Genomic DNA, 115048 nt, shown 5'->3' on the forward strand with positions numbered 1-115048 from the left:
GGCGTTGATCGCCGGTCTCGTTGATCGCGTCGCCGTGCTCTATGCCGGCACCGTCGTCGAGGATGCGCCGGTCGACGAACTCTACGCCCATCCGAGCCACCCCTATACGCGCGGACTGCTGGCCTCGATCCCGAAGCTTTCGGATGCGCCGTCGAGCCGGCTGAGTTCGATCGGCGGGACGCCACCGGAACCCGGCCGTCGCCCCAACGGGTGCCCGTTCGCGCCGCGCTGTCCGCTGGCGGAAGCCATCTGTCACGAGCGCGTGCCGAAGCTCGAGCCATTGAATGGCAGCGGAAACCATCGTACCGCCTGTTTCGTGGTCCAGAAAATGCGGGAGGCTGCATGATGAGCATCCAACCGCTGCTCAAGATCGAGAACCTGGTCAAGCATTTCCATGTCCGGCTCGGCGCCTTCGGCGAACGGGCGGCGACCGTCTATGCGCTCGACAATGTCAACCTGGAGATCATGGAGGGCGAAACGCTGAGCCTCGTCGGCGAGTCCGGCTGCGGCAAGTCGACCACCGGCTTCACCATCCTCAACCTCTACAAGGCAACCAGCGGCCGGGTCATCTACAAGGGGCAGGATCTTGCAACCCTCGGCGAGAAGCAGATGCGGCCGTTTCGCCGCGATCTGCAAATCGTTTTCCAGGATCCCTATTCGACGCTCAACCCACGCATGACGGCTGGCGAGGCAATCGGCGAGCCGATGCTTTTCCACAAGCTCTGCACCAAGGCCGAGCTGAAGGATAAGGTTGCGACGCTTCTGACCGATGTCGGCCTGCCGACGCGGTTTGCTCAACGTTATCCGCATGAACTTTCCGGCGGCCAGCGCCAGCGCGTCGTCATCGCCCGCGCACTCGCCTGTCAGCCGAAATTTATCGTTTGCGACGAGGCGATCTCGGCGCTCGACGTCTCGATCCAGGCGCAGATCATCAATCTCCTGCTCGACCTGCAGGAGAAATATGGCCTGACCTATCTCTTCATCGCTCACGATCTGGCTGTCGTTCGTCACATCAGCACCCGCGTCGGTGTCATGTACCTGGGACGACTGGCGGAGCTTGCGAGCCGCGAAGAGCTCTTCGACAACCCGCTGCATCCCTATACCAGGGCGTTGCTCTCGGCAGTTCCGGAAACCGACCCGGCGCTGGAGCGCAGCCGTACCCGCCAGATCCTGCAGGGCGACGTGCCAAGCCCGCTCAACCCGCCGAGCGGCTGCCGCTTCCATACTCGCTGCCCGATTGCGATGGATGTCTGCGGCAAGACCGTCCCCGACTGGAAGGAAGCCAAGCCCGGCCATCTCGTCGCGTGTCATGCGGTCAACACGGGAGTGGATGCATGACGCTGAAGGTTGCGATCATAGCCGACGACTTGACCGGCGCGCTGGACACGGGCACCCCCTTTGTCGAGGCCGGTCTCTCCGTGACCGTCGCGATCGATATCGACGCGATACCGGAAGCGCTCGCAAGCCGCTCCGAAGTCGTCGTGATCAACACGGATTCGAGGGCATTGTCGGCAGAGGACGCTGTAGAGAGGGTCCGCCTTGCAGCCAACGCTCTTCTTGCCGCCGCGCCGGACATCATCCTGAAAAAGATCGACTCGCGCTTGAAGGGCCATGTGGCGGCGGAAAGTGCGGCTCTTGCGGCCGTCTTCGGTCACCGCGAAATCGTGCTTGCGCCGGCCATTCCGGATCAGCAACGCTTTACCCGAGACGGCAAGGTCGTCGGCCGGGGTGTGGATTACCCTCTGCCGATTGCCAAACTCTTCGAGGCACGCCCGGAGACGGTCCTCATCATCGATGCCGAGAGCGACGACGATCTAGACCGGCTTATGACGAAGCATGACTGGACGACGACCCTTGCCGTTGGCGCGCGTGGCATCGGCAGCGCGCTTGCCCGCCATGTCGGCCAAGGAAGCGCGGCCGGTCAGGCTTTCGTGCCGACCGGCAGGACGCTTTTTGCCTTCGGCTCCCGCGATCCGATCACGGCAACCCAGATGGCCACGCTCGAGGCTTCGGGCAGTTTGCGCGCGACAGTCGACGCACCGATGGGCCTGGTGGAGTGCGACAAGGGGCAGATGCTTCCGCTTCTGCTTCGGTGCACCGGCGACATCACCCAGGAGGCTATGGCAGTTGCCGATCGTTTTGCAAAGGGCGTGACATCGGTCATAGAGGATACCCATCCGGATATGCTGATGATGGGCGGCGGCGACACGGCTGTCGCTGTTTTCCGCGCGCTCGGAATTCGCCTTCTGACGCCGAAGGGCGAAATCGAGGCGGGCATTCCGTGGTTTGACGTCACGATGGCCAACGGCAACCGGCTCCGCTGCGCGGTGAAATCCGGAGGCTTCGGGAATTCTGATAGTTTGCTAAGACTGATTCCGCAGAATCAGGCGGCCTGAGACAATGCCGGCAGGAGAATGAACGTGGACGAAGCAAATGGTGCATCGGCAAATGCGCAGGCGGCCCCAGTAGCCAAGCCAGAGCGCGGCAAGGCCGTGAAGCTTGTCGATCGCGTTTTCGATCAGTTGTTGGAGCGCATCCGGTCCGGAAACTATCCGCCGGATTCGCGCCTGCCGGGCGAGCATGAGCTTGCCGCGATGCTTGGCGTTTCCCGCCCCGTCATCCGCGATGCTTTGGCGCGGCTGCGCGACCAGGGCATGGTCTATGCCCGCCAGGGCGCCGGCACCTTCGTCAGCGCCCATGGATCGCCGATCGCCCAGCTTGCCTATGCCCCGGTCAAGACGATCGCCGATATCCAGCGTTGCTACGAATTCCGCCTGACAATCGAACCGGCCGCTGCCTATTTCGCGGCGAAAAGACGCGATGATGCCGCTATCCGGAAAATTGCCGCCGCATTGGCTGATCTTCGCGAAGCGACCAGCCACCAGCTTCACCGCACGGATGCGGATTTCAATTTCCACCGGTCGGTGACGGAAGCCGCCAACAACCATTATTACACCGCCTCCATGGACGCGCTGAAAGCCCATATCGCCGTCGGCATGCATCTGCACGGATTGTCGCTGCTTGGCCCAAGGCAGGGTCTCGAGCAGGTGTTTCAGGAGCATAATGCGATCTACAAGGCGATTGCCGAAGGGCGGGCGGAAGACGCTCGGAACCTGATGCAGGCTCACCTTGAAGGCTCAAGGGACCGCCTCTTTGAAGGACGGGCGCTCGACCTGTCGTTTTAACGGCTCCAAGCCAACCGACTCTACAATCCCCTCAACCGTCCGCTTGCCTGCAAAGCCTTGTGGATATAAGAGCGATACGTAATAACGTATCCTCTTGAGTTCGAGTGCCGATGTTCCAAACATCGCTATCGAAGCCTCTCACCCGGATCGGTCACCTAACCTCATCGCGGCGCTATCGAGGAGGGCATGAAGCCTCCTTCAACCGGGCGCGAAAGAGCGCAATCGAATACGGCCATGCAGGACACGATTTCCAAGGATACGCAGCCCCCGGACATTAAAGACCGCGCGAACTTCCAGCTTGCGGGAGTTCAAGCCCATGACCTTGCAAGCCAGGGCTTCAGCCTGTCGATTTTCGCGGCCCTGCTTCTGCTCTGCGCACTGATTGCGAACATGTTCAGCCTCAACGCGATCTGGATCGCGTTCTTCTGCAACAACGCGGCAGCACTTATCCTGTTCGGGACGGGGCTCCGATCTGCCCATCACGTCGCGCGGTGGCGTCGAGAGCAGGCCGGCCTTGCCAGCGTGCCGCTCGGAAAGTCCATGCAATGGTTGATTGTCTTCCTGACGTCGCCATGGTCGTCGCAGGAAACGGATGAGCCGGATCGGGTAGAACGCCGGACCGGAAGTGCATTCCTCGCGGGGCAGTCGTTGCTGTCACGCATCGGTACCCGCCCGCTCTCCGTCTTCGGCCTGGCCCTCTTTGCATGTTTGATCGTCTATGCCGGCTGGAGCCTGAAGGCGGACGACATAGAGATCGGGACGATGGCCTTTCTCATCATTGCGGTCTGTCTGGCTTTTGCCTTTCTTCTGCTGGTCACGGAGAGACGGCTTGCCGCGATCGATACTGTCGAATGGCCCGAGGCGAGAGCGATTTCACAACTGGCGCGCCTGCCCATTTTCGCACTCCTCCTGTCTTGCTTCTGCCTGTTCCTCAGCACGCGCGGGTCCGCACTGCCTATCAAGCTGCTGGCGGCGCTGGGAGGATTTGTCGCGCTGGTCGGACTTGAGTTCCTACTCCGCGCAGTCGCCTCCATGTTCCGCCCGCAAAACGACAGCCGCGAGCCGCCATTAATCGCCACAAGCCTTGTCGCGGGTGCTCTTCAGTGGCCGCCTCAGCCCTTGGTCAGCATTCAATCGGAATTGCGGACCAAGCATGGCGTCGATCTTCGGCAGATCTGGGCTTTTTCCTTCATTCGAAAGGCCGCTCCGGCCATCATTCTCGGAACGCTCCTTCTGGGCTGGCTGTTGAGCGGCGTACGCGAAATTCCGATGACCGGCCGGGGTGTGTACGAGCGGTTCGGCAAGGCCGAAGGCATTCTGCATTCCGGCCTTCACGTTGGCCTTCCATGGCCGTTCGGCCGTGTCATCCCCATCGAGAACGGCAGCGTGCACGAGCTGGCAACCGCCGTCAGCGCGAACGATAATGGCGAACCGCTAGCCGACGCCGAGGGGCCAGCACCGGAAAGTGCGAACCGGCTGTGGGATGCCTCGCATATCAGCGAGAAATCGCAAATCATCGCCAGTGGCACCGGCGGCGCGCAAAGCTTTCAGATCGTCAACATGGACGTGCGCTTCGTCTATCGCATCGGTCTTTCGGATGAGGCGGCGATGAAGGCGGCCTATCGGGTCGCCGATCTGCCGACCCTGATCGAAAGCACCGCGAACCGCGTATTGGTGCATGATTTCGCCAGAAGAACGCTCAACGATGTCCTGAGCGAAGGCCGGTTGTCGCTGGCAAACGATATCGCCTCGGCGGTCCAGAAGAACATGGATGAGCTGAACAGCGGTGTCGAAATCCTGGCGGTCGTCGTCGAGGCCATTCACCCGCCCGCCGGCGCAGCCAATGCCTTTCACGGGGTCCAGGCAGCGCAAATCAACGCTGAAGCGCTGGTTGCGCGCGAGCGGGGAACGGCAGCCGAGCAGACGAACGAGGCACAATTGAATGCCAGCCTCGCGCAGGACAATGCGACAGCGACGGCTAGGGAAGGCATAGCCGCTTCGCAGGTCGCAAAACTGCGCTTCCAGGCCGAGCAATCGGCCTTCCACGAGGCGGGACAGGCGTTTCTGACAGAGGAATACTTCAATCAGCTGACGATGGGATTATCCCATTCAAAGGCTCTCGTCCTCGATCATCGCATCGGCGGAAGCATCGCTCCGACCCTCGATCTCCGGAGCATGACTTTGCCGGTCGATCCCGACACAAGTGCCGAACCTAGCACCCCATACCAAAGCGAAGAAACCGGCCCATGACTGACACGCACACCCATCCGGGCTCGGACCATCACGAGCACGATCATCATCATGATCACGGCGATGATCACAAGGAGGCAATGCCCTTTCGGTGGTCTCGCCTGATCGTCGCGATGATCGTCGTCGCCATCATTCTGGTCGCCGCCTGTCTTGTTCAGGTGAGATCGGGGGCCGCAACCATCATCACCAGGTTTGGCAATCCCGCGCGTGTTCTGATCGACCCCGGTCTCGCCTTCCGGCTTCCCATTCCCCTGGAAAAGACCATTGATGTGGATCTTCGCGCCAAATCGACCTCCAGCGGCCTGCAGGATGTCGGAACCAAGGATGGGTTGCGGATCATCGCGCAAGCCTATGCGATCTGGCAGGTCCCGCCCGATCCGGATGCCATCAAGCGCTTCGTGCGGTCGGTTCAGAACCAGCCGGATCAGGCAGCAGCGCAGATCCGCACCTTCCTCGGGTCGTCGCTGGAAACCACAGCCAGCAATTTCGACCTTTCGTCGCTGATCAATCCCGATCCTGACAAGCTTCGGATCGATGCGCTGGAAGAGCAGCTCAAGGCCCAGATCGCACAGCAGTTGTTCGATACCTACGGCTTGCAGGTTGTCGATGTCGGTATCGAACGCCTGACCTTGCCTTCCGTGACGCTGAACGCCACCGTCGACCGCATGCGGGCCGAGCGTGAGACCATCGCTACCGAACGTGCGGCAGTCGGCAAACGCCAGGCCGCGGAAATCCGCTCCGCAGCCGAACGTGACGCAAGAGTGCTGCAGGCGGACGCGACCGTGAAGGCAGCAGATATAGAAGCCAAATCCCGTGTCGAAGCCGCGCAAATCTATGGAACAGCTTATAAGAGCGCGCCGGAACTTTACGAGTTGCTCCGCTCTCTCGACACGCTCGGCACCATCGTCAATTCCAACACCCGCCTTGTCCTACGCACCGATGCCGCACCTTTCCGGGCTCTGGTCGATGGTCCGCCCAGCGCCGCCCCGGCTGGCGGAGCACGCTAGAGATGCGAACCGCCGGGGATAGGAATTCGACGGCGCAGCATCAGGCTATTCGTCTGGTGTCCTTGCTGCTGTCGGCGATCATGGTGCTTGCGGCCATCGGCTGGGCAACATCCAATATCCGGGAAATCGCACCACAAAATCGGGCGGTCGTCTTTCGCCTGGGCGCCTTGAACCGGGTGCAGGAATCCGGCCTTCTGTGGGCCTTGCCCGCGCCTTTCGAAAAGGTTTTGCTTCTGCCCGACGCCGCAACGGTTCTGGAACGCCGGGTCAACGGATTGCTTCGCTCGCCGGCCGCGCAGACCGGCGGGGCCGAGATAGAAAGCGATACTCTGGCGGGATCCGGATATCTGCTGACCGCCGACGCCAGTGTCGTTCAGCTCGACATCCGCGTGTTTTATCGGGTAACCGACCCCTTCGCCTTTGCCTTGCAACAGGACCATGTTCTGCCGGCGCTCGACCGCCTCGTCACCCGCAGTGCCGTTGTGATCTGCGCTTCCCGCGATCTGGACAGCATTCTGGTCGCCCGCCCGGAGCTGGTCTCCGCCGACAGCGATATCGCCGAGCGCCGCGAACGCTTGCGCGCCGACCTGGTGAACAGCATCAACACCAGCCTGAGCTCCTTGAAATCGAAGGGCATGGGCCTTGGGATCGAGATCGATCGCGCCGACGTTCAATCTGCACTTCCAGCGACGGCCGTCAGCGCCTTCGATGGGGTGCTGACCGCAAGCCAGCAGGCAGAACAGGCGATCGCGTCGGCACAGAACGATGCGGAGAGGGACAGACAAGCCGCCGATCAGGAAGCCGACCGGATCGTGCAGGTGGCGGAAGCCCAATCCAGCGAACGTCTGGCAAAGGCGCGCACTGACACGGCCACCGTCACCGGCTTTGCGAGCGCGCAAGGCTCCGATAGTGACCCCGGTCTTCTCTGGCGTCTTTACCGCGATCGCGTTGCCAAAATCCTGTCGCAGGCAGGCTCGGTGGTCACGGTCGACCCCAGGGACGATGCACGCCTCATCCTGCAGGGAGCCGACAAATGAGTGTCGCGGCCGATCATTCCCACGGCTCCCATGGCCACGCGCATCATCACGGCCATGTGCTCAGTGCCGGCCTGCTGACCGCCAACGAAAAGCAGGCGGCGGCCGTTCAGCTCACGCTCGCCATGATCGCCTTGAGCTTGCTCGCGCTCGGCATTGCCTGGCGCTGGCTTGCGCCGGATGAAGAGGGTGTCAGCCAGCTTCTGCTGGCGGCGGCCTCGCTGATCGTCGCGGTTCCGGTCATCCGGTCCGGTTGGCATAGCCTGCGCCATCCAAGCCTGCATGGCATCACCGATCAATTGATCGCGCTTGCAATGTTAGCCGCCTGGGCGACGGGCGATCTCCTGACCGCCGCCCTCCTCCCGATCATCATGATATTCGGCCATGTGCTGGAAGAGCGCAGCGTCATCGGTTCGAAAGAAGCGATGGAGGCGCTGGCGCGTTTGACCCATAGCCACGCACGGCTGATCACACCGGACGGCACGACGCGTGAAGTCGACAATGCCGCGCTGAAGCCAGGCGACCGGGTGGAGGTCAGAGCGGGAGACCGCATCCCGGCCGACGGTCGCGTCAGGGAGGGACAGGCAAGCCTCGACACCGCGCCGATCACCGGCGAGTCCGTGCCCCTCGAGGTCACCGCCGGCATGGAGGTCTTCGGCGGCGCGATCAATCTGGACGGCCGCCTCGAAATCGAGGTGACCCGAACCGGCGAAGATTCGACGCTCGGAAAGGTCATCGCGCTGATGCAGCGCGCGGAAAATTCAAAACCGCCGATCACCCGGCTCTTAGAGCGCTACGCCCAGCAGTATCTGGGCTTCGTACTGACGATCGCGGCCATTGCCTGGTTCCTCACCTACAATGACCAGATCATGCTGGCGATCCTGGTCGCGGCCTGCCCCTGCGCCTTGGTTCTGTCTGCGCCGGCAACGGCAATTGCCGGTATCGCGGTCGCAGCGCGCCACGGCATTCTCATCCGCAGCTCGGCATTTCTCGAAGAACTGGCCGATCTGACCTCGCTGGTCATCGACAAGACCGGCACCCTCACCTTTGGCCGGCTTCGGCTGCAGGAGATCAGGCTGACGGGCAATACGGACCGGGAAACCGCTCTGACCTTGGCAGCCTCTCTGGGTGTCGCCAGCAGCCACCCGGTCAGCCGGGCGCTGGCCACGCTCGTCGCCCATGACGCTTACCATACGCTGGCAAACGTCCGCGAACTTCAAGGACTGGGCGTCGTTGCGGGTACGGCAAAGGGCGAAGTCGCCCTCGGGCGTCCTGAATTGTTTGAACGCCTGTCCGTCACCATTCCCTCGGTTCCCACCCATGATGGACCGCTAGCAGGCCTTTCCATCGGCGGAGACTTCGTCGCCTGGCTTCTCCTGTCGGACATGATCAAGCCGGAAGCGGCGGTTGCGATGACGGAGTTGCGGGCGCTCGGGCTCAATCGACAGCTTCTGCTGACCGGCGACCGTCAATCGGTCGCACATGCCCTGGCGCGAGAGATCGGCATAACCGATGTCGCGGCTGAGGCCCTGCCCGCCGACAAGCTGAAACGCGTGCTGAGCGAGACGAAGAACGGTTTCAAACCTCTGGTCGTCGGCGACGGGATTAACGACTCGCTCGCCCTCAAGGCGGGAGCCGTCGGGATTGCCATGGGTGCTGGCGGCGCCGATATCGCGCTCGCCTCCTCGGACATCATCCTGATCGGCAGCGATCTGCGGCGGCTCGGCACATGCATCCGCCTCAGCAGGCTTTGCCGCCGGACATTGAAGGCCAACGTCATCATCGGCCTCGGCTGGACCGTGGCGATCGTCGCTTTGGCGGGTTTCGGTTTCCTCGGAGCGGCGGGAGCCGTTGTCGCCGCCCTCCTTCACAATTTCAGCACCCTGCTGGTGCTGGCGAATGCCGGGCGGCTGATGCGATATGACGAGCCGCTTGCTGCTCAATTATGAGCTGGCTATTCCGAGCCGTCATCCGCAGCGGGCGTGTCTCCGTTCAGGTTTCCAAGATGCATTCCGTGCGGCTATGGCGCTCCATGTCCCCTTCCAGCCGCGCGCTCCTCAAGCGTCCTGTGCCATTAAGTTACATCAGACCAATACAGTTAATCCAGAAAACGAAACTCGTATCCGCAAAACGCGCCAATATTTTCTTTGAATTTCTTTGTAGACAACATCGAAGCCTTATTGCGGAATGCCGAGGGCCTTTCTCCACCCCTTGCTTTCGCGCATCGCCTATAGGCACGGCCCAAATATCCACCTTTTCGAGAGAGAGGCTCCGGACCGGCTTCCAAACAATCCGTTTACCCATATTCCAATTGAATATGCGTCCGCGGGCGCCATTTACGCCGCATTTACAAAGGCACTCTAGGCAAGAGGGGCATCACCGAACCCTATCGCCATTGACGGGCCCTTCCGGCATATGAGGCAAGGCATGAAGTTACCATTGAAACCGGCGATGACCGAGGGAAGTCTCCACTACAGCGGGCAAGATCCGGATGGGTTGTCAGAGGCGCTTTCAACGCCCACATCGGCGATAAGCGTCAAAACCACCGCAAACAAAACCATCTCCTACCGATGCGAATTCACATCCGCCGGTACAATCTCTTTCGGCCTTTGCACCTATGACGGCGATTTTCGATTGGCGCGTGAGGCAGATAGCGGCAAGTTCCTGATCTTCATTCCGCTAGCCGGAGACGCAAGTTTCAACACCAGCAAGGAGACCTTTGGCTCAAGTCCAGGGCGCGGCTTCATTACCAATGGAATACCATATGGCGATATGCATATCATGGGGCCGCGCCAGCATCTGACCGTAATCATTGATCGAAATGAGATGATCAACCGGCTCAGCGGAATGCTGGAAACACCCATCGGCGGCAACCTCAATTTCCACCCCGATATCGACCTGGCCTCCGGTCCGGGGCGGTTATTGCAGGATCTGGCTGAGACAACCTTTAGCGGGTTGGCGCAGGATACAGCCTTGCGTCAGTCGCCTCTCGCCCTGTCAAATCTCACAGGTGCCATAGCCAACCTCATTCTGGAAACCGTGCCGCATCGTTTTTCAGAGGCACTTGCCAGGATAGCCCCGGCGCCAGCGCCGCGCCACGTCAGGCGTGCCATCGATTTTATGCAGGCTAATCTCGCGCGGCCGATCTCGATTGCCGACATGGCGGCGGTTTGCCACGTCAGCGTGCGGTCGCTTCAGAAGGGCTTCCGAGATTTCAAGATGACGACGCCGATGGCCTACCTCCAGCATCTTCGACTGGAAGCCGCCCATGGCGAACTTCAAGACGCAACTCCGGGACTGACTGTCGCTGCCATCGCCCTGAAATGGGGATTCACCCATTTCGGTCGTTTTGCTGTCGACTACAGGCTTCGGTTCGGCCAATTGCCGTCGCAGACCCTGCGACGATAATTCATGCCGGTTTCAGCGGCCGTCGGGGCCTGTGAAATGCCCCGATCGCAATGTCTGCGACGGCAGACAACCATAACTCTTCCTGTAATCACCCGAGAACCGGCCCAAATGGGTGAACCCCCATTTCAGGGCGATGGCAGCGACGGATGTCGCCGAATTCGCCTTGGTGAGATCCCGATGCGCAGCCTCCATGCGTAGCTTGGCCAGATAGGCCATCGGGGACATGCCCTTGAACCGCTTGAAACCTTCCTGCAGCGATCGAATGCCGACCTGGGAGGCCTCTGCTACGTCGCCGATCGAGATCGGCTGCGAGAGATTAGCCTGCATGAAATCGATAGCACGTCGGATATGCCGGGGAGATGGCAACGCCGGTTGGCGGGCAAGCGCGCCTGAAAAACGATGCGGCACGTTTTCAAGCAGCAGATGGATCAATCCCGTGGACAGACAAGAAAGGGCCGCCGGCGATTGTAACAGGGAGGCATCCTCGTTCAATCCGGTCGCCAGGATCTTTGTCACGCGGGAAAAGGCCAGTCCGGCCTCCAGGCGCAGGTCGAATTCGGGAGCAAGGTCGAGCGAGCCGGAGACGGGTTGCTCCAGCATGGCGGAAAGTAGCCGGACAACCTCATTCTGATTGATAATCAGCGAAAGATGCTCGCGGTCGCCCTCGATTACGACATCGGACAGGCTGGTCATATCGATGATCGAACCTTTGCCGGGTTCGGAAATATGGTGCCGATTGGACGACGATATCGTTGCCGCACCCGAGAGTGGGACATAAATCAGAAACTTGCTCTCCTCAGCCTTCTGATGAAACGTCAGTCCTCCCTGATATGCCGCGCGACCGACGCCAAGTGCCTCGGCGGCAACGAAATCATATTCGGCAGAAAATCCCGAATCACGCAGGGCCTCAACCCTCGCTGGAGCCTTGCAGCGGCTCAGTATCTCTGAAAATTCATCCGCGTCATTCCCCCTGAAGGTTAAGGACGAGCCATGTTTCTCGCGCTGCATTCCGGTGTTCCCCGAACTAGAATGAGATGAAAGCCTTGGGCAATATTGCCGTCGCGCTTATCCAGAGACGCCCCACCGTCTTTTTCTTTGCCATCATTATCACACTGAATGTGTAGTTTCTATTTTTTGTTTATTTAAGAATATAAAATTTTCGTTTTACAACAAAAAAATCCGACGCAGAGATTTTCCGCGCCGGATCACAGTTCACTCAGTCGGTTTAAATGATTTCAGGCGATATGCAGCCGGACGCCAGAAGCTCCGATCAATCGCTCCAGAGACCCGTCAGGGCTCAAATCCGTGACAAAATCCGAAACTTCAGTGATCGACCCCAGCGACACGAGCGCCGCGCGATGGAACTTGCTGGAATCAGCAACGAGCATAACCGAGCGAGCCTGGCCAATAGCGGAACGAACAATATCGACTTCGTTTTGATCGTCGTCTCCGATGCTGCCATCTTCTTCAATGCCGCTGACGGCGATGATCGCGACATCGAAACGGAACCGTCGGACGAACTCGACAATCGCATCGCCGATAACGCTACCATCCACATGACGGACGAAACCGCCCGGAACGGCAATGGTGAAATCCGTTCGATCCATCAGGATCATCGCAGCACGCAGGCTGTAGGTCACAACCTTCAATCCCTTGCGCTCGGCAAGCGCCTCGGCGACCGCCTCGCAGGTCGAGCCTGCGTCGAGGAAAAGCGTCGCCCCATTTGGCACGAGTTCCGCCGCTCGGCGGGCAATCCGGCGCTTCACATCGACCTTATCGACACGCCGCTTGCGATAGGTGCCAGGATCGATCGGACTGGCAAGGGAGGCCCCACCATGATAGCGGCGCACCTTCCCACCATCCGACAAATCAGCAATGTCGCGCCGAATTGTTTGCGGCGTGACAGAAAGTGCAGCCGTCAATTCCTCGACCGAAGCATAGCCCGTTTTCTCGAGTAGGGTCAGTAAAGCCCTTTGGCGGATCGCCCTTTTCTTCAGATTATAGTCCATTGGCGCCACGTAAATCCAGGTCCAGCACCTCGAATCCCAACATCATCCGCCGTCCGAGACACTCTTATCTGTCGTCAGACCAAAGATGAAAGCAAGATGTTCCTGTCGACGCCGAGTAGACTTTTTGTGGAATCGGAGCGATGCATTACTCCACCGAAACGAGCATCCGCTCTTGGTTCCCGCGTCGGGAGAGCCATTGAAAGTAAACTCGACACAGTTGGAAACGCGATGGTGGCCACGAATACGAGGTGCAGCCGGCTTGCGATCAAAAAAATGCGGTCAGTAGGCAATGAGCACCCGTGCTACGACATAAGCAATATTGTCAATAAAATAATCGACGCTATGACTATAATGCGGGGCTTCGGTCAGGGGGGCGTTTGGGCGTTGGCTTTAGTGGAGAATTAGATGAGGCGCACAAAGGAGGAGGCGGCAGAGACGCGGCGTGTAATATTGCATTCGGCGGAAACGTTGTTTCTCGACAACGGATATGAAAATGTCACGCTGGAAGAAATAGCCGTCGCCGCTGGCGTCACACGCGGAGCAGTTCACTGGCACTTCAGAAATAAGCAGGGCCTTTTGCTTGCGATCCGCGACGAGGCACGGCAGCCTTTCCGGGAACTCGCAGAACGGATATCGCACGAGCACCCGCCCAATCCGCTTGAACTGGTCCTGGAGACGATTTCAGCAATCTTCGCTGATCTTCAAAATGATCCACGTAAACGCGGAATGTTGAAAGTCATCACGCATCTCGACATGTCGTTCGCTGACTGCGAAACAGACTGCGGTCCGTCTTTCCGGCATGAAATGCAGGAAAACTTTTCGAGGATTTTCTGTACCATGAGCCAGGCTGGCGCCTTGCCCTGTCCATGGACGCCGGAGACTGCCGCTTCCGCATTGACTGCGGCAATTGGCGGACTGGTCTACGAATGGGCTCTCGACAAAGGCGACTTTGATTTGGCCCCTTGCGGACAAGCCCTCATCAAAATGATCCTGTCGGCCTGGTTTCCGAAACATGAGCTACAGGAGATGGCCGCAGCGACTTGAGATCAAAGTGAACCGATCGAAATCCCGGTAAACCCTGCTGCGTCAAATGCTTAAATAAGAAGGATCCGGTAGGGAAAACCGGATCCTTCCGTCTTTGATCGGAGGTCAACCGATCAATATGAGAAGCCTGGCGGATTGGAAACGACAGGCTTCTCTTACCCGGTACGAGGCCGGATAACTTTGGATTAGAAGCTGCGCTGGAAGCGCAGGATACCAGCCCACTGATCCTTGTTGACGGAATCGAAGTTCGTGTAGGAAACTTCCGGTTCGATCAGCAGGTTCTTGACCGGGTTGAACTTGACGTTCGTGGTCGCGGCGAAGATCTTCGAGTCGGTGTAGGCGAGCTGCAGGTTCCACTTCAGCTTTTCGTTGACAGGTACGGCAACGCCGCCCCAGACAGCCCAATCGCCCCAGCCGCACTTCGACTCATCATTAACAGGGCAAGCAGAACGATCGAGGTTCGTGCCGGCATACTTGTTCAGCTTTTCGCCGTCGGTGTTGTAGCCGCCCATGACGAATGCCGAGAAGACACCGAAGTCGGCGTCGACGCGAGCCTTGACAGCGCCTTCTTCGACGATGGAGTCATAACCACCGACGACCTTGAAGGACCATGCACCGGTCTTGTAGCCAATACCGGCAACAGCGTCAGGAGCGTAGTGATTCGTCTTGTCGTCCGTCCACCAGCTTGAGCCGTAAGAGGAGGAGTCCGAGCCGCTGGAGTTGCTGTCTTCAACCGAGATCACAGCCGTGAGACCGTTGCCGGCGTCGTATTTGTAGGTCAACTGGTTGAGTTCGTACGGGCCGTCATAGACCACGTCGTCGTTGATGACGTCGCCGGCATAGTCGGTAAACGACACGTACTGGGAGTCTGCCTTGCCGACGGTGAAGCCGCCGAGGCTGATGTTGGCGAACAGCAGCTTCGTATCGGTGGAGTTGCCTTCTTGCCAGTCCCAACGGATGACCGTTTCGGTCTTCAGCGGGCCGTATTCAGTGTCGGTCGCGGTGTTGAGGTTCAGCTCGGCGCGGGTGTGCCACAGCGTGCCGGTGCGGTTGGTCGGGCTATAGGCATCGTACCACTTGCCTTCGGTACGGACCTGACCACCGACCTTCAAGCAAGTTTCGGTGCCCGGAATGAAGAAATAACCGGCGCCGTATGCGTCGCAGATGCGAACGTATTCAAGAGGCTCCGGCTCAGCAGCGACGATAGCATCGGCTGCATGCGCACCCGAAACTGCAGCAAGCGAAGCAGCAGAGCTGATCAGAAGACTTTTCAAATTCATTGTAAACTCCTGGTTGTATTATGCATTTCAAACATTCCCACGAGCACGAAGCTGCATTCGCCGCTTACGAAAAGCGGCGCCATGTAAATGCGATCGAATAAGTCCCCGATACGCTCCCCAGTGCCGGAGCCAGGCCCATCGAGCCTCCTCCATTCCCCTCGTGGCAACGGCTTTGAAATGCCCCTACCGATCCGGTCGAATGTTCGACCGCAAGACAAATTATGTCCTAACCATGACTTACAAACGGACGGTATGTTTGTCAATTATATGAAGCGGGCTTTGCCATCTCCCTGTGTTGCCGTTGCCAAAATGCAACTATCCGCATCACCATCTGCGCGGGTACTACCAATAATCAACGGGAATTAGGCCCGTCCAAACCGGGCACGGCGGTCCTCCGGCTGGCATGCCGCCCAGAGAATCGGAAAAGATGGCCGCTACGACGCCCCATTCGATCGGAAATTATCCCGATGCCGCGCCAAGCTCGAATCAACCAGCGACGATGAACGCATTCTCGCTGGCATCCGGTGCATCCATTAGGATGCCGAATCTGCGGATTTAAGAAAGCAACCCGGAAGTATTCCGCTCTCTTTTGTCACTGGACGAGCGATAGTCAAAACTTCGGCGCCGTCTTACCCGCGGCACGATGAGCGGCGATGACGGTATTGGCCATCAGCATGGCGATGGTCATCGGCCCAACACCGCCGGGAACCGGCGTGATCACAGCGGCAACATCGGAGGCTTCAGTAAAGGCGACATCACCGACCAGCCTCGTCTTGCCCTCGCCGCGCTCAGGTGCCGCAATCCGGTTGATGCCGACGTCGATGACAGTGGCGCCCGGCTTGATCCAGTCGGCCTTCACCATCTGCGGCTGACCAACGGCCGCCACTAGAATATCGGCCGTGCGAGCAACGGTTGGTAGATCCTTGGTGCGCGAATGCGCCACCGTTACCGTCGCATTGGCATTCAGCAGCAATTGCGCCATCGGCTTGCCGAACAGGTTGGAGCGGCCGATCACAACGGCATTCAGCCCCGACAGGTCCTCGCCGTGGACGCGGCGCACCAGAAGCATAGCGCCAGCCGGCGTGCAGGAGATCAATCCCGTTGCCAGATCGCCAGTGGCAAGCTTGCCGGCATTGACCACATGCAGACCATCGACATCCTTCTCCGGCCGGATCGACTGGATGATCGGCTCCGAATTCAGGTGTTTGGGCAGCGGAAGCTGCACCAGGATGCCGTGGATCGAGGCGTCTTCATTCAGCGACTGCACCAGCTTTGCCAGCTCTTCCTGCGTCGTCTCAGCCGGCAGCGTGTGCTGGATGGACGTGAAGCCGCACTCCTTGGCCATCCTGCTCTTCGAGGTCACATAGCTGTGGCTGGCCGGATCATCACCGACAATCACCACCGCAAGGCCGGCCTTCGCGCCCGTCTCCGTCTCCAGCGCAGACGTTGCCGTCTTCACCGCCTCGATCACCGAAGCCGCCACCTGCTTGCCGTCGATCACGGTTGCCCCAGTCATCGCAGCCATGGCTTACCCCATCCTCTCGGATGCATAGCTTCCCGGGCTTGCCGGGAAGACGATGGTGCGGTTGCCGTTGAGGAAGGTGCGGTAATGGATATGCGCATGGATGGCGCGCGCCAGCACCTGGCTCTCCACATCCCGGCCGATCGAGACGTAATCGTCCGCCGACTGCGCATGCGTGATGCGCGCCGTGTCCTGCTCGATGATCGGGCCTTCGTCCAGATCGGCAGTGACATAATGCGCCGTCGCCCCGATCAGCTTCACGCCGCGCTCATAGGCCTGCTTGTAGGGATTGGCGCCCTTGAAGCTCGGCAGGAACGAATGGTGGATGTTGATGATCCGCCCCGACATCTTCTGGCACATCGAGTCAGACAGGATCTGCATATAGCGGGCGAGCACGATCAACTCCGTGCCGGTCTGTTCGACCACATCCATGATGCGGGCTTCCGCCTGCGGCTTGTTGGCCTTGGTCACCGGAATATGGTGGAAGGGGATGTCGTGGTTGACCACCACCTTCTGGTATTCAAAGTGATTGGAGACGACACCGACGATGTCGATCGGCAGCGCCCCGATCTTCCAGCGGTAAAGCAGGTCGTTGAGACAATGACCGAAGCGCGAAACCATCAGCAGCACCTTCATGCGCTTCTGGGTATCGTGGATCTCGGCCTCCATCTCGAATTTCTGAGCGATCGGCTTGAAGCCCTCAACCAGCGCCTCCTGGCCGATGCCCTCTTCGGACACAAAACTGACGCGCATGAAGAACTTGCCGGTATCGAGATCGTCGAACTGAGAACTATCGACGATGTTGCAGCCCTGGTCCGCCAGATAATTGGCAATCGCCGCAACAATCCCGCGTCTGGATGTACAGGTGACCCTCAGTACGTAATGCGTCATGCTATTCTCATTCGCTTGAAATTCATCGACATGTTGTGAAGGATCGTCAGACAACATCCCTATCGGCCACCATCGGCCAGGAGCCGGAGAAAAGCCTGCAGTTCCTTGTCCTCAATCGAAACGAGGTGTTGCCGTTCCGGATAGACGCCCGAGCGGACATCCGCGGCAAACTCGGTGAAAGCAGCAATACGTTCGCGCTGCAACCGCTCGTATTCGACGGCAAAGTCACGATATTTTTTCGCGTGGCGCGGATAATGGCCACCATGACTGCCGAGCACATCGTCCGCAAAAAGATACTGGGCATCACAGCCGCTTCCCGCCCCCATCGAGATCATCAGCATCGACGTCTTCCGGCTGATCGCTTCGGCGACACCACCCGGCACCACCTCAATCTCCACGGCGAAGGCGCCGGCCTCCTCCAGCGCCTTCGTCTGCCGCCAAACCTCAAGGGCGCTCGCTACCGTCTTGCCGACGGCGCGGAAACCGCCCGTCCAGGTCGCCTTAGACGGAATAAGACCGACATGACCGCAAACCGGAATGCCCTCCTCGCGCATCCGCCGAATCGTCGACACCCCGGCTGCGCAATAGACCGCATCGCCGCCGGCCTTCAACGCCTTGAAAGCCTCACGCATATATTCTTCCGCCGAAACGTAATCGCCATATTCAAGGCCGGGAATGGCAAAAGGCGTGGGGGCGGCTTCGCGAAAAGCCGGGCCGAGCAGCGCCGGCGGCACGGACACGATATCGATACCCGCCCTCTCGGCCGCTTCAGCCTCCGCCAGCGACGTGACGCGCAACATGGTGAGCTGTCTGCTGCCTTTCATCGCCAGGAGATCGGCGACGGTCGCGCGACTGTGTTTCTTCATGGAGTTTTCCTCGGAAAAAAATGGGGCCATTCTTCTGGCGGGAGGCGATTATGCGCCCTGCGATACATATAGAAGGGGTGTCGGTGCGGTGGCCGCAAACAGGCAGCGACAGCCTTTCCTCATCTCGATCATTCCAGCCTCCCGCGATGCGCAAAATGCGTGCCCTACCTCTTGGCTCAAAGGATAGGCCGGGTTTACATCAGCCTCAATGCAGACGTGATGGAATCTATCAAAACACATCAAATTCTCATGTCATTAATGATGGAATACATCATCTATCCATCTCCATCTTCACGATCAGCGAGATATCTGATTGGATATAACGCGTTGTATCCAATCAGATATCATGCTAGCGGTCAGCCTCTCCCAGGAGGACGTCATCTTGAGCAATCGCCCTATCGCCTTCATTGCCAAAATTTCCTTTGTGATCAGCAGCTTATTGCTTGCGACCCCCGCCTTTGCGGATCGCCTCGTGACCGACCAGATCGGCCGTGAGGTCCATGTCCCGGATACCGTCAACCGGGTCGTCATCCTGCAACACCAGACGCTCAATATCGCCGTCCAGCTCGATGCGATGGACAAGGTGGTCGGTGTGCTCGACGAGTGGAAGAAGCAGCTCGGGGCCAACTACGTCCGGCTTGCGCCGCAGCTTCCAAATCTTGCCATGCCGGGCGGCCTGACCAAGGTGAACATCGAGGAGCTGCTGAAACTCAAGCCCGACGTGGTCTTCGTCACCAATTATGCTCCGGCCGACATGGTGAAGCAGATCGAGGATGCCGGCCTGCCGGTCGTCGCCATTTCGCTTCTCGATGTACCGCCGCAGGAGGCGATAAAGCTCAATCCGAGCGTCAAGGACGAACCCGCTGCGATCGACACCGGGTTTGCGACCGGCGTGCGCCTCATCGCCGATATTCTTGACCGCAAGGAAAAAGGCGAGGAGATGATCGCGGCCACCAAGAAGACCCGCAAGCTGATCGCCGACCGCCTCGCCGGTCTCCCCGACGACAAGCGCATTCCGGTCTACATGGCCAATCCTGACCTCACCACCTACGGCCGTGGCAAATATACCGGCCTGATGATGGAGCGCGCTGGCGCCCGGAACGTCGCCAATGCGATCGCCGGCTTCAAGCAGGTGTCGATGGAGGATGTACTCACCTGGAACCCCAACGTGATCTTCGTGCAGGAACGCTATCCCGCCGTGGTCGACGAGATCAAAACATCGGCACCCTGGCAGACGATCGACGCCGTCAAGAACGGCAAGATCTATCTGATGCCCGAATATGCCAAAGCCTGGGGGTATCCGATGCCGGAGGCCATGGCACTCGGCGAACTCTGGATGGCAAAGACGCTTTATCCCGAGCGCTTCGCGGATATCGACATGCAGGCGCAAGTGGACGCCTATTACAAGGAATTCTACCGCACAGACTATCGTTCGGGCCAATGAGCAGGGACGTTTTTTCGCCCCGCTCGCCACAGGTGGTCATCACCATCCTGGCTGCCACGCTCTTGATCGTGGCGGTCGGCTCTCTCGGCGTCGGCCGCTATGAAATCCCCTTCGCACGGGTAGTGCAAATTCTGCTGGCGCCGATCCTTCCGCCGGAGACACCGATAACCCCGACAGAGGCGAATGTCGTCTTCACCGTGCGCCTGCCGCGCATCCTGCTCGCGCTGCTGTCGGGCGCGGGTCTCGCGCTCTCCGGCGCCACGCTACAGGGCGTTTTCCGCAATCCGCTGGTCGGCCCACAGGTCATGGGCGTTTCCTCTGGCGCGGCCTTTGGCGGCACGCTGGCCATCCTCCTGAGCTTTTCGCGTGTCGGCTTGCTCGCTACATCGTTCGCGTTCGGCCTATCGGCTCTTATCCTTGTCTATGCGCTGAACAGCATCGCGGCACGGCGCAATATCCTTGCACTGGTGCTGGCCGGCGTGGTGATCAGCGGCTTCTTCGGCGCCCTCGTCAGCCTCGTTCAGTATATAGCCGACACGGAAGACAAGCTGCCGGCGATGGTGTTCTGGCTGCTCGGCAGTTTCGCAACGGCCAATTGGGAAAAGCTCACCCTCGTCGCCGGCCCAGTCCTCGTCGGCAGCATCCTGCTTTTGGGCTTGCGCTGGCGCGTCAACCTTCTGTCGATCGGCGACGAGGAGGCGCGCGCCCTCGGCGTCCGCGTCGAGCCGCTACGCTGGCTGATCCTCATTCTCGTCTCCGCGATCGTTGCGGCGCAAGTGGCCGTGAGCGGCATCATCGGCTGGGTCGGCCTCATCGTCCCGCATATGGCGCGGATGCTTGTTGGTTCCGATCATCGGGCGATGATGCCCGCATCGCTGATCATCGGCGCGCTCTACCTGCTTGTCATCGACGATGTCGCACGCACGGCGACCGGCACGGAAATCCCTCTCGGGATTCTCACTGCGCTGATTGGAACACCGATATTCGTGCTTGTCCTGTGGCAAACCCAGAGAGGCATCCGTGGCATCTGATCAGGCAACACTATGGATCGAAGCAGCGAGCCACTCCCATGACGGCATGCGCTGGCAGTTCCGCGATCTCGACCTCGACCTGAAGGCGGGCGAGATTGTCGCCATCCTCGGCCCCAACGGTCGGGGGAAATCGACGCTGCTGCGGGTACTTGCCGGCCTTCTGAAGCCGACCTCCGGCAAGCTGTGGCTCAACGCGCGCACAGGTTTCGTACCGCAGGAATTTTCCGGCTCCTTTGCCTATTCGGTGCTGGACGTGGTGCTGATGGGCCGCGCCCGGCATATCGCGCTGTTACAGACGCCACGCAAGATCGATATCGAAAAGGCGATGGAGGCGCTGTGTACAACAGGGATGGCGGACTACGCATCTCGCAATATCAACACGCTCTCCGGCGGCGAACGGCAACTCGTCCTAATTGCCCGTGCGCTCGCTGGCGAAAACGTCGTCCTGCTCCTCGATGAGCCTGCCTCCGCGCTCGACCTCAACAACCAGGATGTCGTGCTTTCGCTGCTCAGTAAGTTGGCAGACCGCGACGATCTCGCCATCGCCTTCACCACCCATCAGCCGAACCATGCGTTGGCGGTCGCCGACCGCTCACTGCTGATGCTCGATCAGGCACGCATTATCGTCGGCGAAACGGATGAGGTCGTCAATGAGGCCAATCTCGAGGATCTCTACGGCATTCCGGTGCGCTCCGCACGCCTGAGCGGCGGCGGCCAGGACGTGGCCTCTTTCGTGCCACTGTTCCGGCAAAGGGATCGGAAAGGAAGATATCCATGACCGTATTCACTCAGCCACTCAGCGTACTGTCCGCAGGCAGCATGCGACACGCGTTCCCGGCGCTCATCGCCGCATTCGGCAAGCTGAACCATGTCCCCGTCTCCTTGACCCTCGGCCCCGCTGGTCTGCTGCGGGAGCGCATCGAGGCGGGTGAGCATTTCGATCTCTTTGCCTCCGCCAACATGGCGCATCCCCGGCGTCTGGCGGCGCAGGGGATCACCAATGATGCGGTCTGTTTCGCCCGCAACAGGCTTTGCGTGCTCGCGCGCAGCGACCTTGGCCTGACGACCGCGAACCTTCTCGACGTCATCACCGATCCGAAGATCAAGATCGGCACGTCGACGCCGGGGGATGATCCCGCAGGCGACTATGCCTTCGAGGTCTTCGACCTGATCGAAGCCAAGCGTCCGGGCCTTGCCGAGCCTCTCAAGTCCCGAGCCCGGCAACTGGTCGGCGGCCGCAACTCGCCGCCGGCACCATCAGGAAAAAACGCAGCCTGGCTTGTCGCCGACGGCGAGGTCGATCTCTTCCTGAGCTATTATTCAAATGCCCGTCTTTTGAAGCATGATTCGGCGCTCAGCGTCGTCGCCCTTCCGGAAGAGCTTTCGCCAATCATCGAGTATGGCGTGACGGCTCGCAAAGGCGCGCGCGCTGAAGCCGGGCAACTCCGGGAGTTTCTATTGTCCAGCGATGGACAGCGAATCTTGGAGCAGAATGGGTTTGAGCCCATATAAGCATGGTGACTGGGTCATGCGAATCGGTCGGGTCGGAGCCTTGTTCGCGCTCCGCGGGACACTGACTTTCACCTAGAGGTAAGATTCCTTGGCGGCTATCGTTCGTTGCCGCATGAAGACCATGAGGCCCAGCATCGTCTACCATGTGAGGGCAAAACTCAGCATAGGCCGCGCGACCACCGGCCTGGAAGGATCGTGCCGAGCTCATTGATGACGGCGAACAACTACCGTTGAAACATCGACGCACCGCCGCGCTTTGATGTTCAAGCTTGCAACACCGTTGCCCGATCTCTATATAGCGCAACGAGGACTGCGATCCCGCGTTACCATCCGTAGCGCCTCGAAGCCGTAGCTTGAAACTAGCCGCTGCATTTTTTGAACCGTAGCTCTCGTGCCCTCCGCACTATCGCGTGACGGCGCTCCCACTATCCATTGTCATTGACGCTGGTCGAATGACCAGCTGAGGAAATTTATTTGAACAACACAAATATCGCTGCCGCGCTTGCGGTGGTGAAGCCGCATGAACCCAATGAGGCCATCAACCGGCCCGACAAGAACTGGAAGCCTTACCCCTGTCTTCTCACGCGCAACGAGCTTGAGAAGCTGGTCGCCGAACAACTCGGCTGACGGGGACGACGATTTTATCAACAGCAGCAACAAGGAGAACAAATGCATATTCTAGTCAGAGACAACAATATCGAACAGGCGCTCAGGGTACTGAAAAAGAAGATGCAGCGCGAGGGGTTGTTCCGGGAAATGAAGGCACGGCAGGCCTATGAAAAACCGTCCGAACGCCGCGTCCGGGAAAAGGCGCAGGCCATCAGCAGGCACCGCAAAGCGATACGCAAGCAGATGCAGCGCGAAGGGCTGATCCCCGGCCCCAAGCGGAAGGCACCGCCGGCGCGCGGACCAAACCCTACCATTTGATGCGATAGTTCACATTCACGTTGCCCGCTGGCGTTAAAGCCAGCGGATCGACGACGGATGCAGTGAAGTTGAGATTGGGCGCGATCGGCTGGTTGAAGGCCAGCGTGCTTGAGACGTTGCCCTTGAGGTCCGTCACCGCACCGTTCGCCGAGATCGATGTGCCGGTCCAGGGAAGATTATCGTCACGGCCTGCGAGGCGGTGACGGATGTAGATTGGCTTTGCGCGCGCCCATAATTCACATTCAGCGCGTGCGTCGTCTGCATATCGAGATCCTTCGAGACGATCCAGTTTCGCGAACGGCCGAGATACAAAGTTCCGCTGCCCCTCAGCGTGTCCAGCCGCAACGCGACCTCGCGGCGCGATTTGCTGGCAAAATTACGGCTATCATCCACCGCTTTTCCCCAGAACGTGGCAAGTTCGGAGCCGCTCAGGATCTTTCCACCGGGCGCGCTTCCAAGGCCAATATCGGCGCCCGCGCTCATTTCCCACGCCATCGGCAACCGAAAACCGATCGTTGTATGATAGGTTCGGGGAGCAACCTTGACCGGCGTCCAGATCAACAGATCGCCGGCATAAGCCGTCTGCGACAACGACGCCGCGCTGACAAGCACACCAACAAAAACGCGCGTTAAAACAAGTCTCATCACAAAAGCCCAATTAGCGTTTGTATCAACGCCAGCGCGCCGAAGTGCTGCACCGGCAGCCGAAAGCAATGCGAAAAACCGCATTCCGCCTCGGCTTGATTTGGTTGTTAAGCGCCGATCCAACGATGCATATCGGCACCCATCAGGCACCTACACCGCCCACGCGAGGAAGAGACCCCATGCGCATCTAGCAACTCTCGTTAAAACGTTCCCATCCGGGAGACGGTATGTAAACCCTTTGGGTTCAAGTTTTTTGCTGCGGTGCACATTTGCCGCACTCGCTAGATGGCCGTCGAAGGTCCGCTTCGCGAATTGATTACGCCCGACCCCGATAAACAAAAGCGGGCGGCTCGCTGAGGCCGTCTTCCTCGGCGCGGACCGCAATATCCTGATGGAACGGCGAGTGGATGCAGACGGGATCGGTCGCATCCGCGCTGCCTGCAAGCGCCATGGCCTGGCAACGACAGCCACCATGGTCGATGTGTTTTCGCGCGCAGCTGCTGCAGGGTTCCTGCATCCAGTCGTCACCGCGATAGGCGTTGAAGGCGCTGCCGTGATACCAGATGTCCGCGAGCGGCCTGTCACGCACATTGTCGAAGCTGAGCGATGGAATCGTTTCGGCGGCATGGCAGGGCAACACATACCCCGATGGGGTGATATTGAGCCCGGTTCGACCCCAGCCTCCCATGCAGGCTTTCGGATAGCGGGAATGGTGATCGGCGGGCACGTAGTCGATGACCAGAATGCCGTCCAGTGTCCTGCGCGCCTCCTCGACCAGCGCCGTCGTCCGCTCGACCTGCGCCCGTGTCGGCATCAAGGCTGCACGGTTTTTCTCGGCCCATCCATGGAACTGCACGGTTGCGACCTCTATCCGGCGCGCACCAAGCTCGACCGCGGTGGCGATCATATCGCTGACCTGATCCATGTTCTGTTTATGGTAAACGGCATTGACGGTCAACGGAATGCCGGTCTCGCGGATCCAGCCGGCAACCGCCAGTTTGCGGGCATAGCCACCTTTGTAATTACCGACATGGTCGGCCATTTCCGGTGTCGCACCCTGGATCGAAAGCTGGATATGATCAAGCCCGGCGTCGGCCAATTCCGAGAGGCGGGGCTGTGTCAGCCCGATGCCGGAGGTGATGAGGTTGGTATAGAGGCCACAGGAAGAGGCACCCTTGGTCAACGCGGCCAGATCGCGGCGCGCGACCGGTTCGCCGCCCGATAGATGTAGATGCAGAACCCCCAGCTCGGCGGCCTGCCGGAAGGCGGAAAGCCATTCCTCGGTCGTCAACTCATCGCGGCTTTGGGTCAGTTCCAGCGGATTGGAACAATAGGGACAGGCAAGCGGGCAGCGATGCGTCAATTCCGCCAATATGGCAATCGGCGGCGGCGCGGCGATGCTGCGCTCCCTGCCATTGCTGGTTTCAAGATGCTCACTCACCGGCTCAGCTCCAGCATTCGCCGGCTTGCAAAGTCACGGATAAAGGCGATCACGTCGTTGAGGACTTCCTCCTTCGGCGCCTCGAACTGCAACGCAAATCCGGCGGCGATGTCGTCCAGCGTTCTCACTCCGTCAAGCGCGCTGACGATTGCCACAGCAATTTCATCGAGTGCGAGCGCGCGTTCGGGAGCAAGCAGGATCGTCTGCCCGCGAGTGGCATCCTCCCGCAGCCTGACGCCGCGCGCGAGCTTGGCGATGGTCTGGCCATCGATTTTGAGTGTGCCGTCCTCGCTCATGATATCACCCCTTCGCGCCCATCCCAGCCGCCAGGCGGGATAAGCCCGGGACTGACATAGGCGTGGGAGAGCACATCAAGCTGCGACCAAAGGACATCGGTCTTGAAGGTCAGGGCAGCGACGGAAGCATCCTGCTTTTCCAGCGTATCGGCGTGGTCGAGAACGTAGTTCAGACCGAACGCCACCTCTTTCGGCGCTTCGTTGAGGCGCTGGCGGAAATAAGCGAGCGCGCTGTCATTGGCAAAGGCGTAGTGCTCGATCAGTCCGGCGATGCGGTTGGCGTGGATCGCCGGGGCAAACATCTCGGTCAGTGAAGAGGCGACTGCTTCCAACATCGGCTTTTCGCGCACGAAATGAACATAGGCCTCAACCGCAAACCGCGTGCCGGCAAGCACGCCGCGTGTCGAGGCGACATAGTCCGGATCGAGCCCAACCGCCTCGGCGAGCTTCAGCCAGCGGCGTATCCCGCCGCCATCGTCAACGCCGCCGTCATGATCCTCGATGCGATTGCGCCAGGCCCGCCGCAGCTGCGGGTCCTCGCAGCGCGACAGGAAAGCGGCATCCTTCATCGGGATGCGGCTCTGATAGTAATAGCGGTTGATGACCCAGGCCTGCACTTGGGTCATGCTGCACTGACCGCCATGCAATTGCCGATGAAACGGATGCTTATCGTGATAGCGCGCTTCGCCAACCGCGCGCAGGCGCGCCGCGAACGCTTCTCTATTGGCTGCCTGTTGCAAGCGTGATCTCCATTCCGTCATAGCCGACCGCAAAGCCGTGTCGCTCAAGCTCGGCTCGCTCCGGTCCGGCCCTCCAGATCGGGTTGGTATTGTTGATATGAATGTAGATACTCCGCCCGATCGACAGGCGGGACAATGCCTGGAGACTGCCGTCGAAACCGCTGATCGGCATATGTCCCATCCGCCGGCCGGTCTTCTGGCCGGTGCCCGTCCTGATCATCTCGTCATCGGTGAAGAGCGTGCCGTCGAAGAACAACAGATCCGCGCCGGCTATTCGATCCGCCAAAGCCGGGCTGATCGCCCCGCAGCCGGGAATGTAGTAGATACGCCTGTCGCCGACGCGAAACTCCATACCGACGGTCTGCTCGGTTTCAAGCCCAAGCACCGGCTCGCCCTTCTCAAGATAGAGCGGAACCTTGCCGGCAACGGCAAACAGCCTCGTTTCAAGGTCCTCCAGCGGAAAGAACGGCGTTTCGAGTTCGATCGGCTTTTGCTTAACGTGGGCGGGGTCGAGAACCTTGAAAATCGGATTCTCTTCCAGCGTCTCCAGCAACGCTTTTGTTGCGAGAAGCTGAAAAGGCTGTTTCTCCCGTAACGTCAGGAGACCCGCAACATGATCGACATCGCCATTCGTCAGCACGACACTCTTAATCGGGCTGTCACGCAATGCCTTGGGCCACAGAGCCGGCCGATCAAGCAATTGCTGGCGGATATCCGGTGATGCATTGACGACCAGCCAGCTGCTACCACCGACGCTGACCGCTAGCGACGATTGCGTCTGCGGAGCGAGGGCGCCCTGCCGCACCGCCACGCAGTTCGGGCAGCCACAGTTCCACTGCGGCAAGCCGCCACCCGCGGCGGCGCCGAGCACAAGAAATCGAACAGTCAATCTGTTGCTTTCAGATGGTCAACGATCAGAACAGGATCGGCTCGGAACCGTCGGCCGGGGCATACCGGTTGATTTCCATGCCGCAGCTTACCTCTACGAATTTCGGAGCATGCCATTTCATTGGTCGTTCCTTTCATAGGATTTGCAAAGTTAGATTAGACTCAATTGCCCGTTGGGGCAATTTCGGATGGTCGTCTTTTAATGCTGTTAATGCCACGACGTTCCGGTCGTCGCGATCACGATAAATTGCTCGGCAAAACGACGGGGCGACAGCTTGAGGACGCCAACTCCCCATGATCCGCGCATCGCGGCCTCAGGATTTCCCACCACTCCCGCCCGCCAGAACGGCAAGCTGACGCTCGTCGTGAATACCCTGGCGGTACAATTCGATGATCAAAGCTGCCATCCGCTCGGCTTCCTCACTATCCTTTGTAAGCTTCAGTTCAACCAGAAGAGCATCAAAAGCGCGCTGACAAAGGTTCAAATCCAGCGAATCCAGCGGATAGTCATGTTTGCTGAGATATCTTCGGATCATCGCGTTCTTCTCCTTTCCCGGCGCAATTGGCATGTTCTGCGATAAGATATTTATGTCAGGCAAGCTGCCGCAAGGGCATTTAAATATTAGATATATCGAAAATACAATTAGCGCTATTTTTTCTTGGCTGCCTGTTGCGATGCCACCGACAAATCGCCCCACTCTCCGAAGTCGAAGAAGCCTGGCCGCTCGACGACAGCAATCGGCGCACGGTCTTCACGATCGGAAACTGGGCTTGACGACGGCGAAGCTTCGCCGTCGTGTCGGTCTGCGGGCCCGCCTTCGCGAACATCCTGACAGCAATGGCTTTGCGGTAGAGGACTACTGCAATGCCTTTTCCATCACGCGCACCAGCCGTTCGGCAAAGGCGCGCGGGTCGGCTGGCTTGTCGCCATCCAGAACGCGCGCCTGGTCGAGCAGCAGGAATGCCGCATCGTCGCGCAGGGACGATTGGTCGCCCTTGGCGGCGATGGCCTTGACGAGCGGGTGATCGCCATTGATTTCCAGGATCGGCTTTGCAGCGGATTGCAACTGGCCAGCACCCTGCAGGATTTTTTCGAGCTGCCGGTCATAGCCCTGTTCGGATGCAACCAGGCAAACGGCGCTTTCGATCAGGCGGTCCGATGCGCGAACGTCGGAAACCTGATCCGAGAGCTTCTCCTTGGCAAAATCGATAAAGGCCTGAATCTCGGCCGGTGCTGACTCATCCTTGGTCTCATCCTTAGTCGCGTCCTGCTCAGTTTTGCTGAACTGCGCAAGATCGGCCGACCCTTGCGTGATGGACTTGAACGCCTTGCCTTCGAATTCCGGCGCATTCGTCACCCAGAAGCTGTCGACGGAATCCGAGAGCAACAGCACCTCGATACCACGAGCGCGAAAACCTTCGAGCTGCGGCGATGCCTTCAGCTGTTCGAGGCTGTTGCCGGCGAGATAGTAGATCGCCTGCTGGCCTTCCTTGATATCCTTGACGTAGTCGGCAAGAGAACGATAGCCCTCTCCAGACGCCGTCGTGTGGAACCGCGACAGCGCCACCAGTTGGCTGCGTCGCTCATAATCCTCGTAGATGCCTTCCTTGATCAGGCTGCCGAACGATTCCCACAGCTTGAGGAAAGCATCATTGTCGCTTTCAGCGAGCTTCTCGATGGCGGTAATGATCCTGTTGGTGACGCCCTTGCGGATCGCCGAGAGGATGGCGCTTTCCTGGATCATTTCACGCGAGACGTTCAAAGGCAGGTCGGAGGTGTCTACAAGACCGCGCACGAAGCGGAGATAGCGAGGCAGCAATTCGGCCTCGTCGGTGATGAAAACCCGCTTCACATAGAGCTTCATGCGGCCCTTGCGATCGGGATCGAAGAGGTCGAAGGGCTGGGAACCGGGAATGAAGGCGAGCGCGGAATATTCGTGGCGGCCCTCGGCGCGGAAATGCACCGTCAGCGCCGGCTCGTCATACTGGCCCGAAATGCCGCGATAGAAATCGGTATATTCTTCGCTGGTGATGTCGTTCTTCGACTTGGTCCAGAGCGCGGTGCCGTCGGTCAGCTGCGTCGCTTCGGCATCGGGCTTTTCGGCGATCATGATCGGCACGGGCACATGACCCGATTGTGCCTTGACGATGCGCTCGACGGTCCAGCGAGACGCGTAGCTCTTGGCGTCCTCCATCAAGTGCAGGGTGATGCGCGTGCCGCGCGCCGGCGCCTCGCTGACATCGATCGGGCTGACGCTGTAGCCGCCCTTGCCGTCTGAAGACCAGAGCCAGGCATCATCCGCGCCGGCGCGGCGGGAGACGACATCGACACGGTCGGCGACCATGAAGCAGGAATAGAAACCAACGCCGAACTGCCCGATCAGCTGAGCGCCCTCGCCCTGCTTGTTTGCCTCGATGCGCTCCAGGAAGGCGCGCGTGCCTGAGCGGGCGATCGTTCCAAGCGCCTCGATCATCTCTTCGCGGCTCATACCGATGCCGTTGTCCTCGACGACGAGCCGGCCGCCCTCTTCATCGAGCGTCAGCAGGATACGGCTGTCGGAATCGCTCGCCAGTAGCGAGGGCGTGGCGATTGCCTCGTACCGAAGCTTTTCGCAAGCATCGGCTGCGTTCGAAATCAGCTCACGCAGGAAAACGTCCTTATCGGAATAAACCGAGTGAACCATCATATGCAGAAGACGGGCAACGTCGGCCTCAAAAACATGGCTTTCGGCGGGATTTTCTGCGGTGGTCGTCGTCATGTGCGTCTAGTCTCCTGGGAATATTAAAAGTCGCGCGGAAGAGGTGGCGGAAGAAGGGAGGAATTTCAAGTTGATGTCACGCAATTACGCATAGACGATGTTCTTTTGTTGCCTTGGGAAATGTCTGCACGTCTTTGGCCTTGAGGACCGCAGCCCAGGCTTCGCATCGGAGCAATAGATTGAATATTTTTTAGGCATACATTTGGCCGCCTAATATTTTGGCGCATGGCTTGCCCGCTTTGTTGCGTTGCGTCATAAAGGCGGCATGAGCCGTCTGGATCTGACCATTCTTGTGATCGACGAAAATACCATCCGCGCTTCGATCATCGAGGAGGGGCTGCGGGAGGCTGGTCATGCGCGCGTTACGGTCATCCACGAGGTTCATGGCGTTGCGCGCACCATCGAGACCCTCAAGCCGGACGTCATCATCATCGACATCGAGAATCCGAACCGTGACATGATGGAGCATCTGTTCCAACTGACGCGGACGGTTGGACGCCCGATCGCCATGTTCGTCGACCGCTCCGATACCGCCTCGATCGAGGCGGCCGTCGATGCCGGTGTTTCGGCCTATATCGTCGACGGACTGAAGAAGGAGCGGGTAAAGCCGATCCTCGACATGGCCGTCAGTCGCTTCAATGCCTTCAGCCGGCTGCAACGCGAGCTTGCCGATGCGAAATCGGCACTGGAGGAGCGCAAGATCATCGAGCGCGCCAAGGGCATCCTTATGAAGATGCGCGGCCTGTCGGAAGAGCAAGCCTTTACGCTCCTTCGGCAGACGGCAATGAACGAAAAGAAGAAGATTTCCGATATCGCGCAAAGCGTTGTGACGGCCGCAGGCCTGTTGATGTGACGCCGATACGCAATATGGGAAATTTCCGGAGGAAACCGGAGTGGATATGATGAACAGCAGCAGTTCCGGCAGCAACCTTGCATCGCCCTCCCGCCTGACAGGCGAAGGACCGAAGGTTCTCCGCGCGGGATTTATCCCGCTTGTTGATGCCTCGGTGCTGATCGCCGCGGTGGAATTCGGCTTTGCGCAGAAGGAAGGGCTGACGCTCGACCTCGTCAAGGACGTGTCCTGGGCCAATATCCGAGATCGCCTCGCCTTCCGCCAGTTCGACATCGCCCACATGCTGTCGCCGATGCCGGTCGCCTCGATGCTGGGGCTCGGCTCCAACCCCTCTCCGACCATAACGCCCTTTTCGCTCGGCAGCGGCGGCAATGCCATCACACTGTCGACACGGCTTTTCGATCGCATGCACGACGAAACAGGACTTTCGGACCGGGCCAGCGCATTGGAAAATGCCAAGGCGCTGGCCGCCGTTGTCAAGGGGATGAAGGCGCGGGGAGAGACGCCGCCGACGCTTGGCATGACCTATCCGTTCTCCTCGCACAACTACGAATTCCGCTACTGGCTCGCCGCCGGCGGCATCGACCCTGATCAGGATGTGAAGCTGGTCGTCGTGCCGCCGCCCCTGACGTCCGATGCGCTGGCGGCTGGCGCCATCGACGGCTTCTGCGTCGGCGCGCCCTGGAACATGGTTGCCTCTCAACGCGGGGTTGGCCGCATCGTTGCCGCCAAGCAAGACATCTGGCCATCGGCCCCGGAAAAGGTCATCGGCATGCGGCCGGACTGGGCGGAAAGCCATCCCGAAACCGTCTCTCGCCTGCTGGTGGCGCTGGATCAGGCGGCACGTTGGTGCGACCTGCCGGAAAATCACGATGCCCTCGCCGAAGCACTCGCAGATCCCCGCTACATCGCCGCTCCCGTCGACATCATCCGCAATGTGCTTGCCGGCGAATTCGGTCTCGACGCCAAGGGCAATCGCCGGGTGATCGACAACTACTTCAGCTTCCACGCCGGCTTCGCCAATTATCCACGCCCCAGCCATGCGCTATGGATCTTGAGCCAGATGGTACGCTGGGGGCAGAGTGCTCTCTCCCAACACAATATGCGCAGGGCGGCCTCCGCCTATCGGCCCGACCTCTATCGGTTGGCGCTTGGCAATGACGCAACTCCTGTCGAGGCGGATATCCGCGTCGAGGGGGATAGCGAGGGCGATCGCTTCATGGACGGGTTCGTCTTCGATCCCTCGGACATGGCCTCCTATGTCGCGGGATTTGCAGTGAAGGCGAAGACGCTGACAGCCTCCTCAGGCGAAGAGATCTGACAACGATCGAGCGTTGCGCTGCACAAAATCGGCGCAGGTCGCTATGCTTCCTCAACTGCAGACGCTCAAAATATTTGCAGAAGCCTATCTCGCCCCAAAAACAAGCAAACGTGACAAAACGGGAAATATCCAAATAATTTCATCACGATAGCAAACCGCCTCCAAACTGGCACGTCGCTTGCTTGATAAATATCACTTCGGTCAACGGCGATCGAAGTAAGCCGAGCGCGAGAAATGCGCTCGCAGTGACATTGACGTCGCAAGGTTTTTGCCCCGAGGGACTCTCCCAAGTCCCGGGCTGCATCAACCGAGCGGCGTTTTTTTATTCCCAAAAATCCGTCAGATACCAGCAGAGGGGCCCGCATATGAAGACGATCCTGTCCGACAGCGTTACACGCCGCAACCTATTGAAGACCTCCGCCACCGCAGCCCTTATCAGTGCGGTGAAGACTGCTTTCCCCTCCGGCGCATTTGCGGCCACGAGCGGGCCGGAAGTCTCCGGCGCCAAGCTCGGCTTCATCGCGCTTACGGATTCGGCACCGCTGGTCATCGCCAAGGAAAAAGGCCTGTTTGCGAAATACGGCTTGCCGGATGTCGACGTTGAAAAACAGGCTTCCTGGGGCGCGACCCGCGACAATCTCGTGCTCGGCGGCGCTGCCAACGGCATCGATGGCGCGCATATCCTCTCGCCGCTTCCCTATCTGATGCACACGGGCAAAGTCACCCAGAACAACCAGCCGGTGCCGATGGCCCTCCTCGCCCGCCTCAATTACGACAGCCAGGCCATCTCGGTCGCCAAGGAATATGCCGAAACCGGCGTTCAACTGGATGCTTCCAAGCTGAAGGCTGCCTTCGATGCCAAGCGTGCGGCCGGCAAGGAAATCAAGGCTGCCATGACTTTCCCCGGCGGCACGCATGACCTCTGGATCCGCTACTGGCTCGCCGCTGGCGGCATCGATCCCGACAAGGATGTCTCCACCATCGTCGTTCCGCCGCCGCAGATGGTGGCGAACATGAAGGTCGGCAACATGGACGTCTTCTGTGTCGGCGAGCCCTGGAACGAGCAGCTCGTCAATCAGGGCATCGGCTTCACGGCCTGTACCACCGGCGAGATCTGGAAGGGCCATCCGGAAAAGGCGCTCGGCATGCGCGCCGAATGGATCGAGAAGAATCCTAACGCCGCCAAGGCGCTGCTGATGGCCGTCATGGAAGCCCAGCAATGGTGCGACAGCATGGACAACAAGGACGAAATGGCAACCATCCTCGGCAAGCGGCAATGGTTCAACGTGCCCCCCAAGGATATTCTCGGCCGCCTCAAGGGCGACATCAACTATGGCAACGGGCGCGACGTCAAGGGAACCGATCTCTACATGAAGTTCTGGAAGGGCGGTGTCTCCTACCCATTCCAGAGCCATGATGCCTGGTTCATCACCGAGAACATGCGTTGGGGCAAGTTTGCGCCGAACACCGACGTCAAGAAACTGGTCGGCGAGGTGAACCGCCAGGATATCTGGCGCGAGGCCGCCAAGGATCTTGGCGTGGCCGCCGCCGACATTCCGGCCTCGACCTCACGCGGCAAGGAAACCTTCTTCGACGGCAAGGTCTTCGATCCGGAAAATCCCTCGGCCTATCTCGAAAGTCTCTCGATCAAGGCGGCCTCGTGATGATCGGCGTCACGCCCCAAGAGCTCCGCGCTATCCGCGTCGCGCAAGACCCAAGGACCTGATTTATGTCTGCAACAGCCCGCAAACAGCAAGTCATCGCGACGGCCACCGCCCCAGACGAAAGCCGCGTCGTGAAACTTTCCGCCCGTCCCGTCCGCCGCATCGATATCAGGCACATCGTGCTGACGATCCTACGCGCCGTCGTGCCGCCGCTGGTGGTGCTCATCATTCTGCTCGGCGTCTGGCAGCTCCTCTGCGATCAGCCAGGCGCCAGCCTGCCACCACCGTCACAGGTCTGGCAGGAGAGCTACGACCTCATCGCCCATCCTTTCTTTTATAACGGCTCTCAGGATATCGGCCTGGCCTGGCGCGTGCTCATTTCCTTGCAGCGCGTCGCTTACGGCTTCGGTCTTGCCGCCATCGCTGGCGTGCTGATCGGCGCACTGATCGGACAATCGATATGGGCAATGCGCGGCCTCGATCCGATTTTCCAGATCCTGCGTACCGTGCCGCCGCTCGCCTGGCTGCCGCTATCGCTTGCCGCGTTTCAAAACTCCAGCCCGTCCGCGATCTTCGTGATCTTCATCACTTCGATCTGGCCGGTGATCATCAACACCGCGGTCGGCGTGCGCAACATCCCGCAGGATTACCGCAACGTCGCCAAGGTACTGCGGCTGAACCAGATCGAGTTCTTCTTCCGCATCATGGTTCCGGCCGCAGCCCCGTACATCTTCACGGGCCTGCGCATCGGCATCGGCCTGTCATGGCTTGCCATCGTCGCCGCCGAAATGCTGACGGGTGGCGTCGGCATCGGCTTCTTCATCTGGGACGCATGGAACTCCTCGCGCCTGCCCGACATCATCGTCGCCCTCACCTATATCGGCATCACCGGTTTCATCCTCGACAAGCTGGTCGCCGCAATCGGCGCGTTTGTCACGCGCGGCGCCACGGCCAATTAAGGAAAGCATGATGACCAGCTCTTATCTCAAGCTCGATCACATCGACAAATATTTCGACCGCGGCGGCCAACGGGCCGAAGTGCTGAAGGACGTCAACCTCGTCATCGACAAGGGCGAATTCGTCTCGATCATCGGCCATTCCGGCTGCGGCAAGTCGACCCTGCTCAATCTCATCGCCGGGCTGTTGCCGGTATCGACGGGTGCCGTGCTGCTTGAAAATCGTGAGGTCAACGAGCCCGGCCCCGAACGCGCCGTCGTGTTCCAGAACCACAGCCTGTTGCCCTGGCTCAGCGTCTACGAAAACGTCAACCTCGCCGTTACCAAAGTGTTTCGCGGCAAGAAGACCAAGGCTGAGCGGCATGAATGGGTGATGCGCAATCTCGACATCGTGCAGATGGCGCATGCCAAGGACAAGCGCCCGTCGGAAATCTCCGGCGGCATGAAGCAGCGCGTCGGCATTGCCCGGGCGCTCGCCATGGAACCGAAAATCCTGTTGCTGGACGAGCCCTTCGGCGCGCTCGACGCACTGACCCGCGCCCATCTGCAGGATGTGGTGATGGAGATCCACAGCAGGCTCGGCAACACGATGGTGATGATCACCCATGATGTCGACGAGGCAGTACTCTTGTCCGACCGTATCGTGATGATGACCAACGGTCCGGCCGCCCATATCGGCGAAGTCCTCGACGTTCCGATCGACCGGCCGCGCAATCGTCTCGAGCTCGCCTCCGACCGAACCTACCTCAAGTGCCGTGAAGCCGTGCTGAAGTTCCTCTACGAACGCCACCGCTTCGTCGAAGCAGCGGAGTAAATCCATGACCCAGAAACTTGTCATCATTGGCAACGGCATGGCGCCCGGTCGCATGCTGGAACATCTTCTCGAAAAGGCGCCAGACCTTTATCAGGTCACGATCTTCAACGCCGAACCGCGCGTCAACTACGATCGCATCATGCTGTCGCCGGTCCTCTCGGGCGAAAAGGACTACGAGCAGATCATCATCCATGGCGACGGATGGTACATCAAGAACAACATCACCCTCTACAAGGGCCACAAGATCGTCGCCATCGATCGCGCCGCCAAGACCGTCACCTCGGATCATGGCGTTACCGAGAGCTACGACAAGCTGGTGATCGCCACCGGCTCCGTGCCCTTCATCATTCCCGTTCCCGGAGCAAACCTGCCGGGTGTCTTGAGCTATCGCGATCTGGACGACGTCAATGCCATGCTGCTTGCCGCCCAGTCCCGGGCCAAGGCGGTCGTCATTGGCGGCGGCCTGCTGGGTCTCGAAGCCGCAGCCGGCCTCAATCTGCGCGGCATGGATGTCACCGTATTGCACGTCAATTCGACGCTGATGGAACGCCAGCTTGACCCCGCCGCAGGTTATCTCCTGGAAAAAGCGATCGAGGAGCGTGGCATCAAGGTCATCACCAAGGCCAATACCAAGGCGATCGTCGGCAATGGCAAGGTCGAGGGCGTGGAACTGGCCGACGGCACCATCATTCCGGCAACGCTGGTGGTGATGGCGGTCGGCATTCGCCCGAGTGCCGGGCTTGCCAAGGATGCCGGGCTTGCCGTCAACAGGGGCATCGTCGTCGATGCCGGCATGAGCACGTCGGATGGCAATATCTACGCGCTCGGCGAATGCGCCGAAGTCGGTGGGCAGGTCTACGGCCTGGTGGCACCGCTCTACGAGATGGCGCGTGTTACAGCCGCACAGTTGGTCGGCGAAACCGCAGCTGGCTTCGTACATTCCGACACGCCGACCAAGCTCAAGGTCACCGGCATCGATCTGTTTTCGCTTGGAGACTTTGCCGATGGCGACGACCGCGAGGAAATCGTGCTGCGCGACGCTTCAGCCGGTGTCTACAAGCGTCTGGTGCTGAAAGATAACCGCATCATCGGCACGGTGCTTTATGGCGAAACCGCCGATGGCACCTGGTTCAATGATCTGAAGAAGAAGGCCACCGATATCTCGGAGATGCGCGAAACGCTGATCTTCGGCCAGGCCTACCAGGGAGGGTCGCCGCTGGACCCTATGGCGGCCGTTGCAGCCTTGCCGGATGATGCGGAAATCTGCGGCTGCAACGGCGTTTGTAAGGGCAAAATCACGTCAACAATCACCTCTAAAGGGCTCACATCGCTCGACGATGTTCGCGCCCATACCAAGGCATCAGCCTCCTGCGGCTCCTGCACCGGCCTCGTCGAACAGTTGATGTCGATCACGCTGGGGGATTCCTACAATCCCAAGGCCGTGCAGCCGATGTGCACCTGCACAGAGCTCGGCCATGACGACGTAAGAAGACTTATAAAAGCCAAGGGGTTGAAGACCATTCCTGCAGTTATGCAGGAACTGGAGTGGAAGACCTCCTGCGGCTGCGCCAAATGCCGCCCGGCGCTGAACTATTATCTCGTCTGCGACTGGCCAGACGAATATGCCGACGACTACCAGTCGCGTTTCATCAATGAGCGCGTCCATGCCAATATCCAGAAGGACGGCACTTATTCGGTCGTACCGCGCATGTGGGGTGGCGTCACCAATTCCGGAGAGCTGCGCGCCATCGCCGATGTCGTCGACAAGTTCGAAATCCCGATGGTGAAAGTGACCGGCGGCCAGCGCATCGATCTGCTCGGTATCCACAAGGAAGATCTGCCCGCCGTCTGGGCCGATCTCGGCAAAGCCGGCTTTATCTCCGGGCAAGCCTATGCCAAGGGCCTGCGCACGGTGAAAACCTGCGTCGGTTCCGACTGGTGCCGCTTCGGCACGCAGGATTCGACCGGCCTTGGCATCCGCATCGAGAGGTTCATGTGGGGCTCGTGGACGCCGGCGAAGCTCAAGCTGGCGGTCTCCGGCTGTCCGCGCAATTGCGCCGAGGCGACCTGCAAGGATATCGGTGTCATCTGCGTCGATAGCGGCTTCGAAATCCATTTCGCCGGCGCCGCCGGCCTCGACATCAAGGGCACGGAAGTTCTTGGCCTCGTCAAGACCGCAGACGAGGCGCTCGAGTATATCGTCGCGCTGACGCAGATGTATCGCGAACAGGGCCGCTATCTCGAACGCATCTACAAATGGGCGAAGCGCATCGGTCTGGACGAGATCCGCCGCCAGATCATGGGGGATGACGAAAAGCGCCAAGCTTACTACGAGCGCTTCGTCTTCAGCCAGAAGTTCGCACAGGTTGATCCGTGGTCGGAGCGTGTCTCCGGCAAGGACAAGCACGAGTTCCGGCCGATGGCGACGGTCGGTTTTCCCCAGGCGGCCGAGTGAGGAGATGGACATGAATTGGGTAGAAATCGGCGACATCTCCGACATTCCGTTGCGCGGCGCGCGCTGCGTGAAGACCCCGCAAGGCAAGATCGCGGTGTTCCGCACCGCCGAAAACCAGGTCTTCGCCATAGAAGATCATTGCCCGCACAAGGGCGGTCCACTTTCGCAAGGTATCGTCCATGGCGCGGCAGTCACCTGCCCGCTGCACAACTGGGTAATCTCGCTCGAAACGGGCGAGGCGCTCGGGGCGGACAAGGGCGCGGTCAGGACCATTCCTGTGCGAAATGAGAATGGAGCCCTGTCGATTGCTCTCGATAGTTTGATGATGGCGGCGGAGTGACCGGAGCAGTCATGTCCGTTGAGACCAAAACCACCTGCCCTTATTGCGGCGTCGGCTGCGGCGTCATTGCCAGCGTCGACGACCACGGCAAGGTCTCCGTCAAAGGCGATCCGGAGCATCCGGCCAATTACGGCCGGCTCTGTTCCAAGGGATCAGCCTTGGCGGAGACGATCGATCTCGACGGCCGTGTCCTTTATCCAGAGATCCTCGGGCAAAGGGCAAGCTGGGACGTAGCGCTCGATCTCGTCGCAACACGCTTTTCCGAAACCATCGCCGAGCAGGGTCCGGACTCGGTCGCCTTCTACGTCTCCGGCCAGCTTCTGACCGAAGACTATTACGTTGCCAACAAGCTGATGAAAGGCTTCATCGGTTCAGCCAACATCGACACCAATTCGCGGCTCTGCATGTCATCCTCCGTCGCTGGCCATCGCCGCGCCTTCGGCTCGGATACCGTGCCCGGCACGTACGAGGATATCGAACTCGCCGATCTGGTGATCCTGACGGGCTCCAACCTTGCCTGGTGCCATCCGGTGATCTACCAGCGCCTTGCCGCCGCCAAGGTCGCACGGCCGGGAATGAAAGTGGTCGTGATCGACCCGCGCCGGACGATGACCTCCGACATTGCCGACCTGCATCTGGCGATCCGCCCGGATGGCGACGTCGCTTTGTTCATGGGCCTCCTCGCCCAGCTTGCCCAGAGCGCCGCCATCAACCAGAATTTCATCGCGCTCCATACCGAGGGCTTTCCGGATGCGTTTGCCGAGGCCTCAGCGCTGAGCTTCAGCGATCTGCTCGACAAGACCGGTCTGCCGGCGATGCAGCTGCGCGAGTTCTTCCGCCTGTTCGTAACAACGGAAAAGGTGGTGACCTGCTACAGCCAGGGCGTCAACCAATCCTCCTCCGGCACCGACAAGGTCAACGCCATCATCAATTGCCATCTGGCGACCGGTCGTATCGGCCGACCCGGCATGGGGCCTTTCTCGCTCACCGGCCAACCGAACGCCATGGGAGGGCGAGAGGTCGGCGGCCTCGCCAATATGCTCGCCGCCCACATGGCGATCGAAAATGCCGAAGACCGCGATCGGGTGCAACGCTTCTGGAACGCCCCGACGATTGCCGAGCGGCCGGGGCTGAAGGCTGTCGACATGTTCCGCGCCGTGGCCGACGGCCGCATCAAGGCATTGTGGATCATGGCGACCAATCCGGTGGTTTCGATGCCGGATGCCGATGCCGTCGAAGCGGCCATCAAGGCCTGTCCCTTCGTCGTCGTTTCCGACGTCCTGAAAGAGACGGATACGACGCGGCACGCGCATGTGCTGCTGCCGTCCCTCGGCTGGGGCGAAAAGGACGGCACGGTTACCAATTCCGAACGCCGGATCTCCCGGCAGCGCGAGTATCTCCCCGCTCCGGGTGATGCGAAACCGGATTGGTGGCAAATGGCCGAAGTCGGCCGTCGCATGGGGTTTGCAGAGGCTTTCGCCTTTGGGTCCGCCGCCGACATCTTTGCCGAACATGCGGCCCTTTCCAGCTTCGAAAACGATGGCAGCCGGGATTTCGATATCGGTGCTTACGCGCAAATTGCGATCCGCGACTACGACACGCTTTCGCCGTTCCAATGGCCGCAGCCCGCTGGGTCGCTGTTACAGATGACGCGCTTCTTTGCGGAAGGCGGGTTCTTTCATCCCGATCGCAAGGCTCGCTTCGTGCCGGTCAAACCGCCGATATCAGACCGCACCAATGCGGACTTCCCCTTCACGCTTAACACCGGCCGCATTCGCGACCAGTGGCATACGATGACCCGCACCGGAAAAAGCGCTCGCCTGTCGGCGCATATCGCCGAACCCTTCGCGGAGATCCACCCACGCGATGCGGTCGAGATCGGTGTCGGCGATGCCAGCCTGGTCGAGATCGAAAGCCCGCATGGCAAGGTGATCGTGCGCGCCCTGGTAACCGAACGTCAGGCGCGCGGCAGCCTGTTCGTGCCGATGCACTGGAACGACCAGTTTGCCGCAAAGGCTCGTATCGATGTTGTCGTCACACCCCTGACCGATCCCGTCTCCGGCCAGCCAGCGTCAAAGAATGTGGCCGTCGCTGCCCGCCCTTTCAAGGCGGTGCGCTATGGCTTTGCCGTTTCCATGGCAAGACCACAGCAGCTGGATAGCGCCTATTGGGCACTCGCCAAAGCCGATGGCGGCTGGCGGACGGAGCTTGCCTTTGACGAGACCGAAGAGGACTGGGCAAGCTGGTGCCGCACGACCTTCGATATCCCCGCGCATATCGAACCGCTCGGCTATGCCGATCAGACATCCGGCGATTTGCGCCTCGCCTTCTTCGACGGCGGAAAACTGCTTGCAGCTTTGTTTCTCGCCCGCCAGCCGGTGGCCGTCGCCCGCAATTGGGCGATCGCGCAACTCTCCGCTTCGCATAGCGATCTACGCAAGCGCTTCGCGCTCGTTGCCGGACGACCGGGTGCCGACACGCCGGATCCGGGCGCAACCGTCTGCTCTTGCTTCGGCGTCGGCGTCAATCAGATCGTCGGTGCAGTCCGTAACGGCTGCCACAGTGTCGAGGCGGTCGGCAAGGTGCTGAACGCCGGAACCAATTGCGGCTCCTGCCGTGCAGAGATCCGTGGTATCATCGACGGATGCCTCGCGGCGGCGGCCGAATAAAAACCGCGTCTTTCGCCCCCAACCGCCTCGCCGAAGGTGCGACAAAGTGCCTGCGGTTGGGCTGGCAACCACCAACTTGACTATCTACGCTCAATATGAGAACATAAAGTGAACATATGGAGGTATCCATGACAGACACACAGCAAGTCATAGAGCGTGCCATGACATTCGTCGCTGTTTCGAAGGCTTTGCGGCAACGCGAACAGGAACGGCTCGCTGCCTGGAAACGCCGCGTTGATATCAGCAGGCCGCTGCCGCCTTTACCGCGCGCCGTGCAGCTTTCGCTCAAGCTGGATCGATGATGCCGCGAGCGACCGGGACCTAAACGGATAGAGATGGATCTTCCCAAGGGAACTACAGTCCCGCCATGACGTTTTCTCACAAGAGGAGAAAGCCATGACAAAGTATGATCCAACATTCCCGCCGATCCCGGCTCCGGAAACGGGCCTTCCAAATCCTATTCAGCCGCATTCGGTGGAACCACCGAAGATAGATACGGATGACGACGATGCTGCCTATGCACGCGGAGCCGAAGCGGGGAAAAGGGAAGATGCCGCCGACAAGAATCCCTATCCCGAAGAAAGCAGCCGTGCCAAGGCATTCGAACACGGCTATCTGGACGCGCAGAAGATCAGAAGTAACGATAAGCCGCCCGGTTGAGATTGTCGGCGGCTGAGCGCCCGCCAGAAAGCGGGCGCCCTATTTTTCTAGAGATCGTTATGCCTTGAAGAATTCAAGCAGGTCGGCGTTGATGACATCCGCATGGGTGGTGGCCATGCCGTGCGGGAAGCCCTTATAGATCTTCAGCGTTCCCTTCTTCAGAAGCTTGGCGGAGAGAGGAGCGGAATCCGCGATCGGTACGATCTGGTCATCGTCGCCGTGCATCACGAGAACTGGCACATCGATCTTCTTCAGATCCTCGGTGAAATCGGTTTCCGAGAAGGCCTTGATGCAATCATAATGGGCCTTGGCGCCGCCCATCATGCCCTGACGCCACCAATTGTCGACGACACCTTGCGAGACATTCGCGCCCGGACGATTGAAGCCGTAGAACGGTCCGGCCGGAATATCGCGGAAGAACTGGGCGCGGTTGGCGACCAGTGCCGAACGGAAGCCGTCGAAGACCTCAAGCGGCAGACCGCCCGGATCTCTTCTCGGACTTGACCATGATCGGCGGCACAGCGCCGATCAGTACAGCCTTGGAAACGCGGCCATGGCCGCCATATTGCGCCACATAGCGCGCCACTTCGCCGCCGCCTGTCGAATGTCCCACATGAATAGCACCCTTCAGGTCGAGGTGCTCGGCAAGCGCCGCGACATCGGCGGCGTAGGTATCCATCTCATTTCCGGTTGCCGTCTGGCTCGAGCGGCCGTGGCCGCGGCGATCATGGGCGATGACGCGGAAGCCTTTATCGAGGAAAAACAGCATCTGAGCGTCCCAGTCGTCGGCGCTCAGCGGCCAGCCATGATGGAAGACAATCGGCTGGCCTGTTCCCCAATCCTTGTAAAAAATCTGGGTTCCGTCCTTGGTCGTAATTGTGCTGCTACTCATGGTGGTATCCTTACCTTTCGAAGACTGCTTTGTTGCAGAGGCTTGTGCGGGTTGAGCGAAGGGCATAACAGCCGCCGTGGCGGCCAGACCTAATCCAGCCGTCATGACGCCCCGGCGGGTAGCTTGATTGATCGAGTTGCTCATTTCAATCTCCAATCGTTTATATATCGCGCGATTTATTATCGCGATATAAAGCTATGTAGAGGTAATTCAGATAGCTGTCCATAAAAAACTTATCGCGATATCATTTTTCGTGATAAAAAATTCAGACCATCAACCGGAAGACCGCCATGCCACTGCCTTTGGACAATCAGCTATGCTTCTCGCTCTATGCGACGAGCATAGCCATCAACCGCACTTACAAGCCGATGCTCGACTCGATGGGCATCACCTATCCGCAGTATCTCGTTCTATGCGCGCTCGGCGAAAAGGATGGGCTAACGATCGGCGCGATCGCTGAACGCCTCGCTTTGGAATCGAGCACAATTACCCCGCCGGTGAAGCGTCTGGAGCAAGCGGGTTTGCTTGACCGCAAACGCAGTACGGTCGATGAGCGTCAGGTCCATGTCTGGCTCACGAGTACTGGCCGCTCCCTGCTTGCCGAGAGCGGCTGTCTTGGCGACACCCTGATGCAACGCTCCAGCATGACGCCGGAGCGGCTGGAGGCTTTGAACCATCAGGTGCAAGCGCTGCGCGATGCGCTGAGTCTGGAGGATGTTACAGGTTGATCGTCTCTCTCGCCCTGTGATGCCAAGGATCAGCGGCGGCGATGACTATGGCGCCGGCTTGTCCGCAAAGTGGGAAATGGCGAACTCCGCCACTCTTCCGTTCGACTTCTTCGCATCGTCAACCCAAAACGGGAAGACCTGCCATTGGTGGATCATGCCTGGCCAGACTTCGACCGTGACATCCACCCCTGCCCGACGCGCCTTGTCCTCCAGCCGTAATGTATCGTCCAGCAACGTCTCACGCGAACCAACCTGCAGCAGCAACGGTGGAAAGCCGGTCATATTGGCATAAAGCGGGGATTTATCCGGATCGACCGGCGATTTGTCGCCGATATAGGCTTTGCGTATCAACTCCAGCTCGCCCTTGCCCATGAAAGGATCACTCCCGGCATTCGCGGTCATTGAGGCGCCAGTTACAGCAAAGTCGGTCACAGGGCTCATTGCCACTACCGCGGCGGGCAACGGCCCCTTAAGCCGAAGTTGCCTGAGAGTGACCTCGATTGCCAGGGTTCCGCCGACGGATTCGCCGGCAATCACGATATTCTCCGCTCGATATCCCGAGGCGAGAAGCCAGCGATATGCGGCCAGCGCGTCGTCGACCTGGGCGGGAAAACCATGTTCCGGTGCGAGACGATAGTCGATCAGCAACACGTCAGCGGATGCTGCCTTCGCAAAGGAGCCGGCAATGTTGCGATGCGTCCTCAACGAGCCGCTATAGAAGCCGCCGCCATGGAGATAGAGAATTGCCCGTCTGCCGATCGGATGGTGCAGCCGCGCCGGCCAGATCAGATCGGCCTCAACCCCGTTGACATCGACATGGCGGATCTGGACGCGCGTCGGATCCGGCGTGGATACCATCAACCTCTCGAAGGCGGCGCGCCGCTGACGGAGATCTTGCATGCCGTCATAGGTCTGATGCAGGGTTGCGATCAGTTTATCGATCTGATCGTTCGACGCACTCGTTGGCGGCGCGGGATCGAGCGCCTGGGCGGGTGAAACCAGCAGCAGCAAGGGGACGGTCACCGCCAACGCTGCCATCAACCTCGTCAAATAAGGGAGCACGAAGAGAAATGACCGACACCCATTCACACGATTGACCTTTCTGCCATTCAGCCTGAAGGCAATATTGCTCTGTTCGGTTGCAACTGCCAACAGCTCCACCCTGAATATCGTCTATTCTTCACCGCAGCATGACAGGCGGGAGCGCGCCGTCTCAGCCAAACGGAATAGTCGATGACCGCAAAGTGGCTGAAAGCGCCGGGCACAGCTATCCATCCCCGGATACACTACTCCGGGCTTCTCCTCTTCCGATCTCTCACCTGGAACAATCGACCATGAATGAACTGGTCGTTGTTATTCGGCACGATCCCTGTCCGCGTCTCGACATCGCCGAGAGTCTGAACGGTCCGGAGTGATTTTTACTGAGCGGTTTGGCTTCTCATCGCTTCGGAGAGATTGCCCGGGGCTGCGAACCCATCGAGACCGGTTGCAACGACCGACACGCGGAATACGCCATCAAGGCTTCGGTCGAAGATTGCGCCCACAACGATATCGGCATCATCCAGGACTTCGTCGCGTATGCGGCTTGCGGCTTCATCCACCTCGAACAACGTCATGTCCGTGCCGCCGGAAATGGAGATCAGCACGCCACGCGCGCCCTTCATGCTCATATCGTCCAGAAGCGGGTTGGCAACGGCGGCCTCTGCCGCCCTCAGCGCACGGCCCTCTCCGCTCGCTTCGCCCGTTCCCATCATGGCGCGACCCATTCCACGCATCACCGATTTGACGTCGGCGAAGTCGAGGTTGATGAGCCCTTCCTTGACGATCAGATCCGTGATGCAGCTGACGCCGGCAAACAGGACCCGGTCCGCAGTCACAAAGGCATTTGCGAAGGTGGTCGTGGCATCGGCAATGCGAAACAGATTCTGGTTTGGAATGACGATAACAGTGTCCGCGCTTTCGCGAAGACGCTCGATACCCTCGTCGGCAGTGCGCATGCGCCGATTGCCCTCGAACGTAAAGGGTTTGGTGACGACGCCCACCGTGAGAATCCCCGCCATTCGTGCTGCCTGCGCGATGATTGGGGCTGCGCCCGTACCGGTACCACCACCCATTCCGGCGGTGATGAAGCACATATGCGTGCCCCGCAGGTGGTCCAAGATTTCATCGATGGATTCCTCAGCGGCGGCGCGTCCGATTTCCGGCAGCGAACCCGCGCCAAGACCTTCGGTCACCTGAGCCCCGAGCTGAATGCGCCTGCCCGCACTCGACATCGCGAGTGCCTGTGCATCCGTGTTCGCTGCAATAAATTCGACGCCCTGAAGCTTCTCCGCAATCATGTTGTTGATCGCATTGCCACCGCCGCCTCCAACACCGATAATGGAAATCTTCGGTATCACCTCGGATACGGATGTGCGGATGTCGGCCATGAAGGTCCCCTTAAATCAATCTCAATCGCGATCACCTGCCATTCGCGGGAACTGGCATAAAGCGATTCGCGAGAGCATAACGATCCTAGTGAGCAACGCGTGAGCATTGCGGCATATGCTGGGCGACTTCCACAAGATAATGAATTTAATGCACGCCAGCGGGCCGGATATTAAAGCCCGAGCCCTCGGATCAAACACCGAGAGCCCGGATCTACCCACGCAATGCCTGACCAGCTGCCGTTAGATCGAGGCCAAGCGGGCAAGGATGGCCTCTCGCGCCAACCGCGAGCCGGCCAGACGCTCCTTCACCCTTGCAAGCACCTCGGCTGTCGCGTCTTCCGGCGTGCCAGAATGGAATGGTGGCGCCGGCGCATATTCCAGCGATAGCTGGACCATCTCCGCTTCCTCCTGGCCGCGTAGAGCCGCAACGACGGCCAACCCGAAGTCGATACCGGCCGTCACACCGCCAGCGGTGATGAGATTGCCGTCCTGAACGATGCGGCCAGCAGTCGGAATAGCTCCGAAATGGGCGAGAAAATCATGCGCATTCCAATGCGTCGTCGCTCGTCTGCCCTTGAGCAGGCCGGCCGCGCCGAGGACCAGGGAGCCCGTGCAGACGGATGTGACGAAACGAGCCTGCGCCGCTTGTGCTCGGATAAAGGACAAAACAGCCTCGTCTTCGAGCAGCGCATTTACGCCGCCGCCTCCGGGAACGCAGATGACGTCCAGCTGAGGGCAACCCTCAAACGTCGTCGTCGGCTGAAGTACCAGTTTCGTCGCCGAAACGATCGGCGCTGTATCCTTCCAGACCAGATGGACCTCGGCGCCTTCCGTTGAGGCGAAGACCTCATAAGGACCTGTCAGATCGAGTTGCTGAACGCCGGGAAAGGTGAGCAGGCCGAAGCGGATGGTCATATTCATCTCCAAAGGTTGACTTCAACGAGCTTACGCGATCACTATCTGGCGCATTTGCCAAACTACCCTCATTTTGAGCCAACCATGCGCCGCATCGAAATTCTCGCCTTCGAAAATGCCCAGCTGCTCGACATAACCGGGCCGCTGCAGGTGTTTACCAGTGCAAATGAGGCCGCCTTGGCGGCAGGTCTGCCAAGGCCTTACGATGCGATCACCATTGCGACGAGCCCACAGACCGGGACGACCTCGGGTCTGTCACTCGCGACGTCGCCGCTGCCTGATGACGATGTTGATATCGATACCTTGCTCGTCGCAGGCGGCCAGGGCGTCAACAAGGCATGCGAGGATGCAGCTTTTGTCGACTGGATCCGGCGGCGCTCGGCAAAGGCGCGACGGACAGCGTCGGTTTGCAGCGGTGCCTTTCTTCTCGCCGAGGCGGGACTGCTGGAAGGCAAGCGCGCGGTGACGCACTGGCATCGCTGCGGAGAGTTCTCCAAGCGCTTTCCGAATGTAAAGCTGGAGCCCGATCCGATTTTCGTTCAGGACGGAGACATATGGACCTCGGCAGGCGTAACCGCCGGTATCGATCTGACGTTGGCGCTGGTCGAGGCGGATCTCGGCCGGAAACTGGCGCTTGCCGTTGCCCGCGCACTCGTCGTCTTCCTGAAGCGACCGGGCGGCCAGGCGCAGTTCAGTACGATGCTGACGCTGCAGGAAGGAGGCGAACGCTTCGATCGCCTGCACGGGTGGATCATGGACAATCTGCGCGCGGACCTTTCGCTGCCCGAGCTTGCCGATCGGGCCAATATGAGCGCGCGCAGCTTCTCGCGGCACTATCGTCAGGCAACGGGGCGCACACCCGCCAGAGCCGTCGAAGATATTCGCGTGGAGGCGGTGCGCCGCCTTCTGGAGCAGGGACTTTCCGTCCGTCAAGCAAGCATCCGTTGCGGCTTCGGCTCAGAGGAGACCTTGCGGCGAAGCTTCCTGAAAGCCTTCGGCACCACACCGCAAGCATTCCGTGATCATTTCGGGTAGAGTAACTACGCGACATGAACTTCCATCCAAGCATTTGCCCCTAGCCTGACGAAGCCTGTGATCACCCCAGCCCAATCAAAGGACGCCATGCTTACCCTGGAAACCTCACGGCTCATTTTCCGGCCTTGGCAAGACCGGGATCGCGTTCCATTCGCCACCATCAACGCCGATCCCGAAACACGTCAATATTATTATCCGAGCCTGCTCACGCCTGCGGAAACGGATACCATGATCGATGAGGCCAATGAACAATTGGCAAGCGAAGGGTTTGGCTTCCTTGCCGTCGAGCGTAAGGCGGACGGCGCCTTGATCGGCGGGGCTGGTCTTTCGCGTCCCGGCTCGGAGGTTCCCGGCAACTTCCCGCTTGAGATCGGCTGGATTTTAGGGCGGCCCTACTGGCGTCAGGGCTATGCAACAGAAGCTAGCCATTGCTGCCTCGACTTTGCCTGGGAGGAATTACAGGCAAAAGAGGTGATCGGCTATACCTCGACCATCAACCTTCCGTCACGCCGCGCTATGGAGAAGATCGGCATGGCGCATGTGGAAGGCGCCGATTTTGAGGATACGACAGTTCCTCCGGGTCATATCCTGCGTCCGCATGTGCTCTATCGGATCGGCCGCCCCCTTCGCTAGGAGCGGCCTGGCGTTTCAACGCGAGCCGCCGCGAAAGGCCGCGCCGCTATGCCGCGCCGGCAAACGATCGCCCTCAGCGAAGATCCGGTTTCGCAGCGATCCCTCGCCATAGGCGGTCTTGTAAAGGCCGCGATCCTGCAAGGCGGGCACGACGATGTCGATGAAATCCTCGTAGCTCTCCGGCGTCACCGTTCGCGTCAGATTGAACCCGTCAATCTCGCCTTCGGTGATCCAGCTTTCGAGCTCATCGGCAATATCGGCAGCATCACCGACGATGACAGGATAACGCCCACCGACGGCCAGTTCCTTCAGCAATTGCCGCTTCGTCCAGCCACGCTGCTGCGCGAGTTGCGTTGCCGACTGAATGGCGTTCGACGTGCCGTAGGAAATCGGATCGTCCAGCTCGTAGCGGGAAAAATCGATACCGGTGCTGGCTGCAAAATGCGCCAGTCCCGCTTCCGGGCTCGCATGGTGCAGATAGTCCTCGTATTTCTCCTGTGCCGCCTGCCGCGAGCGATCCGGGATCACGGTAATCCCGACGAATATCTTCACGTCCTCCGGTCGTCGCCCCGCCTCGACAACCGCCTGCCTCAGAATGCGCGACGTGCTCCTTGCCGCATTCTTGTCAGTTGCGGTGATGAAGACGCATTCGGCGTGCCTCGCCGCAAACTGGCGACCGCGCCCTGACGTGCCTGCCTGATAGAGTACCGGCGTCCGCTGGATGGAGGGCTCGGAGAGATGGTAGCCGTCGACCTGATAGAAGGGGCCGCGATGGTGGATCGGCCTGACCTTGGCGGGATCAGCGAAGATGCGTGCTTGCCGATCGGCCCGCACCGCGTCGTCATCCCAGCTGCCTTCCCAGAGCTTGTACAGCACCTCCAAATAGTCGTCGGCGCGGTCATAGCGGCTATCATGATCCGCCTGTCCATCCTGGCCGAGGGCGCGTGCGGCACTGTCGAGATAGCCGGTGACGATGTTCCAGCCGACGCGGCCGCCAGTCAGGTGGTCGAGTGTCGACATGCGGCGGGCGAAGAGATAGGGCGATTCCGAATTGAGGTTGACGGTGATGCCGAAACCAAGATGGTGCGTCACCGCCGCCATGCCGGACACCAGGAGCAGTGGATCGTTGACCGGAAGCTGGATGGATTCGCGCAGCGTAAGGTCGACGGAACCTTGATAGACGTCGTAGACGCCAACGATATCGGCGAGGAATATGCCGTCGAACAGGCCACGTTCCAGCGTCTTGGCAAGCGATGTCCAGTAGTCGAGTGTCTTGTACTGATCCGACCGGTCGCGCGGATGGGTCCAGAGGCCATGATTGATATGGCCGACGGAGTTCATGTTGAAGGCGTTGAGGAGGATCTGCTTCTTCATGACATCGATGACCTAGATCGCGCCATGGCGCGGCGGCAGCTTGCCATTCAGATAGTAATTGCCGACCGCCTGATATTTCCAGCGCACCGGATCGTGCAGCGTGTGCGTGCGCACATTGCGCCAGTAACGATCGAGATTATCCTCCGCCAGCGTCGAGGAGGTGCCGGACAATTCGAACAGCTTGTTGGCGGCGAGCAGTCCGGCCTTTGTCGCCAGGATTTTCGCTTCCGCCACGGCGATCGAGGCGCGCGCGACGCTCTCTTCCGTCATATCGGCCTGCGCGGCATCGACCTCCGCCGCAGCGCGATCAAGCAGCGCCTGCCCCGCCCGCAACCGTAGCCAGACATTGCCGACCTGATGCAGCGTCAGCGGATCATCAGTGGCACGATCGACCTTCGCATCCAGCCAGGGACGGGCGCGGTCACGAATGAAGCGCAGCATTTCCTGATAGGCCCCGAAGCCGATGCCAAGATCGATGGCCGCATGCATGATCTGCGCAAAAGGCCCGATGGTCGTCGGCCGCTCGAAAGAGATCTGGAACGGCACGACCCATTCCGGCTCTATCCTGACCCGCTCGAACAGCACCGTGCCGCTGCCCGTCACACGCTGACCGAAACCATCCCAGTCGTCATGAATAGTGACACCCGGCGCATTCCTGGGAACGAAGGCGAGATAGGTGACGGGAGCCCCCTCCTCTTCAGCTACGACGAGCGTCGGAATCCAATGGGCATAGATAGCGCCCGTGCAATAGAACTTCTTCCCCTCGACATACCAGCCGCCGGGGTCGCGCACGAGCCGAGTGCGGCGCTTGAAGTCACGCTGGCCGATTTCGGCGAGCGCATTGCCCAGCCGCTCGCCAGCCAGCACGCGCTCGTAGAAGAAAGCCTTCTGCTCTGCGCTCCCGCCGACGCGAAGCACTTCCAGCGCGTAATAGTGGTTCTGCGGAATCTGCGACAGCGACCCATCCGCTGCACCGATGGTGACGATCGTCTGCGCGACGGTCTTTGCCGAGACGCCCGCCCCACCATATTCGCGAGGAACGGTAATGCCCCAGAGGCCGCTGGTGCTGTACTGATCGAGTTCCGCCCAAGGCAGAAGTCGCTCGCTGTCACGCACTGAAGCGCTTACAGCAAAATCGGCAGCAAGACGTGCCGCGACCTCAAGCGCCTGCGCATCATCACGGATGATATCGGCGGGGCGGCTGGGCGGTGGTGCTGGCGAAACCGGCTTGGGTGAGTTGATCTCGGTCATGTCGACGCTCCTAATTCCACTGATGGCGGGCTGGGAAGACGCCGTTGAGCTGGTAATTGCCAAGCAAGTGATATTTCCAGCGCACCGGGTCATGCAGCGTATGCACCCGCGCGTTGCGCCAGTGGCGGTCGAGATTGTGCCCGGCGCGGGTTGCCGCCGAACCCGCCAGATCGAACAGCTTCTCAGTCGCTTCGAGCGCGATCTCCGTCGTCAGGATCTTCGCTTCGGCAACCGCTGCCGATGCCCGCGCGCTGGACGCCTCGGTGATCGGCGCACGCGCCACCTCGTCCAGCACCTCGCCGGCGGCATAGAGCAATGCCTGCGCGGCATGGAGCTCGGTGTAGAGGTGGCCGATCTCGTGGATGATGGTCGGATCGTCGCTTGCCGATTGCAGGCCGGAATCCATCCAGGGGCGGGCATAGTCGCGGACGAACGTGACCGTATCCTCAATCGCGCCCCGAGCGATGCCGGCGTCGATCGCTACCTGGATGAGCTGCGAGACCGGGCCGGTTATGGCCGGACGGTCGGCAAGCTGCCAGACGGGAAGGACCTGTTCGCTGCCGATCGCGACGTCGGTGAATTCCACCGTACCGCTGGCGGTCGTCCGCTGGCCAAAGGAGGACCAATCGTCAATCACATTGACGCCGGTCGCATCATAGGGCGCCCAGACCTGAACCGGGCGGTCCTGATCGTCAACGGCGCGTGTCGGGATCCAGTGCGCGAAGATCGCTCCCGTCGAATAGAAGCGCCGACCGGTGAGCCGCGCCCATCCGGCGTCTGGCGCAGCCGCGTCGTGCTAACATTGACAGCATTGCGGCCGCGCTCCGGGCCGGCATTGCCGATGCGGTAGCCCCGCAGGATATCGCCATAGAAACGGCGCTTCTGCTCTTCCGTACCGATCTCGCGCAGCAGCGACAGCACGCCGAACTGGTTCTGCGGGATCTGCCCGAGCGCCGGATCGGCGGCACAAAGGATCTCAAAGACCTTGGCAAGCGTGACATGGGACACCTCGGCGCCGCCATAGGCGTTCGGTACGGTGATACCGCCAAGGCCGCTTTCGGTATAGAGGTCGATCTCCTCCCAGGGGAGCCGCCGTTCGCGGTCGCGCTCGGACGCCCCCGCCCGGAATTTCTCGGCCAGCACCTCGGCAGCCTTGATCGCCTGATCGTCGGTTTCGATGAGACGTGGTGGCCATGGCGGTGCCGGCCGGCGCGGCTCCGTCGTTTCGGTGGATATAGTGTTCGAGCTCGTGGGGTAGGCGTCGGTCATGCAAAACTCCTGAGAAAACGTCAGCGTGCCCGCAGGCGGCTAACGGCATAGTCGCCGGTAAATTGCACGAGGCAGACGAGTGCGATGAGGACAACGATGACCATGGCCATCACCGTCGTGTCGTAGCGTTGATAACCATAGCGGATCGCCATATCGCCAAGGCCGCCGGCACCGATGGCGCCGGCCATGGCAGACGCACCGATCATGCTGACGATGGTGATGGTGAAGCCGCCGACGATACCGGGCAGCGCTTCCGGCAAGAGCACATGGCGAACGATGTGCCAGCGGCGGCATCCGATCGCCTGTGCGGCCTCGATTAGCCCGCCATCGACCTCACGCAGGCTGACCTCTGCAATGCGCGCGAAGAACGGCGTGGCACTGATGGACAGTGGCACGATCGCCGCCCAAACGCCGATCGTGGTGCCGGTCAGCAACCGCGTCAGTGGCAGCAGGGCGACCAGAAGCACGATGAAGGGCGTGGCGCGGAACCCGTTGATGAGCGCCGCCAGCACCCGATTTAGGCGCGGCGCATGGATGAGACCATCAGGGCCTGACAGCACCAGAAACACCGCCAGCGGAATACCGATCGCCAGGGCAAAAATGGCGGAGACGCCGACCATGACGATGGTGTCGAGCAATGCCTGCCACAGGCGTTCATACATCAACGTCGACATAGCCCAATATCCTTGTTTCATGCGCAAGGCCGTCGAGCCGCGCCAGCCTTTGGCTTTCCGGCCGACGTGTGGCGATCAGTAGCCGGCCGTGAACATGACCGTCGATCCGGTCGAGCGAACTTTGCAGCAGCCGCACCGGCGCGCCGATGGCGGCGGCAATGGCGGCAATATCCGGCTCCAAGCCGCCTTCACCCGCATAGGACAGCGCGATGATCGCATCTTCGTGGCGGGCGGGATCGGCCTCCACTCGCAGGCGATTTGCCACGTCCTCGGGAATATCGCGATGCAGCGGCTGCAGCAGCGCGCGGGTGGCGGCATGCTGCGGATTGCCGAAGACGCGCCAGACCGGGCCGGATTCGACCATCTGTCCTTGCTCCAGAACGACGACATGATCGCAGATCTCGCGGATGACGCTCATCTCGTGGGTGATCAGAACAATGGTCAGGTTGAGGCGGCGATTGATGTCCTTCAGCAGCTGCAGGATCGACAGCGTCGTCTCGGGATCGAGCGCCGACGTCGCCTCGTCGCAGAGCAGAATCTCCGGGTGATGAACCAGGGCGCGGGCAATGCCGACACGCTGCTTTTGGCCGCCGGACAGCCGCGAGGGATAGGTGTCGCGCTTGTCCTCGAGCCCGACCAGCGCCAGAACCTCGGAGACCCGCTCCTCGATCTGACGGCGCGGCACGCCTGCGACGATCAGCGGCAGGGCGACATTGCCCCACACCGTCTTGGCCGACAGCAGATTGAAATGCTGGAAGATCATGCCGACACGGCGGCGGAGCGCCACCAGCGTATCCTCGTCGTATCCGCCGATATCCTCGCCATCGACGAGAACGCGGCCGTCGGTCGGCTTTTCCAGTCGGTTGATCGTCCTGAGCAGGCTCGACTTTCCGGCGCCGCTGCGCCCGATAATGCCGTAGATCGCACCCGCCGGTATCTCCAGGCTGATGTCCCGCAGCGCCTGCACCGACCCGGCCGAAGACGTATAGGTTTTGCCGATGCTTTCGAAGACGACGGAACACGGGCGTTGCCCGGGCTCAGCGCCCTGTTCCTCGATCACCGTCTGGCTTCGCTCCGCGCGCGGAACGGGCCAGACGGTAGCCGGAGCGATATCGCTGTCGATCACGGCAGCCATGGCAGCGTATAGAGCTTGTTGTCGGAACCGAAAGCCTTGTGGATCGCGTCGCGAACCGCCGTGGAATTCTGATAAAGGGCAACCAACTCCTTCAGCGCCGGATTGTCGGCCTTGTCCTTGCGGACGGCGAAGACGATTGCGAACTGCTTGTCATCCACGCCGGAATAGAGCAGTCCGGAAGATGGATCGAAGGTCTTGGCGGCAACGATGAAATGCGGATAGCCCTGCGCTAGATCGACGTCGCCAGTGACGCGCGCAAGCTGCGGGCCTTCGATTTCCTTGAAGGTCAGCTTCTTCGGATTGTCGATGATATCGTCCAGCGTGCCTTTGAAGCCGACACCGTCGCGCAGCTTGACGAGACCAGCCTTCTGCAACAACAGCAGACCACGGCCCTGATTGACCGGATCGTTGGCAATGGCGACCGTGCCGCCCTCGGGAATGCTGGCAAAATCCTTATGCTTCAGCGAATAGAGGCCGATATTGGCGAGCACGCCCTGGCCGACGCTGGTAAAATCATAGCCGCGCTCCTTGATCGCATTGTCGAGGAAGGGCTTGTGCTGGAAATAGTTGACGTCGATATCGCCCGATTGCAGTGCGACATTCGGCGTCGTCCAGTCGCTGAACTCAACGATCTGAATATCCAGCCCTTTAGCCTTGGCTTCCGGAACGAGCGCCTCGATGGAATCGGCGTAAACGCCGGGCACGACACCGACTTTCAGCGTCTCGGCGAAGGCCTGCGTGGAAAGCAGCAGGGCCGCAGCCGCAAGCAAATTTGCGATGGCAAGTTTCATCTATGTCCCCTCAATCGAAATGGGTGAGTCAACGCTCACCTCGATGAAGATGATCATAAAGACGATAGTTTTTATGCACAAAACGCACTGTGCCAGAATCTAAGGACACCGGGCAAATTTATTCCGCATTGCGGCATAGTGGCGAAAAGTTTGCCGCACGGAACTTAAAAGGCGCTCCGCAGAGACGCGATGAAGGCGAGATGTGGGGAAAAACATATCCCGCTAATGCGACGCGCGCATTCATGCGGTTGTTATGATACAAGACTATCTTCGCTGAAAAGATGTACTGCTCTTTCGTCGCGTTTCGCATGAGAGTTGATGTGCAGTCCGAACCCGGTTTGCGGTCGGCTTTCGCCCCGCAGCCCCGGCGTCCTTAAGGGGTACCCAATCCTCAAAGGCGCATCGACCCTCCGGCAACTGGACCATTGGGGGATGAGACATGCGGGTTACGGCAGCGAGTGCGGTTCTGCGCGCGCGGGCGATTGCGGGAACATATGTGGTTGTCCTGGCCTGGGACTTCGTTCCCGGGCAAGACGCCAAGAAGACAGGGCTGATGGGTTTCGCCATTCAGCGCGAGGAGCTTAAGAACGGCGCGGTCGTCGAGCGCTACTGGATGACCGGCATCAAGCGCTTCAAGGACAAGGATAAGGGCTTGCCGCCGGGGACGCCCGTGAGCACGGCGGAGCATCCGGTGCAGAGCTTCCAATGGGCCGACTATACGGCGGAAACCGATCACACCTACCGCTACCAGATCGTCCCGGTCTATGGCACGGTGAAGATGCTACAGCTCGACACCGCCTCGGCGGTTACCCTCGAAATCGCGACCGAGCTGGAATATCTGCTGCATCTCGACAAGAGAAACGACGAGGCGCGCCATGACGTTTATTTCAATCGCGGCGTGATTGGATCTCAAGCCTATGCCCGCCGTTTTGGCAACCGCATGCCGGATGCCGACAATCCCACGGCCGAGGAAATGGTCTGGTTGTCGCGCGGACTATTCGAGGCACTCATCAAGTTCATTGGCCTCGCCGAGGATCACCGCTTCGGGCTGCGCGCGGCACTCTACGAGTTCCACTATCAGCCGGTGGCGAACGCTTTCGCCAAAGCGGTGGAAGCCGGCGCCGACGTGAAGATCGTCTTCGATGACGAAAAGACCTACAAGGCGGCGAACGAAGCCGTCATCCACAATGCCCGGCTCGACGAGATGAAGGTGGTCATCCCGCGCACGGTGACCGAGGGCATCCGCCACAATAAGTTCATCATCCTGCTTGAGGACGAAAAGCCGATCGCGGTCTGGACCGGATCGACGAATATTTCCGACGGCGGCCTCTTCGGCCACTCGAATGTCGGCCATATCGTCTGGAGCCCGACGATCGCGCAGACCTATCTCGAATACTGGACGCTGCTATCGCAGAACCTGACGCCGACCAAATTGCGACCGAAAAATCGCGCCCTGACGCCTCTACCCGCTGGGCGCACCCAGCCAAACAGCGTCACGCCGGTCTTCAGCGCCCGCGACGCGAAGGACAGCAGCGAATCCCTGCAATGGTATGCCGATCGGATGGGCGAGGCGCAGGAGATTTCCTGCATCACGCTGGCCTTCAATCTGGACAAGGTCTTCAGCAAGGTAATCGCGCAGGACAATGACGTGCTGCGCTATATCGTCAAGGATGACGATCTCGGCGACGGTGAAATTATCGGGCGCGACCGCGATGTTCTGTTCGCCGCCGGCGGACGCCTGGAAAGCGGCGCGCTGGCAAATTTTCTGGCGGAGCGCGATAATCCGCTCAATACCAACGACTACATCCATGACAAATTCATGCTGGTCGATCCGTTGGGTGACGATCCTCTCATCGTCAGCGGCTCGGCGAATTTCAGCCAGCCCTCGCAGCGCATCAACGACGAGAACATGATCGTGATCCGGGGTGATACGCGGGTCGCCGATATTTATTTCGGCGAATTCATGCGTATTTTCGACCACCATTACGCCCGCTATGTCGTCAAGAAGCTCACTGATGCCAATCGTCAGGATCCGGATGCCGGATATTTGAAGGCGAACCCGGAAGACCTGGCTGCGCAGCCAGTTCAACGAGCAGAGCTACAAAGCCAAGCGCCGGAGATATTTCGTCGGACCGTGAGAACTGCGACTATTCCGCTCCTTTCATCGGAGCAAGACCCAGTCTAGGTTAGGGAGAAAGAGCTCCAGACAAGGCTGACACCCATGACAACGCACCGTTTCGCTCCGACCGCCTATCACAATGTCCTCGGCTCGCTTTTCCCGGCGTTGCACATCATCGACGGCGACACCGTGATCACCGAGACGCTCGACGCCGCCGGCTATGACAAGGACGACGTTCGGCAGGCCTCCGGCCCCAATCCGATGAACGGCCCAATCTACGTCGAAGGCGCGGAGCCAGGTGATTCACTCAAGGTTGAAATCCTTGGCATGGTGCCGACGCGCGATACGGGTTTTACCCGCAGCGTCGTCGCCGGCAATGTTGTCGACCCCTGGGATGTCCGTACGTTGCCGGCAGGCGACAAGGCAATCTGGCAGATCGATCGCGAGGCTTTGACGGCCCGGCTTGCCGAGCCGGTGGCCGGTCTGGAGACTTTCGTGCTGCCGCTGTCACCGATGATCGGCTGCTTTGGCGTTGCCCCGTCCCTCGGCCAGGCCATATCGACCGCCACCAGCGGTGAGTACGGCGGCAACATGGATTATCGCCTGCTCGGCCCCGGCACGACGATCTGGTTTCCGGTCTCTGCGCCCGGCGCGCTCTTCTTCCTTGGCGACTGCCACGCGGTGCAAGGCGACGGCGAGATCGTTGGGACAGGTATCGAGACCACCTTCGAGGTGACGGTGCGCCTCAGCGTCGAAAAGAAGAAGACAATCGTCTGGCCGCGCGGTGAGACGGCGGACGACATTTTTACCATCGGCAATGCCCGGCCGCTCGACCAGGCGCTACAGCACGCGACCAGCGAAATGCTGCGCTGGCTTGGCGCCGACTACGGCCTCGACAAGACCGCCGCCAGCCACCTGCTCGGCCAGGTCGTGCGTTACGATGTCGGCAATGTTTTCGATCCCGCCTATACGATGGCCTGCCGTGTTTCCAAGAGCTGGCTGACGCGGCGATAGACCTTCTCGGCGAAGTCGACTAACCAGCGTCGCGCGATTGGTCCCGCCTCTGGTTGCGGGAAACGTTCATCTCCTGCCGTTCCTGCGCCAAGTTGCTGACGGCGGCGCGCAGTTGCGGATGGCGGGACATGAACAGGTTGAAATCGCGACGTTCCAGGACAAGGAACTGGCAGAAGTCGACGGCGACCACATCGGCTGTGCGCCGCGCGCCCGTCAATACGGCCATTTCGCCGAAGAAGGAGCCGGCGGCAAGCGGAATCTCCTCGTCCTCGAGCTGCACTTCGACCGCGCCTGAGGCAACGAAGAACATGCTGTCGCCGCGGTCGCCGGTGCGGATGACGCGATCGCCCGGCAATGCCGACCGTGGCCGGAAGAGCAGCAGGAGCTCTTCCTGCGCACCATCGTCGAGCTCGGCAAACATGGGGAAGGTCTCGATCAGCTGCTCGATTTCGAGGTGATGCTGCCGATCCCGCTCTTCGCGCTGCTCGCTGATAACGGCCAGTTCACGATACAGGCTATCATGCTTCGCCATGCCATAATTGGACGCGAAGGCCGGCCACCGGGAAAAGACCCATGCCTCCAGCCTCTCACTGCCGGCAAAAACCAGCTGATTGAGCGTGATCGACAAAATCGCGCCGGCAAGGATCAGATCCTGCCCCTCGCGGGGAAGCAGCCCCAGCGAAACGCCAAGCCCCGCCAGGATGAAGGAAAACTCGCCGATCTGGGCAAGCCCCGCAGCGACGGCAAACCCCATGCTGGCGGGAAAGCGCAGCACCACCACTATCAAGAACGCGATCAATCCTTTTCCAAGAATGATGAGGGCGAGCACGCCGAGGATCATCAACGGTTCGCGCACCAGCACCGAGGGATCGAAAAGCATGCCGACGGAGACGAAGAACAGCACCGAAAAGGCATTCTGCAGCGGCAGGGAATCGGCTGCTGCCCGATGGCTGAGGTGGGATTCACTCATGATAAGCCCGGCGAAAAATGCGCCGAGCGCGAAGGAAACGCCGAATATCTCCGCCGCCCCGAAGGCAATGCCGAGGGCAATAGCAAGAACGGAGAGGGTGAAGAGTTCACGCGAACCGGTGCGCGCGACCGAGGTCAACAGCCAGGGAACGACCTTTGGGCCGATGAAGATCGCCACGGCGGCAAACGCCGCCACCTTGAGGAGCGTCATGCCGATGGTCAGCCCGATCGCCCCAGCACTTGCCTGAGCACCCGCATCGGTATGGCCGCCAAGAACGCCGGCAAAGGCCGGCAGCAGCACGAGCGCCAGCACCATCGCCAGATCCTCAACGATCAACCAGCCGACCGCTACGCGGCCATTGGTCGAACTGACCAGATTGCGCTCCTCCAGCGCCTTCAGAAGCACGACGGTACTGGCGACTGCAAGGCTCAAGCCGAGGACCAGACCGGCACCGATCCCCCAGCCCCATAGCGACGCCAGGCCAATACCCATAAGCGTGGCGATGGCGATCTGACCGATCGCACCGGGAATAGCGACCCCGCGCACGGCGAGCAAATCGGCCGCCGAAAAATGCAGGCCGACGCCGAACATCAGGAGAATGACGCCGATCTCGGCCAATTGCGAGGCAAGCGCCATGTCGGCAACAAAGCCCGGCGTCGCCGAGCCGATCATGACACCGGCCACGAGGTATCCGACCAGCGGCGGCAGGTGCAGCCTGTCGGCGAGGTAGCCGAAAATGGCGGCGAAGCCAAAACCGGCGGCAATCAATGCTATCAATGCGACGTCGTGCGGCACCACGGCCCTTCCCGTTTTTCGGCGTTACCGCCCACCCCTGCTTGTTTCGCGCCACGCTAGCATCGCTTTCGCGGGGGCGTCTATGGGATCATGCGAAACAAAAGACAAACCGCCGCCTGGCCGAAACGAGGCAGCGGCGAAAGCAGGCGCCTACTGATCCAGAACGATCTGCAGTTTGACGTCGCTTGGACGTGCTTCCACGGCGCGATCGAAGGCTTCGATCGATTGCTCGAACCGGAACGTCTCCGAAATCAGCGGCTTCAGGTCGACGCGGCCGGATGCGATCAGCGCGATCGAGCGCTCATATTGATGGGCATAACGGAAAACTGTCTCGATGCGGATTTCCTTCGTCGACGCCGTCGAGACATCGAAGCCGACCGGGGCGACCGGCAGGCCGACGGCGACGATGACGCCGCCCGGACGCGGCAGCTCCATGACCGTTTCCCAAGCCTTCGGCGAACCGGAGCATTCGAAGACGACATCGGCGCCCCAACCGTCGGTCAGGCTCTTGACCTCTTCGATCAGGTTCTTCTCGCGGATATTGACCGGGATCACGCCCTGATACTGCGCGGCAATATCGAGCTTCGGCTGCGCAAGGTCGGCAATGATGGCGCGGGCGCAGCCGCCGGCAAGGGCAGCGATCGCCACCATGGTGCCGATCGGGCCGGCGCCGAGCACGACGGCGGTATCGCCGGGCGCAATCTTCGCCTTGCTGGCTGCCTGCATGCCGACCGCAAAAGGCTCGACCATCGCGCCCTCGGCAAAGCTGACATTGTCCGGCAGCTTGAAGGTATAATTGGCAGGGTGCACGACGAAGGGCGTCAGCACGCCATGGATCGGCGGCGTCGCCCAGAAGCTGACGGCGGGATCGACATTGTACATGCCGAGGCGGCTGGCCTTGGAATTGGCATCGGGAATGCCCGGCTCCATGCAGACGCGATCGCCAATCTTCAGATGCGAAACACCCGCGCCAACCTCGACCACCGTGCCAGCCGCCTCATGACCAAGCACCATCGGCGCATTGACGATGAACGGGCCGATGCGGCCATGGGTGTAGTAATGCACATCCGATCCGCAGACGCCGACCGTATGGATCTTGATCTTCACCTCGCCCGGTCCGACCTCCTGTGGCAGGTCGATGTCACGAAGCGCCAACTCATGCTGACGCTCCAGTACCAGGGCACGCACCTTGCTCATCACGTCTTCCTCTTTCAGAAATAAACCTCCGCCCCCGCGCGGCCGCAAGGACATCCTCGTTCGTTATATAGCCGCGACTAGCATCACAAAATGACCTTTCCACGAAAACCAGATCAATTTGGCTCAATCCGAGGGAAAATGGCGCGAACCGCCGCCAGGATATTAATGTTAGAATATTCTTTTAAAGAGATGCGCCACGACTAATCATATTGGTAATATTGACTAGCGCTCCATTTCTTGCCCTTTTAGCAGGTACGGAACAGGAGGACGCTCAAATGGTATATGACTGGACCGGCCAGCGCACCCGCCGGACGAAGGTGCTGCGCGCAGCAAGCATCGCAATACTTCTTCTCTTTTTAGTCACAGTCCCTGTTTTACTGCTGCATTACAACTTCATCCATTATCCTTATTGAGTCGCCGGACGACGATTGTTTTCGGCTGCAGCTGCTGATCAGGTGGCCTTTTTCGCGCTCGGCTTCGGCTTGCGCGAAACGTTATCCCCAGATTTCGGATCAAGCGACAGACAATCGAGAACTGCCAGGAGCGCGATGATCCCGAGCATGAGGAAAGCCAGGCGAAATTCGATGGCGGTGATCCCGCTCATGCCAAGCGGCGCACTGACGGCCTGGCCGATGCGGATGCCGATAGCGCCGACGGCAATCCCCATTCCCATGGTCAATTGAAAGGCCGTGCTGAACAGCGTGTTGGCGCCGGTCATCTGCTTTGGCGGAATGTCGGCGAAGGCGATGGTGTTCAGCGCCGTGAAATGCATCGACCGGCACATGCCGCCGATGAACAGCACGGGGATGATGAACCAGATCGGCGTATCCGGGGAAAATAGCGCGCAGGCCGCGATGAAGATCGCGTTGAGGATGCCGTTGACGATCAGCACCGGCTTGAAGCCGAAGCGCCTCAGGATCGGCGTTGTGCCCGGCTTCATCACCAGATTTCCGGCAAAGACTGCGAGCGTCAGCATGCCGGCATGAAAGGCGCTCAGCCCGAAGCCCACCTGGAACATCAGCGGCAGCAGGAAAGGCACCGCACCGATGGCGGTGCGAAACAGCGAGCCGCCCCAGATGGTCACGGCAAAGGTCGGCAGCTTCATTCCGGAGAGATCGATCAGCGGATGCTCGCTTCTGCGGAAGTGGAACAGGGCGGCGGCAAGCAGGACCAGACCGGCGATGACATAGGCCCAGGCTTCCAGCCAGACCGGATCCGGACGGCCGATAAGCTCCAGCCCGTACATCAGGCTCGCCAGACCGAAACCGCTGATGACAAAACCGATCCAGTCGAAGGGCGGGCGGGCGGCGCTTTTCGTTTCAGGGATCAATATGATTGCAAAGATAAACGCCACTATGCCGAGCGGCAGGTTGAGATAGAAGATCCAACGCCAGCTCGCATGGTCGGTGATGAAGCCACCGAGCGGCGGCCCTAAAATAGGCGCCACCAGCGCCGGCCAGGTGATCGTGGCGATCGCCGAGATCAACTGGTCCTTCGGCGTATTGTTGAGGACCACGAGCCGGCCCACCGGCACCATCATCGCGCCGCCGATGCCTTGCAGGATCCGCATGGCGACGAAGGAACCGACGCCGTTGGCAAGACCGCAAAGAACGGAGGCAAACGTGAAGATGACGACAGCCGTGGTGAACACCAGGCGCGCGCCGAACCGGTCGCTGATCCAGCCGCTGATCGGGATGAAGATGCCGAGCGTCAGAAGATAGGCGCTCATGCCGATATTGAGATCGACGGGCCGGGCGCCAAAGGACGCGGCCATCTGCGGCAAGGCAGTGGCGATGACGGTGCCATCGAGGTTTTCCATGAAGAAGGCGCCGGCCACGAGCAGCGCAATCAGCAGCGGCCTGGAGCCGGACGCCTGCACTGCATCCTCCCGCTTGCGCGTGGATATATCATTCATTCTAAAACTGCTCCGAACCGCCTCGCATCCCCGGTTATCTAAACGGTTTCTCGCCGCTTCCGATAGGCTGAAATCGTCGCACCATTCAATGAAGCAATCACGTTTCGCTTAACCGCCAGATCAGAATTTGATCGCGATGTCGCGTGTCAGAGCACTCGTTCATCCCATGATCCAGTCGATACGCGCCAGTAGGCATGCGCACACAAGACATGGTAGAGTCTTCGCCAAGATATGACGCAACGAGAACGGCAAAATCAACGCCGACCAACTATGGAACCCCACGAGCGAGCCTGGATACACCAGCGTGATGTCAGCTAGACCCCCTAGAAGCTGGCGATTTCCCTCGCATCGCCTTTCAATCAGACATGAGAGTCCCAGTAATGAAACATGGCATTGATGCAATGATTGCTCCGTCGACCCCGGTTTCGAAATTGATCATCACGCAATCGCCATTCGATGCTTATGTCCGCAAGTATGGCACGACCCCCCGTCGCGGCGTCTTCGGTTATTTTGTCCATGAACTTGGCCGCCGCATTGTCGGCGGCACTTACCCGGTCGGCGCGACGCTGCCGAACGAGCCCGACCTGGTGGAGCAGTTCGGCATCAGCCGCACCGTCATCCGCGAGGCGATGAAGTGCCTGGCGGGCAAGGGACTGGTGGAAATCAAGACCCGCGTCGGCACTCGCGTCAAGGAACGCGCCAACTGGCATCATCTCGATACTGACGTCATGGTCTGGTACTACGAGACCGGGCCGTCTGTGGAGATCATGCGTTCGATCAAGGATCTCCGGCGCGTGCTGGAGCCGGAGGCAACGGCGCGGGCTGCCACACGCGGTACCGAGGAGGATATCGCGGCCATCGCCTCCGCCTATGAGGACATGGTTTCCACCATCGGCGACATCAATATCAATGCCGATGCCGATCTGCGCTTTCATACTGCGATCTTCGCCGCCACGCGCAACGTGGTCTATTCACAGCTCATCGACCTGATCGCCGTCGCGATCTACGCCAACCGCACACTTTCGAGCCATGACGATGTCGCCGAAGGGCAAAAGCGCGCTTTGCCGTACCACAAGGCCATTCTCGACGCGATCGTCGCCCGCGATCCCGACGCCGCACTCAAGGCCTCGCACCACCTGCTCGATTCCTGGCGCTTCAACGATTACGATTTCTGAGGCGCAAAGCCGCAAGAGCCACAGCGTCCATTCTTATCTCGTCAATGCGTCATCGCTTCCTGAGCGTCTGTCTTCGGTATCTGCCGGCGGCCGGCGTCGCGCGCCACCGGAATGAGCCAGGTGGTCGCAAACGCCAGGATGGCAAGCGCGACGACGCCCCAGAAGCTCCAGTGCAGCGCCGCGTCGAAGACGCCGCGGATCGCCGGATCGGCAGCGAGATCTGACAGGCCGGTCGGCTGGTTCAGCACCTCATGCAGCCTGGCGGCCAGATCGCCACTGCCGAAATGGACGATGCCAATATTGAGTACCGCCCCCAGGGCGGTCGCGCCAAGCGTGTTGCCGAGGCTGCGCGAAAAGATGATCGACGCCGTGGCGCTGCCGCGCATCGACCATTCAACGCTTTCCTGCACCAGCACGATGCTGGTCAGGCTGATGAGACCCATGCCGAACCCCATCAGGAAAGAGCCGACGCCTGCCAGAATTGGGCTGCTTTCCGGCGTCAGAAACAGGAGAAAAGTCGCGCCGAATGGGAACATGAAGCTGCCGACGCGGAGCGTCCTGCGAATGCCGAAAGCGCGGAAGAAGCGGCTCGACAGCATCACGGCCAGTGGCCAACCGACGATCAGCATGGTCAGCGTGAAGCCCGCCACCAGCGGCGACCGGCCGAGCACGCCCTGCACATAGATCGGCAGGATGGTCGTCAGCCCGATCAGCGCCATGCCGGCCAGGAGCGTGACTGCGTTGCTGGTGGCTATCAATCGCCGGCTCCAAAGCTCGATCGAGATAATCGGCTCCGGCGCGCGCCGCTCCTGCCAGATGAACAGCGCCCCGGCAACGACGAAGACGATGGCGAGCGGACCAAGGACGCCGAGGCCCGAGCCTGTTTCGGTAAGGATCACCAGCAGCGAGATGATCGCGATCGAAAACAGGACCGTGCCGAGATAATCGATCTTCGCCTCGCGCGGCGTGATCTGCTCGTGCAGGAAGAATGTGAAGCCGATGATGGTCAGCACGCCGATCGGCAGGTTAATCCAGAAGATCCAGGCCCAGGATACATTATCGACGATGACGCCGCCGGCAAGCGGGCCGATGACGGCCGACACCGCCCAGACGCTGGCAAGTGCGCCTTGCACCTTGGCACGCTCCTCCAGCTTGTAGAGATCGCCGACCACGGTCATCGTCACCGGTTGGATCGCACCGGCGCCAAGGCCCTGAAGCACCCTGAAGGCGATCAAGGAGGCCATTGACCAGGCAAAGCCCGCCAGCGCTGACCCCACAAGAAAGATCACGATGCCGCCTATCAGCATTGGCTTGCGGCCGAAAATATCCGACAGTTTGCCGTAGATCACCGTCGTCGTGGACTGCGCCAGAAGAAACGCGGAGAAGACCCAGCTATAATAGGTAAAGCCACCAAGCTGGCCGACGATATGCGGCATGGCTGTGGCGACAATCGTCGCCTCGATAGCAACCATGAAGGTCGCCAGCATGATCGAGACAATGACCAACGGACGTCTCGAACGATCGGCCGCACTGGACATGACATTCCTTTCTGACAGTTCCACCCAACCGCAAACGCGTATAGGCCGTCAACGCGGCCATGGGCGAACGATAAATTCTTGAGATCAACGTCGGAGGGTTAAGCAACTACAGGGGCGTTGGCCTGCTGGTTCGTGATGATAAGCATTGCATACTTACACCGGCGGATGTCAACCATTTAACAAGACTGACGGATCACCAAACACCGTCATGCAGCGCCGTTGCTTCTTCGCAAAGCATCGGACCCACCACCTCGACCTTCCGCTGGCCCGCCTCGAAAACGACACGACACGGCAGGTCAAGCGTCGGATTTTCCGGATGATTGCCGGTGATCGCCTTGAGCTGGCTTTCGCTGAGACCATAGACGACACGGCCGACACCGGCCCAATAGGCGGCACCGGCACACATGGCACAGGGTTCGGCGGAGGTATACATCGCACATTGAACCAGAAAACCCGGCGAATATTGCTGCGAGGCCCTGGTCATCAGCACACGCTCGGCATGGCCGGTCATATCCTGCGTCGGATTATAGGCGTTTTCCTGCTCCATCAGCACAGTGCCGTCTGGTCCGACCAGAATGGCTCCGAAAGGATGATTGCCGTTCAACCGCGCTCGCGCCGCCACCTCGAAGGAGCGGCGCAAAAAGACTTCGTCGTCGAGAGGTGCGGTCATGGTCCCTGCCCTGCTATAAAACGCGTATCGGCAACTTGCGCGATGCACATCCGGCTGACAAGCCGCAATTTCAGGGCGGAGGCGGGAAATCCTCGGCCGGGCAGAATGACTGCCCGGCGCGGATCGATATCAAGCGATACTTTGCTCAAGATTGTCCAGGATCGCGTTCCAGCCCTTCGTATGGCCCTGCCGCGCCTCCTCGCTGCGGAATTTCACCTGTCTCAGGGTGATTTCCGTCGTATCGGGATCCACTTCAGCAAGATCGATGGTCACCACGCTGTCATCGAGGGAGTATGGCGACTCCCAGGTAAAGGACAGGCGTGAATGGGGATCGATCTCGAGATAGGTGCCGGCATGTGGGATCTCCCGCTCGGCGGACACCATGACGATTGAAAACCGCCCGCCCTTGACCGGATCGGTCTTGACCTTGGATGCCACGCCGCCATCGGTGGGCGTTCGCATGAATTTCGCCAGCATTTCGGGCGAAAGCCAGGCATTGAATACCGTCTCACGCGGGGCCGCAATTTTGCGGTTCACTGTCAATTCAAGTTCAGTCATCTCTTTCATCCTTCGAAACGAGTAGGTTCTCGAGCGCCGCAAGGCGCAGTTCCCAAATCGACTTCAGTTGCGCGAACCAGCCCTCCGTCAGTTTCAGCGGTTCGAGCTCCACGGCAATGAAATGCTCGCGGCCCAAAGTCCTGCGGGTGACGAGACCTGCCTCCTCCAGCACCTTGATGTGCTTGGAGACGGAGTTGAGGGACATCTCGAAATGCGCGGCGAGCGCCGTCACTCTCAACGCACCCTCCTGAACAAGCAGCGTCAAGATTTGTCGCCGGGTGGTATCGCCGGCGGCCTTCAGAATTCGTGACAGAGCATCTTCGTCCATTTATTCACCCATACGGTTGAATATACAAAATCACGCCGGATAGTCAACCATATGGGTGAATATTTCGTATCGTCACCAGAGCCGAGATTGGTGGCGGCGCCTTTGCCCGAGAATTTCTTATGAAAAATCAAGCACAAGTTGCAAACCTATGATCCATCGATCATACACGGGGCTTAAATCACCTTTGCAATTCACGATGATTGCTTTGTTCACTTTCTAAACTTACTGTCAGGCTAAAATACTGGTCAAATACGCTAAGCGGAACATGGAATTGCTCACCTCCTCGCAGCGGCAGCTTTTGCGCGTCATCAGCGAATCCGGTCCTCTCAGCCGGACGGTGCTCGCCACTTCGATGGGGCTCAGCAAGGCGGCGATGAGCGGCATCGCCCGCGACCTGATCAGCCTCGGCGTCCTGCATGAGACCGAGACGGTCTACGGCCAGGGCCGACCATCGATCTTGCTCGACCTGCATCCGGAAGGCGCCTTTTTCGTAGGTATCTCGCTGCTGGAGGATCCGGCGCCGATGGTCCTCAGCGACCTCAATGGCAAGATCATCGCGCGCGAGAATATGCCGTTGTCGCGCGATCCGGAGATCATCGCGGGCCTGATCGCCGATGCACTGCCGAAGCTGCTTGCCGGGCGGGCGGATGCGGCCGACAAATTATCGGGTCTCGGCGTTGCACTCTCGGGTTTCGTCGACGAGAAGCAGGCCAATTGCGTGCAATCCACCCTGCTCGGCTGGCAGGATGTGCCGCTTGCCAGGATCATTCGTGAGAAGACTGGAATCGAGACCTTCATCGAGAACGACGCCAAGGCGATGGCCGTCAGCGAGAAACTGTTCGGCAGCGCCCGCGATATCCTGAATTTCAGCGTCGTCTCCTTCGGTGACGGCATCGGCTGCGCTCACTTCATCGGCGGCAAGCTCTATCGTGGCAATCATGGCGGCGCCGGCGAAATCGCCCATTGCACTATCGAGCTTGAAGGCTCGCCCTGCCGCTGCGGCAAGCGCGGCTGCCTCGACACGGTCGCCTCGATGAAAGCTATCAAGGAGATGACGAAGGCTGAGGGCCTTGCCTGCACGTCGCTGACCGCGCTGGAAGAAGAGGCATCGCTCGGCAATGCCGCCGCCATCCGCATTCTGCGCCGGGCCGGCAGCGCGCTTGGCCTGGCGATCGCGCACCTGATCCAGTTCAACGATCCCGGCATGGTCCTTATTACCCATGTCGAAGGCAATTTCGACGGTCTGTTCAGCACCGCCATGCGGCAGGCCATCGAAGCCAATGTGTTGCCGCGATATGCCGGCCAGACGCCGATCCGCACCCAGCGCGTCGATAGTGATGTCTGGGCGCGGGGCGCCGCCAGCATAGCCGCCCATAATTTCCTGATTGGTTCCAACCCGAATTAGAGGTTTCCCATGCGTATCGCCGTCGGTGGCATTCATACCGAATGCAGCACGTACAATCCGGTCCTGGCCGAAGAGAAAGATTTCCGCATCATCCGCGGCGAGGCGCTGACCGCAGCAGCCTATTTCGCTTTCTTGAAGGATTACGACGCAGAGTTCCTGCCGACCATCCACGCCCGGGCCATCGCCGGCGGCCCGATCGCCCGTCATACCTACGAGGCTTTCAAGGCGGAGTTCCTCGAGCGGCTGAAGCCGCTATTGCCGCTCGACGGGCTCTATATCGCGATGCATGGAGCGATGTATGTCGAAGGCATGGAGGATGCCGAGGGCGACTGGATCGCGGCTGCCCGCGCCGTCGTCGGTGACGATTGCCTGCTGTCTGCCAGCTACGACCTGCATGGCAACGTCACCCAGCGCATCATCGACGCGCTCGACATGTATTCCACCTATCGCACCGCGCCGCATATCGATGTCGAGGAAACCATGCGTCGTGCGGTGAAGATGCTGACCGAGAGCCTGAAGACCGGCGTGAAACCGATCCTGCTCTGGGCGCCGATCCCTGTCGTGCTTCCCGGCGAGCGCACCAGCACGGTCGATGAACCGGCCAAGAGCCTCTACGATCTGCTGCCCGGCATCGATGCCATCGACGGCGTCTGGGATGCGTCACTGATGGTCGGCTATGTCTGGGCCGACGAACCGCGCGCCACCGCCGCCGCCATCATGACCGGCACGGATCGAGCCGTGCTGGAGCGCGAAGCGAAACGGCTGGCGCAGGCCTATTGGGACGTGCGCAAGGATTTTGTCTTCGGCTGCGAGACCGGCTCTATCGAGGAGTGCGTCGCCAAGGCGATCGCCAGCCCGACCGCTCCGGTGGTGCTGGCCGAGTCCGGCGACAATCCGACCGGTGGTGGCGTTGGCGACCGGGCCGATGTCCTGACCGAACTGATTGCCAAGGGCGCTAGCGGCGTCGTATTTGCCGGGGTCGCCGACAAGGCCGCGACGGAGGCCTGCTATACCACCGGCATCGGCGCCAAGCTCGATCTCACCGTCGGCGCTTCGCTGGACACCAAGGGCAGCAAGCCGGTAAGGGCCGAATTCACCGTCAAGTTCCTGCTGCAAACCGACGATGCCGCCGACCGGCAAGCCGTCGTTTCCATCGGCGGTATCGATCTGGTCCTGTCGGCAAAACGTCGCCCCTATCACAACATCGCCGATTTCACCCGCCTGGGCCTCGATCCGCACAACGCAAAGATCATCGTCGTGAAATCCGGTTATCTCTCGCCGGAACTGGCCCCGATTGCCAATCCGAACCTGATGGCGCTCTCGCCCGGCGTGGTCGACCAGTTCGTCGAGCGCCTTCCACGGCTACGCAAGCAGAAGCCGACCTATCCCTTCGACAAGGATTTTACATTTACGCCTGAGGTGTCGCTCTCGGCCCGCTCGGCCAATCATTAGCGGGCTACTGCGCAAACATTATGCATTGAATTGGTTTGCACAAAAAGAGCTTGACGCTGCGACTGACTTGAACTTGTATTGAACCAATCAAAAATTGGTTCGGACCATTTAACTTCATGGCAGCCAGCGGCCTTCCAGAAAATTCCACTCATGCCCTGGAGAAGCTCCGGGGACTTTTGGGCTCGGATAGTCTACTGCCGGATGGGAAGTTGCCGACCGAGCGCGCGCTCTCGGACATGTTCGGTGTCAGTCGCCGCGCCATCCGCCGCGCGCTCGAAGTACTCGAGACCGAGGGGCGCATCTGGCGGCGCCAGGGGTCCGGCACCTATGCCGGCCAGCGCCCGGATGACTGGAGCCAGCACGTCGGATCGATGATTGCCGGCACCAATCTCATGGAAATCATGGAAGTGCGCCTGCGCGTCGAGCCGCAACTCGCCCAGCTCGCCGCCATGCGCGCCAAGCCCGACGATATCGAGCGCATGTACGAGCTGACGAAGAAGATCGTCGCCAGCGACGACGCCGATAGCCGCGAGCTTTGGGACGGCGCGCTGCATCGCCTGATCGCGCAAAGCGCCGGCAACCAGTTCTTCCTGACGATCTTCGATGTCATCAACCATGTCCGCCAGGACGAGGCATGGCAAACCATTCGCGAATTGGCCCGCAGCACCAACAACACGCGCCCGATCTCCTCCGCCCAACACATGACGATCATCGACGCGATCGCGGCGCGCGATCCGATGAAGGCCGCCGAAGCCATGCGCCAGCATCTGCTGATGCTGCAGGAGAGCCTGATCCGTGTCACCTCGCTCGACGCCCAGCCACTGAAAAGGGAGCTGGCCAAGGCGCTTGACTGAGTATGGGCGCGACCGCGCAGAGACTGCCCGACCTGAGGGGAAACTGGTCGGAACTGCATTGAAAACAAAAATATAAACAGGAGAACAGGATGAAGATCGCCAAATTTCTGACATCGCTGGCCGCCGGCGTGTTGATCGCGCTGCCGGCCTTTGCCGTCGAACTCAAGATCGGCCTTCAGGACGATGCCGACGTGCTGGACCCGGCACAATCGCGCACCTTCGTCGGCCGCATCGTCTATACTGCGCTCTGCGACAAGCTGGTCGATGTCACGCCGGATCTCAAATTCGTGCCGCAGCTTGCCACCTCCTGGAAATGGTCCGCCGACGGCAAGCAGCTGACGATGGAATTGCGCCAAGGCGTCAAGTTCCAGGACGAGACGCCATTCAATGCACAGGCGGTGGTCGATAACATCCAACGCTACCAGACCATGCCTGAATCGCGCCGAAAGAGCGAACTCTCCTCCGTCGCCAAGGTCGAAGCGTCAAGCGAATACGAAGTAACCTTCACGCTGAAGGCGCCCGATGTCACGCTGCTCGCCCAGCTCTCCGACCGCTCCGGCATGATGGTCTCGCCGACAGCGGCCAAGGCGGCGGGCGCCAAGTTCGGCGATCATCCCGTCTGCTCCGGCCCGTTCAAGTTCGTCGAGCGCGTGCAGCAGGATCGTATCGTGCTCGAGAAGTTCCAGGACTACTGGAACAAGGACACTATCTTCATCGACAAGATAACCTACCTGCCGATCCCCGACACGACGGTCCGCCTCGCCAACCTGCGCTCCGGTGATCTCGACATGATCGAGCGCGTCGCCGCTTCCGACGCCGGCACCGTCAAGAGCGATAGCAATCTCGTCTATGCCGATGCCATCGGCACCGGCTGGCTGGGCGTCTACGCCAATGTCGGCAATGGTGCGCGCGCCGACAATCCGATGGGCAAGGACAAGCGCTTGCGACAGGCCTTCTCGCTGGCGATCGACCGCGATGCCGCCATGCAGATCGTCTATGACGGCACCGGCCTTGCCGGCAACCAGCCCTTCGCGCCGAACAGCCCCTGGTACGACAAGGACATTCCGGTTCCGACCCGCGACGTCGACAAGGCAAAGGCGCTGATCAAGGAAGCGGGCTACGATCGCGTGCCGATCGAACTGGCGGTTGCCAACAATCCCGTCTCGATGCAGATGATGCAGATCATCCAGTCGATGGTCGCAGAGGCAGGCTTCGACGTGTCGCTGAAGTCGACCGAATTCGCCACGCTGCTCGACGCGCAGACGGCCGGCAACTATCAACTCAGCCGCTCCGACTGGTCGGGCCGCGCCGACCCGGACGGCAATATCCAGCAGTTCGTCACGACCGGCGCCGGCCTCAACGACTCCAAATACAGCAATCCTGAGGTCGACAAACTCTTGCTGGAAGCCCGCCAGTCGCAGGACGATGCGGTGCGCAAGCAGAAGTACGACGCCGCGGAGGCGATCCTCAACGACGACCTGCCGATCATCTATCTCGGCCATCAGGCCTGGATCTGGGCCTACAACAAGAAGCTCACCGGCTTCGTAGCCTCGCCGGACGGCATGATCCGCCTCGCCGGCGTGAAGAAGGGCAGCTAGTTCGACAACGGCCTGTGGGAGAGACATCCCCGCAGGCCCTTCCCGAGATCAGGATCCGCTCATGTATACCTACATCGGAAAAAGGCTGCTGGTCGCCATACCGACGCTGCTGATCATCTCCGTCTTCGTTTTTCTCTGCAAAAGCTGCTGCCGGGCGACCCGATCCTGGCGATGGCGGGCGAAGAGCGCGATCCGCAGGTCATCGAATTTCTGCGCGAGAAATACCGGCTGAACGATCCTGTCATCTATCAATATGGCTATTGGCTGCAGGGCGTCGTGAAGGGCGATCTCGGCATGTCGCTGCGCACCAACCAGCCGGTTCTGACGTTGGTCGCCCAGAAGCTGCCGGTGACGATCCAGCTCGCCCTGATGTCGATGATCTTCGCCTTCGCGATCGGCATTCCCATGGGCATCTTGGCGGCGGTGAAGAAGAACACTATTGTCGACTACCTCGCCAATATTGTTGCCCTGTGCGGATTGTCCGTGCCGAATTTCTGGCTCGGCATCATGCTGATCCTGCTGGTCTCGGTGAAACTTCACTGGCTGCCGGCCTCCGGCTACCAGCCATTCTTCGAGGATCCCTGGCGCTCGATCCAGACCATGCTGATGCCCTCCTTCGTGCTCGGCAATGCGCTCGCCGCCACATTGATGCGCCACACCCGCTCTTCGATGCTCAGCGTGCTCAGCGCCGACTATATCCGCACCGCCCGCGCCAAGGGCCTGTCGGAGGCCGTCGTCGTTCTGCAGCACACCTTCCGCAACGCCATCCTGCCCATCGTCACCGTCAGCGCGCTGCTCTTTGGCGAGCTTTTGGCCGGTGCCGTGCTCACCGAGCAGATCTTCACCATCCCCGGCTTCGGCAAGCTCATCGTCGATGCGGTCTTCAACCGCGACTACGCCGTCGTCCAGGGCGTCGTGCTCTGCACCGCCGTCGGCTTTATCGCCATGAACCTCATCGCCGATATTCTCTATGTCCTCCTCAATCCACGTCTGAGGGCCGCCCTATGAACGAGATCGTGCAGACGGCGGTTACCACCGCCCCGGCCAAGCGCGCACCGAACCGCGCCTGGCGCAAGTTCAAGGCCAACAAGGGCGCGCTGGTCGGCATCTTCATCATCCTGTTCTTTACCTTGGCTGCTATCCTCGCCCCGATCCTGCCGATACCCGATCCGGTCGCCACCAGCTGGTCAGCGGTCCGCAAGGCACCATCGGCCGCGCACTGGCTCGGCACCGACGATATCGGCCGGGACATTCTGTCCCGCATGATCTGGGGCGCGCGGGCGTCATTGATGGCCGGCATCTTTTCCGTCGCCATCGCAGTCGCGATCGGCGTCCCCCTCGGCCTCATCTCCGGCTACTACGGCGGCTGGATCGACCAGATCATCTCGCGCGTCACCGAGGCATTTCTGGCGATGCCCTTCCTCATCACCGCGATCGCGCTTGCCGCCTTTCTTGGGCCGAGCCTCACCAACGCGATGATCGCCATCGGGCTTTCCGCAACACCCGTCTTCGTGCGCCTGACGCGTGGACAGGTGCTGGCGGTGAAGACGGAAGACTACGTCGAGGGCGCCCGCTCGATCGGCCTGCGCCATCTCAGCATCATCATCCGCTACATCCTGCCGAATGTGTTTGCCCCGATCCTGGTGCAGGCGACACTCACCATCGCTACTGCGATCATTGCAGAAGCTAGCCTCTCCTTCCTCGGGATCGGCCAGCAGGCACCTGCCCCAAGCTGGGGCTCGATGCTCAATGTCGCCAAGGGCTATCTAGAGACTCAGCCATGGATGGCCATTTGGCCGGGTGCCGCCATCTTCCTTGTCGTCATCGGTTTCAATCTCCTCGGCGACGGCCTGCGCGATGCGCTCGATCCGCGCGAAGCATGAATCATCTGAAAGGACATCCGCAATGACCGCATTCACGACACGCCCGGAAATCCTCGGCACCTTCGGCGTCGTCACCTCCACGCACTGGATCGCTTCCGCCGTCGGCATGAGCATTCTCGAAAAAGGCGGCAATGCCTTCGACGCCGCGGTTGCGACGGGCTTTGTCCTCCAGATCGTCGAGCCGCATCTTTGCGGCCCCGGCGGCGACATGCCGGCGATCATCTATTCGAAGAAGAAGGACAAGGTCGAGGTCATCTGCGCCCAGGCCCCTGCCCCGGCAGGCGCAACCATCGAACACTATACGAGCGAGGGGTTGAAGCTGATCCCCGGCGACGGCCTGCTGGCCACCGTTATCCCCGGCGCTTTCGACGGCTGGATGCTGATGCTGCGCGACTATGGCAAGCTTACCGTCCGCGAGGTCCTTGAGCCGGCGATCCACTATGCCGAGCACGGCCATCCCATCCTGCCGCGCGTCGCCGCGACCATTGCCGGCCTTGCCGACTTCTATCGCAAGGAATGGCCGACCTCCTTTGAGACCTGGCTGCCCGGCGGCTCCGCGCCAGAACCATGGTCGAACTTCAGGAACCCAGTGCTGGCCCAGACATGGAAGCGCGTGGTCTCGGAAGCCGAGGCAAAAAGCGGCCGCGAGGCACAGGTCGAAGCGGCACGCGACGCCTATTATCGCGGCTTCGTCGCCGAGGCGATCGACAGCTACGTCCGCAAGGCCGAGGTGATGGATGCCAGCGGCAGCAAGCACAAGGGCGTGCTGACCGCCGACGACATGGCCAACTGGTCGGCAACGATCGAAGAGCCGCTGACCTATGATTATCACGGCTGGACCGTCGCCAAGATCGGCCCCTGGGGCCAGGGACCGGCCTTCCTGCAGACGCTGTCGCTGTTGAAGGGCTTCGATATCGCCGCCATGGACCCGGCCGGCGCGGATTACGTCCATACCGTTACCGAGGCCATGAAACTCGCCTTCGCCGATCGCGAAGTCTATTACGGCGATCCGAATTTCTCAGCTGTACCGCTCGATATCCTGCTGTCGGATGCCTATGCCACTGAGCGCCGCAAGCTGATCTCTTCGCAAGCCTCTTTCGACCTGCGCCCGGGCAAGATCGCCGGCTTTGAAAGCCAGTACGATCTCACCATGTCCATGCTGGAAACGCCGGAAGCCAAGACCGGCGCGGTCTATGAGCCGACCATGTCGCATCTGACAGAGAAGCGCGGCGACACCGTGCATATCGACGTCATCGACCGCGAAGGCAACATGGTCTCAGTGACGCCATCCGGCGGCTGGCTACAATCCTCGCCGATCATACCGGGCCTCGGCTTTTGTCTCAATTCACGCGCGCAGATGTTCTGGCTGAAGCCCGGCCTGCCCTCGTCGCTGGCTCCCGGCAAGCGCCCACGCACGACGCTGACGCCGTCGCTTGCGCTCCACGAAGGTCGCCCGACACTTGCCTTCGGCACGCCCGGCGGCGACCAGCAGGAGCAATGGCAGCTCGCCTTCTTCCTGCGCTATGTCCATCACGGCCTGAACCTGCAGGAGGCGATCGACCGGCCGCTGTTCCACAGCACGCATTTCCCAAGCTCCTTCTATCCCCGCACCCGCGAGCCGGGCGGCCTAACGGCGGAGGCTAATTTCAGCCCCGAAGTGCTCGAAGCACTGCGCCAGAAGGGCCACAAGCTGACGGTTGCGCCGGAATGGACGGTCGGACGGTTGACCGCTGCACGGCGCGATACCAGCGGCCTCTTGCGCGCGGCCGCCACGCCGCGTTTGATGCAAGCCTACGCAATCGGGAGATAGCCAATGACCTGGTCAATCGTTGCCCGCGAGCCTGAAACCGGCCATCTCGCCATCGCCGTCGCCACCCGCTTCTTCGCGGTCGGCAGCCTGGTGCCGCATATTCGAGGCGGCATCGGCGCGGTCGCGACGCAAGCCTTCGTCAGCCCGCTCTATGGCATTGACGGTGTTACGATGCTTGCCGCAGGTCATGCGCCGGACGAGATCGTTGCAACATTGACCGCCCGCGACGAAGGCCGCGAACAACGCCAGTTCCACTTGATCGATGCAAAAGGCAATAACGCCGCCTTCACCGGCGCCAAATGCATCGACTGGGCCGGCCATCTGATCGACGATAATGTCTCGGTCGCCGGCAATATGCTCGCGGGGCCGCAAGTGATTGCCGAGACGCTTTCGACCTTCAAGAAGACCAAGGGCAAGCCGCTTGCCGAGCGGCTGCTCGAAGCCATGCGCGCCGGCGAAGATGCCGGTGGCGACAAGCGCGGCAAACAATCGGCAGCACTCGTGATCCATCGCGACCAGGACTATGCTTGGCTGAACATCTGGGTCGACGACAGCACCGATCCGCTGGCCGAGCTCGAACGGCTCTACGCCGTGGCGCAGGAGCGCTATCTCTATTTCGCCGAGACCATGGCGACGCGGCAGAACCCTGATGGCATGATCGACCGCCGCGAGATCGACGAAAAGATCGCAGCGCTGGAAGCCGCAAGGATTGCCGAGGGACGTCCGTCCGCATCTTTCGCCACATTACCGAAACTGTCTTGAGCGGAAACAGATGCCTGATACGATGCGCAAAATCATAAAGGGGAACTCATGACGACCACAGCCGCGCAGCAGACGAATCCCGACGCAAAGCCTGTCCTCTCCGTCTCCAACCTGACGACGTCCTTCCTTGCCGATGGCGAGTGGCGGCCAGTGGTGAAGAACATCTCCTTCGATGTCATGCCGGGAGAAACGGTGGCGATCGTCGGTGAATCCGGCTCCGGAAAGAGTGTTACCTCGTTGTCCATCATGCGCCTGCTTGCCAAGGGCAGCAGCCGCATCGAGGGCTCGGTCAAGCTCAATGGCCGGGAGATCCTTTCGCTCTCGGACAATGAGATGCGCAAGGTGCGTGGCAAGGATATCGCCATGATCTTCCAGGAGCCGATGACCAGCCTCAATCCGATCTTCACCATTGGTCGGCAGATCTCCGAGGCGCTGACTTGCCATGGCGACATCTCCAAGGCGGAAGCCAAGGCCGAGACGATCCGGTTGCTGGAAAAGGTGCGTATCCCGAACGCCGCCTCGCGCTTCGACGAATATCCGCATCAGTTCTCCGGCGGCATGCGCCAGCGCGTGATGATCGCCATGGCGCTGGCCTCGCGGCCGAAGCTTCTGATTGCCGACGAGCCGACGACCGCGCTTGACGTGACGATCCAGGGGCAGATCCTCGACCTCATCAAGGTGCTGCAAGAGGAGGAAGGCATGTCCGTCCTCTTCATCACCCACGACATGGGCGTCGTTGCCGAGATTTCCGACCGCACCATCGTCATGTATCGCGGCGAAGCGGTGGAGACCGGCAATACCGACGACATCTTCCATCGCGGCCAGCATCCTTATACCCGCGCCCTGCTATCCGCCGTGCCGCGCCTCGGCTCGATGAAGGATCAGGCCTGGCCGTTGCGCTTCCCCACCGTCGATATCAGCACAGGCGAGCGCAGCGAGCCGGTACCCCTTGTCGATACGGTCGATCACCGCAAGACGCCGATCCTTGAGGTGAAGAACCTCGTTACCCGCTTCAACCTGCACGGTGGACTGCTCGGCCGCACCACCGGCGCCATCCATGCCGTCGAGAACGTCTCCTTCGATCTCGCGCAGGGCGAAACGCTGTCTCTGGTCGGCGAATCCGGCTGCGGCAAATCGACGACCGGTCGCTCGATCATGCGGCTCATCAATCCCAATGCCGGCGAAGTCCGCCTCGACGGCTATGATGTGATGAAACTCGGCGCGCTCGATCTGCGCCGCATGCGCCGCAGTATCCAGATGATTTTCCAAGACCCCTTCGCCAGCCTCAACCCGCGCATGACCATCGGCGCTGCCGTTGCCGAACCCTTCATCGAACATCGTCTCGGCACCCGCGCCCAGGGGCGCGAGAAGGCGGCCGACCTTTTGGAGCGCGTCGGGTTGAAGGCCGATATGATGTCGCGTTACCCGCATGAATTTTCGGGCGGCCAGCGCCAGCGCATCTGCATCGCCCGCGCGCTTGCCCTCGACCCGAAGGTCATCGTCGCCGACGAAAGCGTCTCGGCGCTCGACGTCTCGATCAAGGCACAGGTCTGCAACCTCCTGATGGACCTGCAGCAAAGCCTCAATCTCGCCTATCTCTTCATCTCGCACGACATGGCCGTGGTCGAACGCGTCAGCCATCGCGTCGCGGTGATGTATCTCGGAGAGATCGTCGAGATCGGCCCTCGTGCTTCGGTGTTCGAGAACCCGCAGCATCCCTATACCAAGAAGCTGATGGCGGCCGTCCCGGTCCCCGATCCGGCCCGGCGCGGCATTAAGCGCAATCTCGCCGTCGAGGAGCTGAAGAGCCCGGTGCGGCCGGTCGGCTACATCTCGCCGATGCGTCGGTATCGTGAGGTCACGAATGGTCACCTCGTCCAGATGGATGAGGCCGCTTAAGCCGGATCGTGACCTTGACTTCATCGGTAGCAGGGGATGATATCCGCCCCTGTTTCAAGATGATTTGGAGTGATTGCGATGACCGACAGCGTGCTTGATATTCCGGTAAAGAGGATCGATGGCAGCGAGACGACGCTTGCCGACTACAGCGGCAAGGTCATCATGGTCGTCAATGTCGCCTCCAAATGCGGCCTGACGGTGCAATATGAATCGCTGGAAAAGCTCTATGAGGACAAGCGCGATGACGGCCTCGTCATCGCCGGTTTTCCGGCCAATGACTTCAAGGGCCAGGAACCGGGCACGGACGAAGACATCCTGAGCTTCTGCACCCTCACCTATGACGTACAGTTCCCGATGTTTTCCAAGATCGCGGTAACAGGCGCAGAGCGGCATCCGCTCTACAACAGCCTGATCGGCTCCGGCGTCGAGATCACCGGTGACGGACCGATGCGCGAACGCCTCGCAAAGCACGGTCTCGAAACCGGCCAGGATGGCGGTGTCGTCTGGAATTTTGAAAAATTCCTGATCGGCCGCGACGGCAAGGTTGCCGCCCGCTTTGCGCCTGACGTCACGGCGGACGATCCGCGCCTGCTGATAGTTCTGGAAAAAGAATTGGCCCGCGCCGTTTGAGCATTGCGCTGCGCGTTGACTTAAGAAAAATCAACCTTAAAGTGTATCCATTGCATCCATCTGCCGGGGGATATTATGGACAGATACACCAAAACTATTTTGACGGTCATCGCAGTGGCGCTCGTCGCTATCGCCGCTCAGAACACTATCACGCCGGCAAAAGCGCGCGGCGACAATTGCGGCTCCTACATGGAGCCGTGCTTTGTCAAAGTGCTGAACTGAGACCGCCGTCACTCTAATCACATCAAAACCAGGACCGGCGGCAACAATGCGGAGCCCCGGTCCCGGCAAATCCAATCAGGACGCGGCGAGTTTACGCGCGGCGGCAATCGCGGTGCGGGCGCCTGTGCGCAGTTGTGCCGTCTCTGCGCCAGCGATCACCAGATCGAGACCGAGCTTCAAATATTGTCCGGCGCGCTCGCCATCGCTGCCGAAGGCGCAGATCAACTTGCCGTGGGCGCGGCAGCGCGCAAGCGCATGCGCCATCGCCTGATCGATTGCGGCACTATCAGGGGCAAGCCGCGCGCCGTTCGATAGCGCGATGGAGAGATCGGCCGGGCCGACGAAAATGCCGTCGATGCCATCGACAGTGAGAATCTCGTCGATGGCGTCGAGTGCCATGCGGGTCTCTACCATGGCGATCGTGACCGTCAGACTGTTGCCGCGCTGCAGATAATCGTCAGGCGCGATGCCAAAATGGTTGAGGGCGAGCGATGGTCCCCAGCTCCGCTCGCCGAGCGGCGGATATTTCGTTGCCTTGACGAGGGCGCGGGCATCATCGGCGGAATTGATCATCGGCGCGATGATACCGGAAGCGCCGGCATCCAGAAGCCGCGAGGCCGAGGCGAAATCGCCGACGGGGATGCGCCCGATCGCCGGTTTGCCGGCCAACCGCACCTGGGCGATACCATTGGCGGCGGACGCCATATCCCACATGCCATGCTGCATATCGAGCACGACCGCATCGAAATCTTCCTGCGACAGGTGATTGACGAGCAATGGATCGGGCGTGCCAATCCAGGCAGAAATCATACCGCCATTTTCCCGACGTTTCAGACGCCCGGCAAAACCGTCAATATCAATCGTCATGGTGATTTTCCTCAATAATTACCACGCCCTCAGCGAGCGAGATATTCCCTCCAGGACCTTCTTCAACAGCACAAGCAAGACCCTCATCCCCACCGACAATACTCAATTCCAGCGCCTCGGCTACCCCGAAAATACAACCGACGACGCATGCCGTCATGGCCGCTTTAAAACCGCGAACAGCGCCCAGCCATCAATTTAGTAAAGAAAACTCACCAAAAGAGCACCGCGAAGTGACGCAATCCCCCTGAAAATTACGAATCCCGGTCTTGACGCCTTATTTAATTGTCATAGTTTGTTTGAAAAATTGACGAATTGGCGACGATGACTATATCAACCTCTGTTCCCCACACCCGGCAGATCACATCGCGCACAGTATTGCGCGCCATCTTCGAAACCGCGCCCGTATCCCGTGCCGAACTGGCGCGGCTGACGGGGCTCTCGAAGCAGAGCATGTCCGAGATCGTTCGCGATCTGGAGACAGAGGGCTGGCTGCGCGTCACCGGCCGCACCCAGGGCACGGTTGGCCGAAGCGCGGTCACTTATGAGCTGGAGCCGCACAAGGCTTTCGTCTTCGGCGCAGATGTTGGAGGCACCAAGATCCATGCCGCGCTGGCCGACCTCACAGGTTCCATTCTTGGCGAGATCAAGGAGGGCACGGATGCGCGCGGCGGCGGCCACGTCATCGACCAGATCGTGCGCATGCATGAAGCACTGCTGCAAAAATCCGGCATTGCCGCAAAATCCGTGGAAATGGGCGCGATCGGCATTCCCGGCGCCATCCATCCGAAGACCCGGCAATTGGCGATGGTGCCGAATATCCCCAGCCTGACGGAATTGGCCCTTGAGGATAGTCTCCGCGACAGGCTTGGTCACGACATCCTCATCGACAACGACGTCAATCTGGGCGCCCTTGGCGAGCAGTGGCGCGGTGATGGCCGCAGCATCGACAATTTCGTCTTTGTAGCGCTTGGCACCGGTATCGGCATGGGCATCATCAATGAAGGCCGCCTTATCCGCGGCGCGCGTGGAGCGGCCGGCGAAATCTCCACGCTGCCGATCGGCGCCGATCCTTTCGATTCCCGCAGTTTCGCGGCCGGCGCGCTCGAATCGTCGATCGGCAGCATCGCCATTCGTGGTCGTTATGAAGCGCTCGGCGGTACGCCCGGCCTCAGCGTGCGCGAAATGTTCGAGCGCAAGGATGACCCGGCCGCCGCTATCGTGATCGACGAAGTGGCGCGCCTCGTCGCCACATCGCTCGTCGCCATTGCTGCCGTGGTCGATCCGGAAAGGGTGATTTTCGGAGGCAGCGTGGGAGCCCGGCCCGAACTGGTCGAGCGGATCAGCTTCTATCTGTCGCGCTGCGTGCCGGTGCCGCTATCCTGCACCATCAGTCCGCTTGGCAGCAAAGCCGGCCTGATCGGCGCCATTGCTGCGGCACTTGACCGGTTTCGCACGACATTGTTCGAAATTCCCGGACGCGGCGAGCACGGCAAGGGTTCCATGATGGAAAAAACACCTTAAAACGATAGAAAGGCCGCGATCGTTCGCGGAGGCGGATAGGACGAACAGAGGACGTTGAGAGACATGCAGCAGCGGGATTTTTTCAAGCCGGGCCGTTCGGTCGCCGTTTCCGACAGGGGCATGGCGGCAACTTCGCATCCGCTGGCAACGCTTGCAGCCGTCGACATCCTGCGTGCCGGTGGCAGCGCGGTGGATGCAGCGGTTGCCGCAGTCGCGCTGCAATCCGTCATCGACCCGCACATGACCGGCATCGGCGGCGACTGCTTCGCCCTTTATAGCGCAGCCGGCGGCATGCCGGTGGCGCTCAACGGATCCGGCCGCGCGCCGCAAAAGGCGAAACTCGATTATTTCCTCGAAAAGGGCTTCACCGCCATTCCCGACGACAGCCCGCATGCGGTGACGATTCCAGGCGCCATCGATGCCTGGTGCCGGCTGATCGGCGCCTACGGTCGGTTCGATATGGGCCGCGTTCTCGCGCCGGCGATCGCAGCAGCTGAAGAGGGCTATTGCATCACGCCGCGCGTCGAACTCGACTGGGATCGCTACAGCGACCGCGTCGCCAAACACCCCGCCTCATCAGCCTATTTCCTGCCGGATGGCCGGGCGCCACGGACCGGCGAACGCATGACCAATCCGGCGTTGGCCGCCACGCTGAAAGCCGTCGCCAGGGACGGTCGCGATGCCTTCTATCGTGGTCAGGTGGCCGAGGAGATCACCCAGGTTCTGCAATCGCTCGGCGGTCTGCATGAGGAAAGCGATTTCGCCGACTATAAGGCGTTTGAGACCACACCGATCTCCGGCAAGTTCCGCGGCCGCGATCTCATCGAGTGCCCTCCGAATGGCCAGGGACTGGCCGCCCTGTTGATCACCCGCATCCTCGACGGCTTCGATCTGCGCGATCCCAAGCTCTCGGAGGCAGATCGTATCCATCTGCATGCCGAGGCCACCAAGGCCGGCTATGCCATGCGCGACCAGTTGATCAGCGATCCGGATTATCTGACCTTCGACATCGACGAATTGCTGTCCGACCGCTCGATCGCTGCCATGCGCGTGAAAATCAGCCTTGAACGCGCCGCCGATGCCTCTATCTGGGATGGGCCGACACACAGGGACACGGTCTATGTCTCCGTGGTCGATCGCGACGGCAATGCGATCTCGCTGATCAACTCGGTCTTCATGCCCTTCGGCAGCGGCATCTACGCGCCACGCTCCGGCGTGCTGCTGCAGAACCGCGGCGCGGGCTTCGTCGTCAAGCAAGGACATCCGAACGCCATCGGCCCCGGCAAGCTGCCCTTCCACACCATCATCCCGGCGATGCTGATGGAGAATGGCAAGGTGCGCATGAGCTTCGGCGTCATGGGCGGACAATATCAGGCGGCCGGCCATGCCCATATGCTGACACAAATCCTCGACCGCGATCTCGATCCGCAACAGGCAAGCGACCAGCCGCGCAGCTTCTGCTTTGGCGGCAAGCTGTCGCTGGAACCGACAATTTCGGAAGAGACGAAGCGGGATCTCGAACGGCGCGGCCATGTCGCCGAATGGGCAGACGAGCCGATCGGCGGCGCGCAGGCGATCATGATCGATCACGAACGCGGCGTCCTGCTCGGTGCTTCCGACCATCGCAAGGACGGGGTCGCTCTCGGTTATTGAGTTTGGCGGAGGATGTCACGGCAATTTTCGTGCTGAGCTCGCGCCTGATCGAAGAGGTGCATGACGAACGTGGCCGTGGCCCCATACAAACCAATTTCAGATAGATAGTGTGATGCCCAGTCCGGGTTGCTCATATCGCCTGATAGCGCCGCGCTGAGCCCATTGCACGAGGCCGAACAACACACGAATCACCTCTCCCGAGTAGAGTTATCTCCCTCGTCATTGCGGTGACGAAGGAGATAACTCTGAGCCTCCCCCAAAAGGCTCAAATCATCTTTGTCCTATACCGGACAAAAGTACATATCTTCGGCCGAATTAAATCGAGTTCGGCGCATAAACCTACAAAACACGATCGCAGCCAAAAACTTTTACTGCAGGATACCGGTAAGAAACCGCAGAAATTTTTATCTAAGTTACTTTGTTTTCTGGCATATGACGATTTATGGTTGTGATGTCGCGGCGTGTTTAGGCCAGGCGTGCCCAAGCATTGTCCGAGAATTTCACATTGGCAGCGGCCTCTGTCTTAATATACTTTTTATGTGCGATATCGTGCAGAGACTCCAGGCCAGCTTGCGCATTTTTTTCGATGAACATAAATCGAACACTATCAGAGACTAGGATTATTGATCGGCTGCAGACTTCACTGGCGCGGCCGACTGGGAGACCCGATTGCTCTTGCCCTTACGAGGAGAGAGCATGTCCCCGCCTAAAAAATCAGAGATTCGCAATACACTTTTAAGGTCCTTGTCCGATCAGGACTTCGATCATATTGCGCTTCATCTCGAGTGCATTGATCTTCCAAAACGGTTTATGATCGCAACGCCTGATAGGATCAGCGACTATATCTATTTTCTCGAAACAGGGATCGGATCGGTCGTCGTCCGCGCGCCCGACGGAAAGAGCGCCGAGATAGGCATCTTCGGCCGCGAGGGATTTTCCCCCACCGTTGCCCTTCAAGGGGCCGACTCAGCACCCTTCTCGATATTCATGCAGGTTGCTGGCACGGGATATCGCATCCAGAACGCCTACATCATGGCAGCTGCAAGCGATCGGCTTGAGCTGCGCAATCTGCTTTTGAGATACGTCCAGGCTGCGTCAATTCAAACGGCCTATACCGCATTCTCGAACGCGGCAGACCAGATCGAGCAGCGCTTGGCGCGTTGGCTTCTGATGTGCCACGATCGCACTGACGGCGACAAGATTGACCTGACCCATGACTTTCTTGCCGTCATGCTTGCGGTCCGCCGGCAAAGTGTCACGACAACCCTGCACGTTCTTGAGGGAAAGCACCTTGTCCTCTCCCAACGCGGCTTCGTCACAATTAGAGATCGCGCCGGCCTGGAGGCCCTTGCAGGAAGCTCCTATGGCGTGCCAGAGCGTGAGTATCGTAGGCTGATCAGCCAGACCGTTTAAATCTGGGCCAGGAAGTAATTTCCGCTTCGCGCGCCATCCGTCCGGCACCCCTTCTCGTCGGATTACTCGATTGCTGTCGGCATATTGACGGGACTTCAGGTCAGTTTTATATTATGACCACAGTAGTCATATAGGTGACCTATGAGAGAAATTCAGCTAAAGGACGCGAAGGCAACACTTTCCGCCGTTGTCGATGACGCTCTCAGCGGCAACGCGGCAATCATCACCCGCCATGGCGAACGCACCGCCGTTGTCATTTCCTATGACGAATATCAGAAGCTGAAGCAGGTTCCGTCTTTCGGTTGGTTGCTAACCAATGCGCCGCTCGAAGACGACGACCTACCCCTGCGCAAGCCAGGCCGTTTGCTACGCGGTGACGATATCTAATGTATCTTCTGGATACGAATATTATCTCCGCGACATCGCCACTACGTGCCCAAGATTTGCTGTCTCAGGCGACCAGGGCATGGATCGCAGCCCATGCCGATCGGTTTTTCCTATCCACCGTGACCGTTGCTGAAATAGAAATTGGGATTGCCAAAGCCCAGCGGACAGGTGCCAGCAAGAAAGCCGGCTTGCTTGGCGAATGGCTGGAACTGACCCTTCATCTCTATGGCGAACGTATCCTGGCACTCGATACGGCAACGGCACGGATTGCCGGCCGGCTATTCGACCAAGCGGTAGGACGTGGTGGAGATCCCGGGTTCGAAGATGCAGCCATTGCCGCAACGGCTTTGCGGCATGATTACACGGTTCTCACCCGAAACCTGAGGCACTTCCGGCTGATGGACATCCGCTCTCTAGATCCCTTCGCCAATCCGCCGGAACTTTAGTTCTTCAGATAATCCCGCCGCTCCCACCAACGGAAGCCGGACGCTCGCTTGCGACCTTCCCGCGATAACCACTCGCGCGATAAGCCGCGACCGGATCGATGGCGCCGCCTGTACGACGGCGGGCTTCGGCGAGGATCGGCTCGACATCGGCTCGATAGGCCCGCTTCAACGTGTCGGACGCCATCAGCGCGTCATTGGCATCCTGATATTCCGCCAGTGCCTTGCGGTCGACGATCAGCGCCTGCGCGTAGGCCCGGCGGATTTCGTTGGCGCTGGAGATCAGGCTTTCGATCGGATCAGTGACATTGTGCGACTGGTCGATCATATGCGCCGGATTGAAGTCGTTGACGCCGCGCTGCTCCGCATCGATCAGTTCGTTGAAGACAAGGAACAGGCGGTAGGGCTCGATCGCGCCGGCGTCGAGATCGTCGTCGCCATATTTCGAATCGTTGAAGTGGAAGCCGCCGAGCTTGCCGAACTGGATCAGGCGGGCGACGATCATCTCGATATTGGTGTTCGGCGCGTGATGGCCGAGATCGACGAGGCACTGGGCTTTCGGGCCGAGCGTCTGCGCGATCAGGTAGTTGGTTCCCCAATCCTGCACGACACTGGAATAGAAAGCCGGCTCGTACATCTTGTGTTCGGAAAACAGCCGCCAGTCGTCCGGCAGCGCCTTGTAGATGTCCGCCATGGCGGCGAGATAGCGCTCGAATGCCCTGGTGAAATTGCTCTGGCCGGGGAAATTCGAGCCGTCGCCGACCCAGACGGTCAGCGCCTTGGAACCGATGGCCTTGCCGATCTCGATGCATTCGAGATTATGCTCGACGGCCTGCGCACGGGTTGCCGCGTCGACATGGCTAAGCGAGCCGTATTTGTAGGAATGTGCCTGGCCAGCGGCGTCGGAGAAGGTGTTGGAGTTCATGGCGTCGAAGCCGAGGCCAAGCACATCGCCCTTTGCCTTGATTTCCCGGACATCTGCCTTGTCCCAGGGGATATGCAGCGAAACGGTCGGCGTTGCGCGCGTCAACTGGTTGATGACGGCGCAATCGTCGAGCTTGTCGAAAATGCCGCGCGGCTCACCGGTGCCCGGAAAGCGGGCAAAGCGCGTGCCGCCCGTGCCGACGCCCCAGGAGGGAATGGCGACGAAGAATTCGGAAACCTTCTTCGTTACGGCTTCGATATCGACGCCACGACGGGCGAGATTTGCGCCCAGCGCCTCATAATCGGATTTGAGCGCGACGGCGCGCTTTTCATTTTCAATAGCGACCAGATCCGGCGCGATTCTAAACTCAGCCATTCTTTCCTCCCAGATACGTCATTCGAAACATTAAAGTGCGATCACCCTGCAGGCCACCACCCGCCCTCGCCCTTCGAGGGCCCTACGGGCCTCAGGGTGAGGGCTGATCTCCGCAATCGCTACTCAACCCTCATGGTGAGGTGCGCGGCCGCAAGAGTGGAGCGAATGCGGCAGGGCCTCGAACCACGAGGGTGGCCCTGAGGCTGCCACTTCCTCGCTAACTACCGCGTAAAGCTCTGCGCGTTGCCGGCGTCGACGTTAATGATATTGCCGGTCGACTTGGCGGAAAGGTCCGAAGCCAGGAAATAGATCGCCTCGGCAATATCCTCCGGGAAGACATTGAGCTTCAGCATGGAACGCTTGCGGTAGTGTTCCTCAAGATCATCCACCTCGATCTTCGACGAGGCAGCGCGCTGCTCGCGCCATTCGCCGTTCCAGATCTTCGAGCCGCGCAGGACCGCATCGGGATTGACCGTGTTGACGCGAATGCCCGCATCCGCACCTTCAAGCGCCAGGCAGCGCGCCAGATGAATCTCCGCGGCCTTGGCCGTGCAATAGGCGGCGGCGTTCGGCGATGACGCTAGACCATTCTTCGAAGCGACGAAGACGACATTGCCGCCGATGTTCTGACGGCGGAAGAGCCGGAAGGCCTCGCGCGAGACGAGGAAATAGCCGGTGGCGAGAATGTCAATATTGCGGTTCCACATCGAAAGCTCGGTGCTTTCGATTGGCGCTGAGGAAGCAATGCCGGCATTGGAGACGAGGATATCGATACCGCCGAACTCGACGCAGGCTTCGGCGAAGGAGGAAATGACCCCCTCTTCCTTGGTCACGTCGAGCCTGACGCTGCGCACAGCGTCGGCGCCGTATCTCTTGGCGAAGTCGGCCTGCGTGTTCTCAAGTGCCGCCTGGTCGATGTCAGCCAGCACGACGCAGGCACCCTCGTCCACCAGACGCGCCGCTGTGGCGCGGCCGATGCCGCCGGCACCACCGGTGACGAAGGCGACGCGGCCGGCAAGGCTCTTCGGCTTCGGCATGCGCTGCAGCTTTGCCTCTTCCAGCAGCCAATATTCGATGTCGAAGGCCTCCTGCTCCGGCAGCCCCTGATATTCGGAGACGGTGGAAGCGCCACGCATGACGTTGATGGCGTTGACGTAAAACTCGCCGGCAATGCGCGCCGTCGCCTTGTCGCGGGCAAAGGACAGCAGGCCGACGCCCGGCACCAGGAAGATCACCGGATTAGGATCACGCATGGCGGGCGAATTGTCGTGCTTGCAGTCATTGTAATAGCGGGCGTAATCGGCGCGATAATCTTCCAGCGCCTTGTCGAGACCGGCGATCACCGCATTGGCATCCGGCTTGGCCGGATCGAAATCGACGATCAGCGGGCGGATCTTGGTGCGCAGGAAATGGTCCGGGCAGCTGGTGCCGAGCGCGCCGAGCGGACGCAGATCCCTGGAATTGACGAAGTCGAGCACGGCATCCTGATCGTCGAAATGACCGAGCTTGCGCTCCGCCTTGCCGATGCGGCCGCGGATTTCCGGCATCAGCCGTGCGGCGATCGCGCGGCGTTCCGCTTGCGGCAGGCTCTGAGCAACAGCGCCACCGAAGATGGTCTTGCCTTCGGTCTTTGCCGCAAACCATTGAATGGCCTTGTTGATGATCGCAAGCGTCAGCTCGTAGCAATCCTTAGCATCGTTGGCCCAGGTGAACAGGCCGTGGCTTTCAAGCACAACGCCCTTGGAATTCGGATGCGCCTTGACGAAGGCTTCGAGATCGAGGCCGAGCTGGAAGCCCGGACGGCGCCAGGGTAGCCAGCCAATGTCGTCACCGAAGATTTCGCGGGTCAGTTCGCGGGAATTCTTGGCGGCGGCAATCGCGATGATCGCGTCCGGGTGCATGTGGTCGACATGGGTAAATGGCACGAAACCGTGCAGCGGCGTGTCGATGGAAGCGGCGCGGGCATTGAGATTGTAGGTGCAATGCGGCAGGAAGCCGACCATGCGATCCTCGTCGGCAACACCCTTGTAGATGCTCTTCAGGCTGTCGAGCTTGTCCTGATAAAGCGTTGCGAAGCCGTCGAGCTTGATGGTGCCGACATCGCCGCCGGAGCCCTTGACCCACAGGATCTTGACCTTCTCGCCGGTCAGCGGGTCGGTTTCCATGACCTTGGCCGACGTGTTGCCGCCACCGTAATTGGTGATACGCTTGTCGGCGCCAAGCAGATTGGAGCGGTAGAGCAACTTGCCCGGCTCGTCGAGCTTGGCCGCATAAGCGTCATCCCAACGATTGTCCAGAAGTCGAACCTCAGCCGTCATGTCATCCTCCCATAGAATCTTCATTTGCAAGCGCACCGAAACCACGGAATTACGCCGTTACGATCAGGATATCGCTCACGTAGAGTCGTTTTGTCAATCGAAAACGATCATATTCAATAATGCTGCGGTGCAGTATGAAAGTTTATGATCGTTTATGATTGACACCTTGCCATATTTACGGAATAACCGCCAACAAGGAGGAACCGATGCACGAACGCGAACGCCATCGCATTATTTTGAGCGCCGTACAGGAAAAACCTGTCGTGACGATTCAGGATATCTCTGAATTGACCGAGGCCTCTGAAGCGACGATCCGCCGTGATATCGCAGCCCTGCATGTACAGGGAAAGATCCGGCGCGTGCGTGGCGGCGCCGAATCGATCCATCCCCCGCAGCTCGGCAATCTGGCCGGCCGACCCTTCCGTGTTTCAGAAGGCGTCAATATCGATAAGAAACGCGCAATAGCGCGCAAGGCCGCCGAATTGTGCAATCCGGGCGACGCCATCATCATCAATGGCGGCACGACGACATTCCAGCTCGTCCACTATATCTCAGCCTTCCGGCTGCAGGTGATGACCAATTCCTTCGCGATCGCCGAACATCTGGTCAAGCATTCGAAAAACACGGTGACGGTTCCAGGCGGCGCGATCTATCGCGAGCAAAGCCTGATCCTGTCACCCTTCGACAATGACACGACCCGGAATTTCTACGCGCGGCGCATGTTCATCGGTGCCCAGGGCGTCGGCCCGCTCGGCATCATGGAGGCGGACGCGTTGCTGATCCAGAGCGAGCAGAAGCTGATGCGCCAGGCCGACGAACTGATCGTCATGGTCGATTCCAGCAAGTTCAAGCAGCGCTCCAGCCTGATTCTGTGTCCGCTCGAACAGGTGACGACCATCATCACCGACGACGGCATTTCAGCGGAGACCGTAAGGATGATCGAGAACGCGGGCGTATCACTGATCATAACAAGCATTTCGGCACAGGTCGAAGAGGAGGATTCCCCATCAGTCGCGTGAGGTTCGCGGCTGTTGCGGAGTGAGCATAGCCTATCAACTTTGGGAGGAAGAGACATGAATATTGCAAAGAAACTGGCGGTTGGCGTAGCGCTCGCCGCGGCACTGATGGCCAGCACGGCAAGTGCGAAGGACATCAAGATCGGCCTCGTGGTGAAGTCGCTCGGCAACGGCTTCTTCGAAGCGGCCAACAAGGGCGCACAGGAAGCTGCCAAGGAACTCGGCGGCGTCCAGGTGATCTATACCGGCCCGACCTCGACGACGGCTGAAGGCCAGATCGAAGTCATCAATTCGCTGATCGCGCAGGGCGTCGACGCCATCGCCATCTCCGCCAATGATCCGGACGCCGTCGTCCCTGCCCTGAAGAAGGCAACGCAGCGCGGCATCAAGGTCATTTCCTGGGATTCCGGCGTTGCAAAGGCCGGCCGCATCCTGCAGCTGAACCCGTCTTCGAACGCGCTGATCGGCAAGATGTGCCTGACGCTCGCCAAGGATCATCTTGACGGCGGCAAGGGCGATTTCGCCATCCTGTCGGCCACCACCACCTCGACCAACCAGAACATCTGGATCGGCGAGATGAAGAAGCAGCTGAAGGACTTCCCGGGCCTCAACCTCGTCACCACCGTCTATGGTGATGACCTCTCGGACAAGAGCTACCGCGAAGCCCAGGGCCTTCTGACCTCGCATCCGGAAGTAAAGGTCATCGTCGCTCCGACCACCGTCGGCGTGCTGGCCGCCTCGCAGGCCGTCAAGGATGCCGGCAAGATCGGCAAGGTCTACGTGACCGGTCTCGGCCTCCCGTCAGAAATGGCCGGCGCCATCAAGTCGGGTGCGACGAAGGAATTCGCGATCTGGAACCCGATCGACCTCGGCTACTCGGCAACCCAGATCGCTTATCGCCTCGTCAAGGGTGAAACCACCGGCAAGCCGGGCAGCGAGATCAATGCCGGCCGCATGGGCAAGATCAAGGTCGGCGAAGACAGCGAAGCCGCCATGGCCGATCCCTTCGTCTACAACGCTACGAATATCGATCAGTTCTCCAAGGTTTTCTGATCAAAGCCTCGTTCGCAGCTTTCCGGCGGCCTCGGCCGCCGGACTTGGTTTCACCCTATTCGGTACATTGCTGATGACCACAGTCCTTCAACGACCCGCCACAGGTACGCCAATGGTGGACAGTACAGCCATTCTGGAAATGCGCGGCATTTCGCAGATCTTTCCCGGCGTGAAGGCGCTCGACGGCGTCAGCATCTCGCTCTACCCCGGCAAGGTCACCGCGCTTATCGGCGAAAACGGCGCCGGCAAGTCGACGCTCGTCAAGATTCTCACCGGCATCTATCGCCCGAACGAAGGTGAAGTTCTCGTCGACGGCAAGCCGACCACGTTTCATAACGCCCAGGCCGCCATCGACGCCGGCGTCACCGCCATTCACCAGGAAACCGTGCTCTTCGACGAGCTGACGGTCGCCGAAAACATCTTTCTTGGCCACGCGCCGCGCACGAAATTCCGCACCATCGACTGGAAGACGATGAACAGCCGGGCACGGCTGTTGCTGGAATCGCTGGAAAGCACCATCGATCCGTCGATCCGCCTGAAGGACCTCTCCATCGCGCAGCGCCATCTCGTGGCGATCGCCCGCGCGCTGTCGATCGAGGCCCGCATCGTCATCATGGATGAGCCAACCGCGGCTCTTTCCCGCAAGGAAATCGACGACCTTTTCCGGATCGTCGGCAACCTGAAGGCCCAGGGCAAAGCCATCCTCTTCATCAGCCACAAGTTCGACGAAGTCTATGAAATCGCCGATAATTTCGTCGTCTTCCGTGACGGCCGCGCTGTTGGCAATGGCCGGCTCAAGGAGACGCCGCAGGGCGAGATCGTCCGCATGATGGTCGGACGCGACGTGAAGGATGCTTTCCCAAAGGTACAAGTCGCCATCGGCGATACCGTGCTCGAAGTCGCCAACTATTGCCACCGCACCGAATTCCGCGACATTTCCTTCAAGCTGCGCCGTGGCGAAATCCTTGGCGTCTACGGCTTGATCGGCGCTGGTCGCTCCGAGCTCTGTCAATCACTGTTCGGCATCACCAGACCGCTCTCCGGTAAGCTGACGCTGAACGGCGAGGACATCCGTATCCATTCGCCGCAGGATGCCATCCGCGCCGGTATCGTCTACGTACCGGAGGAGCGCGGCCGTCACGGTCTGGCGCTGCCGATGCCGATTTATCAGAACATGTCGCTGCCGTCGCTCGGACGCACCTCGCGCAAAGGCTTCCTGAAGGCAGCCGACGAGTTCGCGCTCGCCCGCAAATATGCCGAACGGCTGGACCTGCGCGCCGCCGCCTTGTCGGTGCCGGTCGGCACGCTGTCAGGTGGCAACCAGCAGAAGGTTGTCATCGGCAAATGGCTGGCGACGCAGCCGAAGATCATCATCCTCGACGAGCCGACCAAGGGTATCGACATCGGCTCCAAGGCCGCCGTTCACGGCTTCATCAGCGAACTGGCAGCGGAAGGCCTCAGCATCATCATGATCTCCTCCGAACTTCCCGAAATCATCGGCATGTCGGACCGGGTTCTGGTGATGAAGGAGGGGCTATCGGCCGGCCTCTTCGATCGCGAGGGGCTGACACCGGAAACGCTGGTTCGCGCCGCCACGGGCAATGCATAGGGAGGATTGGATGCCACGCATCCTCAAAAGACGCGAAACGCTGCTTTTTGCCATCATCATCGTGATGATCGCGGGCTTTGCGACGCGCGCGGCCGGCTTTGCCGAGCCTAGCAATCTCGCCAACATCTTCAACGACACCTCTATCCTGATCATCCTGGCGCTGGCGCAGATGACCGTCATCCTGACGAAATCGATCGATCTTTCCGTCGCCGCCAATCTCGCCTTCACCGGCATGGCTGTTGCGATGCTGAACGCCGCTTATCCCGACCTGCCGCTGATCATCCTGGTGATCACCGCCATCGGCATGGGCGCGGCGCTCGGCGCCATCAACGGCTATCTCGTCTGGGCGCTGGAAATCCCGCCGATCGTCGTGACGCTCGGCACGCTGACCATCTATCGCGGGATGGCCTTCGTGCTGTCCGGCGGCGCCTGGGTCAACGCCCATCAGTTCACGCCGGAATTCCTCAGCGTACCGCGCACGCCTCTGCTCGGCCTGCCCGTGCTTGCCTGGATCGGCATTGCCATCGTGCTGATGATGTATTTCGTGCTGCGCTATACACGCTTCGGTCGCTCGGCCTATGCCAGCGGCGGTAATCCGGTCGCGGCGGTCTATGCCGGCATCGATGTCGGCTGGACGCGCTTCCTTGCCTTCGTGCTATCGGGGGCGCTGGCGGGTCTTTGCGGCTATCTCTGGGTGTCGCGCTACGCCGTCGCCTATGTCGACATCGCCAATGGTTTCGAGCTCGACAGCGTCGCCGCCTGCGTCATCGGCGGCATCTCGATTGCCGGAGGCGTTGGCTCAGTCGCCGGTACCGTGCTCGGCGCGCTGTTCCTCGGTGTGATCAAGAACGCCCTTCCCGTCATCGGCATTTCGCCGTTCACGCAGATGGCGATCTCCGGAACCGTCATCATCTTCGCCGTTGTCTTCAACGCCCGGCGTGAACGCAATCGCGGCCGCATCATCCTTCGGGATCAGGCGGCGAAAGAAGCCTCGATCAAGGAGGTCACCGCATGAGCATCGTTTCAGAAGCCCCTACGGAAAAGCGCAGCATTCCCGATCGTCTCGGCACGCCGTTCAAACGGATACTGGCCAGCTGGGAGGTGCTGTTGCTCGGTGTCGCCATCGCGATCTTCATTTTCAATTCGCTGGCGTCACCCTACTTCCTCGATCCGTATAATCTCTCGGACGCAACGTTCAATTTCACTGAGAAGGCAATGATCGCCTTTGCCATGGCGCTGCTGGTCATCGCCGGCGAAATCGACCTTTCGGTTGCCGCCATCATCGCGCTTGCCTCGACCGCCATGGGCGCTGCCGCACAGGCAGGCGTCGATACGGTCGGCCTCGTTGCCATCGGGCTCGGGGTCGGATTGCTCTGCGGCCTCTTCAACGGCTTCCTCGTCTCCGGGCTGAAACTGCCCTCGATCGTCGTCACCATCGGCACGATGAGCCTGTTTCGCGGCATTTCCTATATTGTGCTCGGCGACCAGGCTTACGGCAATTATCCCGACAGCTTCGCCTATTTCGGCCAGGGCTATGTCGTCTGGGTGTTCTCCTTCGAATTCGTCCTCTTCATCGTGCTGGCAATCATCTTCGCGATCGTGCTGCATGCCACCAATTTCGGCCGGCAGGTCTATACGATCGGCAATAATGATTTCGCCGCGCGCTTCTCCGGCATCCCGGTCGAGCGGGTCAAATTCATCCTGTTCCTGCTGACCGGCCTGATGAGCGGCATCGCCGCCGTGTGCCTCACCTCACGCCTCGGCTCGACGCGACCATCGATCGCGCTCGGCTGGGAGCTGGAAGTCGTGACCATGGTCGTCCTCGGTGGCGTCTCGATCCTCGGCGGCTCCGGTACGATCGGCGGCGTCGTCATCGCCGCCTTCGTCATGGGTCTTGTGACCTTCGGCCTCGGCCTGCTCAACGTACCCGGCATCGTCATGTCGATCTTCATCGGCCTGCTCCTGATCATAACCATCGCCCTGCCGATCGTCGCAAAACGCATCAAGACCATGAGCTCCAAATGACCGCATCTCTCGAACGCCACGCTTTCAAGATGACGCTCAATCCCGGCATGGAAGCCGAGTACCGGAAGCGCCATGACGAGATCTGGCCGGAACTGGTCGAGCTACTGCATCAGGCCGGTGCCAGCGACTATTCCATCCATCTCGACCGCGAGACCAACACGCTATTCGGCGTCCTCACGCGACCCAGGGATCACACGCTAGCGAGCCTTCCAAACCACCCCGTCATGAAGAAATGGTGGGCGCATATGGCCGATATCATGGCCACCAACCCCGACAACTCGCCCGTTCAGAGCGATCTCGTCACGGTCTTTCATCTGCCATGACCGCTACGCCAACCTATCGCCGCATCGCCGTTCTCGACATCGGCAAGACCAATGCCAAGGTGGTGGTGCTCGACGCACAAAGTGGCGCCGAGATCGCCGCCGTGCGAACCGCCAATACCGCGCTGAAGACTGGCCCCTATCCGCACTACGATATCGAGCGGCTGTGGGATTTCGCGATCGCGGCACTAAAGGGATTTGCTGAAACACCCGGCTTTGATGCGATATCGATCACCACCCATGGCGCCTCGGCCGTGCTTCTTGCCGCAGACGGCAGTCTTGCCATGCCGGTGCTCGACTACGAGCACGCCTATCCGGACGCCGTGCGCGATGCTTATGAGCGCCTGCGTCCACCCTTCAGCGAGACCTTTTCGCCGAAGCTTTCGGGCGGACTCAATGTCGGCGCGCAGATCCATTATCAGAAGAGCCAATTTCCTGATGATTTCGCCAGTGCCCGCGCCATCCTTACCTATCCGCAATACTGGGCCTTCCGGCTGACCGGCGTCGCCGCCAACGAGGTAACCTCGCTCGGCTGCCATACCGATCTCTGGAATCCGACGACCGGAGCCTATTCCTCGCTCGTCGATACGCTCGACATTCGTCCCCTGATGGTGCCGATCCGCTCGGCCTTCGACGCTCTCGGACCTGTCCTGCCCAGGGTCGCCACGGAGATCGGCGTGGATACGCCGGTTCCGGTCCATTGCGGCATTCACGATTCCAATGCCTCGCTGCTGCCGCATCTGGTGGAGAACGAGGCGCCCTTCGCTGTCGTATCGACCGGCACCTGGGTAATCAGCTTCGCCGTCGGCGGCGATCTCGAGCATCTCGATCCCAAACGCGATGCGCTCGCCAATGTCGATGCCTATGGCCGCGCGGTCCCTTCCTCGCGCTTCATGGGCGGGCGAGAATTCGAGATTCTCGCGGGCGAAATCGGGCAGGCGGATCCCGATGCCATCGAAGCTTCGCTCGAGACCGTGATCGGCAAGGGCCTCATGCTGCTGCCAAACGTGGTCGAGGGATCCGGCCCCTTCCCCGGCAAGAAAATGCGCTGGATCGGTGATGCATCTGTAAGCCCTGCGGAACGGCTCGCCGCCGCCAGCCTTTATCTGGCGCTGATGACGCAAGCCTGCCTCGGTCTGATCGGCGCCAAGGGGCCGATTTTTGTCGAAGGACCTTTTGCCCTCAACCGGGCCTATCTTTCAGCGCTTTCAGCGCTGACGGGGTCCGATGTCGTAGCCCTACCCGGCTCGACGGGGACCAGCCAGGGCGCCGCGCTGCTGACCGGCATCAGGCCAGCCGCTGCGATGGCGAGCCAGCCTATCCGGGCCGAGCTGCGGGGTCTGCAAAACTACCGCGAAGCTTGGCTCCGGGCATTGGCAGAATAAACGCCTCCTTTGTCCGAAATCCACGCATCGCTTCAATTGCGCTGAAAGGCACCTTTCACGATCATCTCCGCATCTGCTGATTGGCACGACAAGGAGAATTGACCATGACCCAGGCAACCGAAACTATCGCCGGAATCAGGATACCGGACAGCCAGATGGCAAAGGCGGCGACGGAGTTGGTGCGTGACACCGAAACCGACCTTCTCTACCACCACTCCCGCCGTGTCTTTCTATTCGGCGCACTGACGGGAGAGCGCAAGAAGCTCAAATACGATCCGGAACTGCTGTATATCGGCACCATGTTCCATGATATGGGCCTGTTCGACTCCCACGCCAGCGAGACCGAGCGTTTCGAGGTCGATGGCGCCAACGCCGCTCGTGACTTTCTGAAGGCCTATGACATATCCGAGCGCGATGTCGAGGATGTCTGGGATTCGATCGCATTGCACACAACACCCGGCATTCCGCAGCACAAGCGCCCGACAGTCGCTCTCGTCACCGCCGGCGTCGAGATGGACGTGCTCGGCATTGCCTATCATGATTTCACCGAAGAGCAGCGCCATGAGGTCTGCACCTGCCATCCGCGCGGCCTGAAATTCAAGCACGGCATTCTCTCGGCCTTCTGCTACGGCACGATCAAGAAGCCGGACACCACCTTCGGCAACGTCAAGGCCGACGTGCTGGAGCGCATGGATCCGACCTACAAGCGAGTGAATTTTGCCGAAATGATCATGGATTCGGCCTGGGATAGCTGATCCCAACCAAAGGCCCGCAGGACATGGTGTCCGCGGGCCACGCCTAGCTCCGCCTGAAACTCGCTCGATATTGGTTTGGCGTCACGCCCAGACGCTTCGCAAAGACCTGCCGCATGCGCTGAACGTTGCCGAAGCCGCATTCGAAGGCGACGGCTTTCAGCGCAAGATCGCTTCCCTCCAGCAGATTGCGTGCCGCATCGACGCGCGCCTGTTCAACAAATTCGGCCGGCGTCGTCTGAGCCTGCTGCACGAAAGTACGCGCGAAACTCCGCGGGCTCATGCCTGCCCGTTCCGCGAGATCGGAAACCGAGAGGCGGTCAGGCAGATGCGCCATGACATGCTGATAGACCTTGGCGATCGGGGAGCCCTCTTCCGCCGGCGCCGCAATGTAGGGGCTAAACTGCGACTGGCCGCCTTGCCGCTGTGCAACGACGACAAGGCGTTTGGCAACGGCGAGCGCGACAGGAGCGCCATGATCCTCATTGATGATGGCAAGGCCAAGATCGATGCCCGCAGTGACGCCAGCAGAAGTCAGAAGCGCGCCATCGCGGATATAAATTCGATCGAAATCTACATTCGCCTCGGGAAACATCCGTGCCAGAACCGGCGCGTTCTGCCAGTGGGTGGTTACCCGCCGGCCCGCAAGAAGTCCCGCATGACCAAGCGCGAAGGCACCGGTACAGATCGAACCATAGCGTGCGGCCGCGCCGACGATCCTGTGCAGACAGGCGATCATTCGTGGGTCGGGTGCTGCTGCGGGAAGCTCCGGCCCTCCTGCAACCAACACCATATCGAAGCCGGGCTGCACCTCCTCATAGGTAATGTCCGGCGCCAGAAGCATGCCGTTCGAGGCGCGGAACGGCTGCCGCTCAGGGCCAATCAAGGTCACGCGATATCCGGCGCCCGCCGCGATGAACGCATTCGCTTCGACGAATACATCCAGCGGACCGGAGACGTCGAGGGCCTGCACCCCAGGAAAAATGATCATCGCGACCGATCTCATAGAAACGGCACTCCCTCCAATCAAATAGGCAACGAAACGCGGTACATCGATATTCGGTGTTGCCGTATATCGCGTGGCAATTATCGAAAGCGCAGTTGTTCCACGGCAAAGTCGACAAAGGCTCGCGTCTTCGCAGAGACGTGCCGGCCCTCGGGATGCACGACATGGATCGGCAACGGTTCCTCCTCGAAATCCTCCAGAATAATGCGCAATCGATCCTCCGCAATTGGTTTTGCAACCTGATAGGAAAGTGCGCGTGCCAGGCCCCAACCGCTCGATGCCGCCGAAATCGAGGCTTCGACCGAGTTGCAGAACAAACGCGGATGGAGAGCAGGAGAGAACTTGCCCTCGAGACCAAAATGCCAATCGAGCCGCGCGGATGAACCGGTGTTTGCAATGATCGTGTGGCCGACGAGATCGGCGGGGGTCTGCGGGACGCCATTGCGCTCGAAATAGGATGGCGCGCCACAAACGACACGGCGCACGGTGCCGACCTTGGTAGCATTGTAGCTGGAATCCGGCAGGCGGCCGATGCGCACGGCGACATCGATCCCCTCTTCCACCAGATTGACGATGCGATCGAACAGCAGCACGCGGCCTGTGACCGCCGGATGCAGGGCCAGAAACGCTGTGACGATGGGCATTACGTAATATTGCCCGAACAGCACCGGCGCCGTGACGGTCAACATGCCGGAGGGCGTCGCGTAAGAGCCCCCAGCCGAGGCCTCGGCCTCATCGATATCGCTGAGAATACGGCGACAATCCTCGACATAGTGACGGCCCTGCGCCGTCAGTTTCACCGAACGCGTCGAGCGCAGGAACAGCCGCGCGCCGGTCACCTCTTCGAGAAAGGCGACAGCACGGGTCACGACCGGCGGGCTTATGTGCAGCTGCCGCGCCGCATCGGCGAAACTACCGGCATCGGCCACCTTCACCAGCACCTTCATGCATTGCAGCCTATCCAATGGTCTCTCCTGCCGTAAGCGAGATTATTTCGTATTCTGGAATAGTTTCTTGTTCACTATCGTACTTCTGTTCTCAGGTGGGAACAATCATCTTTGGGTCCGGCCCATCCCGCAACCCGGAGACTAAAACATGAAGCTCTATTCCCATCCGCTGTCTGGCCATTCCCACCGCGCCCGCCTGTTCCTCTCGTTGATCGGTGTTAGCGCCGATATCGTCGAGGTCGATCTCGCTAAAGCCGCGCACAAGACGCCGGAATTCCTGGCGCTCAATCCTTTCGGGCAAGTTCCAGTGCTGGAAGACGACGGTGTCATCGTGCCAGACTCCATCGCCATCCTGGTCTATCTCGCCAAGACATACGCTGAAAAGAGCTGGCTGCCGGAAGACGCGGCTGGTGCTGCCGCCGTACAGCGCTGGCTCTCCGTGGCCTCCGGTCAAATCGCCTACGGCCCTTGTGCTGCACGCCTTGTCACCGTCTTCGGCGCCAAGTTCGATGCCGATGAGGTGATCGCTCGCGCCCATGCCATCCTGACGCTGATCGACGCTGAGCTTGCCAGCCGCCGATGGATCGCGGCCGATCACCCAACGATCGCCGACGTCGCGCTCTATAGCTACATCGCCCGCGCGCCGGAGGGCAATGTCGACCGCTTTCGGTACCACAACGTCACCGCATGGCTTGCCCGCCTCGAAGCCCTTCCGGGTTTCTACCCCTTCCAGAAGACCCAGATCGGCATTGCCGACGCAGCCTGAGAACCACCCCGGAAACGTTGAACCTCCCCATGTTTTGAAAGGTCAGATCATGTTCACCGCCGACAAAGCCGAAAATGACTCTCCCTGGCATGCCGGGGAAATCGCCCTGCAGGAAACGGCTGGCGTGGCGGAACGAATGAGTGAAATCGGCCAGCGCGTGCTGCGCGATCACCTGATCGATCAGCACCGCGACTTCTACCCGCAACTGCCGTTCATCGTGCTTGGCAGCGTCGATGCTACAGGCGACGCCTGGGCGACGCTGCGGGCCGCCCGTCCTGGCTTTCTGCATAGTCCGGACATCCATACGCTGAGTCTCGACCTTACCCGTGACCCGGCCGATCCCGCCGATGCGGGCATGGAGGATGGCAGCGCTATCGGCATGCTGGGGATCGAGCTTCATACGCGCCGGCGCAACCGGCTCAACGGCACGATCAGCCGGCACGGAGACAATGGCTTTGAAGTCAACGTCGATCAGGCTTTCGGCAATTGTCCTAGATATATCCAGCTGCGGGACTTCACCTTCGTCCGCGATCCGTCTGAACGGACGGATCAGTTGGCGTTGCATCTGACCGAACTTGACACCAGGGCAAAGGAGATGATCGCCGGCGCCGACACCTTCTTCGTTGCCTCCTATGTGGATCGCGAGGGCGGGCAAAGACAGGTGGACGTGTCTCATCGCGGCGGCAAAGCTGGTTTTGTGCGGGTCGGCGGTGACGGCGTCCTGACCGTTCCGGATTTTGCCGGCAACCTGTTCTTCAACACGCTCGGCAATTTCGTCCTCAATCCGAAGGCCGGGCTGGTCTTTGCTGATTTCGACCGCGGCGAACTGCTGCAACTCACCGGCGAGGCAAAGGTCGTTCTGGATTCGCCGGAGATCGCCAGCTTTCAGGGCGCGGAAAGGCTGTGGCGCTTCACGCCACACAGGATTATCCGCCGTCCGGGTGCGTTGCCGCTGCGCTGGAAATTCCATGAGAACGGCTGGTCGCCCAGTTCGCTGATGACCGGGAGCTGGGATGCCGCCAGCGACGGAGCTGATGGTGATCAAAAACAGCTTTAACCCGTCAAATTCTACGGGCAGGCGCTTAGTAAAAACTCTCAGAAACTCGTCAGATTGTCCTCATGGCGGTTATTTTCTTGCGGAATCGCCGTAATATTCCTACAGAAACTACCCACGTGAACGCTTTTGAGGTCAAAAATGTCCAAAAGCGTTCATCGGCCTCGATGTAACTTCCTGTCTCCATTTCAGGGCGCCTTGCGGCAGTTCGCGCGCCACGACAGGCCATTGCGGCGGGTTCAAAGGGCGCTGCCGCGCCCATCCGAGGAGAGAGAAAATGAGTCTGAAGACATTGACCGCAGCGACCTTCGTCGCCTCGCTGGCCTTTGCGCCGCTCGCGCATGCCGATATCACCATCGGCCTGATCGCGCCGCTGACCGGGCCGGTCGCCGCCTATGGCGATCAGGTCAAGAATGGCGCAGAAACCGCGATCGAGGAAATCAACAAGAGCGGCGGCGTTCTCGGCCAGAAGCTCGTCCTGAAGCTCGGTGACGATGCCGGCGATCCGAAGCAGGGCGTATCCGTCGCAAACGGTTTCGTCGGTGACAGTATCCGTTTCGTCGTTGGTCCCGTGACCTCGGGTGTCGCCATTCCGGTTTCGGATGCGCTCTCTGAAAACGGCATCCTGATGGTGACGCCGACCGCGACCGCCCCAGATCTCACCAAGCGTGGTCTCACCAATATCCTGCGTACCTGCGGCCGCGACGACCAGCAGGCGACCGTCGCTGCGGATTACGTGCTGAAGAACTTCAAGGACAAGAAGATCGCCATCCTCAACGACAAGGGCGCCTATGGCAAAGGCCTGGCGGACGCCTTCAAGGCAACGCTCAATGCCGGCGGCGTGACCGAAGTTGTCAACGACTCGTTGACCCCCAATGAAAAAGACTACAGCGCGCTGACGGCAAAGCTGAAGCAAGCCGGCGTCGACCTGATCTACTTCGGCGGCTATCATCCGGAAGCCGGCCTGCTTGCCCGCCAGCTGCATGACATCTCCGTCAAGGCGCAGATCATTGGCGGCGACGGCCTTTCCAACACCGAATATTGGGCAATCGCCAATGATGCCGCTGCCGGCACGATCTTCACCAACGCGGCCGATGCCCTGAAGAGCGCGGATTCTCAGAGCGCCGTCGCCGCACTGAAGGCACGCAACATTCCGGCGGAAGCCTTCACGCTCAACGCTTATGCCGCCGTGCAGGTGTTAAAGGCCGGTATCGAAAAGGCTGGCAGTGCAGACGACGCGGAAGCCGTCGGCGCTGCGCTGAAGAAGGGCGAGTCGATCGACACCGCCATTGGCAAAGTTACCTACGGCGAAACCGGCGACCTGACCTCGCAGAGCTTCTCGCTCTACAAGTGGGAAGGTGGCAAGATCGTTTCGGCCGAATAAGCCGTCTCAATCAAGTCTTCAATGTTTTGCCGGGCCACATGTGGCCCGGCATTTTTATGTCCAACGATACTTACGACCCGTATCAGCAGACGGTGCGGAAACGATCAACGCAGGTGGAGAGGACTTCCTCCCCCGGCTTTTTCCACCAGTTCGCTTCCGAGAAGATTTCCACCTCCTGCGCGCCGACATAGCCGGCCTTTTCGATGGCGGCGCGGATGCGCTTCAGGTCGATGACACCGTCGCCCATCATGCCGCGGTCGAGCAGAAGATCCGTGGTCGGCACCAGCCAATCGCAGATATGGTGCGCCAGGATCTGGCCATTGGCGCCAGCGCGGGCGATCTGCTCATAAAGCTTCGGATCCCACCAGACGTGATAGACGTCGATGGCGACACCGACGCCCTCACCCAGCAGGTCGCAAATGTCGAGTGCCTGCTCCAGCGTGTTCACGCAGGCACGGTCGGCGGCATACATCGGATGCAGCGGCTCGATCGCCAGCGGAATGCCGGCGCTGCGGGCATGCGGCAGGATTGTCGCGATACCATCCGCCACCATTTCACGAGCTTGGCCGATGTCTTTTGACCCCTTCGGCAGGCCGCCAACGACAAGCACGAGGCAATCGGCATTCAACGCAGCCGCCTCGTCGATCGCCCGCTTATTGTCATCGATCGCCGCTTTCAAGCCCTCGGCATCGGCCGCCGGAAACATGCCGCCACGGCAAAGGCCGGTGACCTGGAGCCGGTTATCGGCCACGATCTTTGCAGCCTCGGCAAGGCCGATCTTATGCACCTGGTCGCGCCACGGCGCGATCGCGACGATATCCTGCTTCAGGCAGGCCTCGACCGCCTGAAGCAGGTCATATTGCTGGCGCACGGTCGCAAGATTGATGGAAAGGCCCGATATAGCCATGCAGATGATCCTCCCAGATCCTGTCCTCGATTAGGCGACGCCGACCGTTGCAAGGATCGTCTTCATCCGCTGCACGGCAAGATCCGGATCCCTCAGAACACGCGCCGTATCGGCCAGGCGGAAAAGCTCCGAAAGATGCACGATGGAGCGCGTGCTTTGCTGGCCGCCCAGCATCTGGAAATGATCCTGAAAGCCATTGAGATAGGCGAGGAAGACGACGCCGGTCTTGTAGAAGCGCGTCGGCGCCTTGAAGATGTGGCGTGACAGCGGAACGGTCGGCGCCAGTATCTGATGGAAAGCATCGAGATCATTCTGAGCGAGCTTGGAGAGGGCCGCACTTGCCGCCGGCGCAATCGCGTCGAAGATGCCGAGCAGCGCATGCGAATAACCCTGGCTGTCGCCGGCGATCAGTTCTGCATAGTTGAAATCGTCTCCGGTATACATCTTGATCGCCGGGTCGAGACGGCGACGCATAACGATCTCTTTTTCGGCCGACAGCAGCGAGATCTTGACGCCATCCACCTTGGAGGCGTTGTCGTTGATGATGGCGACGACCGTCTCCATGGCGCGCAGATCGTCCGATGAGCCCCAATAGCCTGCCAGCGCCGGATCGAACATCGAGCCGAGCCAATGGATCATCACCGGCTCCTTCACCTGTCCGAGAATGCGGTTATAGACGCGGATGTAATCATCCGGCCCCTTGGCGGCGGCGGCAAGCGCACGGCTCGCCATCAGGATGATGCGCCCACCCTGGCCTTCGACGAAGGCGACCTGCTCCTCATAGGCGCGGATGACGTCATCGATGGTGACGTCGGGGCCGGGCGCCAGATGATCCGTGCCGGCGCCATAGGCGATCAGCGCGTCCGGACGATTGCGGGCGGCCGATTGTGCGTGGGTGATCAACTCCTTGGCCCCGGTCCAGTCGAGGCCCATGCCGCGCTGCGCCGTGTCCATGGCTTCCGCCACGCCGAGACCGAGATCCCAGAGATATTCGCGAAACGCGATCGTCCGCTCCCAGTCGATGTTGCGATCGAGCCAGGGATCGTTGTCGGCCAAGGGATCGACAACGATGTGGGCAGCCGCATAGGCAACACGGTTGAACCGATGGCCAGTAACCGGGCGCTCCGGCGGGCTGAGCGGCGTGTTGGCGACGGTGAAATCGGCAAGCTTACCGTCAGCAGTCGGTAAACGAAGGGTCTTCGTCATGGTCTCGCTCTCCTAGCGGGCGGCAAGTGCCGGGACGTCGATCCAGCGGCGCTCCACCCAGCTCTTCTGAGCAAGCTCGGCAAGCTGAACGCCCTTTGCACCCTCACGCAAAGTGAATCTCCACGGTGCGTCCTCAACGACATGGCGCAGGAAATCCTCCCACTGCACCTTGAATCCGTTGTCGAAGGGCTGCGTATCCGGCACTTCGTCCCAGGTATTGAAAAAATCGATCGTCTGCGGTTGATCGGGGTTCCAGACTGGCTTCGGCGTGTTGACGCGATGCTGCGTGAAGCAGCGCATCAGGCCACAAACCGCCGAACCATGCGTACCGTCGACCTGAAAGGTGACGAGATCGTCACGACGGACGCGCACGGCCCAGGAGGAATTGATATGCGCGACGATGCCACCCTCAAGCTCAAAAGTGGCATAGGCGGAATCGTCGGCATCGGCGACATAGGTCTTGCCATTTTCGTCAACACGGCTTGGAATATGGGTCGCGCCGTAGCAGCTGACTGCTTTGACTTCGCCGAAGAGATTGTCGAGCACATAGCGCCAATGCGGCAGCATATCGAGGATCATCCCGCCGCCCTCGGCCTTGCGGTAGTTCCAGGAGGGCCGCTGCGCCTTCACGCCCCAGTCGCCCTCGAAGACCCAATAGCCAAACTCGCCGCGCACGGAGAGGATCTTGCCGAAAAAGCCGCTGTCGCGCAGCATGGCGATCTTGCGAAGGCCCGGCAGAAAGAGCTTGTCCTGCACCACACCATTCTTGACGCCGCGGCGCTCCGCCGAAGCGGCAACCGAAAGCGCCTCGTCCAGCGTCTCGGAAATCGGCTTTTCGCAATAGACATGCTTGCCGGCGGCAATCGCCCGCTCCAGCAGGGCGACGCGCATCTGCGTCGAGCCGGCGTCGAAGAAGATCGTGTTGTTCGGATCGGCAAGGGCGCCGTCGAGATCGGTGGTCGTCTTGGCGACACCATGCTCGCGCGCGATCTCCGCGATTTTTTCGGCGTTGCGGCCGACCAGAGTCGGCTCGGGCATCAACCTGTCGCCGTTCGCGAGCAGCACGCCGCCCTGATCACGGATCGCCAGAATCGAGCGCACCAGATGCTGATTGTACCCCATGCGGCCGGTGATGCCGTGCATGATGATGCCGATCGGCTTTGTCGCCATAAGTCATTCCTCCCGTAAATAACTATATAGTTACATAACTGACACGACAAAGCGCCGCTGTCAACGACCGTCGTCAACGGTTGCTGCGGCAAAAATGTTGATTGGCTCAAATCGGGCGGCGCGCGGTCCTAGGGACGCAGATAGGCGAAAATGACCTCGATGATATGTTCGCCCCAGGCATCAATTTCCGACTTTTCGGAGAGGTTTCGCTGAAAAATCGTCGACAGCGTCCAGCGGTTCGTCAGGAAGAACGAGCCAAGCGCCGCGATGCTCATATAGATCTTGACGGGATCGCAGTCGGAACGGAAATCGCCGGTCGCAACACCGCGCCCGAGCAGGCCGGAAATCTCCGCAACCAGCGGCGAATGCAGCTCGAAAATCCGGGCCGAGCGCTTCAGGAAGCGGGCCTTCTGCATGTTCTCCGTGCTGAGAATGCCGAGGAATTCCGGATGATCCAGGAAATATTTCCATGTGAAAACAACCAGCTCCCGCATGCCCTCCGTGGGGCTGCGATGCGAGAGATCAAGCCTTGCTTCCGCTGAACGAATGGCAACATAACTGCCCTCGAGGACCGCGACATAGAGCGCGTCCTTGCCACCGAAATAATGATAAAGCATGCGCTTGTTGATCTTGGCGCGCTCGGCAATGGCATCGACCCGGGCGCCACCATAGCCACGCTCGGCAAACTCCTTGGTAGCCGCCGCCAGGATCGCCTTGCTCGTGCGCTCCGCATCTCTAAGCCGCGGCCGCTCGACGGGCGGGCTCGATATCGCTTGGCCGGCGGCCTCGACATCAACGCTCTTCGATCGGCTCTTTGCGGTTTTGGCTTCAGACATCAAAGTTCCCGGCTACATTGGGCAAGGCCGGTGCGGCCTTCTCGTCACCGACAAGTAACCGATCGGCGCGCAAGTTGACAGTCTCCCACAAAACGGAGACCTGAGTAACTACATAGTTATATAAATTTCTGCTTTTGCGAAAGCGACCTGGCTCGTCGGTCACCCCCCTATCCAAGCCTGCCCATCAGCCCACGGGCAAGCGAAGCCGATTAGCCGAAACCGCCTTGCTTTCGACGGCCGCTCGGCCCAAGACAACACAAACGAAGCAATATCGGACGGCTCCATGACGGATAAACAGATTGTGATCATCGGTGGTGGGCCAGCCGGCCTGATGGCGGCCGAAGTGTTGTCTCTTTCCGGTCATCAAGTCACCGTCTATGACAGCATGCCGACCGTCGCCCGCAAATTCCTGCTCGCAGGGAAATCCGGCCTCAACATAACCCATTCCGAGGATTTTGCCCGCTTTGCCAATCGTTTCGGCCCTGCCTCCGAACGGCTGCGTCCTGCCCTCGACGCCTTCACGCCCGACGATATCAAAGCCTGGACGGCGGGGCTCGGTACGGAGACATTCACCGGCTCCTCCGGTCGAGTTTTTCCAAAGGCGATGAAGGCCTCGCCGCTGCTGCGCTCCTGGCTTGGCAGGCTGGAGGCACAGGGCGTCAGGATTTTGACGCGGCATCGCTGGTCGGGCTTCGCCGAAGACGGCTTCATCTTCGAGACACCCGAGGGACGAAAAATCGTGCATTGCGACGCGGTGCTACTGGCGCTCGGCGGCGCCAGCTATCCCCGGCTCGGTTCCGACGCCGGTTGGATCGATTGGCTGCGAGACAAGAGCGTCGATATCCGCGATTTCCAGCCCGCCAATTGTGGCTTCGACGTCGCCTGGAGCGCAATCTTCAAGGAGCGCTTCGCCGGCATACCGCTGAAGGCGGTCACGGCAACATCCGATGCCGGGACCTTTCCCGGCGAGTTCGTCATTTCCCAACACGGCATCGAAGGCAGTCTTGTCTATGCCCATGCTGCATGCCTGCGCGACCGGCTCGCAAGCGACGGCAAAGCAGCGCTGCTGCTCGATCTCGCACCCGGCCGGACAATGGAACGGCTGTCGCGCGACCTGGCGCGGCAGGATACAAAAGCCAGCCTCTCCAATCGTCTCCGCAAAGGTGCTGGGATCGAGGGCGTCAAGACGGCGTTGCTACGGGAACTCGCCCCTCCGACTGCTCTCGCAGATCCGGTGCAGCTATCGCGGCTGATCAAGGCCCTGCCGATTCCGCTTCTGAAACCGCGTCCCATCGCCGAGGCCATTTCGTCCGCCGGCGGCATCCGCTGGGATGGTATCAACGACGGATATATGTTGAAGGCCCTTCCCGGCGTCTTCGTCGCCGGGGAGATGCTCGACTGGGAAGCGCCAACCGGCGGCTATCTCCTCACTGCCTGCTTCGCCACCGGACGCGCCGCGGCGAGAGGAATGGAAGCCTGGCTGCGGCGATAGCCTCCTCGCTACGCGAGCGCCGTCATCCGATCCGCCCATTCGCCATCAGCCATGCCACCGACTCCTGTACGGCCTGCAACGAGGTATAGCGTGGCGCATAACCGAGAAGACGTTGAGCCTTGGCGATAGAGCAATTGGGGCTGCGGGCGATATGCTCCCAGGTCGCCGTCGCATCCTCCGGCGTCTGCCCTTCCGCCCATTTGTCATAGGAAAGAAACTCCAGTTTCGGCTCATGGCCGAACCAGCGCGACATCGCTTCGGCATAGCCTCGAAGCGTCAGCGCGCCATTAGAAACCGCATGAAAACTCTCGCCGGTGGAGGCCCGCCAATTGGCGATCGCGCCCATGAACATCTGGGCGACATCGTCGGCATGGACATGGTGGACCGTCTCCAGGCCGAAATTCGGCAATGCGAGCGTTTCGCCGCGCGCCAGGGTCGAAAAGGCAGAAAGATTGAAATGGCCAGCCGGATTGAGCGGCGCCCAACCGGGGCCGACGATATGGCCGGGGTGGATCAGCGTGGTGGGAAAGCCCTTGTTGCGCGCCTCGCCCAGCAGATAGGTCTCGATGGCGGCTTTCTGAATTCCATAGTCGCCGAAGGGCCGCTTCGGCGCCTCCTCAAGTGTCGGCACGACGGTGGGATAACCGTGCGTCCAGATCGTGCCCGTATGCAGGAAGTGGCCGACATGGCCGGACAGCGTTTCGGTCAGATGCCGGGCACTTTCCAAGGTGAAGCAGATCATGTCGATGACGATATCGGCCTTCAGCCCCCGGATCGCCAGCCCGAAACTGCCGTCCTTTTCCATTGCCGCACGATCCATCGACACTTGCTCGACATCATCCCAGGCTCGGTTCGGCGAATAGGGCTTCGCCTGGCCGCGACTGATCGCAACCACCTCATGCCCGGCTTCGACCAGTCGCGGCACGAGATAGGTGCCGATATGGCCGGTTGCGCCGATGATCACTGCACGCGTCATGATGTCCTCCCAAGGATATTTTCAAAATTGGATGATGCCGAAATCCGGAATGAAGAAAACGATTGGCCTAGAGAATAGGCGCAAGTTCCACCTTGTCATCCCCGAACGGAAGACGACGGCATCTTTCTTATGACCGCCACCCGCACGCAGCGTGACTGATCCGCTTCGCGGTCCTCATCCTCGGAGCGCCTTCCGGATGCAGCAGAAATGCATCGCGTCGTAAGGATAGGCCACCCTTTGGTCCAGTTGCTTACGCGTTGGATGTTGCCTTGGGCATGACGATGCGGATGGGACGAGTGCCGATCGGTGCACCGGTCACACGGTCTATGGTAACGGGGTCGATTTCTGTGCCGTTCTCTGCATCGAAGAACCGAGTGACATCGCCGCCGTTGCGATGCTTGCGCCCCCAGGCACCAAGGGCAAACAGCACAGGAAGGAAATCCTGACCGGCTGGTGTCAGCACATATTCATCCCGAGGCGGCCGCTCGGAGTAGCGCCGTTTCTCCAAAAGCCGTTCCTCCGTCAGCGCAGCCAGGCGGCTGGTCAGCATAGTCGGCGCGATGCCCAAGTTCTTGCGGAACTCATCGAAACGAGTGGATCCGGCATGGGCGTCGCGCATGATCAGCATGCTCCAGGCGTCCCCGACCAAGGCAAGACTGCGGGCGATCAGGCAGGGCTGGTCTGAAAGATTCTTCATGTTGGTATCTTTTTAATAGTGACTTGATTTGAATTTGATAGTAACTCATGACGCATCGATGTTCCATCACAAAACGGGACATTGCCTGCCACGGCACGTCACGGCAACTCAGGAGCCACGCTATGAAATACTACCTTTGCAAGTACATTCCGCCGCGCGCGGACTTTCTGGCCACGATGACCGCCGACGAACAGCAATGGATGAAACAGCACGGGGCCTTTCTTGATGAGCGGCTCAACGAAGGAAAGATCGTCGCCCACGGCCCCGTAATGGATCCAGCCGGCGGTTACGGTGTCTCGCTCTACCAGATTGCCGATGACCAAGACATTCAGGCGATCACGTCAGAGGATCCCATCGTCAAGAATGGTGCCGGCCACTATGAGCATCATCCCATGCTCCATTTGAAGGCGCGTGGCTAACGCAGCCCAGGAGCTGGATTGCTTTTGGGCATCGGCCAACGCCGTTCGAAACACTTTTCAAGATCACCCACCGGCAGTTGATCCAGCCGCTGAGATTATGAGCAGGAAAACACCCATGACAACCGCACTCATTACTGGCGCATCGAGCGGTATCGGTGCCGTCTACGCACGCCGCCTCGCAGCCCGTGGTCATGATCTGGTCCTTGTCGCTCGTGCGACTGATCGCCTGAACACGCTCGCCGAAGAACTCCGAGGCGCGCACGGAGTTGTAATCGAGGTCATCACCGCGGACCTCATCGACGGCCCACAGCTTGACAAGGTGATCGATCGTCTCCGTTCCGACCCACCGATCGACATCCTGGTCAACAAGGCTGGCGCCGGTTTGATGGGCGGCTTCACAGCCGCCGATCCCGATCAGATGTACAAGCTGCTGCGGCTCAACGTCCTCGTCCCGACGCTGCTGACATCGGCGGTGATAGGTAAAATGGTGGAACGCGGCAGCGGTTCAATCATCAACATCGCCTCCGTACTGGCGCTTCTGCCAGAATATTCGGCGGGGATCTACGCGGCCACTAAATCCTATCTGATGACGCTGTCGCAGAGCCTGGCCGCCGAAGTCACCGCAAAGGGTGTCTATGTGCAGGCCGTACTGCCCGCAGCGACACGCACGGAAATCTACGACCGCGCCGGCGGCGATATCAGCAAGGTTCCCAATGTCATGGAAGTGGAGGATCTCGTCGATGCCGCACTGATCGGCTTTGACCGCAAGGAACTCGTCACCATCCCGCCGGTCCCTGACGCTGCCGCATGGGATCCATTCGAACAGGCGCGCTTCGCATTGGCACAGGGCTTCAGCAATTCTGAACCGGCCGCAAGATACCGCGCGTAATCATTACGTGGCGCCGGCTCTGGATCGGGGTCGGCGCAATTGAACTTGGCCTTCCCAGTCGGTCGCCCGCAAGCGATCCGACTGGGAAGGCTCTTTTTCAGCGGACTGGTGACAGACTTACCGCGGGTTTGTCACCGGCCAATGAAAGCTCAGCATCGATGGCAGCAACGTTCCCAGCAGCTCTGCTTCCGGATTTTCGCTTTTGAGCACAAAAGAAAATTTGTCTTCGATCGCCATATGGGCAATCCCGTGGATCGTGGACACAGCCGAAACGATGCCTGGGTGCGCGGCCTGTTCAAGATCGGGCCGAAAAGGCGATCCGTAATATTCCGCGGCGGCGAGAACAAAGGCCGTCATCGCTGTATAGACGGCAGGTTCAAAGTCGGGGTGATGTCGGTTCACGAGATCCTTGCGGCAGATCAGGCGGAAATGCCCGGGATTGTCGAGAGCATATTTGACATAGGCCGATCCCACAGACTGAAGCCTCTGCGCGGCGGTTTGGTCTTCAACAAGAGCGTCGGACATGTATCGAGCAAGCTCTGCATAGGCCGCGATCGCCACCTCGGTGAGAAGCCCGACCATGCTGCCAAAATGATGTTTTGGCGCGCCGGGAGACACACCGGCCCGGCGGGCCGCCTCCCTTAAGGAAAATCCCTCAACGCCGCTTTCCCGGATGATCTCATCGGACGCGGCAATCAGAGCCGAACGGAGTTCTCCGTGGTGGTAGTTGTCCCGCGCTGTCACGTTCACGTTCAAGTCCTCAAAAAATTTTCGCCACCATCTATACACCGTTCAAATTTCCCTTTACAAGGAAAATATACAGTGTATAGATCGCATCTGTCCAGTTCACGCATAACCGAAATTTCAGGGATTTGCACCCATGAGTAAATCAGTCGCTCTTACCGAGAAAATACCCTCGCGGGTTTGTCGCTCGTCCGAGCAACTGGATTTTTTTCGGGCGTGGATCGCGAACCCGCTGCGTGTAGCGTCTGTCGTTCCATCGAGTTCACACCTTGCGATGGCGATCACGCAGGAGATTTCTGCGGCGACCGGTGGAATGCTTGAACTCGGTCCCGGCAACGGCCCAACCTGCCCGGTCCCTCGCAGACTGCTGGATCGTCTTGGATTGAAGGCGGTCCGGCTGAGCTGGACATACGCCAATTTCCCGCCGGCCAGCGTCTACAAGATCACACGCAGGCAGGTGCTGAACTAAGTCTCACCCTTAACCTCTCCAACAATCGGGTTCCAACCGGGCGATCTCATCAGGTCGCCTGATCCGAAACGACGACCAAAACATCTCACACCCCATTGCCCTTGGTGGCACCACTTGAAGGAAAAATGAAATGAGCAACAACAATCGCGGCGTCGCCGTCATCACAGGTGCAGCGTCCGGTATCGGTCTCGCCACGGCAAAAGCCCTCGTAACTGCTGGCTACCGCGTCTTCGGAACCAGCCGCAAGGCGACGGTCGGCTCTGCCAATGGCATAACAATGTTGACGTGTGACGTGACGGACGATCAATCCGTCGTGAGCATGATCGCCGAGGTCATGAAGCAGGCTGGCCGCATCGACCTGCTTGTCAACAATGCCGGCGGTGCCTTGATCGGGGCAGCGGAGGAATCCTCCGTCGAACAGGCTCAGGCCCTTTTCGACCTCAACGTATTCGGCATCATTCGTGTCACCAATGCGGTTTTGCCGATCATGCGAAACCAGCACAGCGGCCGCATCATCAACATCAGCTCGGTTGTCGGCTTTATTCCGAGCCCGTTCAGCGCGCTCTACACCGCGACAAAACACGCGGTTGAAGGCTACTCCGAATCCCTCGACCATGAAGTTCGCTCGCTGGGAATCCGCGTTCTGCTCGTCGAACCTGCATTTACACGCACATCTCTAGATCATAACTCGACCCAGCCCGACCGGATGATCGATGTTTACGACGCAGGCCGTAAAACGACCGAAGCCGTCTGGAACAGCGCTATCCAGGCGGGTGATGCGCCCGAGGTTGTCGGTGCCGCTGTCGTCACCGCGGCCACCGCCAAATCGCCGAAGCTCCGCTACCCCGCCAGCAAGGCGGCCCGCCAGCTGTACTTCCTACGTCGCTTTGTTCCTGCGAATGCCTTCGACAAGAGCCTCCGCAAGCAGATGAAGTTGCCGGTCTGATAAGACCAATCCAGACGGACCAGCATACCTCCTCCACCGGCCAGGTGCGCGGCGATATTCCGCTCCGAGGAAATATGAAAATGTCACACGGAGCGCGCCTGAACCGCGCGCTCCGTCCCCTGGATAGCGTGATTGCGAAGAAAGCATCGCTGACTTCAAATCGATGAGGCTATCGGGCCGATGGTTTACAAGCGGCTATCCTACCAAATGCCGACCACCGACGTCCGCACTTGTGTCGAAGATGCGTGCTCGGCGGCAACCCGATCGACATAAGCACCACATGCTTGCAATCAGTGCACCTGCGTCGGCGCTGCCCTTTTCCGGCACAGAACTCTCAGTCTGAACGGCTGTTTTTCATCCGTGAAAAATATGCTGCGGATTTGGCGGTATACAGTCCGCTCTGTCATCCCTATCTCGTATTCAACGGTAGATGATCGAGGAGGATGCGATGCTGACGAAACCTGACAAGGTCACGACGATCAGTCTTTGGAATGGGCACGAGATTCCACGGCTCGGCATGGGCTGCTGGGCGATCGGCGGACCGTTCTACGCAGGCGATGTGCCACTTGGCTGGGGAGAGGTCGACGACGATGAGTCGATCCGCGCTATTCATCGCGCCGTTGATCTCGGCATCCGCTTCTTCGATACGGCTTCGAACTATGGGGCGGGACATTCCGAGAAGGTTGTCGGCCGCGCTATTGGTAATCGCGACGATATTGTCATCGCCACGAAGTTCGGTTTCGCAACCGACGAGGAGAGCAAGCAGGCGACCGGGGCCTTTGCCGATCCCGCCTTCATTCGTCAGTCTGCCGAGACGTCACTGAAGCGGTTGAAGCGTGAGCGGCTGGATCTGCTGCAGTTTCACCTGAACGACTTTCCGTTGGAGGCGTCCGACGAGGTCTTCGAAACGCTTGAAGCCCTGAAAGCTGAAGGTAAAATCGATGCGTTCGGTTGGAGCACTGATTACACTGATCGCGCCGCCCGGCATGCCCGGCGGAAGGATTTCGTTTCCGTCCAGCACACGATGAACGTTTTCGAGCAGGTTCCGGACATGATCGATGTGGTCGAAAAGAACGGCCTGATCTCTATCAATCGCGGCCCGCTGGCTATGGGACTTCTCAGCGGTAAGTTCACAGCTGAAAAGACCGTTGGCGCAAAGGACGTTCGCGGCGCGAGCCTTGATTGGATGATCTATTTCAAGGATGGCAAAATCGCGCCGGAATTTGCAGCACGGCTGGATGCTGTGC

Annotated in this window: 106 protein-coding genes and 4 pseudogenes (2 of these 110 cut by a window edge); 66 read left to right on the forward strand and 44 right to left on the reverse strand. The window is 60.2% G+C overall.

The features are described 5' to 3' along the window. The 9 genes from HB780_RS08300 to HB780_RS08340 all read left to right on the forward strand — a co-directional run. On the forward strand, positions 1-346 hold the 3' portion of the coding sequence (locus HB780_RS08300) for an ABC transporter ATP-binding protein (RefSeq protein WP_183689540.1). It extends 662 nt beyond the left edge of the window; 346 of the gene's 1008 nt are visible here — the last part of the coding sequence; the start codon falls outside the window, past its left edge; it ends in the stop codon at positions 344-346. Continuing rightward, positions 346-1338, forward strand: a complete 993-nt coding sequence (locus tag HB780_RS08305; RefSeq protein ID WP_183689652.1) for an ABC transporter ATP-binding protein — start codon at positions 346-348, stop codon at positions 1336-1338. The genes HB780_RS08300 and HB780_RS08305 overlap by 1 nt, the downstream gene beginning before the upstream one ends. After that, on the forward strand, positions 1335-2396 hold the full coding sequence (locus tag HB780_RS08310) for a four-carbon acid sugar kinase family protein (RefSeq protein WP_183689541.1): 1062 nt from the start codon (positions 1335-1337) through the stop codon (positions 2394-2396). The genes HB780_RS08305 and HB780_RS08310 overlap by 4 nt, the downstream gene beginning before the upstream one ends. Before the next feature lie 24 nt (positions 2397-2420). Further along, a complete protein-coding gene (locus HB780_RS08315; RefSeq protein WP_183689542.1) occupies positions 2421-3185 on the forward strand; it encodes a FadR/GntR family transcriptional regulator in 765 nt (254 codons plus the stop codon). Between the two features lie 186 nt (positions 3186-3371). Beyond that, a complete protein-coding gene (hflK, locus tag HB780_RS08320) occupies positions 3372-5435 on the forward strand; it encodes a protease modulator HflK (RefSeq protein ID WP_183689543.1) in 2064 nt (687 codons plus the stop codon). Then, complete coding sequence (hflC, locus tag HB780_RS08325) at positions 5432-6442, forward strand: protease modulator HflC (protein WP_183689544.1); 1011 nt, start codon at positions 5432-5434, stop codon at positions 6440-6442. The genes hflK (HB780_RS08320) and hflC overlap by 4 nt, the downstream gene beginning before the upstream one ends. A 2-nt stretch (positions 6443-6444) precedes the next feature. Next, a complete protein-coding gene (gene hflK, locus HB780_RS08330; protein WP_183689545.1) occupies positions 6445-7479 on the forward strand; it encodes a protease modulator HflK in 1035 nt (344 codons plus the stop codon). Then, positions 7476-9425 carry a heavy metal translocating P-type ATPase gene (locus HB780_RS08335; protein WP_183689546.1) on the forward strand — a complete coding sequence of 650 codons (1950 nt, stop codon included), beginning with the start codon at positions 7476-7478 and terminating at the stop codon, positions 9423-9425. Before hflK (HB780_RS08330) ends, HB780_RS08335 begins: the two co-directional genes overlap by 4 nt. Before the next feature lie 478 nt (positions 9426-9903). Further along, on the forward strand, positions 9904-10884 hold the full coding sequence (locus tag HB780_RS08340) for an AraC family transcriptional regulator (RefSeq protein ID WP_183689547.1): 981 nt from the start codon (positions 9904-9906) through the stop codon (positions 10882-10884). A 12-nt stretch (positions 10885-10896) separates the two neighbouring features. Here the strand turns inward: HB780_RS08340 and HB780_RS08345 are convergent, their stop codons facing one another. Next, on the reverse strand, positions 10897-11892 hold the full coding sequence (locus HB780_RS08345; protein WP_183689548.1) for an AraC family transcriptional regulator: 996 nt from the start codon (positions 11890-11892) through the stop codon (positions 10897-10899). A gap of 227 nt (positions 11893-12119) precedes the next feature. After that, the gene (locus tag HB780_RS08350; protein WP_183689549.1) at positions 12120-12893 is read right to left on the reverse strand and encodes a DeoR/GlpR family DNA-binding transcription regulator; all 774 of its coding nucleotides are present in this window, start codon (positions 12891-12893) and stop codon (positions 12120-12122) included. Positions 12894-13298: 405 nt separating this feature from the next. Here HB780_RS08350 and HB780_RS08355 point away from each other — a divergent pair, with 405 nt between their 5' ends. Beyond that, positions 13299-13937 carry a TetR family transcriptional regulator gene (locus tag HB780_RS08355; protein WP_183689550.1) on the forward strand — a complete coding sequence of 213 codons (639 nt, stop codon included), beginning with the start codon at positions 13299-13301 and terminating at the stop codon, positions 13935-13937. Positions 13938-14122: 185 nt separating this feature from the next. Here the strand turns inward: HB780_RS08355 and HB780_RS08360 are convergent, their stop codons facing one another. The 4 genes from HB780_RS08360 to HB780_RS08375 all read right to left on the reverse strand — a co-directional run bounded on the left by HB780_RS08360 (position 14123) and on the right by HB780_RS08375 (position 18496). After that, complete coding sequence (locus HB780_RS08360) at positions 14123-15217, reverse strand: porin (protein ID WP_183689551.1); 1095 nt, start codon at positions 15215-15217, stop codon at positions 14123-14125. 610 nt (positions 15218-15827) lie between these two features. Further along, the gene (folD, locus tag HB780_RS08365) at positions 15828-16742 is read right to left on the reverse strand and encodes a bifunctional methylenetetrahydrofolate dehydrogenase/methenyltetrahydrofolate cyclohydrolase FolD (protein WP_435693854.1); all 915 of its coding nucleotides are present in this window, start codon (positions 16740-16742) and stop codon (positions 15828-15830) included. A gap of 3 nt (positions 16743-16745) precedes the next feature. Continuing rightward, entirely contained in the window at positions 16746-17630 is an 885-nt protein-coding gene (purU, locus tag HB780_RS08370; protein WP_183689552.1) for a formyltetrahydrofolate deformylase, read from the reverse strand. A gap of 59 nt (positions 17631-17689) precedes the next feature. Beyond that, complete coding sequence (locus tag HB780_RS08375) at positions 17690-18496, reverse strand: 3-methyl-2-oxobutanoate hydroxymethyltransferase (RefSeq protein WP_183689553.1); 807 nt, start codon at positions 18494-18496, stop codon at positions 17690-17692. Positions 18497-18842: 346 nt separating this feature from the next. Here HB780_RS08375 and HB780_RS08380 point away from each other — a divergent pair, with 346 nt between their 5' ends. From HB780_RS08380 to rpsU, 6 genes are all read left to right on the forward strand, one after another. Further along, on the forward strand, positions 18843-19940 hold the full coding sequence (locus HB780_RS08380) for an ABC transporter substrate-binding protein (protein WP_286203013.1): 1098 nt from the start codon (positions 18843-18845) through the stop codon (positions 19938-19940). Continuing rightward, positions 19937-20971: a FecCD family ABC transporter permease gene (locus HB780_RS08385; protein WP_286203014.1), complete on the forward strand. Its 1035-nt coding sequence runs from the start codon at positions 19937-19939 to the stop codon at positions 20969-20971. Before HB780_RS08380 ends, HB780_RS08385 begins: the two co-directional genes overlap by 4 nt. Then, positions 20961-21749 (forward strand): ABC transporter ATP-binding protein, encoded by a 789-nt coding sequence (locus HB780_RS08390; protein ID WP_286203015.1) that lies wholly within the window; start codon positions 20961-20963, stop codon positions 21747-21749. The genes HB780_RS08385 and HB780_RS08390 overlap by 11 nt, the downstream gene beginning before the upstream one ends. After that, a complete protein-coding gene (locus HB780_RS08395; RefSeq protein ID WP_183689554.1) occupies positions 21746-22483 on the forward strand; it encodes a molybdate ABC transporter substrate-binding protein in 738 nt (245 codons plus the stop codon). Before HB780_RS08390 ends, HB780_RS08395 begins: the two co-directional genes overlap by 4 nt. A 474-nt stretch (positions 22484-22957) precedes the next feature. Continuing rightward, entirely contained in the window at positions 22958-23110 is a 153-nt protein-coding gene (locus HB780_RS08400; protein ID WP_183689555.1) for a hypothetical protein, read from the forward strand. 42 nt (positions 23111-23152) lie between these two features. Beyond that, positions 23153-23410, forward strand: a complete 258-nt coding sequence (gene rpsU, locus HB780_RS08405) for a 30S ribosomal protein S21 (RefSeq protein ID WP_183689556.1) — start codon at positions 23153-23155, stop codon at positions 23408-23410. On the opposite strand, the gene HB780_RS32955 is transcribed toward rpsU, so the two are convergent. From HB780_RS32955 to htpG, 9 genes are all read right to left on the reverse strand, one after another. Then, positions 23400-23546, reverse strand: coding sequence for a hypothetical protein (locus HB780_RS32955; RefSeq protein ID WP_286203016.1), 147 nt, complete (start codon positions 23544-23546; stop codon positions 23400-23402). The genes rpsU and HB780_RS32955 overlap by 11 nt on opposite strands. Next, a complete protein-coding gene (locus HB780_RS08410) occupies positions 23543-24139 on the reverse strand; it encodes a hypothetical protein (protein WP_286203017.1) in 597 nt (198 codons plus the stop codon). Before HB780_RS08410 ends, HB780_RS32955 begins: the two co-directional genes overlap by 4 nt. 232 nt (positions 24140-24371) lie before the next feature. Then, on the reverse strand, positions 24372-25496 hold the full coding sequence (pqqE, locus tag HB780_RS08415; protein ID WP_183689557.1) for a pyrroloquinoline quinone biosynthesis protein PqqE: 1125 nt from the start codon (positions 25494-25496) through the stop codon (positions 24372-24374). Continuing rightward, positions 25493-25792 (reverse strand): pyrroloquinoline quinone biosynthesis peptide chaperone PqqD, encoded by a 300-nt coding sequence (gene pqqD, locus HB780_RS08420; protein WP_183689558.1) that lies wholly within the window; start codon positions 25790-25792, stop codon positions 25493-25495. Before pqqD ends, pqqE begins: the two co-directional genes overlap by 4 nt. Then, complete coding sequence (pqqC, locus tag HB780_RS08425) at positions 25789-26532, reverse strand: pyrroloquinoline-quinone synthase PqqC (RefSeq protein WP_183689559.1); 744 nt, start codon at positions 26530-26532, stop codon at positions 25789-25791. Before pqqC ends, pqqD begins: the two co-directional genes overlap by 4 nt. Next, the gene (gene pqqB / locus HB780_RS08430) at positions 26513-27421 is read right to left on the reverse strand and encodes a pyrroloquinoline quinone biosynthesis protein PqqB (protein ID WP_183689560.1); all 909 of its coding nucleotides are present in this window, start codon (positions 27419-27421) and stop codon (positions 26513-26515) included. The genes pqqC and pqqB overlap by 20 nt, the downstream gene beginning before the upstream one ends. Before the next feature lie 25 nt (positions 27422-27446). Next, a complete protein-coding gene (pqqA, locus tag HB780_RS08435; protein WP_007692844.1) occupies positions 27447-27542 on the reverse strand; it encodes a pyrroloquinoline quinone precursor peptide PqqA in 96 nt (31 codons plus the stop codon). A gap of 192 nt (positions 27543-27734) precedes the next feature. Beyond that, positions 27735-27956: a hypothetical protein gene (locus HB780_RS08440; RefSeq protein WP_183689561.1), complete on the reverse strand. Its 222-nt coding sequence runs from the start codon at positions 27954-27956 to the stop codon at positions 27735-27737. A 321-nt stretch (positions 27957-28277) separates the two neighbouring features. Beyond that, positions 28278-30179 (reverse strand): molecular chaperone HtpG, encoded by a 1902-nt coding sequence (gene htpG, locus HB780_RS08445; protein WP_183689562.1) that lies wholly within the window; start codon positions 30177-30179, stop codon positions 28278-28280. 265 nt (positions 30180-30444) lie between these two features. Between htpG and HB780_RS08450 the strand changes: the two genes are divergently transcribed. The 10 genes from HB780_RS08450 to HB780_RS08495 all read left to right on the forward strand — a co-directional run bounded on the left by HB780_RS08450 (position 30445) and on the right by HB780_RS08495 (position 41911). After that, on the forward strand, positions 30445-31032 hold the full coding sequence (locus HB780_RS08450; protein ID WP_183689563.1) for an ANTAR domain-containing response regulator: 588 nt from the start codon (positions 30445-30447) through the stop codon (positions 31030-31032). Between the two features lie 49 nt (positions 31033-31081). Continuing rightward, positions 31082-32353, forward strand: coding sequence for a CmpA/NrtA family ABC transporter substrate-binding protein (locus HB780_RS08455; protein ID WP_435693881.1), 1272 nt, complete (start codon positions 31082-31084; stop codon positions 32351-32353). A gap of 365 nt (positions 32354-32718) precedes the next feature. After that, positions 32719-34017 carry a CmpA/NrtA family ABC transporter substrate-binding protein gene (locus tag HB780_RS08460; protein ID WP_183689565.1) on the forward strand — a complete coding sequence of 433 codons (1299 nt, stop codon included), beginning with the start codon at positions 32719-32721 and terminating at the stop codon, positions 34015-34017. A 65-nt stretch (positions 34018-34082) separates the two neighbouring features. After that, positions 34083-34976 (forward strand): nitrate ABC transporter permease, encoded by an 894-nt coding sequence (gene ntrB / locus HB780_RS08465; RefSeq protein ID WP_183689566.1) that lies wholly within the window; start codon positions 34083-34085, stop codon positions 34974-34976. A 10-nt stretch (positions 34977-34986) separates the two neighbouring features. Next, positions 34987-35787, forward strand: coding sequence for an ABC transporter ATP-binding protein (locus HB780_RS08470; protein ID WP_183689657.1), 801 nt, complete (start codon positions 34987-34989; stop codon positions 35785-35787). A gap of 4 nt (positions 35788-35791) precedes the next feature. Beyond that, on the forward strand, positions 35792-38242 hold the full coding sequence (gene nirB, locus HB780_RS08475; RefSeq protein ID WP_183689567.1) for a nitrite reductase large subunit NirB: 2451 nt from the start codon (positions 35792-35794) through the stop codon (positions 38240-38242). Positions 38243-38246: 4 nt separating this feature from the next. Next, positions 38247-38582 carry a nitrite reductase small subunit NirD gene (gene nirD, locus HB780_RS08480; RefSeq protein ID WP_183689568.1) on the forward strand — a complete coding sequence of 112 codons (336 nt, stop codon included), beginning with the start codon at positions 38247-38249 and terminating at the stop codon, positions 38580-38582. 11 nt (positions 38583-38593) lie between these two features. Then, positions 38594-41251 (forward strand): nitrate reductase, encoded by a 2658-nt coding sequence (locus tag HB780_RS08485; RefSeq protein ID WP_183689569.1) that lies wholly within the window; start codon positions 38594-38596, stop codon positions 41249-41251. A 128-nt stretch (positions 41252-41379) separates the two neighbouring features. After that, entirely contained in the window at positions 41380-41553 is a 174-nt protein-coding gene (locus HB780_RS08490) for a hypothetical protein (RefSeq protein ID WP_007692823.1), read from the forward strand. A gap of 94 nt (positions 41554-41647) precedes the next feature. Beyond that, complete coding sequence (locus HB780_RS08495) at positions 41648-41911, forward strand: Sf3a2-prov protein (protein WP_183689570.1); 264 nt, start codon at positions 41648-41650, stop codon at positions 41909-41911. Positions 41912-41968: 57 nt separating this feature from the next. Here HB780_RS08495 and HB780_RS08500 read toward each other — a convergent pair. After that, positions 41969-42803, reverse strand: a pseudogene (locus HB780_RS08500) (alpha/beta fold hydrolase). Positions 42804-43093: 290 nt separating this feature from the next. Between HB780_RS08500 and HB780_RS08505 the strand changes: the two are divergent. Continuing rightward, positions 43094-43531, forward strand: coding sequence for a MarR family winged helix-turn-helix transcriptional regulator (locus tag HB780_RS08505; RefSeq protein ID WP_183689571.1), 438 nt, complete (start codon positions 43094-43096; stop codon positions 43529-43531). A 45-nt stretch (positions 43532-43576) separates the two neighbouring features. Here the strand turns inward: HB780_RS08505 and HB780_RS08510 are convergent, their stop codons facing one another. The 3 genes from HB780_RS08510 to HB780_RS08520 form a co-directional block, all read right to left on the reverse strand. Continuing rightward, positions 43577-44569, reverse strand: a complete 993-nt coding sequence (locus HB780_RS08510; RefSeq protein WP_183689572.1) for an alpha/beta hydrolase — start codon at positions 44567-44569, stop codon at positions 43577-43579. Between the two features lie 380 nt (positions 44570-44949). Next, positions 44950-45960, reverse strand: a complete 1011-nt coding sequence (gene ftsZ, locus HB780_RS08515; protein ID WP_183689573.1) for a cell division protein FtsZ — start codon at positions 45958-45960, stop codon at positions 44950-44952. Positions 45961-46200: 240 nt separating this feature from the next. Continuing rightward, positions 46201-46875 (reverse strand): DJ-1/PfpI family protein, encoded by a 675-nt coding sequence (locus HB780_RS08520; protein ID WP_183689574.1) that lies wholly within the window; start codon positions 46873-46875, stop codon positions 46201-46203. Positions 46876-46959: 84 nt separating this feature from the next. Here HB780_RS08520 and HB780_RS08525 point away from each other — a divergent pair, with 84 nt between their 5' ends. Both HB780_RS08525 and HB780_RS08530 read left to right on the forward strand, forming a co-directional pair. Next, complete coding sequence (locus HB780_RS08525; RefSeq protein ID WP_183689575.1) at positions 46960-47910, forward strand: GlxA family transcriptional regulator; 951 nt, start codon at positions 46960-46962, stop codon at positions 47908-47910. A gap of 87 nt (positions 47911-47997) precedes the next feature. Then, positions 47998-48543: a GNAT family N-acetyltransferase gene (locus tag HB780_RS08530; RefSeq protein ID WP_183689576.1), complete on the forward strand. Its 546-nt coding sequence runs from the start codon at positions 47998-48000 to the stop codon at positions 48541-48543. 15 nt (positions 48544-48558) lie between these two features. Here the strand turns inward: HB780_RS08530 and HB780_RS08535 are convergent, their stop codons facing one another. The 6 genes and pseudogenes from HB780_RS08535 to HB780_RS08560 all read right to left on the reverse strand — a co-directional run bounded on the left by HB780_RS08535 (position 48559) and on the right by HB780_RS08560 (position 55037). After that, positions 48559-49917, reverse strand: coding sequence for an LLM class flavin-dependent oxidoreductase (locus tag HB780_RS08535; RefSeq protein WP_183689577.1), 1359 nt, complete (start codon positions 49915-49917; stop codon positions 48559-48561). Positions 49918-49929: 12 nt separating this feature from the next. Further along, positions 49930-51168 carry an SfnB family sulfur acquisition oxidoreductase gene (locus tag HB780_RS08540; RefSeq protein ID WP_183689578.1) on the reverse strand — a complete coding sequence of 413 codons (1239 nt, stop codon included), beginning with the start codon at positions 51166-51168 and terminating at the stop codon, positions 49930-49932. A 10-nt stretch (positions 51169-51178) separates the two neighbouring features. Further along, a pseudogene (locus tag HB780_RS08545) lies at positions 51179-52437 on the reverse strand (SfnB family sulfur acquisition oxidoreductase). Between the two features lie 20 nt (positions 52438-52457). Beyond that, the gene (locus HB780_RS08550; protein WP_183689579.1) at positions 52458-53111 is read right to left on the reverse strand and encodes a methionine ABC transporter permease; all 654 of its coding nucleotides are present in this window, start codon (positions 53109-53111) and stop codon (positions 52458-52460) included. Further along, the gene (locus HB780_RS08555; protein ID WP_183689580.1) at positions 53092-54246 is read right to left on the reverse strand and encodes a methionine ABC transporter ATP-binding protein; all 1155 of its coding nucleotides are present in this window, start codon (positions 54244-54246) and stop codon (positions 53092-53094) included. Before HB780_RS08555 ends, HB780_RS08550 begins: the two co-directional genes overlap by 20 nt. Then, positions 54234-55037, reverse strand: coding sequence for a MetQ/NlpA family ABC transporter substrate-binding protein (locus tag HB780_RS08560; RefSeq protein WP_183689581.1), 804 nt, complete (start codon positions 55035-55037; stop codon positions 54234-54236). Before HB780_RS08560 ends, HB780_RS08555 begins: the two co-directional genes overlap by 13 nt. A 439-nt stretch (positions 55038-55476) precedes the next feature. On the opposite strand from HB780_RS08560, the gene HB780_RS08565 reads away from it, so the two are divergent. Both HB780_RS08565 and HB780_RS08570 read left to right on the forward strand, forming a co-directional pair. Beyond that, a complete protein-coding gene (locus HB780_RS08565; RefSeq protein WP_286203018.1) occupies positions 55477-57222 on the forward strand; it encodes a phospholipase D-like domain-containing protein in 1746 nt (581 codons plus the stop codon). Between the two features lie 36 nt (positions 57223-57258). After that, on the forward strand, positions 57259-58170 hold the full coding sequence (locus tag HB780_RS08570; RefSeq protein WP_183689582.1) for an acetamidase/formamidase family protein: 912 nt from the start codon (positions 57259-57261) through the stop codon (positions 58168-58170). A gap of 19 nt (positions 58171-58189) precedes the next feature. Here the strand turns inward: HB780_RS08570 and HB780_RS08575 are convergent, their stop codons facing one another. Both HB780_RS08575 and HB780_RS08580 read right to left on the reverse strand, forming a co-directional pair. Further along, complete coding sequence (locus HB780_RS08575) at positions 58190-59935, reverse strand: cation:proton antiporter domain-containing protein (RefSeq protein ID WP_183686863.1); 1746 nt, start codon at positions 59933-59935, stop codon at positions 58190-58192. A 150-nt stretch (positions 59936-60085) separates the two neighbouring features. Beyond that, positions 60086-61132: an NAD(P)-dependent alcohol dehydrogenase gene (locus HB780_RS08580; protein ID WP_183686865.1), complete on the reverse strand. Its 1047-nt coding sequence runs from the start codon at positions 61130-61132 to the stop codon at positions 60086-60088. Between the two features lie 275 nt (positions 61133-61407). Between HB780_RS08580 and HB780_RS08585 the strand changes: the two genes are divergently transcribed. Further along, positions 61408-61545, forward strand: coding sequence for a hypothetical protein (locus tag HB780_RS08585; protein WP_183686866.1), 138 nt, complete (start codon positions 61408-61410; stop codon positions 61543-61545). 38 nt (positions 61546-61583) lie between these two features. Here HB780_RS08585 and HB780_RS08590 read toward each other — a convergent pair whose 3' ends face one another. Then, positions 61584-63047 carry a DHA2 family efflux MFS transporter permease subunit gene (locus HB780_RS08590; RefSeq protein WP_286202892.1) on the reverse strand — a complete coding sequence of 488 codons (1464 nt, stop codon included), beginning with the start codon at positions 63045-63047 and terminating at the stop codon, positions 61584-61586. 380 nt (positions 63048-63427) lie between these two features. On the opposite strand from HB780_RS08590, the gene HB780_RS08595 reads away from it, so the two are divergent. After that, positions 63428-64222, forward strand: coding sequence for a FadR/GntR family transcriptional regulator (locus tag HB780_RS08595; RefSeq protein WP_183686868.1), 795 nt, complete (start codon positions 63428-63430; stop codon positions 64220-64222). A 41-nt stretch (positions 64223-64263) separates the two neighbouring features. On the opposite strand, the gene HB780_RS08600 is transcribed toward HB780_RS08595, so the two are convergent. The 4 genes from HB780_RS08600 to HB780_RS08615 all read right to left on the reverse strand — a co-directional run bounded on the left by HB780_RS08600 (position 64264) and on the right by HB780_RS08615 (position 67316). Continuing rightward, the gene (locus HB780_RS08600; protein ID WP_183686869.1) at positions 64264-65760 is read right to left on the reverse strand and encodes an MDR family MFS transporter; all 1497 of its coding nucleotides are present in this window, start codon (positions 65758-65760) and stop codon (positions 64264-64266) included. A 193-nt stretch (positions 65761-65953) separates the two neighbouring features. Beyond that, positions 65954-66430 (reverse strand): nucleoside deaminase, encoded by a 477-nt coding sequence (locus HB780_RS08605; protein ID WP_183686871.1) that lies wholly within the window; start codon positions 66428-66430, stop codon positions 65954-65956. 129 nt (positions 66431-66559) lie between these two features. Beyond that, complete coding sequence (locus HB780_RS08610; RefSeq protein WP_183686873.1) at positions 66560-66988, reverse strand: SRPBCC family protein; 429 nt, start codon at positions 66986-66988, stop codon at positions 66560-66562. Continuing rightward, complete coding sequence (locus tag HB780_RS08615; RefSeq protein ID WP_183686875.1) at positions 66981-67316, reverse strand: ArsR/SmtB family transcription factor; 336 nt, start codon at positions 67314-67316, stop codon at positions 66981-66983. Before HB780_RS08615 ends, HB780_RS08610 begins: the two co-directional genes overlap by 8 nt. Before the next feature lie 271 nt (positions 67317-67587). Here HB780_RS08615 and HB780_RS08620 point away from each other — a divergent pair, with 271 nt between their 5' ends. The 11 genes and pseudogenes from HB780_RS08620 to HB780_RS08670 all read left to right on the forward strand — a co-directional run bounded on the left by HB780_RS08620 (position 67588) and on the right by HB780_RS08670 (position 79831). Further along, positions 67588-68721, forward strand: a complete 1134-nt coding sequence (locus tag HB780_RS08620) for an ROK family transcriptional regulator (RefSeq protein ID WP_183689659.1) — start codon at positions 67588-67590, stop codon at positions 68719-68721. Between the two features lie 9 nt (positions 68722-68730). Beyond that, positions 68731-70173, forward strand: a complete 1443-nt coding sequence (locus HB780_RS08625; protein ID WP_183686876.1) for a M81 family metallopeptidase — start codon at positions 68731-68733, stop codon at positions 70171-70173. Positions 70174-70289: 116 nt separating this feature from the next. Next, positions 70290-71027, forward strand: a complete 738-nt coding sequence (locus HB780_RS08630) for a FadR/GntR family transcriptional regulator (protein ID WP_183686879.1) — start codon at positions 70290-70292, stop codon at positions 71025-71027. 89 nt (positions 71028-71116) lie between these two features. Continuing rightward, positions 71117-72625 carry an ABC transporter substrate-binding protein gene (locus tag HB780_RS08635; RefSeq protein WP_183686881.1) on the forward strand — a complete coding sequence of 503 codons (1509 nt, stop codon included), beginning with the start codon at positions 71117-71119 and terminating at the stop codon, positions 72623-72625. A 61-nt stretch (positions 72626-72686) separates the two neighbouring features. Then, positions 72687-73633: pseudogene (locus tag HB780_RS08640) on the forward strand (ABC transporter permease). Continuing rightward, positions 73630-74508, forward strand: coding sequence for an ABC transporter permease (locus HB780_RS08645; RefSeq protein ID WP_183686883.1), 879 nt, complete (start codon positions 73630-73632; stop codon positions 74506-74508). Before HB780_RS08640 ends, HB780_RS08645 begins: the two are co-directional and overlap by 4 nt. Positions 74509-74530: 22 nt before the next feature. Further along, on the forward strand, positions 74531-76318 hold the full coding sequence (locus tag HB780_RS08650) for a gamma-glutamyltransferase family protein (RefSeq protein WP_183686885.1): 1788 nt from the start codon (positions 74531-74533) through the stop codon (positions 76316-76318). 3 nt (positions 76319-76321) lie between these two features. Beyond that, positions 76322-77080: a DUF1028 domain-containing protein gene (locus HB780_RS08655; RefSeq protein ID WP_183686887.1), complete on the forward strand. Its 759-nt coding sequence runs from the start codon at positions 76322-76324 to the stop codon at positions 77078-77080. Between the two features lie 48 nt (positions 77081-77128). Then, positions 77129-78979 carry an ABC transporter ATP-binding protein gene (locus tag HB780_RS08660; RefSeq protein WP_183686889.1) on the forward strand — a complete coding sequence of 617 codons (1851 nt, stop codon included), beginning with the start codon at positions 77129-77131 and terminating at the stop codon, positions 78977-78979. Between the two features lie 78 nt (positions 78980-79057). Beyond that, positions 79058-79609 carry a glutathione peroxidase gene (locus HB780_RS08665; RefSeq protein WP_183686892.1) on the forward strand — a complete coding sequence of 184 codons (552 nt, stop codon included), beginning with the start codon at positions 79058-79060 and terminating at the stop codon, positions 79607-79609. 75 nt (positions 79610-79684) lie between these two features. Next, complete coding sequence (locus HB780_RS08670; protein ID WP_183686894.1) at positions 79685-79831, forward strand: hypothetical protein; 147 nt, start codon at positions 79685-79687, stop codon at positions 79829-79831. A 75-nt stretch (positions 79832-79906) separates the two neighbouring features. Here HB780_RS08670 and HB780_RS08675 read toward each other — a convergent pair whose 3' ends face one another. Then, complete coding sequence (locus HB780_RS08675; RefSeq protein WP_183686896.1) at positions 79907-80698, reverse strand: HpcH/HpaI aldolase family protein; 792 nt, start codon at positions 80696-80698, stop codon at positions 79907-79909. 321 nt (positions 80699-81019) lie between these two features. Here HB780_RS08675 and HB780_RS08680 point away from each other — a divergent pair, with 321 nt between their 5' ends. The 5 genes from HB780_RS08680 (at position 81020) to HB780_RS08700 (ending at position 86118) form a co-directional block, all read left to right on the forward strand. Further along, positions 81020-82219 (forward strand): ROK family transcriptional regulator, encoded by a 1200-nt coding sequence (locus HB780_RS08680; protein ID WP_183686898.1) that lies wholly within the window; start codon positions 81020-81022, stop codon positions 82217-82219. Positions 82220-82282: 63 nt separating this feature from the next. Continuing rightward, positions 82283-83872: a gamma-glutamyltransferase gene (gene ggt / locus HB780_RS08685; RefSeq protein WP_183686900.1), complete on the forward strand. Its 1590-nt coding sequence runs from the start codon at positions 82283-82285 to the stop codon at positions 83870-83872. 669 nt (positions 83873-84541) lie between these two features. Next, on the forward strand, positions 84542-85285 hold the full coding sequence (locus HB780_RS08690; protein ID WP_353622949.1) for a Crp/Fnr family transcriptional regulator: 744 nt from the start codon (positions 84542-84544) through the stop codon (positions 85283-85285). Between the two features lie 141 nt (positions 85286-85426). Continuing rightward, positions 85427-85672 (forward strand): type II toxin-antitoxin system Phd/YefM family antitoxin, encoded by a 246-nt coding sequence (locus tag HB780_RS08695; RefSeq protein WP_183686902.1) that lies wholly within the window; start codon positions 85427-85429, stop codon positions 85670-85672. Then, positions 85672-86118 carry a type II toxin-antitoxin system VapC family toxin gene (locus HB780_RS08700; protein ID WP_183686904.1) on the forward strand — a complete coding sequence of 149 codons (447 nt, stop codon included), beginning with the start codon at positions 85672-85674 and terminating at the stop codon, positions 86116-86118. Before HB780_RS08695 ends, HB780_RS08700 begins: the two co-directional genes overlap by 1 nt. Positions 86119-86122: 4 nt before the next feature. Here HB780_RS08700 and rhaI read toward each other — a convergent pair whose 3' ends face one another. Together rhaI and HB780_RS08710 are read right to left on the reverse strand one after the other, a co-directional pair. Beyond that, positions 86123-87415 carry an L-rhamnose catabolism isomerase gene (gene rhaI, locus HB780_RS08705; RefSeq protein WP_183686905.1) on the reverse strand — a complete coding sequence of 431 codons (1293 nt, stop codon included), beginning with the start codon at positions 87413-87415 and terminating at the stop codon, positions 86123-86125. A 221-nt stretch (positions 87416-87636) separates the two neighbouring features. Beyond that, positions 87637-89733 (reverse strand): bifunctional rhamnulose-1-phosphate aldolase/short-chain dehydrogenase, encoded by a 2097-nt coding sequence (locus HB780_RS08710; RefSeq protein WP_183686907.1) that lies wholly within the window; start codon positions 89731-89733, stop codon positions 87637-87639. 206 nt (positions 89734-89939) lie between these two features. Here HB780_RS08710 and HB780_RS08715 point away from each other — a divergent pair, with 206 nt between their 5' ends. The 8 genes from HB780_RS08715 to HB780_RS08750 all read left to right on the forward strand — a co-directional run bounded on the left by HB780_RS08715 (position 89940) and on the right by HB780_RS08750 (position 97896). Further along, complete coding sequence (locus HB780_RS08715; protein ID WP_183686909.1) at positions 89940-90752, forward strand: DeoR/GlpR family DNA-binding transcription regulator; 813 nt, start codon at positions 89940-89942, stop codon at positions 90750-90752. 54 nt (positions 90753-90806) lie between these two features. Continuing rightward, positions 90807-91802, forward strand: coding sequence for a rhamnose ABC transporter substrate-binding protein (rhaS, locus tag HB780_RS08720; RefSeq protein WP_183686911.1), 996 nt, complete (start codon positions 90807-90809; stop codon positions 91800-91802). 73 nt (positions 91803-91875) lie between these two features. Further along, entirely contained in the window at positions 91876-93411 is a 1536-nt protein-coding gene (locus tag HB780_RS08725; RefSeq protein WP_183686913.1) for a sugar ABC transporter ATP-binding protein, read from the forward strand. 10 nt (positions 93412-93421) lie between these two features. After that, complete coding sequence (locus tag HB780_RS08730) at positions 93422-94426, forward strand: ABC transporter permease (RefSeq protein ID WP_183686915.1); 1005 nt, start codon at positions 93422-93424, stop codon at positions 94424-94426. Then, on the forward strand, positions 94423-95436 hold the full coding sequence (locus HB780_RS08735; protein WP_183686917.1) for an ABC transporter permease: 1014 nt from the start codon (positions 94423-94425) through the stop codon (positions 95434-95436). The genes HB780_RS08730 and HB780_RS08735 overlap by 4 nt, the downstream gene beginning before the upstream one ends. After that, positions 95433-95759, forward strand: coding sequence for an L-rhamnose mutarotase (gene rhaM, locus HB780_RS08740; RefSeq protein WP_183686919.1), 327 nt, complete (start codon positions 95433-95435; stop codon positions 95757-95759). The genes HB780_RS08735 and rhaM overlap by 4 nt, the downstream gene beginning before the upstream one ends. Continuing rightward, positions 95756-97141, forward strand: coding sequence for an FGGY-family carbohydrate kinase (locus HB780_RS08745; RefSeq protein ID WP_183686921.1), 1386 nt, complete (start codon positions 95756-95758; stop codon positions 97139-97141). Before rhaM ends, HB780_RS08745 begins: the two co-directional genes overlap by 4 nt. A 104-nt stretch (positions 97142-97245) precedes the next feature. Continuing rightward, positions 97246-97896: an HD domain-containing protein gene (locus HB780_RS08750; RefSeq protein WP_183686923.1), complete on the forward strand. Its 651-nt coding sequence runs from the start codon at positions 97246-97248 to the stop codon at positions 97894-97896. Positions 97897-97939: 43 nt separating this feature from the next. Here the strand turns inward: HB780_RS08750 and HB780_RS08755 are convergent, their stop codons facing one another. Continuing rightward, a complete protein-coding gene (locus HB780_RS08755) occupies positions 97940-98899 on the reverse strand; it encodes a GlxA family transcriptional regulator (protein WP_183686925.1) in 960 nt (319 codons plus the stop codon). Between the two features lie 80 nt (positions 98900-98979). Beyond that, positions 98980-99846 (reverse strand): LysR family transcriptional regulator, encoded by an 867-nt coding sequence (locus HB780_RS08760; protein ID WP_183689661.1) that lies wholly within the window; start codon positions 99844-99846, stop codon positions 98980-98982. A 148-nt stretch (positions 99847-99994) separates the two neighbouring features. Between HB780_RS08760 and HB780_RS08765 the strand changes: the two genes are divergently transcribed. The 3 genes from HB780_RS08765 (at position 99995) to HB780_RS08775 (ending at position 103050) form a co-directional block, all read left to right on the forward strand. After that, the gene (locus HB780_RS08765) at positions 99995-100612 is read left to right on the forward strand and encodes a glutathione S-transferase family protein (protein ID WP_183686927.1); all 618 of its coding nucleotides are present in this window, start codon (positions 99995-99997) and stop codon (positions 100610-100612) included. A 49-nt stretch (positions 100613-100661) separates the two neighbouring features. Then, positions 100662-101669, forward strand: a complete 1008-nt coding sequence (locus HB780_RS08770) for a pyridoxamine 5'-phosphate oxidase family protein (protein WP_183686929.1) — start codon at positions 100662-100664, stop codon at positions 101667-101669. Positions 101670-101943: 274 nt separating this feature from the next. Further along, the gene (locus HB780_RS08775) at positions 101944-103050 is read left to right on the forward strand and encodes a branched-chain amino acid ABC transporter substrate-binding protein (RefSeq protein ID WP_183686931.1); all 1107 of its coding nucleotides are present in this window, start codon (positions 101944-101946) and stop codon (positions 103048-103050) included. An 82-nt stretch (positions 103051-103132) separates the two neighbouring features. On the opposite strand, the gene HB780_RS08780 is transcribed toward HB780_RS08775, so the two are convergent. The 4 genes from HB780_RS08780 to HB780_RS08795 all read right to left on the reverse strand — a co-directional run bounded on the left by HB780_RS08780 (position 103133) and on the right by HB780_RS08795 (position 107169). Further along, a complete protein-coding gene (locus HB780_RS08780) occupies positions 103133-103957 on the reverse strand; it encodes a sugar phosphate isomerase/epimerase family protein (RefSeq protein ID WP_183686933.1) in 825 nt (274 codons plus the stop codon). Positions 103958-103987: 30 nt separating this feature from the next. Beyond that, positions 103988-105163 carry a dihydrodipicolinate synthase family protein gene (locus HB780_RS08785; RefSeq protein ID WP_183686935.1) on the reverse strand — a complete coding sequence of 392 codons (1176 nt, stop codon included), beginning with the start codon at positions 105161-105163 and terminating at the stop codon, positions 103988-103990. A gap of 12 nt (positions 105164-105175) precedes the next feature. Next, on the reverse strand, positions 105176-106333 hold the full coding sequence (locus HB780_RS08790; protein ID WP_183686937.1) for a Gfo/Idh/MocA family protein: 1158 nt from the start codon (positions 106331-106333) through the stop codon (positions 105176-105178). Positions 106334-106461: 128 nt separating this feature from the next. Beyond that, positions 106462-107169: a TetR/AcrR family transcriptional regulator gene (locus HB780_RS08795; RefSeq protein WP_183686939.1), complete on the reverse strand. Its 708-nt coding sequence runs from the start codon at positions 107167-107169 to the stop codon at positions 106462-106464. Positions 107170-107452: 283 nt separating this feature from the next. Here HB780_RS08795 and HB780_RS08800 point away from each other — a divergent pair, with 283 nt between their 5' ends. Then, a complete protein-coding gene (locus tag HB780_RS08800; RefSeq protein WP_183686940.1) occupies positions 107453-108661 on the forward strand; it encodes a TIGR03862 family flavoprotein in 1209 nt (402 codons plus the stop codon). Positions 108662-108683: 22 nt separating this feature from the next. Here HB780_RS08800 and HB780_RS08805 read toward each other — a convergent pair whose 3' ends face one another. Beyond that, a complete protein-coding gene (locus HB780_RS08805; protein ID WP_183686942.1) occupies positions 108684-109637 on the reverse strand; it encodes an NAD-dependent epimerase/dehydratase family protein in 954 nt (317 codons plus the stop codon). Positions 109638-109887: 250 nt separating this feature from the next. Continuing rightward, entirely contained in the window at positions 109888-110334 is a 447-nt protein-coding gene (locus tag HB780_RS08810) for a winged helix-turn-helix transcriptional regulator (protein WP_183686943.1), read from the reverse strand. A gap of 122 nt (positions 110335-110456) precedes the next feature. Between HB780_RS08810 and HB780_RS08815 the strand changes: the two genes are divergently transcribed. Continuing rightward, positions 110457-110753 (forward strand): YciI family protein, encoded by a 297-nt coding sequence (locus HB780_RS08815; RefSeq protein WP_183686946.1) that lies wholly within the window; start codon positions 110457-110459, stop codon positions 110751-110753. A gap of 115 nt (positions 110754-110868) precedes the next feature. Continuing rightward, positions 110869-111642, forward strand: coding sequence for an SDR family NAD(P)-dependent oxidoreductase (locus HB780_RS08820; protein ID WP_183686948.1), 774 nt, complete (start codon positions 110869-110871; stop codon positions 111640-111642). A gap of 117 nt (positions 111643-111759) precedes the next feature. Here the strand turns inward: HB780_RS08820 and HB780_RS08825 are convergent, their stop codons facing one another. Next, positions 111760-112392 carry a TetR/AcrR family transcriptional regulator gene (locus HB780_RS08825; RefSeq protein ID WP_183686950.1) on the reverse strand — a complete coding sequence of 211 codons (633 nt, stop codon included), beginning with the start codon at positions 112390-112392 and terminating at the stop codon, positions 111760-111762. Between the two features lie 331 nt (positions 112393-112723). Here HB780_RS08825 and HB780_RS33475 point away from each other — a divergent pair. The 3 genes and pseudogenes from HB780_RS33475 to HB780_RS08840 all read left to right on the forward strand — a co-directional run. Beyond that, positions 112724-112849 (forward strand): annotated as a pseudogene (locus HB780_RS33475) (phospholipid methyltransferase); the annotation flags it as partial. A 136-nt stretch (positions 112850-112985) separates the two neighbouring features. Next, entirely contained in the window at positions 112986-113801 is an 816-nt protein-coding gene (locus tag HB780_RS08835; protein ID WP_183686954.1) for an oxidoreductase, read from the forward strand. A gap of 448 nt (positions 113802-114249) precedes the next feature. After that, positions 114250-115048, forward strand: the 5' portion of a protein-coding gene (locus HB780_RS08840; RefSeq protein WP_183686956.1) for an aldo/keto reductase. 197 nt of this gene lie beyond the right edge of the window; the window shows 799 of its 996 coding nt (coding positions 1-799); it begins with the start codon at positions 114250-114252; the stop codon falls past the right edge of the window.

This window comes from Rhizobium lusitanum, assembly GCF_014189535.1.
Taxonomy (GTDB): Bacteria; Pseudomonadota; Alphaproteobacteria; order Rhizobiales; family Rhizobiaceae; genus Rhizobium; species Rhizobium lusitanum_C.

Excerpts from the sequence above, each read along its gene's own strand:
- hflC (WP_183689544.1), top strand. The coding sequence starts at position 5,432 with ATGACTGACACGCACACCCATCCGGGCTCGGACCATCACGAGCACGAT.
- HB780_RS08340 (WP_183689547.1), top strand. The coding sequence starts at position 9,904 with ATGAAGTTACCATTGAAACCGGCGATGACCGAGGGAAGTCTCCACTAC.
- HB780_RS08700 (WP_183686904.1), top strand. The coding sequence starts at position 85,672 with ATGTATCTTCTGGATACGAATATTATCTCCGCGACATCGCCACTACGT.
- HB780_RS08385 (WP_286203014.1), top strand. The coding sequence starts at position 19,937 with ATGAGCAGGGACGTTTTTTCGCCCCGCTCGCCACAGGTGGTCATCACC.
- HB780_RS08360 (WP_183689551.1), bottom strand. The coding sequence starts at position 15,217 with ATGAATTTGAAAAGTCTTCTGATCAGCTCTGCTGCTTCGCTTGCTGCA.
- HB780_RS08550 (WP_183689579.1), bottom strand. The coding sequence starts at position 53,111 with ATGTCGACGTTGATGTATGAACGCCTGTGGCAGGCATTGCTCGACACC.
- HB780_RS08535 (WP_183689577.1), bottom strand. The coding sequence starts at position 49,917 with ATGAAGAAGCAGATCCTCCTCAACGCCTTCAACATGAACTCCGTCGGC.
- nirD (WP_183689568.1), top strand. The coding sequence starts at position 38,247 with ATGGACATGAATTGGGTAGAAATCGGCGACATCTCCGACATTCCGTTG.
- HB780_RS08595 (WP_183686868.1), top strand. The coding sequence starts at position 63,428 with ATGAAACATGGCATTGATGCAATGATTGCTCCGTCGACCCCGGTTTCG.
- HB780_RS08730 (WP_183686915.1), top strand. The coding sequence starts at position 93,422 with ATGCCACGCATCCTCAAAAGACGCGAAACGCTGCTTTTTGCCATCATC.
- HB780_RS08495 (WP_183689570.1), top strand. The coding sequence starts at position 41,648 with ATGACAAAGTATGATCCAACATTCCCGCCGATCCCGGCTCCGGAAACG.
- HB780_RS08745 (WP_183686921.1), top strand. The coding sequence starts at position 95,756 with ATGACCGCTACGCCAACCTATCGCCGCATCGCCGTTCTCGACATCGGC.
- HB780_RS08815 (WP_183686946.1), top strand. The coding sequence starts at position 110,457 with ATGAAATACTACCTTTGCAAGTACATTCCGCCGCGCGCGGACTTTCTG.
- rpsU (WP_183689556.1), top strand. The coding sequence starts at position 23,153 with ATGCATATTCTAGTCAGAGACAACAATATCGAACAGGCGCTCAGGGTA.
- HB780_RS08610 (WP_183686873.1), bottom strand. The coding sequence starts at position 66,988 with ATGACTGAACTTGAATTGACAGTGAACCGCAAAATTGCGGCCCCGCGT.
- HB780_RS08615 (WP_183686875.1), bottom strand. The coding sequence starts at position 67,316 with ATGGACGAAGATGCTCTGTCACGAATTCTGAAGGCCGCCGGCGATACC.
- purU (WP_183689552.1), bottom strand. The coding sequence starts at position 17,630 with ATGACGCATTACGTACTGAGGGTCACCTGTACATCCAGACGCGGGATT.
- HB780_RS08350 (WP_183689549.1), bottom strand. The coding sequence starts at position 12,893 with ATGGACTATAATCTGAAGAAAAGGGCGATCCGCCAAAGGGCTTTACTG.
- HB780_RS08490 (WP_007692823.1), top strand. The coding sequence starts at position 41,380 with ATGACAGACACACAGCAAGTCATAGAGCGTGCCATGACATTCGTCGCT.
- HB780_RS08565 (WP_286203018.1), top strand. The coding sequence starts at position 55,477 with ATGCGGGTTACGGCAGCGAGTGCGGTTCTGCGCGCGCGGGCGATTGCG.
- HB780_RS08460 (WP_183689565.1), top strand. The coding sequence starts at position 32,719 with ATGAAGACGATCCTGTCCGACAGCGTTACACGCCGCAACCTATTGAAG.
- HB780_RS08485 (WP_183689569.1), top strand. The coding sequence starts at position 38,594 with ATGTCCGTTGAGACCAAAACCACCTGCCCTTATTGCGGCGTCGGCTGC.
- hflK (WP_183689545.1), top strand. The coding sequence starts at position 6,445 with ATGCGAACCGCCGGGGATAGGAATTCGACGGCGCAGCATCAGGCTATT.
- HB780_RS08305 (WP_183689652.1), top strand. The coding sequence starts at position 346 with ATGAGCATCCAACCGCTGCTCAAGATCGAGAACCTGGTCAAGCATTTC.
- HB780_RS08655 (WP_183686887.1), top strand. The coding sequence starts at position 76,322 with ATGACCTGGTCAATCGTTGCCCGCGAGCCTGAAACCGGCCATCTCGCC.
- HB780_RS08505 (WP_183689571.1), top strand. The coding sequence starts at position 43,094 with ATGCCACTGCCTTTGGACAATCAGCTATGCTTCTCGCTCTATGCGACG.
- HB780_RS08780 (WP_183686933.1), bottom strand. The coding sequence starts at position 103,957 with ATGGCTATATCGGGCCTTTCCATCAATCTTGCGACCGTGCGCCAGCAA.
- rhaM (WP_183686919.1), top strand. The coding sequence starts at position 95,433 with ATGACCGCATCTCTCGAACGCCACGCTTTCAAGATGACGCTCAATCCC.
- HB780_RS08580 (WP_183686865.1), bottom strand. The coding sequence starts at position 61,132 with ATGAGCAAGGTGCGTGCCCTGGTACTGGAGCGTCAGCATGAGTTGGCG.
- HB780_RS08625 (WP_183686876.1), top strand. The coding sequence starts at position 68,731 with ATGCGTATCGCCGTCGGTGGCATTCATACCGAATGCAGCACGTACAAT.
- HB780_RS08455 (WP_435693881.1), top strand. The coding sequence starts at position 31,082 with ATGAACAGCAGCAGTTCCGGCAGCAACCTTGCATCGCCCTCCCGCCTG.
- hflK (WP_183689543.1), top strand. The coding sequence starts at position 3,372 with ATGAAGCCTCCTTCAACCGGGCGCGAAAGAGCGCAATCGAATACGGCC.
- HB780_RS08785 (WP_183686935.1), bottom strand. The coding sequence starts at position 105,163 with ATGACGAAGACCCTTCGTTTACCGACTGCTGACGGTAAGCTTGCCGAT.
- HB780_RS08635 (WP_183686881.1), top strand. The coding sequence starts at position 71,117 with ATGAAGATCGCCAAATTTCTGACATCGCTGGCCGCCGGCGTGTTGATC.
- rhaI (WP_183686905.1), bottom strand. The coding sequence starts at position 87,415 with ATGGCTGAGTTTAGAATCGCGCCGGATCTGGTCGCTATTGAAAATGAA.
- HB780_RS08520 (WP_183689574.1), bottom strand. The coding sequence starts at position 46,875 with ATGACCATCCGCTTCGGCCTGCTCACCTTTCCCGGCGTTCAGCAACTC.
- HB780_RS08790 (WP_183686937.1), bottom strand. The coding sequence starts at position 106,333 with ATGGCGACAAAGCCGATCGGCATCATCATGCACGGCATCACCGGCCGC.
- HB780_RS08805 (WP_183686942.1), bottom strand. The coding sequence starts at position 109,637 with ATGACGCGTGCAGTGATCATCGGCGCAACCGGCCATATCGGCACCTAT.
- HB780_RS08770 (WP_183686929.1), top strand. The coding sequence starts at position 100,662 with ATGTTCACCGCCGACAAAGCCGAAAATGACTCTCCCTGGCATGCCGGG.
- HB780_RS08310 (WP_183689541.1), top strand. The coding sequence starts at position 1,335 with ATGACGCTGAAGGTTGCGATCATAGCCGACGACTTGACCGGCGCGCTG.
- folD (WP_435693854.1), bottom strand. The coding sequence starts at position 16,742 with ATGGCTGCGATGACTGGGGCAACCGTGATCGACGGCAAGCAGGTGGCG.
- HB780_RS08530 (WP_183689576.1), top strand. The coding sequence starts at position 47,998 with ATGCTTACCCTGGAAACCTCACGGCTCATTTTCCGGCCTTGGCAAGAC.
- HB780_RS08590 (WP_286202892.1), bottom strand. The coding sequence starts at position 63,047 with ATGAATGATATATCCACGCGCAAGCGGGAGGATGCAGTGCAGGCGTCC.
- HB780_RS08810 (WP_183686943.1), bottom strand. The coding sequence starts at position 110,334 with ATGAAGAATCTTTCAGACCAGCCCTGCCTGATCGCCCGCAGTCTTGCC.
- HB780_RS08800 (WP_183686940.1), top strand. The coding sequence starts at position 107,453 with ATGACGGATAAACAGATTGTGATCATCGGTGGTGGGCCAGCCGGCCTG.
- HB780_RS08585 (WP_183686866.1), top strand. The coding sequence starts at position 61,408 with ATGGTATATGACTGGACCGGCCAGCGCACCCGCCGGACGAAGGTGCTG.
- HB780_RS08345 (WP_183689548.1), bottom strand. The coding sequence starts at position 11,892 with ATGCAGCGCGAGAAACATGGCTCGTCCTTAACCTTCAGGGGGAATGAC.
- ntrB (WP_183689566.1), top strand. The coding sequence starts at position 34,083 with ATGTCTGCAACAGCCCGCAAACAGCAAGTCATCGCGACGGCCACCGCC.
- HB780_RS08670 (WP_183686894.1), top strand. The coding sequence starts at position 79,685 with ATGGACAGATACACCAAAACTATTTTGACGGTCATCGCAGTGGCGCTC.
- HB780_RS08665 (WP_183686892.1), top strand. The coding sequence starts at position 79,058 with ATGACCGACAGCGTGCTTGATATTCCGGTAAAGAGGATCGATGGCAGC.
- HB780_RS08555 (WP_183689580.1), bottom strand. The coding sequence starts at position 54,246 with ATGGCTGCCGTGATCGACAGCGATATCGCTCCGGCTACCGTCTGGCCC.
- HB780_RS08650 (WP_183686885.1), top strand. The coding sequence starts at position 74,531 with ATGACCGCATTCACGACACGCCCGGAAATCCTCGGCACCTTCGGCGTC.
- HB780_RS08820 (WP_183686948.1), top strand. The coding sequence starts at position 110,869 with ATGACAACCGCACTCATTACTGGCGCATCGAGCGGTATCGGTGCCGTC.
- HB780_RS08380 (WP_286203013.1), top strand. The coding sequence starts at position 18,843 with ATGCTAGCGGTCAGCCTCTCCCAGGAGGACGTCATCTTGAGCAATCGC.
- HB780_RS08570 (WP_183689582.1), top strand. The coding sequence starts at position 57,259 with ATGACAACGCACCGTTTCGCTCCGACCGCCTATCACAATGTCCTCGGC.
- HB780_RS08630 (WP_183686879.1), top strand. The coding sequence starts at position 70,290 with ATGGCAGCCAGCGGCCTTCCAGAAAATTCCACTCATGCCCTGGAGAAG.
- HB780_RS08735 (WP_183686917.1), top strand. The coding sequence starts at position 94,423 with ATGAGCATCGTTTCAGAAGCCCCTACGGAAAAGCGCAGCATTCCCGAT.
- HB780_RS08755 (WP_183686925.1), bottom strand. The coding sequence starts at position 98,899 with ATGAGATCGGTCGCGATGATCATTTTTCCTGGGGTGCAGGCCCTCGAC.
- HB780_RS08715 (WP_183686909.1), top strand. The coding sequence starts at position 89,940 with ATGCACGAACGCGAACGCCATCGCATTATTTTGAGCGCCGTACAGGAA.
- rhaS (WP_183686911.1), top strand. The coding sequence starts at position 90,807 with ATGAATATTGCAAAGAAACTGGCGGTTGGCGTAGCGCTCGCCGCGGCA.
- pqqA (WP_007692844.1), bottom strand. The coding sequence starts at position 27,542 with ATGAAATGGCATGCTCCGAAATTCGTAGAGGTAAGCTGCGGCATGGAA.
- HB780_RS08835 (WP_183686954.1), top strand. The coding sequence starts at position 112,986 with ATGAGCAACAACAATCGCGGCGTCGCCGTCATCACAGGTGCAGCGTCC.
- htpG (WP_183689562.1), bottom strand. The coding sequence starts at position 30,179 with ATGACGACGACCACCGCAGAAAATCCCGCCGAAAGCCATGTTTTTGAG.
- HB780_RS08645 (WP_183686883.1), top strand. The coding sequence starts at position 73,630 with ATGAACGAGATCGTGCAGACGGCGGTTACCACCGCCCCGGCCAAGCGC.
- HB780_RS08375 (WP_183689553.1), bottom strand. The coding sequence starts at position 18,496 with ATGAAGAAACACAGTCGCGCGACCGTCGCCGATCTCCTGGCGATGAAA.
- HB780_RS08695 (WP_183686902.1), top strand. The coding sequence starts at position 85,427 with ATGAGAGAAATTCAGCTAAAGGACGCGAAGGCAACACTTTCCGCCGTT.
- HB780_RS08525 (WP_183689575.1), top strand. The coding sequence starts at position 46,960 with ATGCGCCGCATCGAAATTCTCGCCTTCGAAAATGCCCAGCTGCTCGAC.
- HB780_RS08795 (WP_183686939.1), bottom strand. The coding sequence starts at position 107,169 with ATGTCTGAAGCCAAAACCGCAAAGAGCCGATCGAAGAGCGTTGATGTC.
- nirB (WP_183689567.1), top strand. The coding sequence starts at position 35,792 with ATGACCCAGAAACTTGTCATCATTGGCAACGGCATGGCGCCCGGTCGC.
- HB780_RS08750 (WP_183686923.1), top strand. The coding sequence starts at position 97,246 with ATGACCCAGGCAACCGAAACTATCGCCGGAATCAGGATACCGGACAGC.
- HB780_RS08440 (WP_183689561.1), bottom strand. The coding sequence starts at position 27,956 with ATGATCCGAAGATATCTCAGCAAACATGACTATCCGCTGGATTCGCTG.
- HB780_RS08710 (WP_183686907.1), bottom strand. The coding sequence starts at position 89,733 with ATGACGGCTGAGGTTCGACTTCTGGACAATCGTTGGGATGACGCTTAT.
- HB780_RS08605 (WP_183686871.1), bottom strand. The coding sequence starts at position 66,430 with ATGACCGCACCTCTCGACGACGAAGTCTTTTTGCGCCGCTCCTTCGAG.
- HB780_RS08450 (WP_183689563.1), top strand. The coding sequence starts at position 30,445 with ATGAGCCGTCTGGATCTGACCATTCTTGTGATCGACGAAAATACCATC.
- HB780_RS08725 (WP_183686913.1), top strand. The coding sequence starts at position 91,876 with ATGACCACAGTCCTTCAACGACCCGCCACAGGTACGCCAATGGTGGAC.
- HB780_RS08680 (WP_183686898.1), top strand. The coding sequence starts at position 81,020 with ATGACTATATCAACCTCTGTTCCCCACACCCGGCAGATCACATCGCGC.
- HB780_RS08470 (WP_183689657.1), top strand. The coding sequence starts at position 34,987 with ATGACCAGCTCTTATCTCAAGCTCGATCACATCGACAAATATTTCGAC.
- HB780_RS08560 (WP_183689581.1), bottom strand. The coding sequence starts at position 55,037 with ATGAAACTTGCCATCGCAAATTTGCTTGCGGCTGCGGCCCTGCTGCTT.
- HB780_RS08355 (WP_183689550.1), top strand. The coding sequence starts at position 13,299 with ATGAGGCGCACAAAGGAGGAGGCGGCAGAGACGCGGCGTGTAATATTG.
- HB780_RS08775 (WP_183686931.1), top strand. The coding sequence starts at position 101,944 with ATGAGTCTGAAGACATTGACCGCAGCGACCTTCGTCGCCTCGCTGGCC.
- HB780_RS08760 (WP_183689661.1), bottom strand. The coding sequence starts at position 99,846 with ATGAAGGTGCTGGTGAAGGTGGCCGATGCCGGTAGTTTCGCCGATGCG.
- HB780_RS08600 (WP_183686869.1), bottom strand. The coding sequence starts at position 65,760 with ATGTCCAGTGCGGCCGATCGTTCGAGACGTCCGTTGGTCATTGTCTCG.
- HB780_RS08510 (WP_183689572.1), bottom strand. The coding sequence starts at position 44,569 with ATGGCAGCGTTGGCGGTGACCGTCCCCTTGCTGCTGCTGGTTTCACCC.
- HB780_RS08660 (WP_183686889.1), top strand. The coding sequence starts at position 77,129 with ATGACGACCACAGCCGCGCAGCAGACGAATCCCGACGCAAAGCCTGTC.
- HB780_RS08765 (WP_183686927.1), top strand. The coding sequence starts at position 99,995 with ATGAAGCTCTATTCCCATCCGCTGTCTGGCCATTCCCACCGCGCCCGC.
- ftsZ (WP_183689573.1), bottom strand. The coding sequence starts at position 45,960 with ATGGCCGACATCCGCACATCCGTATCCGAGGTGATACCGAAGATTTCC.
- HB780_RS08335 (WP_183689546.1), top strand. The coding sequence starts at position 7,476 with ATGAGTGTCGCGGCCGATCATTCCCACGGCTCCCATGGCCACGCGCAT.
- HB780_RS08410 (WP_286203017.1), bottom strand. The coding sequence starts at position 24,139 with ATGCGGTTTTTCGCATTGCTTTCGGCTGCCGGTGCAGCACTTCGGCGC.
- HB780_RS08675 (WP_183686896.1), bottom strand. The coding sequence starts at position 80,698 with ATGACGATTGATATTGACGGTTTTGCCGGGCGTCTGAAACGTCGGGAA.
- HB780_RS08395 (WP_183689554.1), top strand. The coding sequence starts at position 21,746 with ATGACCGTATTCACTCAGCCACTCAGCGTACTGTCCGCAGGCAGCATG.
- HB780_RS08540 (WP_183689578.1), bottom strand. The coding sequence starts at position 51,168 with ATGACCGAGATCAACTCACCCAAGCCGGTTTCGCCAGCACCACCGCCC.
- ggt (WP_183686900.1), top strand. The coding sequence starts at position 82,283 with ATGCAGCAGCGGGATTTTTTCAAGCCGGGCCGTTCGGTCGCCGTTTCC.
- pqqD (WP_183689558.1), bottom strand. The coding sequence starts at position 25,792 with ATGAGCGAGGACGGCACACTCAAAATCGATGGCCAGACCATCGCCAAG.